Raw genomic sequence first — 108,731 nt, forward strand, 5'->3', positions numbered from 1 at the left:
CACCGCAGTGGCCGGCCGCATCCGCGGTGACGATGACCGGCGAGCACCACCCCGAGGTGCTCGAGCGCTACCGCGCCGCGACCGCCGGCGTGCTCGACCAGCGCCAGACCACCCGCGAGGAATAGACCTCGCCCGGCCACAGCACCGCGGCCGCGCCCGGCCGGTTCGGCCCGTCCGGCTCGCGCTGCACCTCCAGCGCGACGCCGCCGAGCGCCCCGTCGGTGAACACCTGCAGCGCCGGCTGGTCGCCCTCGACGACGACGGTCCCGTCCGCGCCCTCGAGCCGAGCCATCGGCCGCAGTCCGTCGCCGTCGACCAGGTACGCGAGGTCCAGACCCGCACCCGGCGGGACCGGCAGGCCGTCGCGGGCGTCGACCCCTGAGCCGTCGACCGGCTCCGAGCCTGGCAACGCGACGGAGTCCTCGTCGGGCCGGATCCAGCGCTGGGCCGCGACGGTGAGCACGGGGCCGGCGCCGACGTCGAAGTACGGGTGGCTGCCGAGACCCACCACGGTCGGCGCGTCGGTCTCGGCGCTCAGCTCGACGGTGACGACCTCGGGCGCCAGCCGGTACGTGACCGAGGCACGCAGGGTGCCGGGAAATCCCTGGTCGCCGTCCGGGCTGACCAGGCTCAGCCGGACCCTGTCCTCGGCGACGTCGTCGACCTGCCAGGTCCGCGCGTCGAACCCGTCCGGCCCGCCGTGCAGGGTGTGCGGTCCGTCGTTGGTGACGAGTCGGTGCTCGGTCCCGTCGAGCTCGAACCGGCCGTCGCGGATCCGGCTCAGGTAGCGGCCACCGACGACGCCCGCGTAGACGCGCCGCTGTCGCCACCGCTCCGCGACGTCGCCGTCGAGCCCGACGACCACGCTGCGTCCGGAGCCGGACGGGACCCAGGCGTCGACCGTGGCCCCGAGGTCGAGGACGTCGAGACGCGCGTCGCCGCTGCGGAGGCGGACCCGGCGCACCGCCCGTCCGTCCGGCAGCCGGCCGGCGTCCTCGATGTCCACGCGCGCAGGCTACGCCAGATACGTTGACGAGCATGACGTCCTACCGACCGATCGAGGAGGGTGTCGCCACCGACCTGCGGGGCGAGCTCACCTACGCGAGCTACCTGCGGCTGGACGAGCTGCTGTCGGCGCAGCAACCGGTGTCGGACCACCACGACGAGATGTTGTTCATCGTCCAGCACCAGGTCACCGAGCTGTGGCTCAAGCAGCTGATCCACGAGCTCCGCTCGGCCATCGCGCTGCTCGGCGCGGACGACGGCGCACCCGCGCTCAAGCGGCTGGCACGGGTCAAGGCCATCCAGAAGCAGATGTTCGAGCAGTGGTCGGTGCTCGAGACCCTCACGCCGGTCGAGTACCTGCAGTTCCGCGACCAGCTCGGCCGGGCGTCCGGGTTCCAGTCGCCCCAGTACCGGACCGTGGAGTTCCTGCTCGGCAACAAGAACCCGGCGATGATCGAGGTCTTCGCCCACGACGACGCGCTGCACGACCAGCTGGCCGCCGACCTCGCCGGCCCGAGCCTCTACGACGCCTTCCTGGCGCACCTGGCGCGGCAGGGTCACGACGTCCCGGCCGACGTCCTCGAACGCGACTTCTCCCAGCCGTACGAGGCGCACCCCGGCGTGGTCGAGGTCTTCCGCCGCGTCTACGCCGCCCCCGACGAGTTCTGGGAGGCGTACGAGACGTGCGAGGAGCTCGTCGACGTCGAGGAGGGGTTCCAGCTCTGGCGGTTCCGCCACCTCAAGACCGTCGAACGGATCATCGGCCACAAGCGCGGCACCGGCGGGTCGAGCGGCGTCGGGTTCCTCCGACGCGCGCTCGACCTCACCTTCTTCCCCGAGCTCCTCGAGGTGCGGACCGAGCTCTGATCAGCAGGAGGACTGGTAGACGGCGTCCTTGGCGTCGCCGTCCACGTTGTCCTTCGTGATGATCGTCGACCCGGTCTGGATCGTCTTCTTCGTCGACTTCCCGTCCAGCGCCGCGATGGCCTGCTGGACGCCGTCGGAGCCGATCACGTCGGGCTGCTGGGCGATCAGCGCCTGCACGGTGCCGTCCCGCAGCTGCTTGACCTGGGCCGGGCCCGCGTCGAACCCGACCACGTTGACCTTGCCCTGCTTGCCGGCCTGACGGATGCCGGTCGCGCTCCCCTCCGCGGAGAACACGTTCGTGGCGAAGATGCCGACGATGTCCGGGTCCTTCTGCAGCGCGGCGGTGACGATCTTGGCCGCCTGCGTCGGCTCGTTGTGGCTGTACTGCACGCCGAGGAACTGGAACGACGAGTCCTTCGCGGCCGCGTCCTTGAAGCCCTTCGCGCGCGCGTCCACGGTCGAGACGCCCGGGTCGGTGGAGACCACGAGCACCTTGCCGCCGTCCGGCGCCAGCTCCTTGATCGCCTCGAAGGCCGCCGCGCCGCCGCCCTCGTTGTCCGACGAGATCTGCGAGACCGCGAACGACGGGTCGTTCACGGTGGTGTCGACGAGCACGACCTTGATGCCGGCGTCGGACGCCGCCTTCAGCGGGGCCTGCATGGCCGAGACGTCGGTCGGGGCGACCAGGATCGCGTCCGGCCGGCTCGCGACGACCGAGTCGACGATCGGCTTCTGCTGCGTCGGGTCGAACTTCTCCGGTCCCTGGGTGGTGACCTTGGCGCCGAGCTTCTTCGCCTCGGCCTCGATCCCGCACTGCATGGTGATGTAGAACTCGTCGCCCGAGACGCCCTGGATGAAGGCGATCTTCTTGGAGTCCGAGCCGCCGCCCCCACCGTCCGAGCTGCCGCACGCGGCGAGCGACCCGACGGCGAGCGCCACGGCCGCAGCGGCGGCGAGGCCTCGTGATGTGCGCTTCATGCGTCCTTCTCCTTCACTCCTCGTTCGAGGTGCTCTCCCTGCCCCGGAGCCGGGACAGGACGTTGGTGCGCCCACCGCGTTGGGCGGCGGCGCGACGCAGCTGGTCGACGTAGACGGCGACGATCAGGACGGCACCGACGGCGACCTGCTGCCAGAACGGCTGGATGCCGACGATGATGAATCCGTTCTGCAGGACCGCCGGGATGAACAGGCCGACGACCGTGCCGAAGATCGTGCCGACGCCGCCGAACAGCGACGTGCCGCCGATGACCACGGCGGCGATGACGTTCAGGTTGGTCTGCGACTGCCCGGCGATCGCGGTCGTCGCGAACTGGGCGAGCGACAGGATCCCGGCCACGCCGGCGAGGCCGCCGGAGATGGCGTAGACGGCGATGAGGTGGCGGTCGACCTTCAGGCCGACGCGACGGGCGGCCTCCTCGTTGGAGCCGATGGCGTACGTGTGGCGGCCGAACCGGGTGAGGTGCAGGACGACGCCGCCGACGACGAGGAAGACCAGGGCGATCCCTGCAAGCATCGGCACGTCGCCGAACGCGTTGCCGTAGCCGATCTTGCTCTGCATCACGAGCGGGACCTCGCGGATGTCGACGCCCTTGGTGATGATCTGCGCCAGCCCGAGAGCCATGCCGAGCGTGCCCAGGGTGACGATCAGCGGCGGGATCTTGGCCTTGGCGACCAGCACGCCGTTGACCAGGCCCCAGGCCAGACCGGCCGCGACGGACGCCGCGATGCCGAGCCACGCCGTGCCCCAGCCGTCGCCGCCCTGGGCGACCATGACCTTCGCGCCGATGACGCCGGAGAACACCATCACCGAGCCGATCGACAGGTCGATGCCCGCAGTGATGATCACGAACGTCATGCCGACGCCGAGGATCGCGAGGATGGCCGCGTTCTGCGCGACGAGCCGCATGTTGCCGACGGTGGCGAACCGGTCGCCCTCGAGGATCGCGAAGACGACCCAGATGGCGATCAGCACGAGCAGGATCTGGAACGCCTGCACGCGCACGATCCGCGTCGTGATGGACGTGGGCGGTGCCTGGACGCTCATGCTGCTTCCCCGTTCACGCCGGTCATGGCGCCGACCAGCTCCTCCATCGACGTCTGCGCGGTCTCGAACGTCGCGACCCGGCGTCCCATGCGGAGCACCTGCACGCGGTCGGAGACCTCGATGACGTGCGGCATCGAGTGGCTGATGAACACCACCGCGACGCCGTGGTCGCGGACGCGCCGGATGGTGTCCAGCACGTTGGCCGTCTGCCGCACCCCTAGGGCGGCCGTCGGCTCGTCGAGGAACACCACGCGGTTGGCCCAGTGCACGGCGCGCGCGATCGCGATCGCCTGCCGCTGCCCGCCGGACATCGAGCCGACGGGCACGTTCAGGTCCGTGACGGTGGCGCCGAGCAGGTCGAAGGCCTCCTGCGCGCCGACGCGCATCTGCTTGGCGTCCATGAAGCCGAGGGCGCCGAGGACGCCCGGCCGCATCACCTCGCGGCCGAGGAACATGTTCGCCACCGGGTCGAGATGCGGCGCCAGCGCGAGGTCCTGGTAGACGGTCTCGATGCCGAGGCCGCTGGCCACCGTCGGGGTCTCGATCGCGACCGGCTTCCCGTCGAAGCGGATCTCCCCGCTGTCCACGGCGAGGTTGCCGGACAGCGCCTTCACCAGCGTCGACTTGCCGGCGCCGTTGTCGCCGATCAGCGCGACGACCTCGCCCGGGCGCACGTCGAAGTCGGCGCCGTCCAGCGCCGTGACGTGCCCGAACCGGCGCGACAGGCCGCGCGCCTCGAGGATGGGCTGCTCAGACATGCATCTCCTTCCAGCTCGCCGCCGGCCGGGCGACGAGCGCGCGGACGTCTCCGCGCAACGACCAGTCGCCGGCCGCTGCGGGAACGACCAGCACTCCCCCGCGGCCCAGCGCGGTGGTGCCGTCGGCCGTGACGACCTCCCCGTCCCCGTCGAGCGCGACCACCGCGGCGAACCCGGCGTCGACCGAGCCCCGTTCCAGGAGGTCGAGGCGGAAGAAGTCGTCCGCCGCCTCGGGGAGGACCGACGAACCGCGCCGGTCGCCCTCGTGGAGCACCAGCCGGTCGAGCGCGTCCGGCGTCGTGCCGCGGGTGTCCAGCGCCTCGAGGGCGAGGTCCATGCCCAGGCCGAGGTGCGAGTCCTCGGGACCGGACGTCGTGATCGACCACTCCAGGACGATCGAGAAGTCGGTCGGCTCCTGGACCTCCACCACGAAGACGCCGGCGCCGATCGAGTGGGCCAACCCGGCGGGCACGAGCACGCCGTCGCCGGGGCGGACCTCGACCCGGTTGAGGTGGTCCAGCATCCAGTCGCCGTCCTGCGCGTCGCGACGGCGGGCGACCTCGACGGGGTCGACGTCCTCGCGCCACCCCAGGTGCACCGCGGCGCCCTCGTCGACGTCCAGGACGTACCAGGCCTCGGTCTTGCCGTAGGGGCAGTCCAGGTGGTCCGACGCGAACCGGCGGTCCGGGTGCAGGTGCACCGGGAGCCGCTGGCCGGCGTCGAGCAGCTTCACGAGGATGCCGGTGTCGCTGCCGCGATCGACACCGGTCCAGGCGACCGGGTCCGCCGCGATCACGTCGCGCAGGACGTCGCCGTCGACGGTGCGGGCGAGGCCCAGTCCGCTGCCGTCGGCACGGGTCACCGTCGCGGCGATCCACTCCTCCGGCTGATGGTCCGACGTCGCCTCGATGCCGCGCAGGTCGGCGATCCGCGCACCGCCGGCGTAGTAGTGCTCGACCAGGTTGGGAGCGAGGGTGACGGGCTTCATGCGGGCTCCAGCTCCCCCGAGCCGCGCGCGACGAGCTCGGTGTCGACGATGATCTCGAGCGGGTGCTCGTCCGGGCGGTCGTGCTCGCGGGCGTCGAGGTGGGCGATGACCCGCTCCGTGGCCGCGACCCCGATGCCGTGCGGGTCCTGGTTCACGCAGGTGATGGCCGGCGTGAGCGTCGTGGCCATCGGGAAGTCGCCGAAGCTGATCATCGCGACGTCGGTGCGGCCGGCGACGTGGAGCGCGTGGACCGCGCCCATCGCGGCGCGCGGGTTCGCCGCGAACACGGCCGTCGGCGGCTCCGGTGCGGCCAGCAGGCGGGTGACGACGTCGAACGCCTCGTCCTCGTCGCCGCTACCTTCGGGGAACCAGGACGGGTCGGGCTCGACGTCGACCGCGGCGAGCGCGTCGCGGTAGCCGAGCAGACGATGGGCCGTGGTCGGGAAGTGCACGTCGTTGCCGACGAACGCGATGCGCCGGTGGCCGCGCTCGGTGAGGTGGTCCACCGCCTGCCGGGTCAGCCCGCGGTCGTCGACGGCGACGATGTCGTAGCCGCCGATCTCGACCTGCCGGTCGACCATGACGATCGGCAACGTCGCGCGGAAGCGCTCGAGGTAGGAGTGGTCGCCGGTGACGGGCGCGAGGATCAGGGCGCGGACGCGCTGCATCGCCATCCGCTCGACCTGCTGGCGCTCACGCTCCGGGTCGGAGCCGGTGCTGCCGAAGATCACCGTCATGCCGGCGTCGAGCGCCCGAGCCTCGACAGCGCTCATCAGCTCGGCGAAGAACGGGTCGGCGATGGAGTCCATCACCACGCCGATCGTGTCGCCGCCGCCGGACTTCAGGGACCGCGCGAACGAGTTCGGCACGTAGTGCAGCTCGGCGATCGAGGCCGCGACCCGGGTGCGCACCTCCTCGCTCACGGACGCCTCATGGTTGACCACCCGGGAGACCGTCTTGATGCTCACGCCGGCGTGCGAGGCGACGTCGTGCAGCGTGGGTCGGCGAGCCATGCGGGCCATCGTGCGCAGCCGCTGACAACGTTGTCAAGGACTTTCTGACAACGTTGTCACCACCTGCGGTTTTGTGGTGGACGCACGAAGGCCCCGGCCGGAGCCGGGGCCTTCGCGATGTACCTGTGGGTCAGAAGCCCATGCCGCCCATGTCGCCCATGTCGGGAGCGCCACCGCCGGCCGGAGCGGGCTCCGGCTTGTCGGCGACGACGGCCTCCGTGGTGAGGAACAGGGCCGCGATGGACGCCGCGTTCTGCAGCGCCGAGCGGGTGACCTTGGCCGGGTCGATGATGCCCTCGGCGATCAGGTCGACGTACTCGCCCGTGGCGGCGTTCAGGCCGTGACCGGCGTCGAGGCCGGCGACCTTCTCCGCCACGACGCCGCCCTCGAGGCCGGCGTTCACGGCGATCTGCTTCAGCGGGGCCGAGGCAGCGGCCTTGACGATCGCGGCGCCGGTGGCCTCGTCGCCCTCGAGCTGCAGCTTCTCGAACGCCGCGGCGGTGGCCTGGACGAGCGCCACGCCGCCACCGGCGACGATGCCCTCCTCGACGGCAGCCTTCGCGTTGCGGACGGCGTCCTCGATGCGGTGCTTGCGCTCCTTGAGCTCGACCTCGGTGGCCGCGCCGACCTTGATGACGGCCACGCCGCCGGCCAGCTTCGCCAGGCGCTCCTGCAGCTTCTCGCGGTCGTAGTCGGAGTCGCTGTTCTCGATCTCGGCGCGGATCTGGTTGACCCGGCCGGTGATCTGCTCCTGCGAGCCGCCGCCCTCGACGATGGTGGTCTCGTCCTTGGTGGTGACGACCTTGCGGGCCGTGCCGAGCAGGGAGATGTCGGCGTTCTCGAGCTTGAGACCGACCTCCTCGCTGATGACCTCACCGCCGGTGAGGATCGCGATGTCGGCCAGCATGGCCTTGCGGCGGTCGCCGAAGCCCGGGGCCTTGATGGCGACGGACTTGAAGGTGCCGCGCATCTTGTTCACGATCAGCGTCGCGAGCGCCTCGCCCTCGACGTCCTCGGCGATGATGACCAGCGGCTTGCCCGACTGCATGACCTTCTCGAGCACCGGCACGAGGTCCTTCACCGAGCTGATCTTGGAGTTCACGATGAGGATGTACGGGTCCTCGAGCACGGTCTCCATGCGCTCGGGGTCGGTGACGAAGTAGCCCGACAGGTGGCCCTTGTCGAACCGCATGCCCTCGGTGAGCTCGAGGTCGAGGCCGAACGTGTTCGACTCCTCGACGGTGATGACGCCTTCCTTGCCGACCTTGTCCATGGCCTCGGCGATGATCTCGCCGACGGTCGGGTCAGCGGCCGAGATGGACGCGGTGGAGGCGATCTGCTCCTTCGTCTCGACGTCCTTGGCCAGGCCCAGCAGCTGGCTGCTGATGGCCTCGACGGCCGTCTCGATGCCCTTCTTCAGGCCCATCGGGTTGGCGCCGGCGGCGACGTTGCGCAGGCCCTCACGCACGAGCGCCTGGGCGAGCACGGTGGCGGTGGTGGTGCCGTCGCCCGCGACGTCGTCGGTCTTCTTGGCGACCTCCTTGACGAGCTCGGCACCGATCTTCTCGTAGGGGTCCTCGAGCTCGATCTCCTTGGCGATCGACACGCCGTCGTTGGTGATCGTGGGAGCTCCCCACTTCTTCTCGAGGACCACGTTGCGGCCCTTGGGGCCGAGGGTGACCTTCACGGCGTCGGCGAGCTGGTTCATGCCCCGCTCGAGCCCACGCCGGGCTTCCTCGTTGAACGCAATGGACTTTGCCATGGGTGGATGTCTCCGGTTCTGGGTGGGACCAATGGACTTAGCACTCTCACTATACGAGTGCTAACCAAGGTCGTTCAACGGGGTCTCCTACACCGAGAAGAGCAGGAAGAGCCCGGTGAAGGTGTAGCCGACCATCAGCACGAGCATCGCGAGCTGGCCGGTGAGCCGGTGCGCGCGCGGCAGCACGATCAGCGCCCGGTCGTGCGCGGCGACGACGGCCAGGACGTGGCCGGCGACGACGAAGCCGACCTTGAGCGCGGCGAGTGTCGAGGTGTGCGTGGACAGCACGTAGGTGACGTCGGGCTCGGAGCCAACGAGCGCGTGGGCGACGCCCTGACCCTTCTCGACCAGGTAGGTCAGGTAGTGCGCGAAGACGTAGCCGATGACGATCGGCACGAGCGAGTGCGCGAGCCGGCCCGGCAGGCGGGAACGCTCCTCGGCGGTCACGCCGCCGGTGGCTCGCGACGCCGCCTGGAACAGCAGGGCCACGACGGCGCAGAAGCCGATGAGGGTCAGCGTGTGCTGGACGCTGGACAGCGACTTCTGCTGCCAGAACGACGACGCCGAGAAGCTGTCGTACGCGGTGGAGCCCAGCAGCGTCCCGAGGAGTGCGACGAGCCCGGGGTGGACGGGAACACGTGGCAGGGTGCGGAGCGGGTTGTGCAGCGTCCAACGACCGTCGGCCACGAACGGCGACAGGTGCGCCACGATGCCGGAGTAGACGTCGAGCGGGTCGCCGCGGTCGTACCAGCGCGGGCCGAGCACGATGCCGGCGACGACCGTGACCACCGCGTAGACCGCCACCCAGGTGCGGACGGCGCCGACCGAGCCGGGGTCCGGCGAGGCCAGCTCCAGCCACACGAACGCGAAGACCCCCGCCACCGCCGGCCAGTAGCCGAGCCACGCCGGGTACTCGACGAATCCGTCCGGGCGACCGGTCAGCCGGCCCACGACGGCCTGGATGGTCCGCCACGGCGACAGGTCGCGCCACACGTGTCCGGCCAGGATGGCGAGCGGCACGAGGCCGACCCACACGTAGATGTAGAAGGCGCCGAGACCGCCGTTGGCCGCGTCGTCCGGGCCCAGGTAGAGCACCCCGAGCCACCAGGCGGCGACGACGAGGCCGATCGACGAGAGCCAAGCCCGCCGTCGCGGAAGGGGTTCCGGGCCCTGGGCGGAATCGGACACTGCCTCGAAGCGCGGCTCCTTCCACGCCAGCGCGAGGACCCCGAACGAGATCGTCAGGGCCCAGGAGGCACCGACCATGGCGTACAGGAACGGGATCGGCAGGTCGGTCGACCCGCCGAGCCCGTGGGTCTGGAGCCCGCTGATCAGGGCTTCACCACGAGCTGGACGATCGTGGCCTCGAGGTGGTGCGCCTCGACGGCGACCTGGCCGGGCGTCTCGATCGTGAACGACTCCTCGACGTCGTCACCCGGCTTCACCTCGTACTCGTGCTCAGGCTCGGAGTGGACGTGGATCTCCTCGTCGGTGTCCGACGTGATGTGCAGCGTGACCTTCTGACCGACCTTCACGTCGACGCGGTCGCCCTGCGGCGTGACCTTGCCGTCCTTGATCGCGATGTCGACGGTCACCGGTCCGTCCGACGAGCCCGACGACCCTCCGTCGGAGCTGCCACACCCGGTCAGCACCAGCGCTGCCGCGCAGGCGGCGATCAACGTCCTCATGCGTCGTCCTCTCCGTCGTCGTCCTTCTCGAAGGCTCGCTCGATCAGGTCGCGCTCCTCCGCCTCGTCGCGCCGGTCCTTGCGCGCGATGTACAGCACGACGCCCACGACCACCACGGCCGGCACCAGGGCGGGGATCGCCAGGAGGGCCGCGTGGTGAGCGAGCAGCTGCTCTCCGGCCGGGGTCATGAGGTCAGCGTAGGTGCGTCCCCGCTGCTCCTCTCGCGGGCATGATGCTCGCCGATGCTGCGCGAGACGCGTGCGACGGCTACCGAGATGCCGGCGAGGATCGCCAGGCTGCACAGCAGCACGATGATGTTGGCCAGGGTCCACAGCCACGCCGGGGCGTCGTCGGTGCGCTCGCGCTGGAGGATGTCGATCTCCGGCACGAAGTCGCGCGTCATCTCGGCCTGGACCGGGACCTCCTTGGCGCCGAGCTCCGGGTCCTTCGGCAGGAAGATCGGCGCGGCGGTGAGCATCCGGCCGTCCTGGACGCGCACGAGCGTCTTCCAGTTGTTCCCGACCGGGACCGGGCGCGTGGTCTCCCACGTGTTGTCACCGGTGCGCTTCAGCTCCTGGGTGACGACGCCGGAGACGTCCCGGCGACCGCCCTGCCACGCGGTCAGCTGCACCCACGTCGGGTGGTCGTCGACCAGGTCGGCGGGGCTGACGCTGATCTTCGCCATGATCTGCGGGTCGCGCTCGGTGCCGACCTGCGTGGTGGTGATCGTGGCCTTCGCGTCGTCGGGGACGGTGGCGTAAAGGCCGTTGCCGACGGCGGCGGCCGTCACCAGGATCGTGCCGGTGACGATGATCCGTCCCGCGGTGCGCGTCGGGGCGCGCCCCTCGAGGCCGAGGTAGAACAGTGCGCCGCAGAGGCCGGTGCCGACGGCGACCGGGATGGTCATCGCGAGCGACTCGAGCCAGACGTCCTGGTGCCACGGGAACGGGAAGACGAGGTCGGTCCAGAACAGCTCGATGACGCTGCCGACGGTGGCGATCAGCAGGCCGCCGACCGCACCGAACGCGAGCGGCTTGTCCTTCAGCCTCGTGAACGCCAGCAGCTCGATCAGGACCGCGCTGCCGATGTAGAGCGGGAACACGTGGTGCGACTGCCCGAAGACGTCGCTCACGACGAACGAGACGATGCCGCGCACGATGACGAAGAACCCGGCGGCGAAGACGGCCGCGCCCGGACCCGCGTACAGACGGGCCGCCACGAGGGCGAGGGCCGCGGCGCCGGCGATCATCATCGGCTCGAGCACCATGCGGAACTGGGCCACGCCGAAGTCGAACTCGGCCTGGAACACCGACAGACCGATCAGCAGGCCGCCGAACGCCATGGACAGCGACAGCTTGTGGAAGAAGTGCGACCCCATCGAGTGCTCCGCGGTGGTCCACTCCTTCGAGAACTCCGCCTCGCGGTGCAGCAGGATGATGCCAGCGGTGGAGAGGCCTGCACCGCCGATCAGCATCAGGTGCGTGGGACCCCACAGCGTGACGTCCTGGCCGAACAGCCGGTGCCAGACGTCGTCGAGCGGGAAGCCGATCAGGGCGTAGAGGCCGCAGGCGGCGATGAAGATGCCGCTGACCGGCGCGTACCACTGACGGGTGATGCGGACCGAGGCGATGCCCGGCTTCTCGCCGTCGCGCGGGTACACGATGGCGGACATGCCGGCGACGAACAGCGCGAAGAGTCCGTAGAGGATCAGGTAGTGCGCTGGGTTCGCCAGCGGGCCGGCGTCGCGGCCGCGGCCGGCGTGGTAGCTGACGTCCCACATGAAGCCGAGCAGCGCGACGATCAGCGAGCTCGCGACGAACAGCTCGGGGATGGACGCCCAGCCGGGCTCGTTGGTGCGCCCGCGGAGTCGCTCGCCGGCGCGCTGGAACCACTCGATGCGGTGGGTGCGGTGCGCCCAGGCGATGTACAGGAGGATCGCGGTCACGACGGCTGCGCCGACCGTCAGGCCGATGACCTGGTCGAGCGCCGCTCCGCCGGCGGGCGCTGAGCCCGTAGCCGTGATGAACATACTGACAGCATGTCGTCGGCTATGTGCCATCGCAAGTGATGGATGGCGTGTGCTGTAACACAGTGTTACAGCACGTCACGACGGGCGGACCTACTGGCCGAGAACCTCGTGCGCCTCGCGACCCTTGGGACCGTCGACGACCTCGAACTCCACGGCCTGGCCGTCCTCGAGGGTCTTGTAGCCCTCGGACTTGATCTTCGACCAGTGCACGAACACGTCGTCCTGGCCCTCGACCTCGATGAACCCGTAGCCCTTGTCGGCGTTGAACCACTTGACGGTGCCTTGCACCATGCCGTTACTCCACTCGTTGCTGCAGAAGACCCGCGCGGCCTCTTCCTGGGGTGAGACTACCCGCCCTCAGCCACCTGCCACTGCGGGGATGATGCTCACCTGGGTCCCCTCCGGGGTGGGGGTGTCCAGACCGGACGCGAAGCGCACGTCCTCCTCCGCGACGTAGATGTTCACGAAGCGGCGCAGCGCCCCCTGCTCGTCGACGACGCGGGCCTTGATGCCGGGGTGGTTCGACTCCAGGGAGTCGAGGACCTCCGACAGCGTGGAGCCCTCGGCGCTCACCTGGGACTGGTCTCCGGTGTAGGTGCGGAGGATGGTCGGGATGCGGACCGAGACGGCCATGAGTGTCCTTCTCTCCTAGATCAGGTTCGCAGCGACGAACGCGTCGTACGTGGGGGCGATGGTGGCGGCCGGGCCGACGCGGTCGCTGACCGCGTCGAGGGTCTTGAGGCCGTGGCCGGTGTTGATCACGACGGTCTCGAGGTCGGGGTCGAGCTGGCCGGTCTCGGTGAGCTTCTTCAGCACACCGACCGTGGTGCCGCCGGCGGTCTCGGTGAAGATGCCCTCGGTGCGGGCGAGCAGCACGATCGCGTCACGGACCTCGTCGTCGCTGATGTCCTCGACCGTGCCGCCGGTGGCCCGGCAGATGTCGAGCACGTAGATGCCGTCGGCGGGGTTGCCGATGGCCAGCGACTTGGCGATCGTGTCGGGCTTGACCGGGCGGATGGCGTCGACGCCGTCCTTGTAGGCGGTGGCGACCGGTGAGCAGCCGGTGGCCTGGGCGCCGAAGACCTTGTACGGCTTGGCCTCGACGAGGCCGAGCGCGACGAGCTCCTGGAACGCCTTGTGCACCTTGGTGAGCTGCGAGCCCGACGCCACCGGGATGACGATCTGGTCCGGCAGGCGCCAGCCGAGCTGCTCGGCGATCTCGTAGCCGAGCGTCTTGGAGCCCTCGGCGTAGAACGGGCGGACGTTGACGTTGACGAACGCCCAGCCCTCCTCCTCGCCGGCGATCTCGCTGGCCAGCTTGTTGACGTCGTCGTAGGTGCCGTCGACGGCCACGAGGTTCTCGGTGTAGATCGCGGAGTTGACCTGCTTCGGCGTCTCCAGGTCGCTCGGGATGAAGACGACGGTCTTGATGCCCGCGCGAGCACCGGCCGCGGCGACGGCGTTGGCGAGGTTGCCGGTGGACGGGCACGCGAACACCCGGGCGTTCAGCTCGCGGGCGGCGCTCAGGGCGCACGCGACGACGCGGTCCTTGAAGGAGTTCGTGGGGTTGGTGCTGTCGTCCTTGACCCACAGCTTGGCGATGCCCAGCTCGGCGCCGAGGTTCTTCGCCTCCAGCAGGCGGGTGAAGCCGGGCTCGAGGTTCGGGCTCTGCTCGATGTCGTCGGGCACGGGCAGCAGCGCCTTGTAACGCCAGATGTTGCGGGGGCCCGCCTCGATCTGCTCGCGGGTGACGGTGCCGAAGTCGTAGCCGATCTCGAGCGGGCCGAAGCACTCGTGGCAGACGTAGTGGGGGCCGAGCTCGCGCTCCGTGCCGCACTCGCGACAGACGAGCGAACGCGCGGGGCCGAAGGCGCCGTCGCGGAGGGTGCCGACCGAATCTGGGGCCGTGATGGTCACGGGACCTCCTGGGTCATCTTTCCCGGGTCGACTCTCGCCCGGGACGGAAGGAGCACCTGGCTCAGTCGAGCTGGTTGCTGGGGTTTCGTCGGGCCGTGTCCCTCTACCCCTCGTGATGAGTGGGTCCAGCCTACGGGGGCGTCTCACGATGCGTCCACTTTGTCCGCTCAGTGAGACGGTCGTGACCACCTCGTGGACGGCGGCCGGTAACCCCCGTCGGACAGGCTGGCCAGCCGCTCGAACGGGTTGTACGACGAGTGGTCGCCCGCGACGGCGTACGAGAACAGCACGGCGAGGAAGTACAGCGGGAGCATGGGCGTCCCGACGAGGAACGCGTACTGCGTGCAGTGCCGGTCCTCGTGCTGCAGGAGCAGGGGGCGCTCGCCCAGCCAGTCGACGTCGTGCCGGCTGAGGATGACCGAGCCGATGGTGAACGCGCCCGCCTTGGGGAATCGCCAGCGGTAGCCGCTCGCGAGGTAGGTGCCCCGCCCACGCCGCTGGACGGTGGCGCCGCCGATCCAGGCGATCAACAGCCCGAGCGGCGTGCTCAGGTTGAGCCAGTTGAGGACGGTCCGCACCCGCGTCCAGGGCGTGCTCGGCAGCATGGTCAGGCGCCGAGGTCGTCGGCGAGGCTGCCGAGCCACGCAGCCACGGCGTCGGGGCCGTCGAGCACGAGGTCGGCACGCGCGACGAGCGCGTCCTGCTCGGCCGAGGCCGACGCGATCAGCAGACCGCCCCGTCCGTCGGCACGCATGCGGTCGACGGCGTCGAAGGCCGGGAGGTCGCCGAGGTCGTCGCCGGCGAAGATCACGTAGCGCGCGGACATCGCGTCCGCCACCTCCTGCAGCACCTGGCCCTTGTCGTGACCGGGCGCGCGCAGCTCGAGCACCTGGCGGCCGGGCTCGACCGTCAGCCCGTGCTCGCCGGCCAATGCCGTCAGCGGCTCGGTGAGCTCGTCGATCAGCCCGGGCTCGAGCCCACGGGTGTGGAGGACGACCGCGAGGCCCTTGTCCTCGAGCCGCACCTCGCCGGCGCCGCGCTCGGCCAGCCAGCCGGGCAGCAGGGCGACCACCTCGCGCACCGCAGGCGGCGGGTCGGGCACCTCCACCTCACCGGTCTCGGCTTCCCAGCGCTCCGCGCCGTACTGCCCGCACACGAGCATCCGCTCGAGTCCGGGCCGGCCGGCGAACCCGCCGAGCTCGATCGCCTGCCGGACCGGTCGACCGGTGATGACGGCGATGCGGCCGAGCGTGCTGCCCAGCCGGGCCAGGGCGTCGACCGCGTGGGTGTGCGCGAACGCGAGCTCCGGGTCGTCCACGACGTGGGCCAGGGTGCCGTCGAAGTCGAGAGCGAGGAGCGTGCCGGACGGATCGGCGACCACGGCGGACCGGGCTGCCGCGGGGCTCCCTGACATGGTCAGATCATGGCAGGCGGTGCAGGACGACCGTCAGCCGCACCGTGCTCATGCCGTTGGTGCTCGGCAGCACCGCGTCGATGCCGAGGTCCTTCGCCAGGAGCCGCGCCTCGGCCTCGTGGCCCGCCGGGAAGTGGACGGTGTTGGCCGTGGACCCGGTGGTCCAGTTGCCGACGGCTCCGACGGTCCAGCCGGCCTGCTCGACGCGCTCGGCGACCTGCCGGGCCAGGCCGGTGGTGCCCGACGCGTTCAGCACCGACACCGCGATGCCCGAGCGGTCGGCCTCGGGGGTCGGCGTCGGCGTGGGTGTCTCCGACGGCGTGGGAGTGGGAGTGGGGGTCGGCGTCGGCGTGGGACTGGCGGACGGCGACGCCGTGCTGTCGGTGGGACCGCCGTAGCTGGCCGGCATCCCGTCGTCGTCGCCACCGCCAGAGAGCGCGACCCAGGCCAGACCGATCACGCCCAGCACGCAGGCCGCCGCCACGACGGAGAGGACCCATCCCGGCAGGACGTACGCCCTGCGGCTCGGCGTCCTGCGGTGATCGACCACCGGGTGCCTCGTCAGAGATCGATGCCCAGGCGCCGGGCGGACCGGTTGCGCTGCCGCTGCGCCCTCAGCCGACGCAGTCGCTTGACGAGCAGGGGATCGAAGGCCAGCGCGTCGTCACGGTCGATGAGGGCGTTGAGCACCTGGTAGTACCGCGTGGACGACATGTCGAACTTGTCGCGGATGGCCTGCTCCTTGGCGCCGGCGTACTGCCACCACAGGCGCTCGAGCGCGAGGATCTCGCGGTCGCGCTCGCTGAGGGACGAGGCGGCGGCCGACGGGCCGTGGCTCGGCTGCTCCGCTGCGCTCATGTCGTTGATCCTACGGTACGAATGACACCGATGTCATTTGGTTGGATGGGTCCATGTCGCCCGTGTCCTCCCCCACCATTCGCTGGGGAATCCTCGCCACCGGCCGGATCGCTCACTCCTTCGCGTCCGACCTCGCCCTCGTGGAGGGCAACGAGCTGGTGGCCGTCGGGTCGCGCAGCACGGACTCCGCGCGCCAGTTCTCGGAGCAGTATTTCACCCCTGAACGGGCGGTCCACGCGCACGGTGACTACGCGGACCTCGCCGCCGACCCGGACGTCGACGTCGTCTACGTCGCGTCGCCGCACGGACGCCACGAGGCCGACGCGATGCTGTGCCTCGAGGCCGGCAAGGCCGTGCTCTGCGAGAAGCCGCTGACGCTGGACACGTCGAGCAGCGGGCACCTGATCGAGGAGGCGCACCGGCGCGGCCTGTTCTTCGCCGAGGCCATGTGGATGCGCGCCAACCCGAACATCCGTGCGGCCGTCGCGATGGCGCACGACGGCGCCTGCGGCCGCATCGCCCAGGTGCGGGCCGAGCTCGGGATGGTCGCCGACCCCGACGTCGACCGGATGTGGGAGCCCGCCCTCGGCGCCAGCGCCCTGCTCGACGTCGGCATCTATCCGCTGACGTTCGCGCACCTCGTGCTCGGCGAGCCCGACGCGGTGGTCGCGGCGGGCACGATGCACGAGCGCGGCTTCGACGTGAGCGGCGGCGCCGTCCTGACGTATCCGGGCGGCGCGGTGGCCGACGTCGCGTGGACCCAGGTGGCGCACTCGGACAACCGCGCGTCCATCGCCGGCGACGTCGGGCGCATCGAGATCGCTCCGCGCTTCCACGAGGGACGGTCGTTCACCCTCGCGTCGGGCGGCAGCGTGCACGAGTTCGCCGACCCGGTGACCGGCCGGGGCTACGCGCACGAGATCGCGGAGGTCGCGGCGTGCCTGCGGGCCGGCAGCACGACGTCCGACGTGCTGCCTCCGGACGGGACGCTCGCGGTGATGCGGGTGATGGACGAGATCCGGTCCCAGCTCGGCGTCTCGTACACGTAGACAACCTGCTCGGTCACGGAGGCGCTACTACCCTGGGACCCATGGCGGGATCCCTGGCTGAGTTCGTGGTGATCGCGAACCGCCTGCCCGTGGACCGGTTCATCGAGCCCGGCGGTGGCACCACCTGGCGCACGTCCCCCGGCGGCCTGGTCACCGCGCTCGAGCCGGTCATGCGGCGCAAGGGCGGCGCGTGGATCGGCTGGCACGGCGCGCCCGACGAGAAGCTCAAGCCGTTCGACCACGACGGGGTCCGCCTCGTCCCGGTGCCGCTGTCCGGCCAGGAGGTGCGCGAGTACTACGAGGGCTTCTCCAACGGGACGCTCTGGCCGCTCTACCATGACGTCATCGCGCCGCCGGAGTTCCACCGCGAGTGGTGGGACTCGTACGTCACCGTGAACCGGCGCTTCGCCGAGAAGGCCGCTCGCGTCGCCCGGCGCAACGCCACCGTGTGGGTGCAGGACTACCAGCTCCAGCTGGTGCCGGCGATGCTCCGCGACCTGCGGCCCGACCTGCGCATCGGCTTCTTCCTGCACATCCCGTTCCCGCCGCGCGAGCTGTTCTCGCAGCTGCCGTGGCGACGGCAGATCCTCGAGGGCCTCATGGGAGCAGACCTCGTCGGGTTCCAGCTGCCGGGAGCTGCACAGAACTTCGTGCGCCTGGTCCGCGAGCGCGTGGGGCACAAGACGCACCGCGACACCGTCTACCTGCCCGACGGCCGCACCGTGCTGGCGCGCTCCTACCCCATCTCCATCGACGCCGCCGGGTTCGAGGAGCTGGCCCGCACCGACGCGGTCGAGGCGCGGGCCAAGGAGATCCGCCAGAGCCTCGGCGACCCGAAGCACGTCCTCCTCGGGATCGACCGGCTCGACTACACGAAGGGCCTGCGCCAGCGCCTCCGCGCGTTCGGCGAGCTCATCACCGAAGGTTCCGTCGACGTGGACGACGCCGTGTTCGTCCAGGTGGCCACGCCGTCACGCGAGCGCGTCGACCAGTACCGGCTGCTCCGCGACGACATCGACCGGCTCGTCGGCCGGATCAACGGCGACGTCGGCCGCATCGGGCAGCAGCCGATCACGTACCTGCACGCGTCGTACCCGCGCGAGGAGATGGCTGCGCTCTACCGCGCCGCGGACGTCATGGTCGTCACGCCCCTGCGCGACGGCATGAACCTGGTGGCCAAGGAGTACGTCGCCTGCCGCTACGACGACTGCGGATCGCTGGTGCTCAGCGAGTTCGCCGGCGCCGCGGCCGAGCTGCGGTCGGCGTACCGCGTCAACCCGTACGACATCAACGGGGTGAAGACCGCGCTGCTCGACGCCATGCGTGCCGACGACCGTGAGACCGCGCGGCGGATGAAGGCGATGCGCAAGCACGTCCTCGAGCACGACATCGACCACTGGGCGTCGGCGTTCATCGACGAGCTCACCGCGAGCCGCGAGAAGCACGGGAAGCGGACCCGACCGGTCGGCTGAAACGTGTACACGTGTCGGCGCGTCGGCGCAGGATGCAGGTATGACTGAGCACCGGACACTGAACACCGTCATCCACGCGGCGTTCCGGCGAGACCTGAAGCGGCTCGACGACGCCCTGGGATCGTTCGACGGCTCCCGCCCGCGCGCGGACGCCCTCGGCCGCGCCTGGGACAACTACGCCACGCAGCTGCACCAGCACCACCAGGACGAGGAGACGATCTTCTGGCCGGCCTTCGTGTCCCTCGGCGTCGACCGGGAGCTCATGGCGTCGCTCGAGGGTGAGCACGACGCCATGACCCGCGCGCTCGAGGAGGCCGAGTCGGCGATGGCCGCCTTCCACGCGGACCCCACGGAGGTGCAGGCCGCCACGGCGCGCGGGAGGATCCAGACACTGCACGACGTCCTCGACGCGCACCTCGAGCACGAGGAGCGCGACCTCGAGCCGTGGGCCGCCCAGCAGATGGAGACCTCGGAGGTCAAGGCGGCGGCCAAGGCGGTGCGCAAGGCGCACCAGGGCGGCGCCGGCACGTTCATGGCGTGGCTCCAGGACGGGGCCGACGCGGACGCCATCGCGTTCATGCGCAAGGAGATCCCGCCGCCCGTGCTGTTCATGATCACCAGGCTCGGCGGCCGCCAGTACCGGCGCGACGTCGCGTCGGTCTGGTCCTAGGCCGCGGGACGGGCGTCCCGCAGGAGCCGCTGGGAGGCGGCGCCCATCGCGACGGCGAGCCCGGCGGCGGTCACCGTGACGGCGAAGGCCGGCGTGTGCGAGTCGGCGACGTCCGCGAGCCGTCCGGCGATCGACGAGCCGAGCGCGTAGCCGACGCCCGTCGCGCCCGCGAGCATCGTCATGGCCGTGCCCACGCGGTCGGTCGGCACGAGGAACGCGGCCAGGGCGAAGTTGCTGATCATGTAGGGCGCGACCGCGAAGCCGAGCAGGGCGATGACGCCGATGAGCGGACCGATCGAGTCGACCAGGAGCAGCGGCGCCGACAGCACGAGCAGCCCGACGGCCGAGACGAGCATCCGTGTCGCGTACAGGACGCGCTCGGGCAGGGCGGTGACGGCGAGGCCGGCCATGACGCTGCCGACGCCGAGCGTCGCGTGGATGACGCCGGCGAGACCCGGCTGGCCCTCGGACGTCGCGAGGACGGTCGACCCCGTCTGCGTGCCGCCGAACACCATGCCGACCCACACCTGAGCGAGCACCAGCACGACGAACGCCCCGCTGAGCAGACGTCCGGGCACCTGGCCCGGGATGCGCTCACTGCCGGTGAGCGCGGCGGTCGGGTGGACCGCGAAGCCGGTGCCGGCCACGGCCAGCACCACGGCCGCACAGATCAGCGCCCCCGAGGGATTCGCGATCACGGCGAGCACCCCGACGAGGGCCGGGCCGAGCACGAACGACGCCTCGTCGGCCGCGCCCTCGTAGGAGAACGCGGCGTCGAGCAGGCGGGGGCGGTCGTCGGCGTCGCGGACGATCGGGCCCCAGCGCACCCGGGCCAGCGGGCCGATCTGCGGGATGGCGAGGCCGGCCAGCGCGGAGACGGCGATGATGACCGGCGCGGCGAGGTCGGCGTGCGTGACCTCGACGACCGCGAGGAGCCCGGCCGCACCGGCGATGGACTGCACGATCACGACCGGCCGCTGACCGATCCGGTCCGCCAGGCCGCCCGCGAAGGGCGCGCCCAGTGCGTTGGCCACCGCGAGCGCACCGGCCGCCGCGCCACCGAGGGCGTAGCGATCCGTCTGCGTGCTCACCAGGATCAGCGTGCCGAGCTGGCTCATCGCCAGCGGGATGCGCCCGAGGAAGGCCACCACGATGTAGGCGGGGCCGACGGTGCGCAACAGGGTGCGGTAGGAGGTGAGGGCGGACACGACTGAGGCAGTCTAGGGCCATGGTTGAGCTCTCGACGCTGATGGCGCCGGACTGGGCGGAGGCCCTCGAGCCGGTGCGGGACGACATCGAGAGGGCCGGGCAGTTCCTGCGTGCCGAGATCGCGGCCGGCCGGTCGTACCTGCCGGCGGGTGACCGCATCCTCCGGGCGTTCGCCGAGCCGATGGCGGACGTGCGCGTGCTCATCACCGGTCAGGACCCGTACCCCACGCCCGGGCACTCGGTGGGGCTGTCGTTCTCGGTGGCGCCCGACGTGCGCCCGCTGCCCCGCAGCCTGGTGAACATCTACACCGAGCTGACCGCCGACCTCGGCATCGAGCCGTGCCCGCACGGCGACCTCACCGCGTGGTCGCAGCAGGGCGTGCTGCTGCTCAACCGCGTCCTCACCGTGCGTGCCGGCGCCCCCGCGAGCCACCGCGGCCAGGGCTGGGAGGCGGTCACGGAGCAGGCCATCCGCGCGCTCGTCGCCCGGCAGCAGCCGCTGGTCGCGATCCTGTGGGGCCGCGACGCGCAGAGCCTCAAGCCGATGCTCGGCGACGCGCCGACCATCGAGAGCGCGCACCCGAGCCCGCTGTCCGCCTCACGCGGGTTCTTCGGGTCGCGGCCGTTCAGCCGGGCCAACGCTCTGCTGGAGCAGCAAGGGGCGGACCCGATCGACTGGTCCCTGCCGCGCTAGTCGGCGCAGGCCCGCTCGGCCAGCTTCCGGAACTCCGCGTCGGAGTGCCGGGTCAGCGACCCGTCCTCCTCGTAGCCGGCGTAGAAGCCGCCCGGCGTCATGGTGGAGAGCGCGTCGCCGCTGACGTAGACCGGGGCGGCCTCCTTGCCGTCCTTGCCGGAGCCCGACGCGGTGACGATGTAGCCGGTGCCGCGCTCCAGCCGGGTCGGGGTGCCCGGGCGCCAGCCGGGTCCGGGCTCGTCGAGGCTCAGCGTGACGCGACCGGTCTGCGGGTCCGCCGACCGGTAGCGGGCGACGAGCGGGTTGTCCTCGGTCTCGCTCAGTCCTTCGCGATCCCGGACGATCTCGATGGTGTCGACCTCGTCGCGGCAGACCTCCGTCACGACGGACAGGTGCCCGGCGTCATCCACCACGAGTGCGGTGGCCCCCGCGCCCGGGCCGACGTCGACGGCGTTGCCGCAGCCTGCGACCGCCGCGACGAGCAGCAGAGCTGCCACACCACGCCACGAGGTCACCCGGCTCAGCCTAGGGCGCCACTAGGCTGCCACCGTGAGTGAACCCCTCGACCGCGACCGCGCCACCGTCATCGACGACGGCCTGGCCGGGCTGCAGCGCTGGGCGTGGCGCCTGATCGTGATCGCCGCGGGCTGCGTCGTGCTGGGGTGGGTCGTCGGGAAGCTCTGGATGGTGCTTCTGCCGGTCACCCTGGCGCTGATCGTGTCCACGGTGCTCGGGCCGCCCGCCGCGTGGCTGCGCAGCAAGGGCTGGCCGGACGCCCTGGCCGCCGCCACGGTGCTGCTCGGGTTCATCGCCCTCGTCGTCGGACTCATCGCGGTCCTGACGCCCCAGGTCGCCGGTCAGGCGTCCGAGCTGGCCGACAGCGCGTCCGACGGCCTGCAGAAGGTGCGCGACTGGCTCACGGACGGGCCGCTCGACCTCTCGAACGGACAGATCGACCGCGGGATCGAGGCGGTGCAGGACCGGCTCAAGCACAGTGCGTCGACCATCAGCTCCGGCGTCGCCACGACGATCGGCGCGGCCATGTCGGCCGTCATCAACTTGGTGCTGGTGCTGATGCTGACGTTCTTCTTCGTCAAGGACGGGCACAAGTTCCTGCCGTGGGTCCAGACCCTCGGCGGCCGCCGCGCCGGTGAGCACACGGTCGAGGTCCTCAGCCGGGCCTGGAGCACGCTGGGCGGGTTCATCCGGACGCAGACGCTCGTCGCCCTCATCGATGCCGTCATCATCGGCGCCGGACTGGCGATCCTCGGCGTCCCGCTGGCCGTGCCGCTGGCCGTCCTGACGTTCTTCGGCGGCTACATCCCGATCATCGGTGCGTTCGTCAGCGGCGCCCTGGCGGTGCTCGTGACGCTGGTGACCAACAGCCCGCGCGACGCCCTGATCGCGATGCTCATCGTCATCGGCGTCCAGCAGCTCGAGGGCAACGTCCTGTCGCCGTACCTGCAGGGCAAGAACCTCAACCTGCACGCGGCCGTGGTGCTGCTGTCGGTGACCGCCGGCGGCACCCTGTTCGGCGTGACCGGCGCGTTCCTCGCGGTGCCCGTCGCCGCCACCACCGCGGAGGTCCTCCGCTACGTCAACGAGCGCATCGACGAGGCGGTCGGCCCGTTGGCCCCGCCCGAGGACGACGACGGGGCCGAGGCCACCGCCTAGGCGCTCCAGTTCGCGTCGCGCCCGAACGCGGCGAGCAGGTCGGCCTGTGGGTCGCCGCCGGAGTCCGGACGCGGGGCGATGGCTCCGCCCGCGCGCCACATCTCCTCCTGCGGGGCGAACCACGGCCCGACCGCGGCCACCAGGTCCGGGTCCATCGTGCGGTCGGCACCGATCGCCGCGGCGAGGTCCCAGCCGTGGACCAGCTGGTCCGCCGTCACCTGCATGGCGTACTCCTCCAACGGCGTCGGGCCGAAGGACAGGTGGACGGTCGGGGCCTCCGGCGCGCGCTCGTCGACGGCGTCGGCCGCCTCGGCGGCCGCGGACCGTGCCGCGCCCTTCGGGTCGTCGCCGAGCAGGTCGCCGTCGAGCGACGTGCCGACCTCCTCGATCGTCGCGCCGTCAGCGAGCGGGCGCACCCAGCGCTGCTCGTTCACGACGTGCTGGACCAGGGCTCGGACGTCCCAGTCCTCGCACGGCGTGGGCAGGCCCCACTGGTCGTCCCCGATCTGTTGCACGGTCGCCGCGAACTTCTCGGCGGCCCGTCGATGCAGCGCTTGGACGTCCATGGCGCCACCTTCCTCTCGGTTCAGCCGGTTCCGGCCGCGCTCAGGTCGAGGACGCGGGCGGGCTCCGGCTCCTGCTTGCCCTTCAGCTCGAAGACGGCCGGCGTGGCGCCGGCCGGTGGGTGAGCGAGCCGCCCGAACAGCCGCTCCGACATCACGACCTGGCCGCCCTCCGCCTTCGCCAGGAGCCGTGACGCGGTGTTGACGACGTCGCCGAGGGCGGTGAAGTCCTTCACGTCGCCGGACCCGACGTTGCCCACGTAGGCGCGGCCGACGTCGATCCCGACGGCGAGGTTGAGCCACTGGTCGGACGTGCCGTAGCCGACGGCCGTCAGGAGGGCCGCCGCGTCGCGCGTGAGGTGGTCGGCCCAGTGCTCACCGAGGGTGAACGGGACGTACAGCGCCATGACCTCGTCGCCGACCAGCTTGTCGATGATCGCCGACTGCATCAGCACGTCGGTGGCGGCCGCGTAGAAGCGGTTCATCAGCTGCGCGACGTCCTCGGGTGCCATCTTCTCGGTCATGGCCGTGTAGCCGCGGACGTCGGCGAAGAGCACCCCGATCTCGAGCTCGACGCCGCCCATCGGCGCCTTCTCGAAGCACGTGTTGCAGATCGTCGGGTTCTTGCGGGACGGCCCGAACCCGAACCGGCGCATGATGGCCCCGCCGCCCCCGCCGAACGGCGCCCTGCACATCCGGCAGCGCGGCTCCGACGGCAGCATGCGCATCGTCCGCGCGAAGATCTGGTTCCGGTGCGACGCCATCTGCTCGGTGAAGAACGCGACGTCGGCCGGGTCGCCGACGAGGTCCGGGAGCGGACGCCGCTTCATGGCCGAAGCGTACTGCCGTCACGACGGTGCGAAGACGGTCCGAAAGATGTCGGATCCGTGACGTCCAGCAAGTCGACACCTGAGCCGGAGGCGGGAATCGAACCCGCGACGGCAGATTACAAGGCTGCTGCGTTACCACTACGCCACTCCGGCCTGCTCCGCAGAGCAGCGACGCCATCGTACGCGGCAGGCTCGGCACGCCCTTGGCTGCGCCATACTGTCCGGATGCCAGAGCCGTTCGACCGTCTTCTCGACGCGACCGCGGAGTGCGAGGCGCCGCTGGCGATCGTCGACGAGACGGCGCTGTGGGCGAACGCCGACGACATCGTGCGACGGGCGGGCGGCAAGCCGGTGCGGGTGGCGTCGAAGTCGGTGCGGGTGCGCTCGATCATCGAGCGGACGCTGCAGCGGCCGGGGTTCGCCGGCGTGATGTCGTACTCGCTGCTGGAGTCCATCTGGCTCGCCGACCTCGGCGTCGACGACATCCTGCTGGCGTACCCGACGGCGTCGGCGCGCGGTCTCCGCAACCTGGTCAAGGACGACCGGCGCCTCGCCACCATCACCCTGATGATCGACTCGGTCGAGTCGCTCGACCTCGTCGACCGGCTGATCGGCAACGACCACCCGACGATCGGCGTCTGCCTCGACGTCGACGCGTCGCTGCGGATCGGCCCCGTGCACCTCGGCGTCCGCCGCTCCCCCGTGCACACGCCGGACGAGGCCGCCGCCATCGCCCGCGCGGTGGCCGACCGTCCCGGGTTCGAGCTGCGCGGCGTGATGTTCTACGACGCCCAGATCGCCGGGCTGCCCGACTCGTCCCCGGCGGTGCGGCTGGTGAAGCGCCGCTCCGCCGCCGAGCTCAACGGCCGTCGCTCCGCCGTGCTCGACGCCGTCCGCCAGCACGCCGACCTCCGCCTGGTGAACGGCGGCGGCACCGGCAGCCTCGAGGTCACCGGCGCCGACCCGGCCGTCACCGAGCTCACCGCCGGCTCCGGCCTGTTCACCCCGACCCTCTTCGACGGCTACGACGCCTTCGAGGCGCGCCCCGCCGCGTACTTCGCCCTCGACGTCGTGCGCCGCCCGGCCGACGACATCGCGACGTTGTTCAGCGGCGGCTACATCGCGTCCGGCCCCACCAACAAGAACCGCCAGCCCACGCCGACCTACCCGGACGGCCTCTCCCTGATCGGCACCGAGGGCGGCGGCGAGGTGCAGACCCCGGTCCAGGGCGCGGCGGCCCGCGACCTGCGGCTCGGCGACCGCGTCCTGCTGCGCTACGCGAAGGCCGGTGAGATGTGCGAGCGCTTCGACGACGTCACGCTCGTGCGCGACGACGGAAGCATCGAGACCGTCCCCACGTACCGAGGCGAAGGGAAGAACTTCGGATGACCGAACGGTGGAGCACCTGGTCGGGCAGCGCGACGTCCCATCCCGTGCGGCTGCTGCACCCGGCGTCGACGGCCGAGGTGGTCGAGGCGGTCCGTGCGGCGCGGGCCGAGGGCCTGCCGGTGAAGGCCTACGGCGCCGGGCACTCGTTCACGCCCATCGCGGCCACCGACGGCGTCATGCTGCGGCTCGACCGGATGAACCACCTCCTCGCCCACGACACGGCGTCCGGGCAGGTGCGGGTCCAGGCAGGCATGTCGCTGCACGAGCTCAACCCGCAGCTCGACGCCATCGGCCTGGCGCTGCCGAACCTGGGTGACGTCGACCCGCAGTCGGTGGCCGGCGCGGTCTCCACCGGCACCCACGGCACGGGCGCGACGCTGCACGGCATCGCCGCCACGGTGATCGGCGTGCAGCTCGTCACCGCTGAGGGCGACGTCGTGGAGATCGACGAGTCGCACCCGTGGTTCGGCGCCGCGCGGATCTCGCTCGGCGCGCTCGGCATCGTCACCGAGCTGACGCTGCAGTGCGTCCCGGCGTTCCTGCTGCACGCGCGCGAGGAGCCGATGCCGCTGCCGGAGGTGCTCGAGCGCCTGCCCGAGCTGCTCCAGAACCACGACCACATGGAGTTCTACTGGTTCCCGCACACCGAGAAGGCGCTGCTCAAGCGGAACGACCGCGTCCCGCCCGGCACCGAGCGCGAGCCGGTCGGCCGGATCCGCCACCTCGTCGACGACGAGCTGCTCAGCAACGGCGCGTTCGAGCTCGTCAACCGCGTCGCCGCCCGTCGCCCTTCGTGGATCCCTCGGATCAACCAGTGGTCCGGCTCGGCGCTGTCGGCCCGTGAGTACATCGACCGCTCCTACGAGGTGTTCGTCTCGCCGCGCCGCGTCCGCTTCCGGGAGTCCGAGTTCGCGATGCCCCGCGCGGCGCTGCCAGACGTGATCCGCGAGCTCCAGGCCTGGTTCGACGCCGGGCACGAGGCGATCTCGTTCCCGATCGAGGTCCGGTTCACCGCGGCCGACGACGTCTGGATGTCCACGGGTCACGAGCGCGACAACTGCTACGTCGCCGTGCACCAGTACCACCGCACCGACCCGACGGCGTACTTCGCCGCCGCGCAGGACGTCTTCACCGCGCACGAGGGCCGTCCGCACTGGGGCAAGATGCACACGCTCGGCGCCGACTACCTCTCCCAGCGGTACGCGCGGTTCGACGACTTCGTGGCCGTCCGCGACGAGGCCGACCCGCGCCGCACGTTCAGCAACGCCTACCTGGACCGCGTGCTGGGCTGAGGGCTCTAGGTTGGGTGCCATGCGCGTACTCGTGACCGGCGGGGCCGGCTACATCGGCTCGCACACCGTCATCCCCCTGCAGGCGGCCGGGCACGACGTCGTCGTCGCGGACAGCTTCGTCAACAGCAAGCCGCTCGTCGTCGACCGGATCGAGCGGATCACCGGCACGCGTCCGGAGCTCCACGAGCTCGACGTCCGCGACGAGCAGGCTCTGGACGCCCTGTTCGACGCCCAGCCGATCGACGCCGTCATCCACTTCGCCGCGCTGAAGGCCGTCGGCGAGAGCACCCAGAAGCCGCTGGAGTACTACGAGAACAACGTCAACGGCACGTTCGCGCTGCTCGCGTCGATGCGCCGGCACGACGTGACCACGCTGGTCTTCTCCTCCTCCGCCACGGTCTACGGGCGGAACGCGCCGGTGCCGTACCAGGAGGACTACGAGTTCCTGTCGGCCGCGAGCCCCTACGGGCAGACCAAGGTCATGACCGAGCGGGTGCTCAGCGACGTCGCCGCGGCCGACCCGCGCTGGCGCATCGCGATGCTCCGCTACTTCAACCCGGTCGGCGCCCACCCGTCCGGGACGATCGGCGAGGACCCGCAGGGCGTCCCGCACAACCTGATGCCGTTCCTCGCCCAGGTCGCCGTCGGCCGGCGCGAGAAGCTGTCGATCTACGGCGGCGACTACCCCACCGACGACGGCACCTGCGAGCGCGACTACCTGCACGTCGACGACCTCGCCGAGGGGCACGTCGCCGCGCTCGACGCCCTGGCCTCCCGCGAGCCCGGAGCCCGCGCCTGGAACCTCGGCACCGGCAGGGCGACGTCGGTGCTGGAGATGCTGCACGCGTTCGAGCGCGCCGTCGGCCACGACCTCCCGCACGAGATCGTCGACCGTCGTGCTGGCGACCTGCCCGCGTTCTGGGCCGACCCGAGCCGCGCCGAGGCCGAGCTCGGCTGGAAGGCCACCCGCACCGTCGACGACATGTGCGCCGACACCTGGCGCTGGCAGTCGCAGAACCCCGAGGGCTACGGCGCCTAGCGGGCCTGGCTCACGGCGTACAGGGCGATGCCGGCCGCGACGCCGGCGTTCAAGGACTCCAGGTCGGACGACATCGGGATGCTGACGAGCTGGTCGCAGGTCTCGGTCACCAGCCGCGAGATGCCCTTGCCCTCGCTGCCGATGACGACCACGAGCGGGCCGTCGACGAGCTCGCAGTCCGGCAGCGCGACGTCGCCGTCGGCGGCCAGGCCGATCACCATCAGCCCGGCCTCCTGGTACGCCTTCAGCTGACGGGTGAGGTTCGTGGCCCGGGCGACCTTGACCCGGGCGGCAGCCCCGGCCGACGTCTTCCACGCGGCCGCGGTCATCTGCGCCGACCGGCGCTCGGCGATGACGACGCCGTGGGCGCCGAAGCCCGACGCCGACCGCACCACCGCGCCGAGGTTCCGGGGGTCGGTGACGCCGTCGAGCATCACGACCAGAGGCGGCTCACCGCGCTCGGCGGCGACGGCGAGCAGGTCGTCCGGGTGCGCGTAGTCGTAGGCGTGCAGCTTGGCCGCGATGCCCTGGTGCACGGCACCGCCGGTCAGCTTGTCGAGCTCGGGCCGGCCGACCTCCATCAGCGAGACGTGCTGCTCGGCGGCCAGGCGGAAGATCTCCCGGATGCGGTCGTCGCGCTCGATGCCGTCGGCCACGTGCAGCGCGGCCACCGGGACGTTCGCGCGCAGCAGCTCGATCACCGAGTTGCGGCCGGCCACCCACTCCGGGCCACCGTCGGTGGACTTCCGGCGCGGGCGCGCGGCGTCGCGACGCTCGGCGGCCTGCGCCTTCTTGTAGGCCTTGTGGTTGGGGCGCTCCTCGGCGCGCGGCGTGGCGCCCTTGCCCTCCAGGCCCTTGCGGCGGCGGCCGCCAGACCCGGCGGTGGGGTTGCCCTTGCCGGTCTTCTTGATCGCGCCCTTGCGCTTGCTGTTGCCGGCCATCAGCCCTTCACCTGCCATCGGGCGCCCTGCGCCGTGTCCTCGACCTCGACGCCGGCGGCCGCGAGCTGGTCGCGCACCCGGTCGGCAGTCGCGAAGTCCTTGTCGGCACGAGCCTGCGCCCGCTGTTCGATGAGCGCCTCGACGAGCGACGCGAGCGCGGCGTCGCCACCGCTCCCGGACGACCCGGTCCAGGGCGCCGCGAGCGGGTCGAGCCCGAGCACGTCGAGCATCGCCCGCACGGAGGCGAGGTTGCCGCGCAGGGCCTCGCCGTCGGCGTCCGCGAGCAGCTTGTTGCCCTCGCCGATGACGGCCTGCAACTCCGCGAGCGCGGCCGGCGTCGACAGGTCGTCGTCCATGGCGGCTGCGAAGCCCGGAGTCACGTCGCCAGGTTCCACCCCTCCGGTCACCTCGGTGGCCCGGGTCACGTAGCCCTCGATCCGGTCGAACGCGGTGGCGGCCTCGGCGAGCGCCTCCTCGCTGAACTCGACGATCGAGCGGTAGTGCGACGCGGCGAGGTAGTAGCGCAGCGCGATCGGGCGCACCCGCTTCACGACCTCGCTGACCATCAGCGTGTTGCCGACGGACTTGGCCATCTTCGAGCCGCCGAGGTTGAGCATCGCGTTGTGCATCCAGATGCGCGCGAACTGCTGGCCGGCCGCGCGGGACTGGGCCAGCTCGTTCTCGTGGTGCGGGAAGCGGAGGTCGAGTCCGCCGCCGTGGATGTCGAACTCGTGGCCGAGGTACTTGGCCGCCATCGCCGAGCACTCCAGGTGCCAGCCGGGCCGGCCGCGCCCCCACGGCGTGGGCCAGGACGCCGACTCCGGCTCACCGGCCTTGTGGCCCTTCCAGAGGGCGAAGTCACGCGGGTCGCGCTTGCCCTCGGGCGGGGCGTCCTCGGCCGGCTGCATGTCGTCGATCCGCTGGTTGGACAGCTCGCCGTAGGCGGGCCAGGACCGGACGTCGAAGTAGACGTCGCCCGAGCCGTCGTCGGCCGGGTACGCGTGCCCGCGCTCGATCAGCTCGCCGATCATCTCGATCATCTCCGGCACGTGGCCGGTGGCGCGGGGCTCGTAGGTGGGCGGCAGGCAGCCGAGGACCTCGTACGCCGCGTGCAGCGCGCGCTCGTTCTCGTAGGCGACCGCGTACCAGGGGCGGCCCTGCTCCTCGCCCTTGGCGAGCACCTTGTCGTCGATGTCGGTGACGTTGGCGATGATCGTGACGTCGTAGCCGGACCGCAGCAGCCAGCGGCGCAGCACGTCGAAGACCACCTCCTTGCGGATGTGGCCGATGTGCGGCGGCCCCTGCACGGTCAGGCCGCAGTGGTAGATGCCGACGTGCCCGCGGACCACCGGGTCGAGGTCGCGCAGCTCACGCGTCGCGGAGTCGTGGAGGCGGATCGGCACGCGCCAACCCTATCGGCTGAAACTGCAGGTCCCGACCGCGGCGGCGGCCGGTCACATCAGCCCCGTCTGACTCATCCGTCACTTACCATGACCCGATGAGGTCCCGCCTGTTCCTGCTCTCCGCCGCCGCGGCGTGCGTCGCGTCGCTCCTGGCGTCGCCTGCCGACGCCGCCGGCAGCACGGCCCGCGTCATGCGCTGGAGCAGCACGGCCGAGCTCTCGACCGGATACGCGTCCCGACTGGTCGTCGCCGACGGGTCGATGCGCGTCGGGGCGAACCCGAAGACCACCACCTACGTCGACCCGTACGGCTCGAAGACCCGCCGCACGTTCGAGTACGGCTACTGGGACTCGCCGTGGGTCGACCCCGGCTTCGACCTGACCCGCCTCGTGCCGTCGTGGAACGTCGACGCCCCGAGCGGCACGTGGATCCGCGTGCAGATCCGGGCCAAGAAGGGCTCCACCACGGGCAGCTGGGACACCGTCGCCAACTGGGGCTACGGCACCGCGGGGGTGCACCGGACCTCCTCGTCGTCGCAGACCGACGACCTCACGTCCGTGGACGTCGACACCGTGAAGGCGCGGTCCGGCACGCTCGACGCGTGGCAGATGCGCGTCCTCCTGCTCCGGCCCGTCGGCTCCACCTCGACGCCGGTCGTGCACTCGCTCAGCGGCATCGCGTCGGCGTACGCGACCCGCACGCGCAGCACCAGTCCGACCACGATGACCGCGACGCGCGTGCTGGGCGTCCCGCGGTACTCCCAGATGACCCACCGCGGCGAGTACCCGCAGTGGGGCGGGGGCGGCGAGGCCTGGTGCTCCCCCACGTCGACGTCGATGGTGCTGCGGTACTTCGGCAGCGGGCCGAAGAGCGCCGACTACGCCTGGTCGCCCTACTCGGCCTCGTGGGTCGACCACGCGGCCCGCTACACGTTCGACCACCGCTACGACGGCACCGGCAACTGGCCGTTCAACACCGCGTACGCCGGGCGCTACGGGCTCGACGCCTTCGTCACCCGCTTCTACGACCTGCGCGACGCCGAGGCGTTCATCAAGGCCGGCATCCCGGTGGTCGCGTCGATCGCGTTCAGGAAGGGCGAGCTCGACGGGGCGCCGATCTCGTCGACGCCCGGGCACCTGCTGGTGATCGTCGGGTTCACGTCGAGCGGGCGGGTCGTGGTGAACGACCCCGCCGGGAAGAGCACGACGGCGGTGCGCCGCGAGTACTCCCGCGGCCAGTTCGAGCGGGCGTGGCTCGGCGGCAGCGGCGGCATCGTCTACGTGATGCGTCCGACGTCCAAGGCCCTGCCGCCGGACACGTCCCGCTGGTGACCGTCAGCTGACGGAGACCGCGACGCGGTCGTGGCCGGTGGCGCCGTCCGGCAGCACGTCTGAGCGCTCGGCGGTCTGGGTGTAGCCGGACTTGTCCGTGGCCCGCACCTCGATGACGTGGTCGCCGGGCAGGGCGTCCCACTCGAGCTTCCACTGCACCCAGGTGTCGTCGTTCGGCACGGCCGCCAGGTCGGCCTGCTCCCACTCCCCGTCGTCGACGCGGACCTCGACCTTCGCGATGCCGGTGTGCTGCGCCCAGGCCACGCCCGCGATCGGGACGGTGCCGGCGGCGACGTCGCGCAGCGGCAGGTCGATGCGCGACTGCGTCTTGACCGGCCCCTTCGCGCCCCAGCCGCGCTGGGTCCAGTACGCCTCGAAGTCGGCGAACCGGGTGACCTCCCACTCGCGGACCCACTTGGTGGCCGAGACGTAGCCGTACAGGCCCGGCACGACCTGGCGCACCGGGAAGCCGTGCTCGACCGGCAGCGCCTCGCCGTTCATCGCGACGGCGAGCAGAGCGTCCCGGCCGTCGGTGAGCGCCGAGAGCGGGGTGCCGCAGGTCCAGCCGTCGTCCGACGTCGACAGCAGGGCGTCAGCGCCGGGCTTCACGCCCACCTCGTCGAGGAGCGTCTTCATCGGGACGCCGCTGAACAGCGTCGTCGAGATCAGGTCTCCGCCCACCTGGTTGGAGACGCAGCACAGCGTGATCCAGGCGTCCTTCAGGCCGCGGTCGAGCAGGTCCTGGTAGGTGATGGTCAGCTCGCGCTCGACCATGCCGTGGATGCGCAGCGACCAGTCCTCCGGCTCGATCAGCGGCGGCGTGAGGGCGGTGTCGATGCGGTAGAAGTCGCGATTCGGCGTCAGCCACGGCGGCTGACCTTGGAGGCGGAGGTCGGTGCCGGCCGGTGCGGCGACACGTCGCGTCGGCAGCTTGAGCGCCGCCCGCACCTTCTCCAGCGCGCGACGCCGGCGGTGCCGTGCGGCAAGGACCTCCCCGCCGGTGCCGGCCAGGGCGGTGCCGACCGCGACGGCACCCGCCATCCGCAGCACCGTGCGACGCGAGACCCCTGCCGAGGCCTCGGCCTCCGGCTCCTCGCGGACCAGCAGGTGGAGCACGGCGACCAGCGTCGCGCCGCCGAGGAGCGACGCCACGACGCCGCCGGTGGAGCCGTACGGCCGCGACAGGACCGCCGCGACCACGAGCCCGGTCGCGACCACCGCTCCCGCGAGCGCGAGCGGGCGTCGCTGGAGCCACCAGCGCCCGAGCACTGCCCCGAGCAGCACCATGCCGGCGAGCACCGAGATCACGGCCAGCGGCTTGTCGTTCTTGCCCACGACCGAGATGACGGACTCCGCCGTCGAGCCCGGCGTCAGCTTGATGACCGTCTGCGCCAGGGCGAGCACCGGGCTCTCCCGCAGGTTCAGCAGCGCGGCCGCGAGCTGGCTCGCGGCGATCGCCGCCGCGGCAGCCAGGGCCCCGAACAGGGCGCGTGTCCTCACCGCTCCATTCTGGTCTCCGCACCCTGAGTCCACCGAGCAGTGCGGCATGATGAACCTGTGACATCTCGCGTGGGCATCGGCACGGACGTGCATCGGCTCGAACCTGGCCGGACCCTCTGGCTCGCCGGTCTCGAGTGGCCCGACGAGGACGTCGGTCTGGCCGGTCACTCCGACGGCGACTGCGTCGCGCACGCGATGGTCGACGCGCTGCTGAGCGCCGCCGGCCTCGGCGACATCGGCTCACGCTTCGGCACCGCCGACCCCGCGTGGGCGTCGGCGTCCGGCGTCGCGTTCCTGACCGAGACCGCCCGGCTCGTCCGCGAGGCCGGCTACGAGATCGGCAACGTCGCCGTGCAGGCGATCGGCAACCGCCCGCGCCTATCGTCCCGGCGCGACGAGGCCCAGCAGGTGCTGAGCGACGCCGTCGGGGCGCCCGTCAGCGTCTCGGCCACCACGACGGACGGCCTGGGCCTCACCGGGCGCGGCGAGGGGATCGCCGCCATCGCGACGGCGTCGATCAGCGCGAGCTGATCAGGAGGCGAGGACCTCGTCGAGGCGGATCTCGGCCTTGTCCTCGTTGGTCTTCTCGGCGAGCGCGAGCTCGGAGACGAGGATCTGGCGAGCCTTGGCGAGCATGCGCTTCTCACCGGCGGACAGACCACGCTCGTGATCGCGACGCCACAGGTCGCGCACGACCTCGGCGACCTTCAGGACGTCGCCGGAGTGCAGCTTCTCGAGGTTGGCCTTGTAGCGGCGCGACCAGTTGGTCGGCTCCTCGACGTGCTCGGCCCGCAGGACGGTGAACACCCGCTCCAGACCCTCTTCGTCGACGACGTCACGAACCCCTACGAGATCGACGTTGCACGCAGGCACACGGACGACCAGATCGTTCTGGGCGATGATGCGCAGGACGAGGTAGTCGCGGTCCTCACCTTTGATCTGCCTGGTCTCGATGTCCTCGATGACTGCTGCGCCGTGATTGGGGTAGACAACGGTTTCGCCGACCGTAAAAGTCATGTGGTGAGCACCTTTCCTAGGTGACCAGGATAACACGCGTCGCCGACTCGGATTTCGGCAGATCGGCCGCACCGATGGTGTAGGAGCGGGTCTCCGGGGCCTGTCACGAGAGGGCTCCGATAACATCGCGGCCGTGACTTCTCGCCTTGCTCGCCGCCTCGCAGCCCCCGCCGTCCTCGTCGTCGCGACCGTCGCCCTGTCGGGCTGCGGCGCCGGTAACGAGGTGCAGACCAACCAGCAGTACCAGGCCGCCGTCGGGGCCAATCTGCGCACCGGTCAGGTGCAGCTGTTCAACGCCCTGGCGGTCGACAACGGCGACGGCACGGCCACGGTCTCGACGGTCATCGTCAACAAGACCGACCAGGACCAGAAGCTCGGATCGGCCAAGGCCACCACGCTGAAGGGCACCACCGTCCCGGTGGAGTCGGCGACCGCCACCGTCCCGGCGAACGGCACCTTCAACACCGGCACCGAGGCCACCGTCGTGCTGCGGAGCAAGGACGTGAAGGCCGGCGGCTACGTCGAGCTGACCCTGTCCTTCGACGGCGCCGGCGACGTCCGGATCGAGGCTCCGGTCGTGGCCCGCACCGACATGTACGCGAACGTCGCCCAGAAGCCGCCGGCCACCGAGGACTCGGAAGACTCCGAGGACGCCGACTCCTGAGTCAGGCGAGCTCGCCGGTCACCAGGTAGACGACGCGGCGGGCCATCGACACGGCGTGGTCGCCGATGCGCTCGTAGTAGCGCCCGAGCAGGGCCAGGTCGATCGCCGGCTCGACGCCGTGCTCCCAGCGGTCGCTGAGGATCGTGCGGAACAGGTCCTTGCGGAGCCGGTCCATCTCGTCGTCCTCGTCCTCCAGGCGGGCCGCCGCCACGACGTCGCGGTTCGCGACGATGCGGGCGGCCGCGTCGATCATCGAGTCGGCGACCATGGCCATCGAGCGGATCGTCGGGTGCAGCGGCGACGGGACGGCGGGGTCGGGCACGCGCATGCGCGCGATCTTCGCCACGTGCGCCGAGAGGTCGCCCATGCGCTCCAGGTCGCCGACCATGCGCAGCGTGGCCACGAGCTGGCGCAGGTCGCCGGCCACCGGCTGCTGGGTGGCGAGGAGCAGGAGGGCCCGCTCCTCGATGCCGTCGGTGACCTCGTCGATCGCGGCGTCGCCGGCGATGACCGCCTCGGCCAGCCGGGCGTCGGCGTCGAGGAGGGCGGTGGTCGACTCCGCGACCGCCCCGCGCACGGTGCCGGCGAGGGCGACGAGGTCGTCGACGATCGTGTCGAGCTGGTCGTAGTACGAGTCACGCATGGGACCGACCGTAGGGACGCCCGGTGAACGCACGACGACCTCCGGTGAACGCCGCGTGAACGGTGGCGGAAAGGCGCACGTCAACCGCTCCTGGGATGCGTGGTCGGCGGGTTCCGCGCCCTACGATCGATGCTGTGGACACCAGCGCGGGGCTCCTGATCGCGGGCGTGATCGGCGCCGCCGTCGGCGCGCTGGTCACGTTCCTGTGGCGCTTCAGCGAGACGCGCCAGGGTGCCACCGTCGAGCCCGCGCCGGCTGTCCCGGCCGGCGCCGAGGCCGTGCTCTCCGTGCTGTCGTCGTCGGCCGTGATCGTCGACCCGTCCGACACCGTGCTGCAGGCGTCCGCCCCGGCCGTGGCGATGGGCATCGTGAGGGACGACCGGCTGGTGCCCGACGAGCTGATGGACCTCGTGCGCCAGGTGCGCCGCGACGGCCAGGTCCGCGAGGCGGAGGTGAGCCTGCAGCCGCGGCGCGGCAGCGTCGCCCACGTGCACGCGCGGGTCGCACCGCTGACGTCGCGGCTCGTGGTGGTGCTCGCCGAGGACCGCACGCAGGCACACCGCGTCGAGGCGATCCGGCGCGACTTCGTCGCGAACGTGAGCCACGAGCTGAAGACCCCGATCGGCGCGCTCAACCTGCTCGCCGAGGCGGTGGCCGAGGCCAAGGACGACCCGGAGGCCGTCGTGCGGTTCTCCGGGCGGATGCAGACCGAGAGCGAGCGGCTGACCCGGCTCGTGCAGCAGATCATCGACCTCTCGCGCCTGCAGAACGACACCGCCAGCGAGGAGGCCGGCGTGGTGAAGGTCGACGAGCTCGTCGCCGAGGCGTGCGAGCACTCGGCCACCGAGGCGGAGCGCAAGCACATCGAGGTGGCGACGTCGGTGCAGCCGGAGCTGCTCGTGCACGGCGACCGCGCCCAGCTGCACGCGGCGGTGAGCAACCTGGTCGAGAACGCGGTGACGTACAGCCCGGAGTCGTCGCGGGTCGCGGTGACCGCGTCGCTCGAGGGCGACGACGTGCACATCACCGTGGCCGACCACGGCATCGGCATCCCGGGCGAGGACCTCGACCGGATCTTCGAGCGCTTCTACCGCGTGGACCCGGCACGGGCCCGGAGCACCGGCGGCACCGGGCTCGGGCTCTCGATCGTGAAGCACGTGGCCGCGAGCAGCGGCGGCAGCGTCGAGGTGTGGAGCGAGCCCGGCGAGGGCTCGACGTTCACGCTGGTGCTGCCGTCGTGGACCCATGACCTGGACGAGGAGACGTCGTGACGAAGGTGCTGGTCGTCGAGGACGAGACGAGCTACAGCGAGGCGCTGTCGTACGTGCTGCGCAAGGAGGGCTTCGACGTCGCGATCGCCGAGACCGGCCCCGACGCGCTCACCGAGTTCGAGCGGGGCGGCGCCGACATCGTGCTGCTCGACCTGATGCTGCCCGGGCTGCCCGGCACGGAGGTCTGCCGGCAGATTCGGCAGACGTCGTCGGTCCCGATCATCATGGTCAGCGCGAAGGACTCCGAGGTCGACAAGGTGGTCGGGCTGGAGCTCGGCGCCGACGACTACGTCACCAAGCCGTACTCGCCGCGCGAGCTCGTGGCCCGCATCCGAGCCGTGCTCCGGCGCGGCGTCCCGGTCGACGCCGACGACGACGCGGCGCTCGAGGCGGGCCGCATCCGCATGGACGTCGACCGCCACCTGGTCAGCGTCGACGGCGAGACCGTCCGCCTGCCGCTGAAGGAGTTCGAGCTGCTCGAGCTCTTCCTCCGCAACCCCGGCCGCGTGCTCACCCGCGGCCAGCTCATCGACCGGGTGTGGGGTGCCGACTACGTCGGGGACACCAAGACGCTCGACGTCCACGTCAAGCGCCTGCGCGCCAAGATCGAGCCCGACCCCGCGAACCCGGTGGTCCTCACCACCGTCCGCGGCCTCGGCTACAAGCTTGACGCGTGACCCGGGTCTTCGCGGTTTGTGACGCCCAGGGCGTCATCCGGGTCGTATGACGCCTTGGGCGTCACATTTCGCGGTCGACGGACGCGAGGGCGAGGACCCAGTCGGCGAGGAGGTCGGCGACGCGCTCCCAGCCGGCGTCGAGCATGACGTCGTGGGCGGTGTCGACCATGACCGGCTCAGTGCCCCAGGCGCGGGCGGTGGCGGCGACCTCCTTCGGCGTGAAGATCTCGTCGCGCTCGGCGCCCACGATGAGCACGGGCTCGTCGATGGGACGAGGACGCGGACGGTCGAGCAGCAGCATGTCGAGGAACGCGAGGTACGACTCCGAGTGCACGCGGCTTGCGGTGGACTCGGCGAGGGCGTCGGGGGCGTCAGCGGACAGGAACAGCTCGCGAGCCCGGTCCGGCGTCGTGGCGAGGCGGCCGAGGTCCAGCGTGGCGTTGGCCGCGAGGAAGCGCAGCGGGTGCTGCCGGGCGATCTTCAGCGTGATCCGCCAGACACCGGCCGGAGGCATCGACGCGAGGAGCGCCGCGCCGCCCAGGGCCGGACGGTCCCGACGCGCCAGGACCTGCTGCACGACACCGCCGCCCATCGAGTGGCCGACGAGGACGGTCGGCCCGTCCGTCTCACGCAGCGCGGTCACGACGTCGTCGGCGTAGTGGCGCATCCGGTGGCGGTTCAGCCGGCGGCCGTCGTTCTGCTCACCGTGCCCGCGCAGGTCGATGGCCTTCGCGGGGATGCCGCGGTCCTCGAGGCGCTGGGCGAACCCGTCGTTCCAGCACCACGCGCCGTGCCAGGCCCCGTGCACCAGCAGCACACCGGGCGCCACGTCAACGCCCCTGGTTCGCCACCGCGGCGATCGCGTCCGCGGCCGCCTCGGGATCGAGGTAGCGGCCGCCCTTCTCGACGGGACGGAGGTCGTCGTCGAGCTCGTAGACCAGCGGGATGCCGGTCGGGATGTTCAGGCCGACGATCTCCTCCTCGCCGATGCCGTCGAGGTGCTTGACCAGGGCGCGCAGCGAGTTGCCGTGGGCCGTGACGAGCACCGTCCTGCCGGACAGCAGGTCCGGGACGATCGCGTCGTACCAGTACGGCAACATCCGGTCGAGGACGTCGGCGAGGCACTCGGTGCGCGGCATCAGCTCGTCGGGCAGCCCGGCGTAGCGCGGGTCGCCGGCCTGGCTGAACTCGCTGTCGTCCGGCAGCGGCGGCGGCGGGACGCTGTACGACCGACGCCACTCCATGAACTGCTCCTCGCCGAACTCCTCCAGCGTGGCCTTCTTGTCCTTGCCCTGGAGCGCGCCGTAGTGGCGCTCGTTGAGGCGCCACGACCGCTGCACCGGGATCCAGTGCCGGTCGATGCCGTCGAGCACGATCTGCGCGGTGCGGATGGCGCGGCGCAGCAGCGACGTGTGCAGCACGTCCGGCGCTATCCCGGCGTCGCGCAGCAGGTCGGCGCCGCGCTCGGCCTCGGTGACGCCCTGCTCGTTCAGGTCGACGTCGACCCAGCCGGTGAACAGGTTCTTGGCGTTCCACTCGCTGTGCCCGTGGCGCAGCAGGACGAGGGTGCTGGTCATGCGCAGGAGCCTAGCCAGCCTGCTCGGTGCGGATCTGCTGGAGGGCCTGGACGTAGTCGTTCTGCGACTGGACGCCGGCGAGCGTCCACTGCGTGTCGATCACGACGTAGGGCAGCAGCGTCACGCCGAGCGACGCCGCGGTCTCGTCCTGCTGACGCACGGCGTCGGCGTACTCGTCGCTGGCCAGCAGGGCGTCGGCGGTCTCCAGGTCGAGCCCGACGAGCGCGGCGCGCGAGGACAGCACCAGCGGGTCGGCGACGTCGGCCCCCTCCAGGAAGTGCGCCCGCCACAGCTGGTGCGCGAGGTCGCGCTGCACGCCAGGCCCGGCCTCGTCGGCCCAGGTGAGCACGCGCCAGGCGTCGAACGAGTCGGCCGGCACCCGCTCGGCGAAGTTGAGGTCGATGCCGGTGATGCGCGCGGCGGCGGACGCGAGGTCCTGCTCGCCCTCGGTCAGCTCAGCGGACGCGAGCCGGGCCCGCAGCACCATCTCGACCGGCTCGCCCGTGACGATCGTGAACGTCGCCGCAGCGCGCTCGAACCGGGTGACGCCGATGTACGCCCACGGATCCGTGACGTCGGCGAAGACCTGCGCTCTCACGGCTTCAGGTGCTTGAACGCCTCGAGGTTGCGCGTGGACTCACCACGCGACTCCCGCCACGCCCACTCCTTGCGGATGGACGTCGCGAAGCCCAGCTCGAGGATCGAGTTGAAGGAGTCGTCGGCGTAGCTGAGCACCGCACCGAGGAGGCGGTCGACCTCCTCCGGGGTGACCGCGTGCAGCGGCAGCCGGCCGTCGAGGTAGATGTCGCCGACCGCGTCGACGGCGAAGGCGACGCCGAACATCTTGAGGTTCCGCTCCAGCATCCAGCGGTAGACGGCCTCGTGGTTCTCGTCGGGCCGGCGAGCGACGAACGCGTGCACGCCCAGGGCGTGCTGGCCGACCTCGAGCCGGCAGGTGGTCTTGAGCTTGCGCTCCCCCGGCAGCTCGATCTCGAAGACACCCGGGCGGTGCTCGACGTACTCCAGCTCGGAGTCCTCCAGGACCGCCAGGATGGTGTCGCGGGCGTCGCTCACTGATGCGCCTCGAACGATCGGAAGGCCTGCTCGTAGACGGCGATCGTCCGGTCGGCGGTGACGTCCCAGCTGAACAGCTCCGCGTGCTTGACGGCCTTGACGCTCATCGCCTCGCGCAGCTCAGGGTCGACGAGCAGCGGGCGCAGCGCATGGGCGTAGTCGGCCGGGTCGTGGCCGTCGACGAGCACGCCGCTGACGCCGTCGGACACCGCGGTGGCCAGCCCGCCGACGCGCGCGGCGACGACCGGGGTGCCGCAGGCCTGCGCCTCGATGGCGACCAGGCCGAAGGACTCGTTGTACGAGGGCACGCACACGGCGGACGCCGCGGCGTACCAGTCGGACAGCTGCGACTGGGTGACGGTGGGGACGAACGTGACGACGTCGTCGAGCCCGAGCTCGGAGCTGAGGTCGCTGAGGGCCGTGGGGTGCTCCAGGCCGGTGCCGGACGCGCCGCCGACGATGCCCACACGGAGCCGGCCGCGCAGGTCCGGGTCGGTGTGCAGCAGGTGGGCGGCCGCGCGCAGCACGACGTCCGGGGCCTTGAGCGGCTGGATGCGACCCGCGAACAGCACGAGCGCCGCGTCGTCGGGCACGCCGAGGCTGGCGCGGGCCTCGGCCTGACGGCCGCTGCGGAAGACGGTCTGGTCGACGCCGGGATGGACGACCGCGACGCGCGACGGGTCGGCGCCGTACAGCTCGACCAGCTCGCGCCGTTCCTCGTCGGTGTTGGCGATGAGGCGGTCGGCGAGACGCACGATCTCCTCCTCGCCGGCGATCCGGCCGACGGGCTCGGCCACGTCGCCCTCGGCCAGCAGGGCGTTCTTCACCTTGGCCATCGTGTGCATGGTGTGCACCAGCGGGACGTTCCAGCGCTCGCGGGTGACGGTGCCGATCTGGCCGGACAACCAGTAGTGGCTGTGCACCAGGTCGAAGTGGCCGGGCGCGCTCTCCACCTCGACGCGGAGCACGTCGCGCACGAAGCCGCACAGCTGCGACGGCAGGTCGTTCTTCTGCAGTCCCTCGAACGGGCCGGCGGCGACGTGGTGCACGACGATGCCGGGCTCGACCTCGTGCTGGGGCGGCTGGTGCCGCGACGTCGCGCGGGTGAAGATCTCGACCTCGATGCCGCGGGCGGCGAGCTGCCGGGACAGCTCCAGGACGTAGACGTTCATGCCTCCCGCGTCGCCGGTGCCGGGCTGCTCCAGCGGCGACGTGTGCGCCGACAGCATGGCGACGCGGTTGAGAGGCCTCACGCCTCCATGGTCCCAGCCTTCGACAAGACCGCATGGGTAGGGTCAGCGGCATGGCCCGCAGCCACGAGGAGTCGCACGAGATCGCCCGGCGTGGCGCCAGCAAGCCGCTGTACTACCTGACGATGTTCCTGCTGGTCCCGATCTTCCGGCTGGTGTTCGCGATGCGGGTCAGCGGCACCGAGAACGTCCCGCGCAAGGGCGCGGCGGTGATCGTGCCCAACCACAAGAGCTTCTGGGACGCGTTCTTCGTCGCCGTGTGCCTGCGCCGCCGCGTGCACTTCATGGGGAAGGCCGAGCTCTTCCAGGGCCGCAAGGGCCGCCTGCTGCTCGCGCTCGGCGGGTTCCCGGTCAAGCGCGGCGAGTCCGACGCCGAGGCCATCGAGACCGCCCGGGCCGTCCTGCGGCGCGGCGACATCCTCGCCCTGTTCCCGGAGGGCACGCGGGTTCCCGACCCGAACGCGCTCGGCACGCCTCGGCGCGGTGCGGCCCGCTTGGCCATCGAGACCGGCGCCCCACTCATCCCGACCGTCATCACCGGCACCGAGAAGCGCCGCCTCCCGCTGCCGCGTCGCGTGCAGGTCGCGTTCGGCGAGCCCGTGCCGGTCGACGAGCTCACGGCGACGCCGGAGGACGCCTCGCGCGTCATCAACGAGCAGGTGTGGCCGGCGATCGACCAGGAGTACCAGCGCCTGCACGCCCGGCCGGGCCTCATCGCCGCCGGCATCGCCGCAGCCGGCATCGGGTACGCCATCCGCCGAAGGAGGAAGAAGTGACGCAGTCACGCACGGCCGTCGTGACCGGAGCCAGCAGTGGCATCGGGGCCGCCACCGCCCGAGCCCTCGCCGGCGCCGGGTTCCACGTGTTCTGCGCGGCCCGGCGCACGGACCGGATCGCAGCGCTCGCCGAGGAGATCAACGGCACCGCCGTCCCGTGTGACGTCACCGACGAGGCCCAGGTGGACGCCCTCGCCGAGACCGTCGGCGACCGGCTCGACGTGCTCGTGAACAACGCAGGCGGCGCGTACGGGATGGAGAAGGTCACCGAGGCCGACGCCGACGTCTGGCGCTCGATGTACGAGGTGAACGTCATCGGCACGCTCCTCGTCACGAAGGCCCTCACCCCGGCGCTCGTCGCGAGCGGCGGCGGCACCCTGGTGAACATCGCGTCCACGGCGGGCCACGCGGCGTACGAGGGCGGCGGCGGGTACGTGGCGGCGAAGCACGCGGTGGTCGCCGTCACCCAGACGCTCCGCCTCGAGCTCAACGGCCTGCCCGTCCGAGTCTCGGAGATCTCACCGGGCATGGTGCACACCGAGGAGTTCTCGCTCAACCGGTTCGGCGGCGACCAGGAGAAGGCGGACGCCGTCTACGCCGGCGTCGACCAACCGCTCGTGGCCGACGACATCGCCGACGCCGTCCTCTGGGTCGTCACCCGCCCGGCCCACGTCAACATCGACCAGATGATCGTCCGACCGATCGCCCAGGCCGCGAACCACAAAGTCCACCGAACGCGCTGAGAGTGACATTTTCGCCCGGAATTTTGTGAAAACTGGGCGAAAACGTCACTCTCAGCGGGTGAGTCAGTGCACGACGACCGGAGGAACGTCCTCGTCGTCGAGCAGGTGAGCAGCCTCCTGCTTGCGCGGCATCATCGCGACCGGGATCAGCGTCACGACGAGCACGGCGATGGCGACCCAGTAGGACGCCTGGAAGGCGTTCGCCAGGTTGTCGAAGCCCTCGTTGAGCAGGCTCGCCGGGACCTTGAGCTTCTCGACCAGCTCGGCGCCCTGCCCGCTGTGCGAGCTGGAGGCCAGCTGTGCGGCCGTGACGCCGCCGTCGAGACCCGGCACCTTGTCCGAGCCGGGCACGATCGCGCCGTCCTTGATGTGGTTCGTCAGGACGACGGAGATGACCGCGATGCCCGTGGCGCTGGCCACCTGCTGGAACACGTTGAGCAACGTGGACCCGCGGGCGACGTCGGCCTCCTTCAGCGTCTTCAGCGCTGACGTGAAGGTCGGCATCATCGTGGCGCCCATGCCGAGCCCCATGACGAACAGCCAGCCCATGATGTGCCAGTATGGCGTGCTCGGGTCGGTGCTCATGACGAGTCCGCCCATGCCGATCAGGATGCCGAGGAAGCCGAACGGGACGATCCGTCCGACCGGCATCCGGTCGACGAGCGTGCCGGCGATCGGCATCGTCAGCATCGCGCCGATGCCCTGCGGGGCCACCAGCAGGCCGGCCATCTTCACCGACTCGCCGCGCACCTGCTGGAAGTACGTGGGCACCAGCAGCAGCGCGCCGAAGAACGCACCGGCGAACAGGAACATCACGACGATCGACACCGCCAGGTTCCGGTTGGTCAGCAGCCGCAGGTCGAGCAGCGGGTGCTGGGGCCGGAACGAGTGGAACACGAAGCTCGCGATGAGCAGGACGCCGATGGCGGCCGGGATCAGGACCTTGGCGGCCGTGACCGTGCCCTCACCCGGGATGGACGAGATGCCGTAGAGCAGCAGCGCCAGGCCGGGCGACATGAGGAGCATGCCGCGGACGTCGAGACGCTCGCTCGGCTCCGGTGAGTCCGAGGGCAGCACGCGCAGCGCGTAGACGAACGCGAAGATGCCGATCGGCAGGTTGATCAGGAACACCCAGTGCCACGACGCGGCGTCGATCAGGACACCACCGAGGATCGGGCCCATGATCGGGCCGAGCAGCATCGGGATGCCGAGGATCGCCATGAGGCGGCCCATGCGGTGCGGGCCGGCGGCACGGGTCATGATCGTCATGCCCAGCGGCATCAGCATGCCGCCGCCGAGTCCCTGCAGGACGCGGAAGCCGATCAGGGCCTCGATGTTCCAGGCCGTGGCGCACAGCACGGATCCGGCGGTGAACAGCGCCACCGCGATCATGTACAGGCGCTTGGTGCCGAAGCGGTCGGCCGCCCATCCCGTCAACGGGATGACGGCGGCGAGCGCCAGCATGTAGGCCGTGGCCGTCCAGGCCACGGTGGAGTACGCGATCGGCTCGCCGTTGCTGGACAGCTCGGTCTGGAACGTCGGCAGAGCGACGTTGACGACCGTGACGTCGAGGATCGACATGATGGCACCCAGGACGACGACGCCGGCGACCTTGAGGATCTCCGGTGTGATGCGGTCGTCGTCGGGGGTGGTGTCAACTGTGGTCATGTGGTGCCTTCGTGCTCGTTCGCAGGGATTCGCCTGCGAGGATCGGGCGGAGCGCCTTGGTGAGGTTCTCCGCTTCTTCGGGGCTGAGCCGGTCGGCGAAGACGCGTAACGCCTTGCGCTTCTGCTCGAACTGCTGGTCGACGATCTCGAAGCCCCGCTTGCTCAGGGCGACGAGCTTGACCCGACGGTCGTCGGCGCTCTCGGTGCGCTCGACCACGCCGAGCCGCACGAGCTGATCGACGTTGCGGCCGGCGGCCGCGACCGACAGGCCCAGGCGGGACGCGATCTCGTTGATGGGCATCGGCTGCCCCATGTGCGAGAGCACGAACAGCGTGCGGGCCTGCGAGAACGACACGTCGAGGTCGACCAAGGCGTCCATGGCGTCGGTCTGGCAGAACGCGAAGATCCGTTGGATGAACTCTTCGAGGTCCGCGTAGAGCGACTGGGGGGTGGTTGCTGTGGTCACCGGAAAATGCTAACGCAAATGCAACCTTCGCACAAACGCAGTTGTTGTGCATATGCAAGAATGAGACGGAAGTCACACCCGGCCGCCGGATTGGGTCCCCGGGACGACGCCCTCGTAGAATGGCAAGGCTCCGACGTCTCGGAGCATTCCCTCTTCCTAGGACAGTTTTCGCATGCCCAGCCCCACCTCCACGCGTTCCGACCTGCGCAACGTCGCGATCGTCGCCCACGTCGACCACGGCAAGACCACGCTCGTCGACGCGATGCTCCAGCAGCAGGGCCGTTTCGACGAGCACCACCAGCTGGCCGAGCGCGCGATGGACAGCGGCGACCTCGAGCGCGAGAAGGGCATCACGATCCTGGCGAAGAACACGGCCGTGCGGTACGAGGGCCCGGGCTCGCCCGACGGCGGCGTCACCATCAACATCATCGACACCCCCGGCCACGCCGACTTCGGCGGCGAGGTCGAGCGCGGCCTGTCGATGGTCGACGCCGTGGTCCTGCTCGTCGACGCGTCCGAGGGCCCGCTCCCCCAGACCCGGTTCGTGCTGCGCAAGGCGCTCGCCGCCCACATGCCGGTGATCCTGGTGGTCAACAAGGTCGACCGGCCGGACGCCCGCATCAGCGAGGTCGTCGACGAGACGTACGAGCTGTTCCTCGACCTGCTGGACGAGTCGGCCGGCGAGGACGCCCTCGACTTCCCGGTGGTCTACGCGTCGGCGAAGGCGGGCCGCGCGTCGCTGGAGCAGCCGGCCGACGGCGGGCTGCCGGAGAACGGCGACCTCGTGCCGCTGTTCCGCACGATCCTCGACACGGTTCCCGCCCCGGAGTTCACCGAGGACGCCCCGCTGCAGGCGCACGTCACCAACCTCGACTCCTCGCCGTTCCTCGGCCGCCTCGCGCTGGTGCGCGTCAAGGAGGGCGAGCTGCGCAAGGGCCAGCAGGTCGCGTGGTGCAAGCGCGACGGCTCGATCGAGCGCGTGAAGATCACCGAGCTCCTCGTCACCGAGGCCCTGGAGCGCAAGCCCGGCGAGCAGGCCGGCCCGGGCGACATCGTCGCCATCGCCGGCATCCCGGACATCAACATCGGCGAGACGCTGGCCGACCCGGAGGACCCGCACCCGCTGCCGCTCATCACCGTCGACGAGCCGGCCATCTCGATGACCATCGGCATCAACACGTCGCCGCTGGCCGGCCGCGAGAAGGGCACGAAGGTCACCGCCCGCCTCGTCAAGGACCGCCTCGACGCCGAGCTGGTGGGCAACGTGTCCATCCGCGTGCTGCCCACCGACCGCCCGGACGCCTGGGAGGTCCAGGGTCGTGGCGAGCTGGCCCTGGCGATCCTCGTCGAGCAGATGCGCCGCGAGGGCTACGAGCTCACCGTCGGCAAGCCCCAGGTCGTCACGCGCGAGATCGACGGCAGGCTCCACGAGCCGGTCGAGCGCCTCACGATCGACGCCCCCGAGGAGTACCTCGGCACCATCACCCAGCTGCTGGCCGTCCGGAAGGGCCGCATGGAGCAGATGGTCAACCACGGCACCGGCTGGGTGCGCATGGAGTTCCTGGTGCCCGCGCGCGGCCTGATCGGCTTCCGCACCGAGTTCCTCACCGACACCCGTGGCACCGGCATCGCGCACCACGTGTTCGAGGGCTACGAGCCGTGGGCCGGCGAGATCTCCACGCGCCCGTCCGGCTCGCTCGTCGCCGACCGCGCCGGCGCCGTCACGTCCTACGCGATGACCAACCTGCAGGAGCGCGGCATCCTGTTCGTCGAGCCCGGCACCGAGGTCTACGAGGGCATGATCATCGGCGAGAACTCCCGCGACGACGACATGGACGTCAACATCACGAAGGAGAAGAAGCAGACCAACATCCGGTCCGCCACCTCCGACAACTTCGAGAAGGTCATCCCGCCGAAGAAGCTCTCGCTCGAGCAGTGCCTGGAGTTCTGCCGCGAGGACGAGTGCGTCGAGATCACCCCCACCAACGCGCGCATCCGCAAGGTCGTGCTCAACGCGTCCGACCGCGCGAAGGTGGCCCGGGCGCGCAAGTAGCTCAGGACACCGCCGCCAGGGCGTCGGCGACGACCGCGGCGACCTGCTGCGGGACCTCGTCGGGCAGCAGGAAGACCGAGCCGGGGACGGTCACGACGGTCACCTGGGGCGCGGCCTCGAGCGTGGCCCGCTCGGCGTCGGTCAGGTCGCCGTCACCCTTCTCGGCGTGCATCACCCATGCCGGGTTCCCGGCGGCGACGAGCTCGGCGGCGTAGTCGCGGTCCGCGGCGATGTAGTCGAGGTAGGCGGCACACGCCCGCACCGTGTCGGCGGTCCGGTTCCGCTTGAGGTCCTCGGTCAGCTCCTTCTTGTGCTGCGGGTCCGTCTTCGCGCTCCTGGCCATGAGCGGGAGGAGCGCGAGCATCGCCGCCATCGGCCAGCGGCCGACCTTCTGCGAGGCGCGGACCACGTACCGGAAGAACGCCGCCTCGTCCTCCGTCGTGAGGCTGATGCCCAGCAGCACGACCGGCCCGTCGAACGCACCGGACAGCGCCATCTCCAGCGCCACCGTCGCGCCGTGGGAGAAGCCCACGACCACGTCGCAGCCGTGCGCCTTCGCCAGCTCGCTCGCGCCGCGAGCCATGCCCTGGATCGACGGGTCGTCACCCAGCGGCGCTCCGGCCATGCCTGGCATCGTCGTGGCGACGAGGCGGACGCCGGCCAGCGCCGGGTCGGCCATCACCAGGTCGTAGGACCGCGCGGCGTTGGCGCCGCCCGGCAGGAGCAGGACCGTGCGGTCCGCATCCGGTGGCCCCGACGTCAGCACGTCCCACGCCTCGGTCATGAGGCTCACGGTAGGGCGCGCCGGATCGCTCGGGGAGACCTCGGGCGGTGACCGACCGGTGACGTCGTCCAGCCCGTTGCGGTTGCGGAGGCGCCCCGGCCGCGTTTCGGTGGAGGTGTCCCACAACCCGAGGAGTTCGGATGAGCCACCGAGACCACGAGCCGATCCAGGTCGACGTCGACAGCCGCGTCGACCAGGGCTTCTCCACCGACGACATGGACGTCACGGAGGAGGAGGCCGAGCAGCTCCGGAAGGAGCGCGAGGAGCGCCTCGACCCGGAGAACCGGCCCACGAACGCGATCGTGGACAACACCAACCGCGACTTCGACGCGACCACCGGGGAGTTCGGCGTGCCGGCGGACCAGGTCGAGAACGGCCCGGTCATCGGCGCCGACCGTCCGAAGGGCGTCGAGGTCGACGACTGATCAGCCCTGCGTCCGGCGGGCGTAGGACAACGAGTACACGTCGGGGCGGTAGCGCAGCACGAGGTCGTCGGTCGCCTCGATCCCGTCGGTGAGGCGCATCGGGTCGAAGATGATGCCGTCGTCGGCGTCGTCGTCGATCGCGGTGACCTCCAGGGTGCCCAGCTCGACGCGACGTTCGGGGTCGTGCGGCCACGCCGCCGACGGGTCGTCCGGGTCGTCGCCTTCTCCGGCGAGCTGGACCGCCAGCAGCATCCGCACCGGACCCTGCTCGAGGCGGTCGCGCAGGTCGTCGAACAGGTAGTCGCGGCCGAGCGCCTTGACGTGGGCCTTCGACGGCTCGGGCTCGTCGACGAGCGGGAGCCAGGCGTAGCGGACGAAGCGCGACCCGCCGTCGGCATCGAGGAACCGGAACGCGTGGAACGGGAAGTAGCGGCGGGCCGCGAACCCGACCCGGCTGTTCAGCGCCTTGTTGGTCTCGGGGAAGCGGCGGACGGCCGTCGGGTACTTCGCGACGAAGCTGGGCAGGCGCAGGGCGGCGCCCAGTCCGGGCTTGGAGATCGCGAGGGCGGCGAAGAACCCGTCGACGTCGCGCGACGGGAAGTACGGCAGGGTCTGGGCGAGCAGGTCGGTGCGCGAGCCGTCCGGCAGGACCCAGCTCACGGCCAGGCCGCGGACGTCGGGCGCGTAGTCGGGCACGGTCGGGTCGCCGCCGCCGTTGGAGAAGCGCACCTTGGCCTCGACGGTCTCGCCACTGAGGTGAGCGGCGCGGCAGATCGACGCCGCTTCCGGGGTCGCGGTGAACGTCGCGGTGCAGTGCACGCCCTTGGCGTGGAGGACACGGTGCCCGGCATGGGCACCGAAGCGGGCGTGGATCTTCTCCAGCGCCTCCTCGGGGGTGGTCATGCGCTGAGACTAGGGCTCAGCGCACGCCGGCGGGACGGAACTGCACGCTGATGCGCGGGCCCACCGGCTTGGCGGTCTTCAGCACCGCGTGCTCCCACGTGCGCTGGCAGGAGCCGCCCATGACGACGAGGTCGCCGTGCCCCAACGTGAAACCACGCTGGGGACCGCCTCCACTGGGGCGGAGCGACAGCCGGCGGTGCTCGCCGAGCGAGAGGATCGCGACCATGGTGTCCTCCAGCCGCCCCCGGCCGATGCGGTCGCCGTGCCACGCGACGCTGTCGCGGCCGTCGCGGTAGTAGCAGAGGCCGGCGGTGCGGAACGGCTCACCGAGCTCGGGACCGTAGTGTGCCGAGAGCGCCTCGCGCGCCTCGACGAGCACCGGGTCGGGCAGCTCGGTCTGCTCGTCGTAGAAGCACAGCAGGCGGGGCACGTCGACGACGTTGTCGTACATCTCGCGCCGCTCCGCCCGCCACGGCACCTCGGACTGCAGCCGGAGGAATAGCTCGTCCGCCCCGGTCATCCAGCCTGGCCGGACGTCGACCCACGCGCCGCGCGACAGCTCGTGCCGTTCGACCCTGGCGCCCAGGGCACCGAGCGACGGCGCGGTGTCGCCGTCGAGGAGCGAGCCCTGGAAGAACATGACCCGATCCTAGGTCTTTTCGAACGGATGTTCTAGGTCGTGATCACGTCGCGCCGCCGGAAGCCCAGCTGCCCGGCCACGCTCAGGGCCAGCGCGACGGCGGCGACGACGAGCACCGGCGTCCACGCCAGGGGCTCGGACGGGGTGAGTGCGAGCTCGTCGAACGGGGAGAGCCCGCGCAGCCAGCCGGGGAAGCGCAGGATCTCGGCGAAGAACATCACGACGGCGCAGAACGCCAGGGCGATCCAGGCCAGGAAGGTGCGGCCGGGCAGCAGCCCGTGCAGGGCCCGGGCCAGACCGCCGAGCAGCAGCGTCGGCGCGAGGTACGGGAGCGTCGCGAGGAGGTAGTCGTCGATGGCGCCCGCGTCGCCGGTCACCATCGCGAACCCGAGGCCCAGGCCGAGGCCGCCGGCGATGAGCACGGCCGCCGTGCCGAGCACCGTCACCGCGACGTGGCCGAGCAGCCAGGTCCGTCGCGGCAGCGCGGTGGCGAGCAGCGTCTCCAGCCGTCCACCGTCCTCCTCGCCGTGCGGGCGCAGCGCCGAGGAGATGGTGAAGCCGGACCCGATCACCGCGAGGGTGACGATGGTGAACGCGTAGAAGGCGTCGACGACGTCGGTGCCGCCCTGGAGCAGGTCCTGGGAGAACTCGGAGTCGCCGAGCAGGTCCTTCACGTCGCGGCCGATCGAGCCGTAGCTGAGGCCGAGCAGGAAGATGCCCGCGGTCCAGCCGACGACCGACCCGCGCTGCAGTCGCCAGGCGAACCCGAACGCGCTGTGCAGGTCGCGCCCGGCCCGGGCCGGACCGGGACGCGACGGCCACAGCCCCGAGCCGACGTCACGACGGCCGAACAGGTGCAGGGCTGCCGCGACGGTGACGGCGAAGGCGAGCACCGGGATGACCGCCGGCCACCACCGGTCCCCGGAGAACGGGTGCATCGCCTGTCCCCAGCCGATCGGCGACAGCCAGGACAGGCCGTTCTCCGTGACGTCGCCGACGGCGCGCAGCACGTACGCGACGGCGATGACGGCGCCGGTGATGCCGTACATCGCCCGGGTGCCGTCGGTGAGCTGCGCGGCGACCAGGGCGGCGCCGGTGAAGACGAGGCCGGTGAGCGTCAGGGCGACGCCGATCGACACGCAGCCCTCGGCGTCGAGTCCGTAGGCCAGCAGGCTGATCGTGGTCAGCGCGCCCATGGCCACGTTCGCCGTGGCGGCCACCACGAGGGCGGCGACGACCGGGGCGTGCCGGCCGACCGCCGCGGATCGCACCAGCTCGTCGCGGCCGGACTCCTCCTCGGCACGGGTGTGACGGCCGACGACGAACATGCTCATCAGCCCGGCCACGATCGCCCCGAACGCCATCGCCTGCCAGGCGACCTGGCCGCCGACCGTGTTGAGCGCACGCGCGGGACCGGCCATCGCGATGAACGCCGCGTTGTCCGCCATGCTCGCGGCCGCCTTGTCGAACTCGGCCTGGGTGGAGTAGAGCCCGTCGGCGCTCGGCGCCTGCGAGTAGTAGAGCAGAGCGCCGCCCGCCACCCACCACAGCAGCATCCAGCGATCGCGCCGCAGGAACGTCCGGACGAAGAGCCCGACGCCGGTCACGAGGCGTCCTGCAGGTCGTCGCCGTAGTGGCGCAGGAACAGCTCCTCGAGCGTCGGCGGCTGGCTGGTGAGGGTTCGGATCCCGCCGCGGCCGAGCGCCGCGATCGCCGGGCCGAGCTCATCGGTGTCGACCTCGAAGCGGACCCGGCTGCCCTCGACGACGAGGTCGTGCACGCCGCTGAGACCGTCGAGCGACGGGACGTCGTCGAGCTCGGCGGCCACCGACGTGCGGGTCAGGTGGCGCAGCTCGGCGAGCGAGCCCGACTCCACGGTCCGGCCGGCGCGGATGATGCTGACCCGGTCGCAGAGGCGCTCCACCTCGGCGAGGATGTGGCTGCTCAGCAGCACCGAGCGGCCCTCGTCGCGGAACTCGTCGATGCAGTCGGTGAACACCGCCTCCATCAGCGGGTCGAGCCCGGAGGTCGGCTCGTCCAGCACGAGCAGCTCGACGTCGGACGCGAGCGCCGCGACGAGCGCGACCTTCTGCCGGTTGCCCTTGGAGTAGGTGCGGCCCTTCTTGGTGGGGTCCAGCTCGAACCGCTCGATCAGGCGGGCGCGCCGCTTCTCGTCGAGCCCGCCGCGGAGCCGGCCGAGCAGGTCGATGACCTCGCCGCCGCTGAGCCCGGGCCACAGGTTCACGTCACCCGGCACGTAGGCCAGGCGACGGTGCAGGGCCGCGGCGTCGCGCCACGGGTCGCCGCCGAACAGACGGACCGTCCCGGCGTCCGCCCGCAGCAGTCCGAGCAGCACGCGGATGGTGGTGGACTTGCCGGCCCCGTTCGGCCCGAGGAAGCCGTGCACCTCGCCGGTGCGGACCGCCAGGTCGAGCCCGTCCAGGGCGACGGTGGAGCCGAACGTCTTGCGGAGCCCCTCGATCTCGATGACATCCATGACTCCGACCGTACGCCTGTTTCACAGATTCGTGAAATATCTGAACTCTGTGACATGTGCCCTACGATGGGGCCATGACGACCAAGGCGGAGCGGCACGCCGCGTGGGTCGAGGACGTCGGGATCCTGCTCGCCGACATGGGCATCCCGCGCATGGGGGCCAAGGCGTTCGCCGCCTTGCTGACCGCGCCGGAGGAGGGCCTGACGGCCCGTGAGCTCGGCGAGCGGATCAGTGCCAGCCCGGCCGCCATCAGCGGTGCGATGAAGCTGCTGACCCAGTTCCGGATGGTGCGCCGCACCCGCCGCCCAGGTGAGCGTGCCGACCGCTTCACGATCGGCGAGAACTTCTGGGAGCAGGCGATCGAGGCCGAGATGCAGGCGTACGGCCCGATGATCGACACCGTCCAGCGCGGCCTCGACGAGCTGGACCTCAGCCCGGCCGCCCGCGACCGGATGACCGAGACCCGCGACTTCCTCGCGTTCTTCACCGAGGAGATGCCGCGGCTCATCGAGCGATGGGAGAAGCGACGTGGCTGACGCCACCACCTCATGGGACGAGCTGCTCGACGCGCTGGACCACGCGGTCGCGGCGCCCGACCGGCCGGTCGACCCGGCGGAGATCGCACGACTGGTCCGCCAGGGGATGGACGAGGGATCGGTCGACCGCGAGCTCGACCCCGAGGCGTGCGGCCGCTGGATCGCCGCCCTCACCCGGACGCACGCGGCCGTCGTGGCCGAGCACCCGGACCTCGACTCCGACACCGAGCTGGCGCTGCTCCGGGTCGTCGTGACGCGCTGGCTGCACCCACGCCGGCTGGATCGGGACTAGGGCGTGCCTGGCAGACCCGCGCAGTCGATCCGGGCGTCATCCGCGCCCGGCTGACGAGGCCGAGGTCCGAAGCCATACCGGGTGTTGTCTCGCGAGGGCCGAGAACGACGTCAGCCGGGATGCGGGGGCGTCCGGGCGGCGCGGGGGTCTGCCAGGCACGCCCTAGCTGCTCCCGCGCAGCTGCGCGAGGTAGACCAGCGCGGCGACGGTGCCGACGAGGTTCAGCAGGCCGAGGGGGTTCCAGTCGATGGCGTGCACCGCGACGGTGAGGCCGAGGACCACCAGCCAGGTGGTGCGCGGCCACGTGCCGACGGCGACGAACTTCGCGTCGCCGCGGGCCACGCAGTCGACCAGCGCCACGAGCTTCACGACGAACAGGACGATCGTGAGCACGAGCGCCAGGGAGCTCTGCACCTCGAACACGCGAGCAGGCTACCAACGCGACGACGGGCCCCTCCCCGTCCCGGAGGACGGTGAGGGGCCCGTGCTGACGGTGCCGGAGGTCAGGCCTTCTTGGCCGGGGCCTTCTTGGCGGTCGTCTTCTTGGCGGTCGTCTTCTTGGCCGGGGCCTTCTTGGCCGCGGTCTTCTTGGCCGGAGCCTTCTTCGCGGTCGTCTTCTTGGCCGTCGACGAGGACGAGGTGGACTTCGCGGCGGTGGACTTCGCCGGGGTCTTCTTCGCCGTCTTCTTGGCCGGACGCTTCGTCACCTTGGACACGGTGGCGCGGGCCTCGTCGAGGAGCTCCTCGGCGCGCTTCTGCACGTCGCCACGGGCGTCCTCGGCGCGCTTGCGCAGGTCCTTGACGTTCTTCTTGGCGTCCTTGCGGAGGCTCTCGACGAGCTTCTCGGCACGCTTCTGGACGTTCTCGAGGTTCAGCTCACGAGCCTGCGCGACGAGCTCCTCGGCCTTCTTGACGAGCTCGTCGTAGCTGGCGGTGGCGCGGCTGCGCGAGGTCGCGGCGATATCGCCGGCGCTCTTGCGGGCCGAGTCCACGTCGAGGTTCTTGAGCGTGTCGGTGAGCTTCTTGAGGTCGTCGCGCAGCGAGTTGAGCTGCGTGTTGATCTGATCGGTGATGGTCATGTCTTCTCCTGGTTGGCTTCGGTGACCACTTCGGCAAGTTCTTCGTCCTGTGCGACATCGCTGCCGACGAACGAGCGGTAGATGTCGAGCAGCGCCGTCTTCTGTCGCTCTGTCAGTCGAGTGTCGAGCGCGATGGCGTCCTCCACCATCCGAGCCCCACTCTCGTCGAGATCGAGGATCCCGGCCCTGACGTACAGCGACTCGGCGGAGATCCGCAGCGCCTTGGCGATCTGCTGCAGCACCTCTGCCGACGGACGACGCAGCCCCCGCTCGATCTGGCTGAGGTACGGATTGGAAACCTCCGACTGCTCAGCCAGCTGTCGCAACGACATCTGCGCCTGGCGTCGCTGCTCGCGCAAGTAGTCGCCGAGGGTCTCGACGGTCTTCGCACCGGGCAGCTTGGCCATGTCTTCATCCTGCTTGCAAAAGCAAGCAAATGCAAGCAGTGCAGCATGCGAGGTGGGTCACACGTGCGGACGTTCCAGGTCAGAACGCGGGTCGGACCTCGCCGACCTGCTTGCCGCCGCCCAGCACGGCGGGCCGCTCGGTGAGCACGTCCCCCTCGACGCCGGCGAGCTCGAGCACGCGGTGCGCGGCGACGAAGAGCGCCCGCTCCCCGCCGTCCTCGATCTTGAGCGCCACCGCGGACCCGTCGGCCAGGCCCATCACCAGGACGCTCTCGGCGCCGGACTTCACCAGCAGGCCGGGCACCGCCTGGGCGAGGCGGAGGTCGTCGCGCCGCGTGCCGCTGACCTGCTCGGGGTGGGCGAGCATGGCGTCGACGAGCCGACGCTCGGGTGTGCCGTCGGCCGCGCCGCGCACCCGGGCGGTGGCGCGCGCCAGCTGGAGCAGCGACGTGGCGAGCAGCGGCGCCCCGCAGCCGTCCACGCCGACGACCGCGGGCGGCCCGTCGGTCAGGTCCGTGAACGCCCCCGTGATGACCTGCTGGAGCGGATGGGCCGGATCGAGGTAGGTCTCGGTGGGCCAGTCGTTCACGACGCAGGTGAGCAGCATCGCCGCGTGCTTGCCCGAGCAGTCCATCCGGATCGGCAGGCGCTCCTCCCCCGCGCGGATCACGGCGGCGTGCTCGGCCGGGTCGAGCGGGTACGACGGCGGCGTCTGCAGGGCGGACTCGTCGAGCCCTGCCCGCGCGAGGATCGCCCGCACTCCGTCGAGGTGGAACGGCTCGGCCGAGTGGCTGGAGGCGGCCAGGGCCAGCTCGGGTCCCTCGAGCGGGAGCCCGGCGCGCAGCATGCCTACCGCCTGGAACGGCTTGTTCGACGACCGTGGGAACACGACCGTGCCGGGCTCCCCGATCGACCACACGACGTCACCGGCGGCGTCGACTCGCACAGCGACCCCTCGGTGACGGCTCTCCACGAGCCCGGATCGCTCCACCTCCACCAACACGTCCATGCGGCCACCCTACGGTCCGCCACACACGTCCCAGGAGTCCAATTTCTTCCCAACTGCCACAGATTCCGGGTAGCCTCGGGGGACTGGTCGTGCGCACTCGGGCGCATCTTCCCCCACCAGTGAGGATCCTCATGCCCGTCACGCTCCGACGCCTCGTCGTCGCCGGCGCACTCCTGGCCGCCGTCCTGACGGCCCCCGCCGCCGACGCGGCGACCCTGGCCCCGGCCACCGGGCTGGCCGCCACGTCGTCCGGCACCACCGCGACGTTCACCTGGACCGCCGTGCCCGGCGCGTCGAGCTACAAGGTGTGCGTCCGGAAGACCAGCACGTCCACGTCCTGCTACCTGAAGTCGGCGTCGACGAAGACCCCGACCGTGAAGATCTCCGGCATCCCGAAGCGCACGGCGTTCTACTACTTCGCCGTGTATGCGTTCGCCGGCTCGGGCCACTCGCTCTCGGCGAACAAGGCGTTCACGGTCGGCTACCTGCCCTCGGCGCCGACCGGTGTCACCGCGCTGGTGCGCTCCAACAACATCATCGCCGAGTGGAACGCCGCTTCCGGCGCGATCTCCTACTCGCTGTGCGTCGCCCGCCCGGCCGACCCGGCCACCTGCGTGAGCCGCTCGCCCTACTCGAGCAAGCGCATGGCCCGGATCGACGGCCTGACCCCGGTCGCGGGCCACGACTACGTGTACAAGGTCATCGCGCGCAACAGCGCCGGCACGAAGGCCAGCCCGGACGTCGTCGCGGACCTGACGGTCCTGAAGATCACCGGCGTGACCTTGAACGACGTCACCCCGAACGGCTTCCGGGTCGCGTGGGACCCGCAGCGCAACGCGGGCACCTACACGCTGCAGGTCAGCACGTCGTCGACGTTCGACAGCCCGGTCTCCACCACGGTCGCCGACGTCAGCCACGTCGTCGACGACCTCAAGGCAGGTACCCGGTACTACGCGCGCGTCCGCGGCATGAACGACACGAAGGCCGGCCCCTGGAGCACCAGCGTGACCCAGGTGCTGCCGACCAAGCCGTTCGAGGTGCGGGTCATGACCTACAACCTGTGCGGCCAGGACAAGTGCCTCGGCGACAAGCCGGCGTCGATCCTGCCGACGTGGTCGAAGCGCAAGCCGCTCGCCGGCGCCATCGTCCGCGCCGAGGACCCCGACGTCGTCGCCACGCAGGAGTCGCACTCCAAGGACACGAACTTCGGCACCCAGCTGCCGGGGTTCGGGCTCTACGCCTACAAGAGCTCGAAGTCGCTGTTCGTCCGCAAGGACCGCTTCACGCGCATGCGCTACGGCAGCATCACGCTGGACAAGGCCCGCAACCGGTACGCGGTCTGGGCCGAGGTGCGTGACCAGGCCAGCGGCTCCCGGGTGATGCTGGTCGACGCCCACCTCGAGCCGTACAAGGGCGTCACGCACGACCGGCAGCGCGAGGCGCAGACCAAGGCGCTGCTCGCGGGCGTGAAGACGGCGAACACGCGCAAGCTCCCGGTCATCTACGCCGGCGACTTCAACTCCAACAAGAGCAACGCCAACCAGTCCAAGTACCCCGGCGGCTACGACGCGCCCCTGAAGGTCTTCACGGCCGCGGGCATCCCCGACTCCGTCACGAAGGCCACGGCGCCCGAGAACGTGGTCTGGAACAGCGCCAACCAGGCCAAGAACCCGCCGACGAAGCACTCGGACCACATCGACCACGTGTACATCACGCCCGACCTCGTGGTGAAGGCGTGGAAGGTCGTCATCACGATCACGTCGAGCGGGAACTACCGGACGCCGTTCGCCACGGACCACAACCCGGTCATGACGGTCGTCGAGGTGCCGGCAGCACCGTCCGCTCCCTGACGACCGACGCCGTGGCTGCCAAGCGGCGACTCGTATACTTCTCCGGCACACCTCTTGCCCTGGAGCGCCGTGGTCAATCATCGCCGCCTGCCCGCGCGCCGACGCACGTCGTCCGCGCGAGGTGCTGGGCGCCCCCGAGGCGGGCGCCGTCGTGCGGTGCGGAACCGCGGCCTCGGGCTGTCGCTCGTCGTCACCGCCGTGGTGGGCACGCTCGTCGTCGGGCTGCTGGTCACCCGGGCGCTGACGGCCTCGGCCGACCCGCCGACCCATCTTGCGGCCACCGCCCTGTCGCCCACCAGCGTCGAGCTCGAGTGGCAGCCCACCGACGACGCCGACGCGTACGTCGTGCTCATCGGCTCGGACCGCGCCCTGACCAAGGACACCCGGAAGATCCGGGTGAAGAAGCCCACGGTGACGCTGTCGGACCTGAAGCCGAGCACGCCCGGCTCCGACCGCTACTACCGCGTGGACGCCGTGCACGGCGACGACGTCGTGCCGTCACGCACCCGGCGGTTCACGCTCAAGCCCGCCGCGATGCCCGCCGTGAAGGTCGACAAGGTCGCCGCCGACGGCGTCCGCCTGGTCTGGAAGCCCGTCGCCAACGCCCGACAGTACGACGTCGACATCGCCCGCTCCAAGGACTTCACCGGCGACGTCACGTCCGTGCGCACCCTCGGCAGCGAGGCCCGGTTCGTCACCACGTCGATGGCGGCCGGCACGCGGTACTGGCTGCGCGTGCGCCCGGTCAACGGCGACAGCGTCGGCGCGTTCGGCAAGCCGGTCGACGTGAAGACCCGCATGCGCGAGGCCGCGTTCAACGTCGGCACCTGGAACGTCTGCTCGGAGAAGTGCTCCGGCTACTCGTCGCGGGCGCGCATCATGGCGGACTTCCTCGACGACAACGCGATCGACATCTTCGCGCTGCAGGAGGCGGGCGGGAAGCGGGTCGGTGCCACCACGAACGCGATCTTCACGGGGCACTCGCAGGGCTACGTGCGGGCGAGCGGCGGCGCCAAGGCGCGGTACATCTTCTACCGGCCGGCCCTGTTCACCCAGAAGAGCGGCGGCTACTTCGCGGTCGGGCACGGCCGGCACGCCACGTGGGCGCGCTTCGTGCTGAAGGCCACCGGCCGCCAGTTCATCCTCGTCGACGTGCACCTGGAGAACGGTCACGGTAACGACGCCAAACGTGCGAGCGAGATGCGGGTCCTGCTCAGTCGCATGCGGAGCATCAACGACCGCGGCCTGCCGATCATCTACGCCGGCGACTTCAACTCCGGCCGTCACCGCGGCAAGGACTCCCCCGGCGCGATGATGCGGTCGGCGGGCCTGGAGGACTCCGTCGAGCTCGCGAAGGACCCGGTCAACCGGCAGTTCAACAGCGGCCACACGATGGGCACCGGCGTGCCGAGCTCCGGCGCCTACGTCGACCACATCTTCGTGTCGAACGAGTTCTCCGTCGTCGGCTGGAAGCAGCTGGTGCGGATGGCCGGCGGCCGGTACGTCCGCCCGGTCGTCTCCGACCACAACGCGCTGCGCGCGACCGTCGCCCTCGACGCGGCGAGCGTCACCATCGGCGCCCCCACCCCGACCACGACCGTGGGTGGCCTGACCGGCGAGTAACCGACGGCTACGATGTCCGCACACCACTTGGCGGGCAATCTCGGGGCCGATTGAGGGAGGTCGGGTGAACCTGGAGTCCGTGCATGCCGTCATACCGGCGGGAGGCGCAGGCACGCGGCTGTGGCCGCTGTCGCGGCAGTCGCGACCGAAGTTCCTCCTGGACCTCACCGGGGCCGGGCGGACGCTGCTCCAGCAGACGTACGACCGGCTGGCCGAGATCGTGCCGCCCGACCAGATCCACGTCGTCACCGGCCCTGCCCACGCCCCGCTCGTGCAGGAGCAGCTGCCGGACCTGGGTGGACTGTTCGTCGAGCCGTCCCCGCGCGACAGCATGCCGGCCATCGGTCTCGCCGCCGCCGTCCTCGCCCGTCGTCAGCCCGGCGCGATCATCGGCTCCTTCGCCGCCGACCAGGTCATCACCGACACCGCCGGATTCGCGCGATCGTTCCGGCAGGCCGTCGCGGTCGCCGAGGCGGGCATGATCGCCACCATCGGCATCGAGCCGCGCAGCCCCTCCACGGCGTTCGGCTACATCGAGTCCGGCGACCTGCTCGACGTCGCCGACGCCCCGTCCGCGCGGGCCGTCAGCCGCTTCGTCGAGAAGCCGGACGCCGCCACCGCCGCCGAGTACGTACGGAGCGGGTCGTTCAGCTGGAACGCCGGCATGTTCGTCGGGCGCACCGACATGCTGCTCGGGCACCTCGCCCGGCTGCAGCCGCACCTGCACGCCGGCCTGGAGCGGATCGCCCTGGCCTGGGACACCCCGGACCGCCAGCGCGAGCTGGAGGACACCTGGCCGACGCTCACGCCCATCGCCATCGACCACGCGATCGCCGAACCCGTCTCGCTCGAGGGCGGCATCGCGGTCGTGCCCGGCGCCTTCGACTGGGACGACCTCGGCGACTTCGCCGCGCTCCACGCCCTGGGGAACGCAGGCTCCTCCGACACCGTCTGGGTGGACGGCAGCGGGTACGCGCACGCGGAGGACGGCACGACGATCGCCGTCGTCGGCATCCACGACGCGATCGTGGTGCGGACGGACGACGCCCTGCTCGTGACCACGATGGAGCACGCCCAGCAGGTCAAGGAGGTCCCGGCCGCGCTCAAGCGCGACGGCCGCACGGACCTCGTCTAGAGCCAGCGGCGGACGCGGCGCCGGTAGTCGGCGTAGTCGTCGCCGAACTTCGCCGCCAGGTACTTCTCCTCGGGGCGCACGGCGCCCCACCACAGGAACGCGAAGCCGACCGGCACCGACAGCAGGGCCCAGGCCGACGGGACCAGCAGGGCGAGGCCGGCGGTCAGGGCCGTGAGGCCGACGTACAGCGGGTTGCGGCTGAGGCCGAACGGCCCGGAGTCGAGGATCACCCGCGTGCTGCCGCCGGGCAGCAGCGCCGTCTCGTGCTTCGACATCAGGGCCAGGCACCAGCCGTTCCAGACGCCGAAGAGCGCCACGAGGATCCACCCCGTGGCCCGCGCCCAGCCGTCGTCGAGCGACCACGGGTCACCGGCGACCTCGGTGACGACGACCCCGGCCAGCCACGGCACCCCGAGCGCGACCGGGGGCCAGATGCGGAAGGCGGGGGCGTCCGTCATCCACCCATTGTCGCGGCATCGGTGGCCGCCCTGCCACGAGATTTGCTCCCAGAACCACCACTGACCACGTCGGCGGTGGTGGCTTGCGGAGCAAATCTCGAGGACGGAGGGGTCAGCGAGCGATGTGATGCGCAGAACATCCGGACGTTTGGGTTCCGCGCGCGCGGGTACAGGATCCGCGCCGGGAACGCCGGGACTCACGCAGCCACGGGCCCGGCCCAAGTCCTCAGACCAGGTCGGTGAGCTCGGCGGCGGGGGTGTCCGCCGTCGGGCTGTAGGCCTGGGCCAGCTCGCCGGTGCCGACGCCGACCAGAGCACCGTCGTTCTCGTCGGCGTAGACCGCGTCGCCGCGCTTGAGCAGCTCGCGATCGCCCGTTGCGTTCACCAGCTCGACCTCACCGCCCGTGCACACGACGATGCGGCGCGGGGCGTCCGGCAGCGGCGCGCCGTCCGGCTCGGCGCGTGAGCACTGCGTGACGGACAGCGCGAACTCCTCGACGTCGGGGCTGAACACGTCCGTGGAGAAGCCGAACAGCTCCGGCGTGACGCGGGCCAGGCGGGACATGCCCTTGTCGAGGCAGCGCACCAGGCCGACCGGGTCCAGGTGCTTGGTGGTGAGACCGGCGCGCAGGACGTTGTCCGACGACGCCATGACCTCCAGGCACATGCCCTGCAGGTGCGCGTGGATGATGCCGGCGCCGAGGAACGCCGCCTCCCCCGGCTGCAGCGTGAGCCGGTTGAGCAGCAGCGAGATGAGGATGCCGACGTCGCCCGGATGGTGCTCGGCGATCTCCACCGCCGTGGCGTACGCGCGCTTGATGTCGATCCCCTGGCCGTGCAGCCGGCGGCAGGACTCGACGACGCGGTCGACCTCCTCGACGTCCGGCTTGTCGTCGAGCAGCCGCTCGACGACGCGGACGATGCCCGTGAAGCCCGGACGCTCGTGCAGGTTCTCCACGATCGACTGCACGAGCGGCGACTCGATCGCGGTGAGGACGCGCAGGATCTCCGCCGTGGGGCGGAAGCCGACGAGCGTGTCGAACGTCGTGAGGGCGTAGACCATCTCCGGCTTGTGGTGCGGGTCGCGGTAGACGCGGTGCGGGGCGTCGACGGGCACACCCGCCGCCTCCTCCTGATCGAAGCCGGCCCGCGCCAGCTGCGCGCTCGGGTGCACCTGGATGGACAGCGGACGGCTGGCGGCCAACAGCTTCACCATGAACGGCAGGTCGCCGGAGACCGTCGCCAGCGGCTCACGTCCGCCGTCGGTGTCCACCGACGACGCGCCGAGCGGGTGCGTGCCCATCCACACCTCGGCCACCGGACGGCCGGCGGGATCGTCCCGCAGGAAGCGCGGGATGTCGACCGTCGAGCCCCAGTCGTAGTCGCGGGACGTGTTGTGCAGGCGGCGCATCAGACCAGGATAGGCAACGGTCGAGCCGACTACCGGCGCTTCTGGCGAGGCTTGCGGTCCGGCTTCGCGTTCGTCCGCCGCGGCGGCCCGGTGTCGGGCCGGATGTCGATGCGTTTGCCGGAGATCCGGGTGTTGGCGAGCGCGTCGAACACCTCGTCGGGCACGTCCGTGGACAGCTCGACGATGGAGTGCTCGACGCCGATCGTGATCCTCCCGAAGTCGGCGCGACGCAGGCCGCCCTCGTTCGCCAGGGCGCCCACGATGGCCGACGGCCCGATCTTGTGCCGCTTGCCGACGGCGATCCGATAGGGAGCGAAACCGGTGCTGTTCGCCGCCCGCGGCCCGGCACCCCCGCCGGACGACGTGGGCCGCGGCGCACGCTCGGGTCGCTCCCCGCGGTCGCGCTGCGGCCGCTCCGCGCGCGGTGCCTTGGGCGGATCGGGCCGCAGGAAGAACTCCTTGTCGTCCGCGCCCATCACGGCGAGGCCGGCGGCGACGTCGGTCATGTCGACCGCGTGGTCGCGCGCGTACTCCTCGACGAGGGCACGGAACGTGTGGAACTGCGGCGAGCCCATGCTCTCGGTGATCGCCTGCGCGAAGCGGGCCGTGCGCCGCTCGTTGACCTCGTCGACCGACGGGACGCGCATCTCCTCGACCGGACGCCCGGACACCTTCTCGATGGCGGCCAGCAGGCGCCGCTCGCGCGGCGTGACGAACAGGATCGCCTCGCCGGAGCGTCCCGCCCGGCCGGTGCGGCCGACGCGGTGCACGTAGGCCTCGGGGTCGTGCGGGATGTCGTAGTTGACGACGTGCGTGATCCGCTCGACGTCGAGGCCGCGCGCGGCGACGTCGGTGGCGACAAGAAGGTCGAGGGCGCCGGAGCGGAGGGCGCCGATCGTGCGCTCGCGCTGCGCCTGCACGAGGTCGCCGTTGATGGCCGCCGCCGCGAACCCGCGTGACCGCAGCCGCTCGGCGAGGTCCTCGGTGGCCTGCTTGGTGCGAACGAAGACGATCATCCCGTCGCCCGCCTCGACCTCGAGGATGCGCGTCAGGGTGTCGAGCTTGGCGTGGTGGGCGACCTGGATCCAGCGCTGCCGCACGGTGGTGGTGGACGTGGTGGCGGCGGCCGTGGCGATGTCGACGGGGTCGTGCAGGTAGCGCTTCGCGAGCCGCCGGATCTGCGCCGGCATCGTGGCCGAGAACAGCGCCACCTGCTTGTACTCGGGGGTGTCGGCGAGGATCCGCTCGACGTCGTCGGCGAAGCCCATCGCCAGCATCTCGTCCGCCTCGTCGAGGACCAGGTGGTCGAGGTTGGACAGGTCGAGGCTGCCGCGGTCGAGGTGGTCCATGACGCGGCCCGGCGTGCCGACGACCACGTGTGCGCCGCGCTCCAACCCGGACAGCTGCGCGCCGTAGCCCTGCCCGCCGTACACCGGCAGCACCCGGACGCCCTTGATGCGCGCGGCGTACGACGTGATGGCCTCACACACCTGCAGCGCGAGCTCGCGGGTGGGCGCGAGCACGAGCGCCTGCGTCTGCTTGCGGGTCGGATCGATCCGCTCGAGGATCGGCAGCGCGAACGCGGCCGTCTTGCCCGTGCCGGTCTGCGCCAGCCCGACGACGTCGCGACCCTCCAGCAGCGCCGGGACGGCCTGCTCCTGGATGGGCGTGGGCGTCTCGTAGCCGAGCGAGGTGAGGACCTCGACGATCGCCGGGCCGAGGCCGAGATCGGCGAAGCTGACGGAGTCCACCGGTCCAGTGTCCTGTACCGGCGGTTTCCCAGGTTCAGTGGGTATTTGCCCACATCTCATGGCAAACCGCGGGCACCGCCGCGACGTCGCACGGCAACCTTGCACTCCTCACGGCAGATCTGCCATGAGGAGTGCCAGTTTGCCTACTGAACCTGGTAAACCACACCGGCCGGTCAGTAGGCACCCTTCGAGGCGAGGACGGCGCGCGCGGTGCGGATGATGATCTGGATGTCGCGCAGCATCGTCCAGTTCTCGACGTAGTCGAGGTCGAGCCGCACCGAGTCCTCCCACGAGAGGTCCGACCGGCCGCTGACCTGCCACAGGCCGGTGACGCCCTGCTTCACCAGCAGGCGGCGATGAGTGTGCTCGTCGTAGAGGTCGACCTCGGCGCGCAGGGGCGGCCGCGGTCCCACGACGCTCATGTCGCCGCGGAGCACGTTGAAGAACTGCGGGATCTCGTCGATGCTGTAGCGCCGCAGGATCCGGCCGACCTTCGTGACGCGCGGGTCGTCGCGCAGCTTGAACAGCGGGCCGGCGCCCTCGTTGTGGTGCTCCAGCTCCTCGCGCTGCTGATCGGCCCCGTGGACCATCGTGCGCAGCTTGAGCATCTGGAACGGCACGCCGTGGGTGCCGATGCGCTCGGACCGGTAGAACACCGGGCCGCGGCTGGTGAGCTTGATGGCCAGCATGGCGGCCAGCCACACCGGTGAGCTGGCGAGCAGCACGAGCGCCGCGAACGTGCGGTCGAACAGGGCCCGGCGGACGGTGCGGGCGCGCGAGTAGCTCGGGCCGGACAGGTAGATCAGCGGCATGTTGCCGTGCGCCTCGAGGTGGATGCGCGGACCGGCGACGTCGACCACGTTCGGGGCCACGAGCAGGTTCACGTCGCGGTCCTCCAGCGCCCATGCGAGCTCGCGCATGCCGTCGTGACCGAGGTGCTCGGTGTCCGTGACGACGACGGTGTCGACCGAGTCGCAGCCGAGGGCCTGGCCGAGGTCGCTCTCGGTGCCCATGACCGGCACGGCCGTGTCGGCGACGTGGAACCGCTCGTCCGGGGCGGCGACGCGGTCGGGCACCCAGACGCCGGCCACGCGGAAGCCGGAACCGGCATCCTCGGAGAACCGGAGCGTCATGGTCTTGGCGCTGCGGACGCCGCCGATGACGAGCACCTTGGACAGGTAGCGGCCCTGACGACGGCTGCGGTTGACCCAGGTGCGCCAGAGGCGGCGCTCGATGAACAGGATCGAGATGCCGAAGGCGAACGCCATGATGATGAACCCGCGGGACGGGTTCCACTTGAACATCAAGGTGGCGATCGCGAGCCAGCCGAAGACGGCGAAGGACGCCCGGGCGACCGCCTGGTACTGGCGGCTGCCGGCGTCGAGGACCTTGGGCTCGTGGGTGCGGAACGTCACGAGCGCGACCATCCACGCACCGAAGAGGACCACGCTGAAGACGCGGTACCCGAAGTCGTCGACGTCGGGAGCGGACAGCGTGCGGTATCGGAGGACGTGTGCGAGGCCGATCGCCAGGGCCAGCACGATGAAGTCAGTCAGCAGGATGCTACGCGTCAGCCGGCGCTCCCACACGGAGCGCCCGACGGTCATCTCGGTCCGATCAGCAGGGGACTCGACGAGTCGCAGCGAGGACGCTGTGGCGACGTCGAATCGGAGGCCCTGCAGGTCCTGTACCACTCTGACATCCCCTTACGCCGTCTCGCCGGCGCTTCCGCCCCAGCGACCCGAGTTGTGACGTCCCCCGCAGTTAACAACCGTTCAGTAATCGAAAAGTTACGGACGGTTTCCGTGTGACGAGCGGGGCGCACCGTGCCGGTCATCTCATTGTGGACGCGGGACGCGGGGCTTGGAGGTCAAAATCGACAATTTGGCTGCCACGACGTCGACAGCGGCGGCAATCTGGTCGGCCACACGCCGGTGCACGTCCGGTTCGCGACGGTACGGGTCCTGCACGTCGATGTCCACCGGAGCGGTGCTGCGGCGACGGGAGGCGTCGACCACGAGGTCCTCCAGCGTGGTGGCCTCGGAGTCGGCGACGAGGGCCGCGAACTCGCGCAGGGTGAAGGTCTTGCGGAGCGCCTGCGGCGAGAGCGCCAGGACCTCGGCCCGGTGCTCGCGCGCGGCCGTGAGGACGAGGGCCGCCTCCTCCACGTGGTGCAGCTGGAGCGCGCGGGAGCGGAACTCGCTGACCGAGTGACCGAGCCGGGCGAGCTCGAGCACCACCATGCTGTCGACGGGCGCCGCGTCCCAGCCGCGCACGCCGGCGCTGGCGATCTCGAAGCGGTCCGGGTCGAGCTGGTCGCGGAGGAGCACCTCCATCATCGGCGACCGGCAGATGTTGGCGGTGCAGACGGCGAGGAGCGGGAAGCGCTTCATGGGCCGGTCACTCGCCGCCCAGGGCCCGGCACCCCTGCCGGGGTCCCGCCCAGGACCGGCCGCACGTGCAGACCGGCCTCCGGATCGACCAGGGCCTCCTGCGCGGCGGCCACGCCGTCGGCGAGGAGCGTGACGTCGACGTCGACGTTCCGCTTGACGAGGGCGAGGGCGACCGGCCCGAGCTCGTGGTGCCGGGCCGCTGACCCGACGAACCCGACGCGGGTGTCGTCGAGCATCACGTCCGCGCCGTGCGGCGGGAGGTGGTCGACCGACCCGTCGAGGTGCAGCAGGACGAGGCGGCGGGGCGGGCGGCCGAGCGTGTGCACGCGGGCGACCGTCTCCTGCCCGCGGTAGCAGCCCTTCTCCAGGTGCACGGCGCGGCCGAGCAGGCCCACCTCGTTGGGGATGGTGCGGTCGTCGGTGTCGAGGCCGAAGCGCGGGATGCCGGCGGCGATGCGGAGCGCCTCGTGGGCCCACACGCCGACGGGAGCGCCCAGCCGGTCGGGCAGGGCCGCGAGCTCGTCGCGACGGACCAGCTCCCACGCGTCCGGGCCGGTGGCTACCACCGCGCGGTCGGGGACGAGCGCCACCACGACGCGCATCATGAAGCGCATCGAGTCCAGGAACGCCACGAGCGCCTCGCCGGCGCCCGGCTCGGTGTGGGCCCAGAACGTCTCGCCGTCGTCGATCCCTGCGAACGCGTGCTCGATGCGGCCCTGCGGCGAGAGCAGCAGGACCTCGGTGCGCACGCCGGGCTCGAGCTGCTCGAGGTGCTGCGTGGTGAGCGAGTGCAGCCAGGTGAGGCGGTCGGGGCCGGTGATCGAGAGGACGTCGCGGTGCGAGAGGTCGACGAACCCGTCGCCGGCCACGAGGCGGCGCTGCTCGGGGACGATGGAGCCGTAGTGGGCGGCCACGCCGGCGTCGGGCGGATCGGCCTCGACGGCGCCCGCGAGGTCGAGGAGGGGGCTGCGCTCAGACACGGGCCAACCTGCCCCACAGGTGCGACTGCAGCGACTGCCCCTCGGCCGCCATGTCGTAGGCGTACATGAGGTCGCCCTCGACCAGTCCGTACATGCGCTGACCGGCGGTGTACTCCTTGGCCGTGACGGTGCGCGCGACGACGTCGGTGGTGAGGGTGATGCGCGGACCCTCGACCGTGCCGTACCAGATCTCGGCGTAGCCGGTGGGGTGCGCGAGGACCAGCTCCACCTGCACACCGTCGCCGTCCGGGGCGTCACCCGCCAGCCGGAGAAAACCGGTCTCGAGCGCGCCAGGGCGCAGGCGCTGGCCGGCCTCGTCGGTGATCCAGGCGCGGCTGAAGTAGTGCAGGAACGGGCGGGTGTCGTGCGCGAACACGACCTCCTGCTCGTACGAGAAGGCGTCGATCGTCGGGTAGTCGCCACGGCCGTTGCCGTGCCACGTGCCGAGCAGCCACGCGACCTTCGCCAGGTCCGGGTGGAGATCGGCGGGAATCTCGAACGCCATGGGATCCAGCGTATCGACCTGCGGTTTAGGCTGATCGGCGTGAGGGCGGTGGTGCAGCGGGTCAGCCGGGCCGAGGTCCGGGTCGAGGGCGCCACCACCGGCGAGATCGGCGTCGGGCTCGTCGTGCTGCTCGGCGTCACGCACGACGACACCGTCGAGCAGGCGGAGCGGCTCGCGGCCAAGATCCACACGCTGCGGATCCTCCGCGAGGAGCAGTCCGTGGCCGACACCGGCGCCGGCGTGCTCGTCGTCAGCCAGTTCACGCTCTACGGCGACGCCCGCAAGGGGCGTCGGCCCACCTGGAACGCGGCGGCTCCCGGACCCGTGGCCGAGCCGCTGTACGACGCGTTCTGCGCCGCTCTGCGGGCTCTCGGCGTCGAGGTGGCGGAGGGCGTGTTCGGGGCGGACATGGAGATCTCGCTCACGAACGACGGCCCCACGACCCTCGTCCTCGACCTCTGACCGGAATTTCAGGTTCTGTCCCTAAGATGGGCGGGTTGTCCGAGAGGAGGGAGCAGGATGGCTGACCGCAGACACGGCCGGCGATACCGCGGCGCCGGCAAGCGTCGCGCCGGTGGCACGCCCTTCCACCGACGGCACCGCAAGCTGCTGATCGGCCTGCTCAGCTTCGTCCTCGTGGTCGTGGGCGCCGGCGCGGCCTACGCCTACATGCTCAACTCCAAGTTCAACAACATCGACAAGGTCAAGACCGCCGACCTGAAGGACCGCCCGGACCCGGACAAGGGCCGCGCCCTCAACGTCATGCTCCTCGGCTCCGACAAGGGCAAGGACATCCCGGGCGAGCCGAAGAACACCACCATCGCCGACGACGCGAAGCGCAAGGTCTGGCCGAGTGGCAAGTACCGCAGCGACACGCTGATGATCGTGCACATCTCCGCCGACCGGAAGCACGTGTACCTGGTGTCCCTCCCGCGCGACACGTTCACGATGCTCTACAACGCGAAGGGCGAGCCGGAGCACCAGGAGAAGATCAACGGCGCGTTCTCCTACTACGGGCCGAACGGCACCATCTCCACCGTCGAGCACCTCACGGACGTGCGCATGCGGCACATGGCCATCATCGACTGGGCCGGCTTCAAGGACCTCTCCCGTGCCGTCGGTGGCGTCCCGGTCTACATCCCCCGCGCGTTCTACGACCCCAAGCAGAAGATCCAGTGGAACGCCGGCGAGCAGAACCTCGAGGGCGCCAAGGCGCTCGCCTACGTGCGCACCCGCTACGGCCTGCTCCGCGGCGACTTCGACCGCATCGCCCGCCAGCAGAACTTCCTCCGCTCGCTCATGAAGAAGATGCTGGCGCGCGGCACCATGACCAACCCGATCAAGCTCACCAAGACGCTGTCGGCCCTCACCGAGAACCTCACCGTCGACGCCGAGTGGGATCCGCGCGACATGCGCGCGCTCGCGCTGTCGCTGCGCGGCACCCGCGCCGACGACGTCACGTTCCTCACCGCGCCCGTAGCCGGCACCGAGACCGTGCCCACCTACGGCAGCATCGTGCGGCTCGACGAGCTCAAGTCCAAGGAGCTCTTCACGGCCATGAAGAACGACGACATGGACGCCTACGTGAAGAAGTACCCGGACGACGTCCTGAAGTCCGACAAGGAGATCGGCTAGCCGATCCCGGCTGTCAGGAGCACGCGGACTTGCTGGCCTCGTCGCCGTTCGGGCGGATGCCCGGCGTGGTCTGGAGCACCGGGTCGCCGTCGACGCCCGGAGCCGACCGCATGGTCGTGACGATCACGACGCTCTCGCCCGGCGCGATGACGACCGTGCCGCGCACGACACGGCGGTCGTACAGCTCTCCGCCGGACAGGGGCACCTGGCGCCCGTCGACCCGCTGCTCGACCATGAAGCCCTTGGTGGGGCCCATCGTGCTGACGACCAGCCGCATGGAGCCCGGCTTCACGTAGAGGCCCGGACCGACGATCGACCGCGTGAAGCGGGTGGCGTTGGGCGGGGCGAGCGACGACAGCTGCGTCGTGACCCGGAACTCCTGGCCCCGGTCGTCGAAGCACCGCGTGGCCTGCACGGTGGTCTTCATCTGCAGGAAGTACTCCATCTTCGTGGAGCCGCCGTCGTCGACGTAGACGCCGATGTACGGCGTCTTGCCGGGGTGCCGGTTCAGGGCGCCGGAGATGCCGCCGTCGAGGATGAGCTTCTGCTCGGCCGGGACCTTGGACCACACCTTGATGTGACCGGCCCGCACCGACCGCACGAGCGCCTTCACCACGGCCTGCGAGTTGCCCCGGCCCGACGTGACGGCCGTGAAGATCGCGCGGGCGGCCTGCTCGAAGACGTCGTCCTGCTTCTGGGCCTGCAGCGGGTACTTCGCGTACACGCCGTTGAGCAGCACCTGGGCCGCGTTGGAGCTGGTGAGCCGGGTGCCGTCGGCGAGGTCGACCGGGCCGATGCCGCCCAGGAGCAGTGCGAGGGCGACGGGGTCGACCGCGATGGCTCCGGAGAACTTCCGGTCCAGCCGCTTGCCGACGATCTGCGACGTCAGCTCGGCGGCCCGCGGGAAGTCGGGGTGGGCGCCGGTGTCGCGCATGTCCTTCGTGAGCGAGCTGCCCAGGAGGTTCCGCTCCTCCTTGGTGAGCTTGGCCCCGTTCTTGACGAAGCCGACCTTGCGGGTGCCGGCCTGCTCCCCCATGGTCACCTTGCCGTTCTTGGCGGTGAGCACGGCCACCGAGCCGGGCATGCCGCCGATGGCACGGACCTCGGCGTTGTTGAGGACCATGAGCAGGTACGTGCGCTTCTTGCCGTCGGTGGCGAGCATCGTCGGCAGGAGCCGCGCGGCGTCGTCCGCGGCGCCGGCCGCGGAGGCGCTGACGGTGACGAGGTTCTGGGTGCTCCGCATGGGCGACTGCAGCGGGCCGATCAGCGAACCGGGGTCGAACGAGCCGATCTCGCGCTCCGCCTCCTCGAACACCCGGTTGGAACGCTCGAGCACGGGCCGGATGGCGGCCAGCGCGGCGACGTCGACCCGGCCGTTCTTGGGCCGGAACGTCTCGAGCTGGACCTGGTCGGCGACGTCGACGATCGACGGCAGCGCGTCGTCGGTGATGCGGTCGATCTCGCGCGCGACCGTGCGGACCGCGTCGACGTTCTTGCCGACGATCGGGACGTGGGCCCCGATGGACCACAGCGGGCCGTCCGACGCGTCGTGCGCGCGTGTGGTCTCGCGGTCGAGCCGCTCGAGCGTGGCACGGGCGCCGTTGACGTCGCCGGACACGATCTGCTCCTTGAGGACCGCAGCCTCGTCGCGGGCGTCCTTCAACGCACCGGTGGCCTTCAGCGCCTCGGAGACGAAGATGCCCCCGGCGATGACGAGCAGGACCAGCACACCCAGGCCGACCTGGACGCGGCGGCTCCGGAGAGTCTCCGTCACGCGTCGCCAGCCGTGGGGCCGGCGCCGGGACCGAGAGCGCGCCATCACCCCTCCTTGAACGGCTCGGGACAAAGAACCGTTCCCGCACCGAGACCGGCGCGGGAACGGGTCATGTGGTCAATCAGGAAGTGCGGCGCCGGGACGCGACGATCGCGCCGCCACCCACGGTGACCAGCAGGCCGCCGATCAGCAGCCAGGCCAGGCGCTCGCCACCGGTGTTCGGCAGGAGGCCGCCGTCGTCGCCACCGCTCGGGGGCAGCAGCGTGATCGTGTTCGACGCGTGCGCGAGGGCCGGGGCCTGGACCAGGCTGGTGCCGAGCTTGCCGGCGCCGCCGCCGCCCAGGGCGTCGGGCTCGTCGGACTGGTCGTCGTACGTGCAGTCCGCGGTGACGGGGTCGGTCTCGACCTTGGTGACCTTGCGCGTGTCGAACGTGTGGGTCAGCGTGTCGGTGTCCGAGGCGGAGACGGTCTCACCGAGGTAGGTGATGGACAGCTCCATGCAGGTGCTGTCGGCCACGGCCGTGACCTCGATCGGCTTGCCGCCGACGAGCGTGCCGCCGCTGACGCTGAGGTTGACGGTGATCGGGTACGCGAACGCGGGCCCGAGGGTGGCGAACAATGCAACGACAACAGCAACCGCTCCGGCCAGTGCCAAGCGAAGTGTCTTCATGCGTCTCTCCATGCTTCATTGCGTCGCGAATACCCATGCGAGTCGCGCCCGTGCGCAACATGGTATCCCCTGGGCGTGCCATCCGTGCACCCAACACAACGAACGAGTTGGATGTGCGTTACGCCACGTCAGGGAGGTTGACGCTGGTCAACTGATCCAGAGGTGCAGGTGACGGGCCCTCCAGGCCCTCCACGCGAGCGTCCCGGCGACGATGCCCACCACCCCCGCGGCGGCCACCCAGAGGGGCGGGACGCCGAGCAGGCCGAGCCCGGTGAGGGCCAGCACGATGACGATGCCCCGGCGGATGATCGACTGCGGGACCCGATTCGCGATGCGGGCGCCCAGGTAGGTCCCCGGGGTGCCACCGAGGATCAGGGGGATCAGCACGGACCAGTCGACGCCGGTGACGATCACGTGGCTGGCGGCCGCTGCGACGACCAGGGGCACCGCCTGCACGAGGTCGGTGCCGACGAGGCGGACGCCGCCGAGCGTCGGGTACAGGACGAGCAGGGCGACCATCATGACCGTGCCGGAGCCCACCGAGGTGAGGCCGACGCACAGGCCGCCGACGACGCCGACGAGGAAGGTCAGGAGCGGTCGGACGGTGGGCTCGGCCGAGCCCTTCGTCAGGTCGGGTCCGCGGCGCAGCTCGAGCAGGAGGCGGAACGCATAGGTGCTCGCGGCGACGAGCAGCGTGACGCCGATGGCGGTCTTGACGAAGTCGTCCTGCGCGTCCTCCCCGCCGACGGCGCGGACGATGAACGCCCCGGCGAACGCCGTGGGCACCGATCCGAGCATCAGCCAGCCGGCGACCGCCCGGTGCGGCGACCCCTCGCTCCAGTGCACGGCGGCGCCGACGGACTTGTTGACCGCGGCCGCCACGAGGTCGTTCGCGACGGCGGACGTCGGCGGCACGCCGAGGACGATCAGGGCGGGCGTCATCAGGGCGCCACCGCCCATGCCGGTGAGACCGACGACGATGCCGATGCCGAACGCCGCGATCAGGAGCGCGACGACGTCGGAGCTCACGGGACGGCCAGGACGACCGGGTCACGCACCTCGCGCGGGAGCCAGCCGCGGTCGGTGAGGAGCTCGAGGATCTCGTTCAGCACGTCGTCGACCGTGCGACCGGTGGTGTCGAACGCCAGGTCGGCGTCCGTGGGGACCTCGTACGGCGAGGAGATGCCGGTGAAGTCCGTGACCTCGCCGCGGCGTGCCTTGGCGTAGAGGTGCTTGCGGTCGCGCCGCTCGCACTCCTCCAGCGGCGTGGCGACGTGGAACAGCACGAAGGCGGCGCCCACCTCCTCGGCCATCGCGCGGGCGGCCTTGCGGGTGCGGTCGAACGGCGCGATCGGGCTGCAGATGGCGAGGCCGCCGTGGCGCGCGACCTCCGCCGCGACCCACCCGATGCGCTCGATGTTGGTCTCGCGGTCCTCGCGGGAGAACGTGAGGCCCTTCGAGAGGTTGCGTCGCACCCGGTCGCCGTCGAGCAGCGTCACGGACCGGCCGCCGGACTCCAGGAGCCGGTCGCAGAGCGCGTGGGCGAGCGTGGACTTGCCGCTGCCCGACAGCCCGGTGAAGAAGACGACGAGACCCTGGTCGGTGCCCGTGGGACGGTCGGCCTCGACGACCGCGGCGATCTCCTCGGTCAGCGGGCCCTCGCCCTTCGGCCAGTGGATGTCGTGGCCGGGAGCGTAGGCGGCGGCGACGTGACGGCGGAACGCGAGGTCGCCGGTCTCGTCCGCACGGGCGGCGGCCGGGACGGCGATGACGTGCGCGTCGCCGAAGCCGGCGGCCGCGGTGACGGTGGCGCGGATCAGGCCGTGCGGTGACAGTCCGCGCGGCGAGCCGTCGCCGGTCAGCACGAGGAAGAGGACCGGTCGGTCGTCGACGAGCTCGGCGAGCGTGGCGAGGTCGGACGCGGTGAGCGGGGCGTCGACCGGCACCGTCAGGGTGCGCGGCGACATCTTGGTGCGGGACGTGGACGGGGCGCGGTAGCGGTCGCCGAACGCCCGGCGGATGATGCCCGGCAGCGCGCGGACTTCGCCGACCACCCCGGTCATGCCCTCGCCGGCCGGATAGGTGTCCTCCACGGACACGACGGCGAGCGGGACCTGCTCGGGATCGGTGATCTCCAGGCCGCCCAGCTCCTGCGCGGCCTCGACCAGCTCGGTGGGCGCGACGAGCGTGATGTCGCTGTCCGCGCCCTCGAAGCCGTCGAGGGGCGCGAGCACGCCCATGCGCAGCAGCTCCACGTCGTCGAGCTCCCGAGGAGAAGGCGTGTACTGCGGCAGGGACGTTGCGGCATCCGGCACGCGCGCCATTGTGCCATTGTCACTTCCTGGACAGGCCCGATCATGCCCATTACATGCGGCTAGTCTTGGCCCGGTCCACGAAAGGCACCCCCAGAGTCATGCAGACCCACACCGACTACCGGATGAGCCAGCTCGACGAGCTGGAGTCCGAGTCGATCCACATCTTCCGCGAGGTCGCGGCGGAGTTCGAGAAGCCGGTCCTGATGTTCTCCGGCGGCAAGGACTCCATCACGATGATGCGTCTCGCCGAGAAGGCCTTCTACCCGGCGAAGCTGCCGTTCCCGGTGCTGCAGGTCGACACCGGCTACGACTTCCCCGAGGTCCTCGAGACCCGCGACCGCTGGGTCGACCGCCTCGGCGTCCGCCTCGTGGTGGCCTCGGTCGAGCAGGCCATCGCCGACGGCATCGTCGTCGACGACGGCCGCACGTCGCGCAACCGGCTGCAGATCGGCACCCTCCTGCACGCGATCGAGGAGGAGGGCTTCACCGCCGCGTTCGGAGGCGGTCGCCGCGACGAGGAGAAGGCCCGCGCCAAGGAGCGCATCTACTCCCACCGCGACGAGTTCGGCCAGTGGGACCCCAAGAACCAGCGTCCGGAGCTGTGGAGCCTGTACAACGGGCGCATCCACGCCGGCGAGCACATGCGTATCTTCCCGCTCTCCAACTGGACCGAGCTCGACATCTGGCACTACCTGCGCCGCGAGGACGTCGAGATCCCGTCCATCTACTTCGCCCACCAGCGCCGCGTATTCGAGCGCGACGGGATGCTGCTCACCGAGAGCGAGTACAACCCGTGCCGCGAGGGCGAGACCGTCAGCGAGCGGACCGTCCGGTTCCGCACCGTCGGCGACCTCACGCTCACCGGCTGCATCGAGAGCACCGCGGACTCCTACGACGCGATCATCGAGGAGATCTCGGTGGCCCGCGTCACCGAGCGCGGCGCCACCCGCGGCGACGACCGCTTCTCCGAGGCGGCCATGGAGGATCGCAAGAAGGAAGGCTATTTCTGATGGACCTCCTGCGATTCGCGACCGCCGGCTCCGTCGACGACGGCAAGTCCACGCTCATCGGCCGGCTGCTGCTCGACGCCAAGGCGATCTTCGAGGACCAGCTCGAGGCGGTCGAGGCCACCAGCCACGCCAAGGGCTACGACTACACCGACCTCGCGCTGCTCACCGACGGCCTCCGCTCCGAGCGCGAGCAGGGCATCACGATCGACGTCGCCTACCGCTACTTCGCCACGCCGAAGCGGAAGTTCATCATCGCCGACACCCCCGGCCACGTGCAGTACACGCGCAACATGGTCACCGGGGCGTCGACGGCGAACCTCGGCCTGGTGCTCGTCGACGCCCGGAACGGCCTGACCGAGCAGTCGCGCCGCCACGCGGTGATCCTGTCGCTGCTGCGGGTGCCGCACATCGTGCTCGCGGTCAACAAGATGGACCTCGTCGACTACGACCAGGAGGTCTTCGACCGCATCGAGCGCGACTTCACCTCGTTCGCCACGAAGCTGTCGGTGCCGGACCTGGAGGTCATCCCGATCTCGGCGCTGCAGGGCGACAACGTCGTCACGCGCTCCACGAACATGCCGTGGTACGAGGGGTCGTCGCTGATGCACCACCTCGAGCACGTGCACGTCGCGTCCGACCGCGACCTCATCGACACCCGCTTCCCGGTGCAGTACGTGGTGCGACCGAAGTCCGACGACTTCCACGACTACCGCGGCTACGCCGGCCGTGTCGCCGGCGGCGTGCTCAAGCCGGGCGACGACGTCGTCGTGCTGCCCAGCGGCATGCCCAGCCGCATCGCGGGCATCGACTCGTTCGACCAGGAGGTCACCGAGGCGTTCCCGCCGATGTCGGTCACGGTGCGGCTCGAGGACGACGTCGACGTCTCGCGCGGCGACATGATCTGTCGTCCGTCGAACGCCCCCACCCCGACGCAGGACATCGACGCGATGGTCTGCTGGATGACGAACGAGCCGCTGCGGCCACGTCAGAAGCTGGCGATCAAGCACACCACCCGCACGGCGCGGGCGATGATCTCGGACGTGAAGTACCGGCTCGACGTCAACACGCTGCACCGCGACCAGGACACGCGCGAGCTCGGCCTCAACGAGATCGGCCGCGTCACGATGCGCACCACGTCGCCGCTGCTGGTCGACCCCTACGCGAAGAACCGCACCACCGGGTCGTTCATCCTCGTCGACGAGGCCACCGGCGTCACCGTCGGCGCCGGCATGATCAACGGCTGAGGCGCCTCTACTTCTTCTTGGACGGCGCCCAGGTCTGACCCTGGTCCTCGCTCATCAGGGCTCCGGCAGTGCCGCCGGCGACGACGCGGTCGCCCACGACCGCGAGCGCGGGGATCGCGAACTCCTTGATCACGCAGCCGGCGGGGCGCCAGGTGGCGCCGCCGTCGGTGGTGACCTGGACGCGGGACGAGCAGGACTTCTCCCGGGTGGTGGCGTAGCCGGTGGTGGGGCTGCCGAAGGCGACGGACGTGACGTCGCCGAGCTGACCGACCGCCGCCCAGCTGCGGCCGCCGTCGACGGTGCGGCGCACAGCGCCGTTCTCGCAGACCACGACCGCGGTGCTGTTGTCGACCGGGGCGAGCAGCGCCGACTTCTTGCACCCGTTGTCGGTGGGGCCCTTCGGCGAGACCGAGACGCCGGTCTTCGGGTCCATGTACCAGGCGTTCGGCCGGCCGGACTTCTTCTTCCAGGTGGACCCGCCGTCGGTGGACGTGTAGGCGCGCACGACGCACTTGCGGTCGGCTGCGAACACCGTGAGCTTGCGCGGCGACGCCGCCGAGGCGCGCACGATCGAGGGGACCGTGGGCGACGTGGCGTCGATGCCGCGGCCGGTGTCGATCTGCGGGATGCGGACGGTCTGGAACGAGCGCCCGAAGTTGGTGGAGATCTCCAGCTTGGGGCCGCCCGGCTGGGTGCAGCTGCCGTACCGGAGCCGCAGGAGCATGCCCTTCCGGCCGGACTCGAAGGCCAGCAGGCCCGTGGGCGGGCTCTCGGCCGAGTCGAGGACGTTGCCGTCCTTGGTGGCGGGGTTGGCCGCCGGCTCCTCGTCCCGCTGCAGCAGCAGCACCGCCACGGCTCCCGCCACGATCAGCAGGAACGCCGCGACGACGGCGGCTTGCAGACGTTCGTTCACCGGGACCTTCCGCTCAGGGGCGCGGCCATCGTATCGACCGCTCCCCCGAGCGTCAGATCATCAGTCAGGCTGCCGCGCCGACGGGGGCGAGGTCGATGACGACCTCGGCCACCGAGCCGATCGCCGCGACGACGCCACGGTCGACCGACTCCGAGCGCGGCGCGAGGGTGCGCAGCGTCCAGTCGCCAGGGCCGGCGAAGAACCGAAACTGCCCGGTGGCCGACGTCGGCACCTCGGCGGTGAACTCGCCGTTGCGGTCGAGCAGGCGCACGTAGGCGTTGCCGACGGGCTCGTCACCGCGGGTGACGACACCCTGGATGACGGCCTGGTTCTTGACGTCGACACCTTCGAGCGACGGACCGCCCTTGATGGCTCCGCACATGGCTCAGGCCTCTCCCGGCTCGTCGCCGAGCGCGACCGGCACGCCACGCAGGCTGCCGTACTCGCTCCACGAGCCGTCATAGTTCTTCACGTTGGGATGTCCGAGAATCTCGTGCAGCACGAACCAGGTGTGCGAGCTGCGCTCACCGATCCGGCAGTAGGCGATGGAGTCCTTCGCGTCGTCGTAGCCGACCTCCGCGTACAGGTCGCGGAGCTCGTCGTCGCTCTTGAAGGTTCCGTCGTCGTTGGCGGCCTTGCTCCACGGCACGTTGCCGGCCGTGGGGATGTGACCGCCGATCTGGGCAGCCTCCTGCGGGAGGTGCGCCGGGGCCAGGAGGCGGCCGGCGTACTCGTCAGGGCTGCGGACGTCGATCAGGTTCTTCACGCCGATGGCCTCGATGACCTCGTCGCGGAAGGCGCGGATGTCGTTGTTCGGCTCCTTGGCCGTGTACGACGTGGACTCGCGCTGCGTGACCTCGTCGGTGAGCTCACGGCTGTCGAGCTCCCACTTCTTGCGGCCGCCGTCGAGCAGGCGGACGTCGTCGTGGCCGTAGTAGGTCAGGAACCAGTAGGCGTAGGCGGCGAACCAGTTGTTGTTGCCGCCGTACAGGACGATCGTGTCGTCGTTGGCGACGCCGTGGGACCCGAGCAGGGACTCGAGGCCCTCCTTGCTGACGAAGTCGTGGCGGACGCCGTCCTTGAGGTCCTGGTTCCAGCTGAGCTTGATGGCACCGCGGATGTGGCCCTTGTCGTAGGCCTCGGTGTCCTCGTCGACCTCGATCAGGACGACCTTCGGGTCATCGAGGTGCTCCTCGACCCAGTCTGCAGTGACGAGCGCGGACTCGCGGCTCATACGTTCTCCTCTATGTCTCGGGTTGGGTGATGGTGGTCGGTCACGCCCGGACCGGCTGAAGCCGGCGCCAGGCGAGGTACATCTCGCAGCCGAGGCACAGGCCCACGGCGGCGTTGAGCAGGGCGGCGACGAACGCGAACGCCGCGGCGGTGTAGCCCACCGCCGGGGTGCCGAGCGCGAAGCCGATCAGGGCGGTCGCCGCGAACGCCAGCCCCACCACTTGCGCGAAGCGGGGCGGGCGGGCGTCCTCGAGCTCGGCCGGCGCGCCGAGGCGCGGACGGACGAGCGTGGCGAACGTGATGGCGTACGGCGAGCGCTGCAGGCTCACGAACGCGGCGATCGCGAAGACGGCGGTCTGGAAGGTCAGCAGCGCGAGCGACACCGGGCGGGGCGTGACGAGCACGAGGGCCAGAACCACCGCGGTGATGCCTGCGGCGAACCGCAGACCACGGGGATCCACCTGAGTGGGACGTGACATGGAGATGCTCCTGCGCTGGACCGTCGGGACCGACGGGTTCGGACGAGTGCGGACGTGGGTCAGCGCATGCGACACAGCGCAGAACGCGTGCGGCAGTTGTCCACTGCCAGGCGTCGCGTCAGGTGCGTCGTCTCGAACATGGATCCAGAGTAGAGGGACGAACCGCGGCATCACGCGATCTGTCTCGTTTCGTGAGACAGTCGCTCATATCGTGAGATGCGTCTAGGGTGATCCCGTGCCGAACACGCCTGCCGACGCTCCCCTCGACGACCACTCCTTCGCCGCTTGGGCGGCCGCCCGTGCCGGCGAACGGCTCCTCGAAGTCCGGGCGGAGGGACTCCAGGGCCGCGAGCTCAAGGACGCCGGCGACCGGGCCGCGCAGGACCTGCTGGCCGCGCTGCTGGCCGAGCACCGGTCCGGCGACGCGGTCCTGAGCGAGGAGGCCGAGGACGACACCGCGCGGCTCGACGCGCGCCGGGTGTGGATCATCGACCCGCTCGACGGCACCCGCGAGTTCTCCGAGCCCCCGCGCGAGGACTGGGCCGTGCACGTCGCGCTGTGGGAGGGCGGTGAGCTGACCGCCGGCGCCGTCGCGCAGCCCGCGCTCGGCGAGGTGGCCGGCACAGCCGACGTCGCCCCGGCGCCGGAGCGCGCTCCCGGGCCGCCGCGGCTGGCCGTGAGCCGGTCGCGCCCGCCCGCGATCACCGACGACCTCGTCGCCGCCCTCGGCGCCGAGCTGGTGCCGATGGGGTCGGCCGGCATCAAGGTGCTGGCGGTCGTGCGCGGGGTCGTCGACGCCTACGTGCACGCGGGCGGTCAGTACGAGTGGGACTCGGCCGCGCCGGTGGCCGTGGCGCGTGCGGCCGGTCTGCACACCAGCCGCATCGACGGCTCGCCGCTGATCTACAACCAGCCGAACCCGCTGCTCCCGGACCTGATCGTCTGCCGGCCGGAGCTCACTGAGCAGATCCTGGCGGTCACGACAAGGCCGTGAGCACTTGGTCGCGCGTGGGCAGGCCCGAGGCGCGCCGGACGACGGCGCCGCGCGCGTCGAGGATCATCACCGTGGGCGTCCGGACGACGTCGAGCCGCCGGACCAGGTCGAGGTGCGACTCCGCGTCGACCTCCACGTGGGCCACGCCGTCGAGGCCGCCGGCGACGTCCGCGAGCAGGACGCGGGTGGCGCGGCAGGGTGCGCAGAAGGCGCTGGAGAACTGCAGCAGGGTGGCCCGCTCCCCCAGGGACTGACCGATGTCGTCGGGGGTGAGGAGCTCGTCCGACGGCCTGTCGCGGAACCGGCCGTTCACGCGTCGCAGCACGAGCGCGACGACACCCGCCACCACCAGGGCGGCGACGAGGAAGACGGGACCGGTCATGCGTCCAGGATATGTCGGGCGGGGGTGCCGGGCCGTGGGCGGCAGACAGGCGCCGCTCTAGAAGCTGGCGGTGACCAGCTGCCCGCCGAGATACGCGATCGGTCCGGCGAGCGCGATGGCCATCGCCGCCGGGAAGCCCCAGCCGGCGGACGTGACGTGCGAGCGGCCCTGCGCCCAGGCCCGGCCGAGCACCTGGCCGAGGACGCCGAACAGGGCGATGCCTGCACCGACCGCGACCCCGAAGAACCAGGTGGGCAGGCCGTCCACCACGAGGGCCGCGACGGCTCCCGCACCGGACCCGACGGTGACGGCCAGGGCCGCGCTCACGTAGCGGTCGATCGGCAGCGGCCACACGAGCAGGGCGGCCCCGAGCGCCACGCAGGAGATGGTCACGACGTCCTGGCCCGCCGCCGCGCGAGCCGCGCCCACCCAGGACGAGACGAGGGCGGCGAACATCGCCAGCGACGTCGCGTAGCCCGTGGAGACGACGAGCTCGCGTCGCCCGTCCTTGCGCAGCATCTGCGAGAGGAGCGCGACGAACAGGCCGGCGGCGACGCCCGGGAGGACTCCGGCGAGCACGCCGTTGGTGACGAGTCCTTCGTTGCCGGCCCGGCTGCCGTCGGCGCCGAGGAGCACCGAGGGCCGCACCGCGACGACCGTCGAGACGACGCCGGCCGTGAGTGCGACGGCGAACCGCGGCGTCGGCACGGCCCGGCCTCGGGAGTCCGCCGGCGCCGGCGCGGAGGCGAGCATCACCTGCACGACCACGACGACCGCGGCCACCAGGAGCATCACTCCGGTGTGCGCCGCGAGGGCCAGGATGCCCGCGAGGACGACGGAGAGCGCCGAGGCACCGATGCGGGACACCCCCGCATCCTGCCATCAGCACGGGTGCGGCTTGCCCACGTCAGCCGCCCGCGAACGGCGGCAGCAGCTCGACGACGTCGCCGTCGGCGAGCGTGACGTCGGCCGGCTCCCGGGCACCGACGGGGACCTCGGAGACGAGGATCGAGCAGATGTCGAGGACGTCGGAGAAGCGGTCGCTGTCGGCATGCCGGGACCGGATCTCCGTGAGCAGGTCGGCCAGCGTCGCCGCCTCGACCTGCTCGTCGGCGACTCCGGCGGCTGCCCGAATGGCGGCCCAGTAGCGCACGGTCACCGTCATGTCCCGTATTCTGGGTCACGCCCCGCGGCCCAGGACACCCGGAGGTTCCCTGTGTCCCATCTCTTGCTCCTCACCCGGAGCACGCAGTCGTCGGTCGAAGTGCTGCCCGCGCTCGCGTTGCTGCCGCACCACGTGAAGATCCTTCCGGCGGAGGCCAGCGCGCTGATCGACGCCCCGCAGGCGGACGCCGTGCTCGTCGACGGACGGCACGACCTCGCGCAGGTCCGCAGCCTCACGCGGGTCATCCGGACCACCGGCATCGAGTGCCCGCTCATCCTGATCCTCACCGAGGGCGGCCTGGCCGTCGCCGCGTCCGACTGGGGCATGGACGACGTCATCCTGACCACCGCCGGCCCGGCCGAGCTCGAGGCCCGGCTGCGACTCGGCATCGGCCGCGTGGCCGCCGCGCTCGAGGGTGATGACGAGAGCCACGTGATCTCCTCCAGCGGCCTGGTCGTGGACGAGTCCACCTACACCGCGAAGCTGGAGAACCGCACGCTCGACCTCACGTTCAAGGAGTTCGAGCTGGTCAAGTTCCTCGCGCAGCACCCGGGCCGGGTCTTCACCCGCCAGCAGCTGCTGCAGGAGGTCTGGGGCTACGACTACTTCGGCGGCACGCGCACCGTCGACGTCCACGTGCGTCGGCTGCGGGCCAAGCTCGGCGCCGAGCACGAGACGCTCATCGGCACGGTGCGCAACGTCGGCTACCGGTTCGTCGCCGCCACCGAGTCGCACGACGAGGCCGACGCCGAGCGCGCTGACGCGTGAGCCGCCCCTCCGTCCACGAGCTGCTCGACGCGGTCCTCGACCCCGACTCGTTCACGTCGTGGGACGAGCCCATCGACGTCAGCCACCACCCCGACGAGTACCGCGCGGCGCTGGAGGCGGCGGCCGAGCGGGCCGGCACTGACGAGTCGATCATCACCGGCCGCGGCGCGGTGCGCGGGCGGCCGGTCGCGGTGGTGGCGAACGAGTTCGGGTTCCTCGCCGGGTCCATCGGCACTGCGGCCGCCGACCGGATCGTCGCCGCCGTCCGGCGCGCGACGGCCGAGGGCATCCCGGTGCTGGCGACGACGGCGTCGGGCGGCACCCGCATGCAGGAGGGCACGGCGGCTTTCGTGCGGATGGTCGACATCTCCCGCGCGCTGATGGACCACCGCGCCGCTGGCCTGCCGTACCTCGTGCACCTGCGGCACCCCACCACCGGCGGAGTGTTCGCGTCGTGGGGGTCGCTCGGGCACATCACCGTCGCGGAGCCGGGAGCGCTGATAGGGTTCCTCGGGCCCAAGGTGTACGAGCTGTTGGAGAACCGGCCGTTCCCCGAGGGCGTGCAGACCAGCGAGAACCTCGAGCGCCGCGGCATCATCGACGCCGTCGTGCTGACCGACGAGCTGCCGTCGATGGTGGACCGGGCGCTCGGCCTGCTGGTCGACCCGCCGACCCCGTCCACCCGGGAGCGGCGCAACGGCGACATCGCGCGTCGGCACACGGCCTGGGAGTCGATCGAGATCACCCGGTCCGCCGAGCGCGCGGGTGTCCGCGAGCTGCTCCGGCACGGCAGCGACTCCACCGTCCGGCTGCAGGGCACCGACGAGGGCGAGCGCGACTCCGCCATGCTCGTCGCCCTCGCCCGGCTCGACGGCGTGCCGTGCGTCGTCGTCGGCCAGGACCGCACCACCCAGACCCCGGCCACCCCGATGGGCCCGGCCGCGCTGCGCGAGGCCCGCCGCGGGATGCGGCTGGCCAACGAGCTCGGACTGCCGCTCGTCTCGGTCGTCGACACCCCTGGTGCGGAGCTCTCCCCCGCGGCCGAGGAGGGCGCCGTCGCGGGCGAGATCGCCCGGTGCATCGGCTCGATGGCCACCATGTCCGTGCCCACGGTGTCCGTGCTGCTCGGGCAGGGCTGCGGCGGCGGGGCTCTGGCGCTGCTCCCGGCCGACGTCGTGGTGGCCGCCGAGAACGCCTGGCTGTCGCCGCTGCCCCCGGAGGGTGCGAGCGCGATCGTCCACGGCGATGTCGAGCACGCGGCAGAGATGGCCGAGCAGCAGCGCGTCGGCGCGATCGACCTGCACGAGAACGGCACCGTGCACCACCTGGTGCCCGAGCCGGAGGGCGACACGTCGGAGGCCTTCGCCGCGGCGGTCGCGGCCGAGATCGGGGCGCGACTGAGGGCGTTGTCATGACGCTCCTCTCGATCGCCGACCGGGCTCGAGCCGTCGACGGCGTCGACCCGCTGAACGAGGCGAGCCGGCTCGCGATCGACGCCGGCAGCGCCGGGCGCGTGCACGTCGCGGTCAAGGACGCGGGCCATGTGGTGGCCGCGGCCTACGCCGACGGCACGGCCCCGGTCGAGGTGGTGGTCGACCCGGACCATCGCCGGCAGGGACACGGCGGGGCGCTGGTGCGGCGGCTCGTCGAGTCCGGTGAGACGCAGTTCTGGGCGCACGGCGACCTGCCGGCGGCCCAGGCGCTCGCTGCGTCGGCGGGTCTGAGCGCGGTGCGCACGCTGCTGGTGTTGCGACTGGAGCTCGACGACTCACCGACTCCCGAGGTGGTGCCAGACGGCATCACCCTGCGGACGTTCGAGCCGGACGACGTCGACGCTGTCGTTCGCGTCAACGGCCGCGCCTTCGCGTCGCACCCCGAGCAGGGAGCGATGGACCGCGCCGACTTCGAGCGCCGGGCCGCGTCCGACTGGTTCGACCCGGCCGGTCTCTTCATCGCCGTGCGAGACGGTGAGGTCGTCGGGTTCCACTGGACCAAGGTGGAGGACGGGATCGGCGAGGTCTACGTCGTCGGCGTCGACCCGAGCGAGCAGGGCAGCGGCCTCGGCACCGCCCTCACCGCCCGCGGCGTCCGGCACCTGTACGACCAGGGCCTCCGCGTCGTCGACCTCTACGTGGAGGGCGACAACGACCCGGCCCTCGCCGTCTACCGCCGCCTCGGCTTCACCGAGCACGCCCGCGACGTCCTCTACGCCGACGAGAGAGTTCCGGCCCCCTGACGAGAGAGTTCCGGCCCCCTGACGAGAGAGTTCCGGCCCCCTGACGAGAGAGTTCCGGCGGTGGGATCCTCTCGTCACCGGGCCTGAATCCTCTCCTCAGCGGGCCGGGATCCTCTCCTCACCGGGCCGGGATCCTCTCGTCAGCGGGCCGGAATTCTCTCGTCAGCGGGGGGACCTCAGCAGGAGGCGAAGAGGACGGGACCGACGCCGGTCATGAAGACGTCCGTGTCGGGGTCGTGGTCGAAGGCCATCCGCACCGTGCTGTCCTCGACGCGCACGTCCGCGTCCCGGAGGGTCTCCGAGATCCGCCCCTGGCGTCCGATGAAGGGGCCGGACGCCAGCTCCTCGCGCACCGACGCCTGGTCCGACGCCGTGGCCGGCGACCCGAACGTCATCACGAACACCACGCGCTGGGCACCGAAGCCCGACCCACCCTCGTCGCGCAGGGCCCGGCCGCTGAAGACGTACGGACGCAGCGAACCCGCCCGCTGCACGGCCGTCCGCGCCTGCTGCTCGGCGTCCGGGTCGTTCGCCACGGCGGAGTCCTTGCAGCCGTCGCGGCCGGACTGCAGGAGCACGGTGTCGTGGCCGGCGAGCGCCTGGGCCGTGTCCCTCGCGGCGCGGACGCCGGCGAGCGAGCCGGTGTCGCCGTCGATCACCTTCAGCACCTTGTGCGCCGGGGCCGGCGCGCTGGTCAGCACCACCAGACGTTTCCGGGGCACCAGTGCGACGACCGCCTCGAGATCGGTCAGCCCCTTGCCCACGAGCTCGTCCTCGGGGACCGTCCACAGCCGGCCGTCCTGCGTGTAGCCGCTCGACCTGAGCTTCGTGCGGACGTCGGCGAAGGACACGGACCGGCTCAGCCGGACGGTCGCGTGGTCGGCCTGGTTCGTCTGGGCGTAGACCTCCCAGTCGACGTCGGACAGGGACCAGCCCAGCACGTCGTCGAGCACGTCGGCCTGCTCCGCGATGACCGACCGGGTAGCGAGGTCGCGCGGCGTGGCCTCGTCGACGCCCACGCCCGTGCGGATCGACGCCCAGTCGGTGAACCCGACGGTCCGGACGTCGACGGGCAGGGTGTCGAGCGCGGCGGTGAGGTCCGGGCGCGCGTCCGCGTCGACCACGCGCGCGGAGGACCAGCCGAGGCCGAGTGCCGCGGCGATGACGACGACGGCGGCCACACCGGAGACTCTCGGTCGCGGGAGGTGCACCAGGGAACAATACGACCCATGGCACGGGAACGGCTGACGACAGCCGCCGGCGGCGTGGTCTGGCGGCCGCGCCCCGACCACGAGTCGCGCGTCGAGGTCCTGCTCGTGCACCGCTCCGGCTACGAGGATTGGACGTTCCCGAAGGGCAAGCCGGACGAGGACGAGGACCTCGCCGTCACGGCCGTTCGCGAGATCGCCGAGGAGACCGGGCTGCGCGTCCGGCTCGGCCACCCGCTCCCCGACGTCACGTACGCGATCTCGTCCGGCCCGAAGCGGGTCAGCTACTGGTGCGCACGCACGGTCGGGACCCCGGCCGCGTTCGAGGCGAACGACGAGGTCGACGAGGTGCGCTGGGTCGAGCCCAGCGACGCCCGCGGCCTGCTCACGTACCAGCACGACGTCGAGCTGCTCGAGGCCTTCCGCACCCTCCGCGACGCGAAGGGGCACACGACCCGCACGCTCGTGGTGCTGCGGCACGCGCAGGCGGAGGCGCCCGGGCCGCGCGCCGACCTGGAACGACCCCTGACGGTGCACGGCGCGGCCCGGGCCGACGAGCTCGTCGCCCTGCTCGGCGCCTATGGCGTCGGCCGTGTCGTCAGCAGTCCGGCGGCGCGCTGCGTCCAGACCGTGGATCCCTACACCACAGCGATGGGAGAGGTCCTCGAGATCGACGACCGGTTGGCGGAGGGGACACGGCCGTCGGAGGTCCAGCGGTGCGTCGCTTCCCTGCTCGAGCAGGAGGAGCCCGCCGTGCTGTGCACCCACCTGCCGACCATGCCGTGGGTGTTCGAGGCGCTGGGTCTGGAGACCCCCGCGCTGTCGCCCGGGGAAGGCGTCGTGGTGCACCACCGGAACGGCGCCGTGATGGCGGCCGAGCCCCTCGGGCGCGCCTGACGTCCAGCCCCTGACCTGCACGTTCCGCCATCGTTCACCCGGCGTTCACCGTGGGCCCGGCCGCGGTACACCCACGCTCCCTAGCGTCCGAGCCATGAAGACAACGAAGCTGCGCATGACCGCCCCTGCGGTCGCCGCGCTCACCCTGGTCCTCGGCCTCAGCGCCTGCGGCGCCGCCAACGAGGACCCCTCCGACGGATCCGCCTCCGGTGGCCTCTCCGGCACCCTGAACGCCGGCGGGTCCAGCGCCCAGGAGTCGGCGGTCGCCGCCTGGAAGAAGGCGTTCCAGACCACCAACCCCGAGACCACCGTGAACTACGACCCCGTGGGGTCCGGCGGTGGCCGCGAGCAGTTCCTCTCCGGCGGGCTCGACCTGGCCGGCTCCGACGCGTACCTCGACGACGAGGAGCTCGCGAAGGCCAAGGACCGCTGCTCCGGTGACGTCGTCGAGGTGCCGACCTACGTCAGCCCGATCGCCGTCGTGTTCAACCTGCCCGGCGTCGACGAGCTGAACCTGTCGCCCAAGACGATCGGCGGCATCTTCCAGGGCACCATCACGACCTGGGACGACGACGCCATCAAGGCCGACAACCCGGACGCGACGCTGCCGAGCTCGAAGATCACGCCGGTGCACCGCTCCGACGACTCGGGCACGACGAAGAATTTCACCGACTACCTCGACCAGGCGTCCGACGGCGCGTGGAAGGGCGGCGTCGTGGAGACGTGGCCGATCAAGGGCGGCGAGGGCGCCGAGGGCACCTCGGGCGTCATCTCCGCGGTCAAGGGCGGCAAGGGCACGATCGGCTACGCCGACGAGAGCCAGGCCGGCGACCTCGGGACCGCGGCCGTGAAGGTGGGCGACTCGTTCACCAAGGTCAGCCCGGAGGCGGCGTCGAAGGTGCTCGACGCGTCGACGCCGGTCGCCGGTCGCGCCGCGACGGACATCGCCATCGAGGTCGACCGCAAGGTCACCGAGGCAGGCGTGTACCCGATCGTCCTGGTCTCGTACCAGATCGCCTGCCAGACCTACGACGACCAGGCCAAGGCCGAGCTCGTCAAGTCCTGGCTGACGTACGTGACCAGCACCGACGGCCAGGCTGCCGCCGCCAAGGACGCCGGCTCCGCGCCGCTGTCCAGCGCGGTCGGCGAGAAGGTCGCCGCGGTCGTCGAGACGATCAAGGCCTCCTGACCCAGTGACAGTCGTCGAAGTCTCGCGACACCCGGTCCGCCGCCTCGGCGACCGGGTGTTCGCGGGGGCGTCCACCGGAGCGGCCATCACCATCCTGGCGACGCTCGCGGGCGTCGCGATCTTCCTCACCGTGGAGGGTGTGCCCGGCATCCTCGCCTCGCCCGACGAGGTGAAGAGCGGCGAGTCGTTCCTTCCCTACGTCGGACCCCTGGTCTTCGGCACTCTGCTGGCCGCGGCCATCGCCCTGGTGATCGCGGTGCCCGTGTCGATCGGCGTCGCCCTCTTCATCTCGCACTACGCGCCGCGCCGGCTGGCCGCGGTCATGGGCTACCTGATCGACCTGCTCGCCGCGGTGCCCAGCGTCGTCTACGGCCTGTGGGGCATCGGCTTCCTGGCCGGAAAGCTCGTGGCGCCCTACGGCTGGCTCGAGGAACACCTCGGCTTCCTGCCGTTCTTCGCCGGCCCCGCGTCCGCGACCGGCCGCACCATCCTGACCGTCGGCATCGTGCTCGCGGTGATGATCCTGCCGATCATGACGGCGATCTGCCGCGAGGTCTTCCTGCAGACGCCGCGCCTGCACGAGGAGGCCGCCCTGGCCCTCGGCGCGACGCGCTGGGAGATGGCGCGCCTCGCCGTGTTCCCGCACGCCCGCTCCGGCATCATCTCCGGCGCGATGCTCGGCCTCGGCCGCGCGCTCGGCGAGACCATGGCCGTCGCGATGGTGCTGTCGGCCTCCGGCGTCGTCTCCTGGAACCTCATCTCCAGCACGAACCCGAGCACCATCGCGGCCAACATCGCCCTGTCCTTCAAGGAAGCGAGCGGGCTGACCGTCAACGCGCTGGTCGCCAGCGGCCTGGTGCTGTTCGTGATCACGTTCGTCGTGAACGTCGCCGCCCGGCTGGTCGTGGACCGCCGCAAGGACTTCTCCGGAGCCGACGCATGAGCATCCTGCACACCCCGATGTGGCGGCGCCGTGCCGTCGACCGGCTGGCGACGGTCCTGGTGACCGGCGCGTTCGTCCTCGCGCTCTTCCCGTTGTTCAGCATCCTCTGGACGGTCGTCTCCAAGGGCGCCCCGGCGCTGAGCCCGGAGTTCTTCACGTACTCGATGCGCAACGTCGTCGGCGAGGGCGGGGGCATCTACCACGCGCTCGTCGGCACGCTGCTCGTCACGGCCGCGGCCACGGTCATCTCCGTGCCGATCGGCCTGCTGACCGCGATCTTCCTCGTCGAGTACGGCGAGGGTCGCCGGCTCGCCCGCTGGATCCGCTTCCTGGTCGACGTGATGACGGGCATCCCGTCGATCGTCGCGGGCCTGTTCGCCTACGCGCTGTTCGTCGTGTTCTTCGGCGAGGGCGTCCGGATGGGCTTCGGCGGTGCCGTCGCATTGTCGGTGCTGATGATCCCGGTGGTGGTCCGGTCCTGCGAGGAGATGCTCAAGCTCGTGCCGAACGAGCTGCGCGAGGCCGCCTACGCGCTCGGCGTCCCGAAGTGGCGCACGGTGCTCAAGGTGGTGCTGCCGACGTCGATCGCCGGCATCGTCACCGGCATCACCCTCGCCATCGCCCGCGTCATCGGCGAGACGGCGCCGCTGCTCGTCATCGCCGGGCTGTCCGACTCGGTGAACTTCGACCTGTTCCACGACCGCATGGCGACGCTCCCGGTGTTCGCCTACTCCGCGGTGAGCTCCCCGGGCGTCCCGCCCGGCCCGAGCATCGACCGCGCCTGGGGCGCGGCGCTGGTGCTGCTGCTGATCGTCATGCTGCTCAACCTCGTCGCCCGCCTCGTCTCACATCTGTTCTCGCCGAAGAGCGAGAGGTAAGGAGCCCACCATGGCCACCAGCATCGACGTCAGCGACCTGAACATCTACTACGGCGACTTCCTCGCGGTGGAGGGCGTGACGATCCCGATCGCCGCGCGCTCGGTGACCGCGTTCATCGGCCCGTCCGGCTGCGGCAAGTCGACGTTCCTGCGTTCGCTCAACCGCATGCACGAGGTCGTCCGCGGCGCCCGCGTCGAGGGCAAGGTGCTCGTCGACGGCGAGGACCTCTACGGCGACGACGTCGACCCGGTGGACGTCCGCCGGATGGTCGGCATGGTCTTCCAGCGCCCGAACCCGTTCCCGACGATGTCGATCTACGACAACGTCCTCGCCGGCCAGCGGCTCAACAGCAAGCGGATGAAGAAGACCGACGCCGACGACGCCGTGGAGCGCGCCCTGCGCAGCGCCGGTCTGTGGGCCGAGGTGAAGGACCGCCTCGACCGTCCCGGCTCCGGGCTGTCCGGCGGTCAGCAGCAGCGGCTGTGCATCGCCCGCGCCATCTCGGTGGAGCCGGAGGTGCTGCTGATGGACGAGCCGTGCTCGGCCCTCGACCCGATCTCCACCATCGTCATCGAGGACCTGATCCACGAGCTGAAGGCGCAGTACACGATCGTCATCGTCACCCACAACATGCAGCAGGCCGCCCGCGTCTCGGACACGACGGCGTTCTTCAACCTCGCCGGTGTCGGCATGCCCGGCCGTCTCGTGGAGCACGGCGCGACGGAGAAGATCTTCTCCAACCCGGACGAGTCCGCCACTGAGGCCTACATCCAAGGGCGTTTTGGTTAGTTCCCGGGGATGAGCAGTCGCAGGATCCCGTAGGCGATCGCGGCGACGGTGGCCGCGGCCGGGATGGTGATGACCCACGCTGTGATGATGTTCCGCGCGACGCCCCACCGCACGGCGCTGAAGCGCTTGGTGGCGCCGGCGCCCATGACCGACGACGTCATGGTGTGCGTGGTGGACACCGGGGCGTGCTGGCCGATGGCCATGAAGTAGAGCACGAATGACGCCGTGAACTCCGCGGCGAACCCGCGGGGCGGGTCGAGGGCGATGATGCGGCGGCCGAGCGTGCGCATGATCCGCATGCCGCCGGAGAAGGTGCCCAGCGAGATGGCGGTGGCCGCGGCCACGATGACCCAGAGTGGGATCTCGTCGTTGCTCGCGTGCTCGCCGCCGGCGATCAGGGCGAGCACGATGACGCCCATCGTCTTCTGCGCGTCCTGCAGGCCGTGACCGAGCGAGAGCATCGCGGCCGACACGGTCTGGGCGAGTCGGAAGCCGCGGTTGACCGCGTGCGGACGGGCGCGACGGAACGCCCACATGATCACCGTCATCACGATGAACGCTCCGGTGAAGCCGAGCAGCGGGCTGACGACCATCGGGACGGCCACCTTGTCGACGACCTTGTCCCAGTCGACGGTGATGCCGGCCGAGAGGCCCACGCCGATGAGCCCGCCGATCAGCGCGTGCGACGACGACGACGGGATGCCGAAGTACCAGGTGATGAGGTTCCAGGTGATGGCGCCGACGAGCGCGGCCAGCACGACAGTCAGGGCGTGGTGCGGGTCGGCGATGTTGTCGAACCCGGACAGGATGTCCTTGATCGTCTTGGCCACCTCGACGCCGAGCAGGGCGCCGACGAAGTTCAGGATGGCGGCCATCGTGAGCGCCAGACGAGGCGTGAGCGCCCGGGTGGACACCGAGGTGGCGATCGCGTTGGCCGCGTCGTGGAAGCCGTTGGTGTAGTCGAAGAACAGCGCGATGGCGATGGTCGCCACCATCAGCCCCGTGGTGAGGTCCACGGCTCAGGATTCCTTGACGGCGATCTGCTCCACCGTGTTGGCGACCGACTCGAGGGCGTCGATGGCGTGCTCCAGGGAGTCGGCGACGTCCTTCAGCTTGAGCACCTCCAGCGACTTGTAGCTGCCGCTGAACAGGTCGGCGACGATGCGCCGGTAGGAGCGGTCGCCCTGGTTCTCGAGCCGGTTGATCTCGATCCAGTACTCCTCGAGGTCCTTCATCGTGCGCAGCCGCGGCATGGCCTCGGCGGTGAGCTGGGTGGCGCGCTGCAGCACCTCGACCTGGGGCGCGAACTCCGGCGGCAGGGCCTCGAGCTCGTAGAGGCCGAGCAGGTCGACGCACTCCTCCATGAAGTCCATGACGTCGTCGAGGCTCCCGGCGAGGCGGTAGATGTCCTCACGATCGAACGGCGTGATGAACGTGCTGTTCACGCGGCGGACGATCTTGTGCGTGGTCTCGTCGGCCTCGTGCTCGGCCTCGCGCATCTTCTCGGCGATGGCCTTCTTGTCGCTGCTGTCGTCGAGCATCTGGGCCAGCAGCGCGGCACCGTCGACGAGGTGTGCGGCGGCCTCGGAGAACATGTCGTAGAACGAGGACTCCACCGGTCGGATGCGAAGACGCATCGCCACACTCCCGTCGGGATCTGTACAGGCCAAGGCAATGCTAGGGGGTGGCCGCGACGCGGTGTCAATCGCGGTACGGACCGCCCAGGAGTCAGCCGGCGACGACGCCGAGGATCTCGTCGACCTCGCGCTGCGTCAGAGGTCCCTCGTGCTCGGAGGCAGCGATCATCAGCCGACTGGTGAGCTCGATCTCGTCGAGCACCGCGTCGTCGCGCAGACGGTGGTCGAGTGGCTCAGGCATCAGGGGGTGGCTCCGGAGTCGTGGTTCTGGCGCCGGTATCTCGGCGTGAATCCAACAGTATCGCCGCGGGGTTCACCCGTGGGCCGGTTTGCACGAACCCGGTCAGATGCCCAGGTTTCGGATCGACGACGGCGTTCAGTGCCTCGGCCGCGCTTGCGTCTGATCACTCCACCACTTGGCCCTCGCGATCCCCTCGACGAACACGCCGAGCACGCCGAGCACCGCGATCGCCAGCCCGAGCGGGGCCCAGGGCAGCCGATCGAGGGTGTCGGCACGGACCAGCGAGATCATCACCAGGCCGACGATGATCATCGACACCGTCACGGCGCTCACCGAGAACCACTCGAGCTTCGTCTTGTTCACGCTCATGTGATCACCTACCTCTGCTTCGAATGTCCGCCTCCGGGCGGCAAATCGCAAGCCTGCGGCTGGCAGACTGTCCGCCTGGGGCCTCTAGCTCAATCGGCAGAGCAGCGGACTTTTAATCCGCGGGTTCAGGGTTCGATCCCCTGGGGGCCCACCAGCATGAGATCGGCCCTGCGGGGTACGTCCTCAGCATGGAACAGCCAGAGCAGCAACCGGACGACGAGTGGACCGGGAGCGCGAAGCGGCCGTGGGTGAACCCGCCGATGCGCTACTCGCTGGGCTCCGGCGGACGGGCCTGGCGGATCGCCCTCGGCGTCGTCGTGCTGACGTTCGTCGCGGTGATCGTCCTGCTCGTCCTCGCGCGGCAGGACGTGGTCAGCGAGAGCTGGGCCTACGTCGCGCTCGCGGTCGGCCTGGTCAGCGCGTTCGCCGCGCGAGTCCTCGGCGTGCTCAAGGCGAGCAGCGAGGACAAGCGCGGCTGAACGGGCTGCGTCAGGGCAGGTAGTACATCGGGTTCGGGAGCTTCACCGTGCGGTCGGCGAAGCCGCCCTCGAGGTCGCTGTACTGGTCGCCGAACGAGGCGACGATGTTGAACCCCAGGGACTCGATGTGCTGCCGCGTGAGCGACTTGTACTGGATCGTCGCGCAGGACGGCGCACAGGAGGACAGCCACGGAGCGGTGAGGTCCTTCGTGTACACGTTCTCGGCCTTGGGCGCGTAGCCCGCGGCGTCCAGGTCCTGGATCGTGCCGTCGAGCTGGGCCACCCCGCGACCGGTCAGGTAGAACACCTCGTACCCGTGGTCCTTGGCGAAGTTCACCAGGTCGACCATGTGCGGCACCGCTGGCAGGTCGAAGTCCGGGTTGTCGACGAACGCGGCGTTGATCGACGGGTTGTAGACGAAGTTGCTGTAGATCTCGTAGCTGTACGTGTTGATCGTGGTGTCGTCGACGTCGAAGAGGACGGCCTTCTTGCCGTCACCCTTGCGGTCGCGGTGCCACTTCAACGTGCGCTCGGCGGCCGTGACGATCTTCCCGACCTCCTTGGCGTAGGCGCCGTTCGGATCGAACGTGTGCAGCGCCTTGTCGCCGCCGTCGACGCTGTTGTCGACCGGGTCGACCTGGGTCGTGGTGGTGTCGCCGTAGTAGCCCTTGATGGCCGTGCGGACCTGGTCGATGTTCTGGATCTGGGTCGACTTGGTCGGATGCTCCGGCGGCGGCGGGACGTTCGGAGCGTTGCGGGCGCCGGCCGAGCCGGCCGCCAGCAGGAGGACCGAGGCGCCGGCGGCGACCCAGCCGGAGATGGACAGGAGACGCGAGCCGCGGGCTCGCGAAGACGTGATGGACATGCGTTGGAAGACCTTCCCCCGATAGTGGACTGGACCAACTATCAACCCATTCCGGCCGTCTGCCAAGAGCAGGATCTGACGGCTACGCTCACGCCATGAGAGCCGTCTCCTGCCGCGACGCCACGCTCAGCGTCGTCGACCTCCCGAAGCCGACGCTCGAGCGCGGTCAGCTGCTGCTCGACGTCCTCGCCTGCGGGATCTGCGGGTCGGACCTGCACGCCCGCCACCACTGCGACGACATGGCGGACGCCACCGCGGAGACCGGCTTCACCGAGTTCATGCGGTCCGACCAGGACGTCGTGATGGGGCATGAGTTCTGCGGCCGGGTCGTCGAGCACGGACCCGGCACCCGGAAGCACGATGCCGAGGGCACCACCGTCGTCGCCTTCCCGCTGATGCGGCGCGGCGGCAAGGTCCTCCCCACCGGTCTCACCGCGAGGTCGCCCGGCGGCTACGCCGAGCAGGTGGTGGTCGAGGAGTCGCTCGCCATGGCCGTGCCGAACGGGCTGCACCACGACCTCGCGGCGATGACCGAGCCGATGGCCGTCGGCCTGCACGCGGTGCGCCGCGGCGAGGTCGGCAAGAAGCAGGGCGCGCTGGTCGTCGGCTGCGGGCCGATCGGGCTGGCCGTCATCTCGATGCTCAAGGCCACCGGGGTGCGCTCGGTGGTGGCGTGCGACTACTCGCCCGCCCGGCGCGCGCTCGCCACCGCCTGCGGCGCCGACGCGGTGGTCGACCCGGCCGAGCATTCGCCCTACGCCTCGTTCGAGGAGCGGTACTACACGTCGGCCGACGCGATGCTCGACCTCGCCGTCGACTCCATGGACAAGCTGCGGCGGCTCCCGCTGGTGCCGTGGCAGCACGTGATGCGGGCCGCCGAGGTGGCCGGCGCCATGCCGTCGGGCCCGGTGGTCTTCGAGTGCGTCGGTGTGCCGGGCGTCATCGACGACATCATCGCCAAGGCGCCGCTCTCCAGCCGCGTCGTCGTCGTGGGCGTCTGCGCCGAGCCGGACCGGATCCGCCCGACCGTCGCCATCAACAAGGAGATCGACCTGCGGTTCGTCCTTGGCTACACACCGCGCGAGTTCCACGAGGCCTTGCGCCTGCTGGCCGACGGCAAGGTCGATCCGTCACCGCTCCTGACCGGCAAGGTCGGCCTCGCCGGCGTCGAGGCGGCGTTCGACGCGCTGGGCAACCCGGAGCAGCACGCCAAGATCATGGTGGACCCGACGAGCGACGCGGAGCAGCCTCAGCCGGTGTGAGCGAGGACGAGGTCGGCGACCTGGTCGCCGGCCTCCCAGGCCACGTGGTGGCCGCGGCCGAGCATCGGCTCGAAGCGCGCGCCCGGGATGCCCTCGGCCAGGCGCTGTCCCGCGGCGAACCGGATGATGCCGTCGTTCTCGCCGTGCACCACGAGCGTGGGGACGTCGATCTCGCCGAGCCGGTCGCGGACGTCGTGGCCGCCGACGGCGCCCATCTGGTGGAGCACCACCGGCGTCGGCACCTTCACGCTGGCGGCGGCCTCGGCGAACTCGTCGAAGCGCCCCGGCTCGTGCGCGAACCCCGCGGAGACGTTGCCCTCGAACATCATCCGCAGCGCGGTCTCGCGATCGGGTGCCTGGCCGGCCTCGGCGAGCGAGCCGATCTGGTCGCCCCAGACGTCGTCGGTGTCGCCCCAGGTGCCGATCAGGGTCAGCGTGCGGGCACGCTCGGGCTGACGGAGGACGAGCGTCTGCGCGATCGCTCCGCCCATCGAGAAGCCGACGAGGTGGGCGTCGTCCCACCCGGCGGCGTCCATGACGGCGAGGGCGTCGTCCACGAGGTCGTCCTCGGTGAACGGCTCGTCGACGCGCGAGCTCTCGCCGATGCCGCGGTGGTCGTAGACCACGACGTCGTGCTGCTCCATGAGCCGCTCGACGAACCGCGGACCCCACGCGGCGTGGTGCCCGGCCACGCCCATGAGGAGGAGCAGCGGGCTGCCCTCGCCGCCGCGGAACGCGGAGATCGTGGCGGACGGGGCGTGCACGGAGAACGGCGTCATGCCTCGCAACCTAGCGACGCCTAAATGACGCGGAACCGCTGCGTCCCACCCGGAGCGGCGACCTCGACGACGGCGCCGCGGTCGAGCTGGCGGCCGCGCCGCGTCTCCACCTCGCCGTCCACCTGCACGTCGCCTGCAGCGATGATCGCCGCCGCGTCGGCACCGGAGTCCGCGACGCCGACGAACTTGAGCAGCTGGCCGAGCCGGATCCCGCCCTCGCGGATCGGGACGTCCTCGGTGTCGCTCATCCCTGCTGCACGAACAGGACGGCCGTGGCGACCACGAGGACCATGGTGAGCGCGTCGGCGCCGATGTTGACGGCCTCCGACCGGGAGTGGCGGCGCTGGGCGCCCACGCGGGTGACGACGGCGCCGACCAGGAGAGCGGCGAGACCCACACAGGCGGCGACGCCGACCGGCCACCAGGCGAGGCCCACGAGCACCCCCGCGACCCCGAGCCACTCGCACACGCCGATCAGCTTCCACGTCCGCGGATCGACGTCGAGCGAGTCGCGGATCTTCAGCGAGGCGGGCGCGCTGAGCAGCTTCACGCCGCCCGTGCCGACGAACGTGACGGCCACGAGGATCGCCAGAACCGTGAGGACCATCCGGTCAAGGTAGCGGCCCGGTAGCGTGACCGCCATGACGGCCGTGAAGAGCCCGTGGATCATCGCCTTCGGCATCGTGGCGGTCGTCCACCTCGTGCTGAACGCGGCCGACGTGACGCCGTGGGACAGCATCACGAAGTGCCTCCTCGCGCCGCTGCTGGTGGCGTGGGTGCTGCAGCTCGACGGCCCGCGACTCCTGGTGCTGGCGCTGGTCTTCTGCTTCCTCGGCGACCTGTTCCTGGAGCTCGACGACCTCTTCGCGGCGGGCATGGCCGCGTTCGCCGCCGCGCACGTCAGCTTCATCGTGTTCTTCGTGCGGCGCGGCGCCCTCGACCGGCTGCGGACCGTCCTGGTGCCGCTGGTCGTCTACGTCGCGGCGGCCGTCGGCCTCCTCGCCTGGGCCTGGTCCGGGCTCGACGCCGAGATCCGTCCGCTCGTGCCGTTCTACGTGCTGCTGCTTCTCGGCACCGCCATCACGTCGCTCGCGCTGGACCGCCGCGCGGGCATCGGCGGGCTGCTGTTCCTGATCTCGGACGGGTTCATCGCGCTCGGTGAGGCCGACCGGATGGACAAGGACGCGGCCTGGCACGGGCTCGTCGTCATGGGCCTGTACATCCTGTCGATCTTCCTGTTGTCCGCCGGGATCCTGAACCGCGAGGCCGCTACCCGCCGGGCCGCCCAGGACGGGTTCGACCCGACCGTGCGCACCGACTGCTGGCCGCGGCTGCCCGAGTCGACGTCATTTCGACAGGCTCAATGACCGGCGGAGACCGCACCTATCGCGTCGCGGCGCGGTTGTTCGCCATCCTCTTCCGCCTGCTCGGCCTGCGGATCACCGTGCGCGGCGCCGAGCACCTGCCGACGTCCGGCCCGGCGGTGCTCGCGAGCAACCACACCGGATTCCTCGACTTCACGTTCGTCGGCTACGCGGCCCGCGAGCGCGGCCGGCTGGTGAGATTCATGAGCAAGGTGTCGGTGTTCGACTCGCGGATCACCGGGCCTCTGATGCGGGCGATGCGGCACATCCCGGTCGACCGCTGGACCGGCGCGAGCGCGTACCGACAGGCGCGCCGGGCCCTCGACGCGGGCGAGCTCGTCGGTGTCTTCCCCGAGGCGACCATCAGCCGGTCGTTCCTGGTGAAGCCGCTCAAGCCTGGCGCGGCGGGCCTGGCGATCAGCCGGTCCGTACCGCTGGTCCCGGTAGCCGTGTGGGGGTCGCACCGGATCGCCACGGTCGACGGCCGGCGTGGCCTGCGGCGCGGCAAGGCGCTCACGATCCTGGTCGGCGAGCCGCTGCACCCGGCGGACGGCGAGTCGATCGCCGAGCTCACCGAACGCCTGCACGCGGCGATGACCGCCCTGGTCGACGAGGCGATCGACACCTATCCGGACACCCCGAAGGACGACGCCGACCGCTGGTGGCTGCCGCACGACCGTGGCGGCACCGCGCCGCCGCCCGAGGTCGCCGCCGCGCTCGACCGGGCGGCCCTGGAACGCATCAACCAGCCCGTCGACTGACACGATGACGCCATGACCTTCGCGGAGCAGACCCCCGTCACCGTCGGCGACCTCACCTTCGACGTGCGGATTGACGGGCCCGACGACGGCGTCCCCGTCCTGCTCCTGCACGGCTTTCCGGAGACGTCGGCGTCGTGGACCGACGTCGTGCCCCGGCTGACCGACGCCGGCATGCGGGTCGTCGCGCCGGACCAGCGCGGCTACTCCCCCGGCGCTCGCCCGGAGGGCGTCGAGCACTACGCGGTCGACCGGCTCGCCGCGGACGTCGTCGGCATCGCCGACGCCCAGGGCTGGGACACGTTCCACCTGGTCGGCCATGACTGGGGCGCCGCCGTCGCCTGGTACGTCGCGGCGCACCACGGCGACCGGCTCCGCAGCCTCACCGCGTTGTCCGTGCCGCACCTCGCCGCCTACAACCGGGCGCTGCGCGAGGACGCGGACCAGCAGGAGCGCGCCGCGTACATCGGGTTCCTGCGGATCGAGGGCAAGGCCGAGGCGCTGCTGATGGAGGACGAGTTCCGGCGACTCCGAGCGATGTACGGCGGCGACGTGCCGGCCGAGCAGGTCGACGACTACCTCGCACGCCTGGGCGAGCCGGGCGCCCTGACCGCCGCGCTCAGCTGGTATCGCGCGATGACGGCCGAGCTCGGCGACCTGCCGGTCGTCCGCGTCCCGACCACGCTCGTCTGGGGCAACGGCGACCTGGCCATCGGACGCACGCCCGTGGAGGAGTCCGCGCAGCACGTGGACGCCGACTACCGGTTCGTCGAGCTGGACGCCAGCCACTGGCTGCCGGAGCAGGAGCCCGACGCGGTCGCCGAAGCCGTGCTGGTGCGGACCGGGTCGGTCTAGGCGGCGAGCGGCCAGCCGGTGGGATCGTCGACCGGTCGACCGGACGTGCGGGCGTAGGAGTTCCACTCGGCGACACGGTCGGCGAACCAGCGCCGCTGCTGCACCATCAGCTCGCCCAGCGCGAGCGACCCGACGTGCGGGTGGCGGGCGCCGAGCTCGACCGCCACGTCGCGCGCGGCCCGGGCGTCGCACATGGCGTCGTGGGCGGACTCGATGGGCACGCCGTAGTACGCGGCGACGTCGACGAGCCGGCGACGGCCCAGGCTGCCGCGAGCGATGCCCCAGTCGACGACGTACGGGTCGACGACCAGCAGCCGGGACCAGTCGGGCTCGCGCAGACCGTTGCGCCGGGCCTCGGCGCGCAGCATCGTCAGGTCGTAGGCGGCGTTGAAGACCACCAGGCCGACGCCGCGGTCGATGAGCGACTCGACCCACTCGAGGATCCCGGCGAGCACGCGGCTCGGCGTGGGCTCACCGGTGAGCATGGCAGCGGTGAGTCCGTGCACCTCGGCGGACGCCGGCGGGATGGGGACGCCCGCGTCGACCAGCCCGCTGACGGCGACCGGGCCGTCGATCAACGCGTAGCTGAGGATGCGGTCGGTGCGCGGGTCGACGCCCGTGGTCTCGAAGTCGAGCGACGCGAGCGGGAGCCGGTGCCACCCGTCGTGGGTGCCCCGCAGCGGTGGTGCTGCTGCATTCGTCTCCATCGCCGACCTCCTTGCGTGCAGGCTAGGCGTGACCACCGACACCCTCGCGTCGCGACACCCCTAACTGGTACATTTGTCCGACTTCGGAGGATCCATGACCAAGACCAGCTTCGACGGGGCCGTCACCGTCATCACCGGCGCCGGCAGCGGCATCGGCCGCGCCACGGCGCTGCTCGCCGCGAGCAAGGGCGCGCGGCTCGTGCTCACGGACGTCGGCGAGGAGACGCTCAAGGAGACCGTGGTCCTCGTCGAGGCCGCGGGCGGCACGGTGATCCACTCCGCCGCGCTCGACGTCCGCGACGCCGACGCCGTCACCGACTTCGCCGCGCGTGCCCACGAGCTCGCCGGCGGGTCCACCGACATCGTCATGAACGTCGCCGGCATCTCCACCTGGGGCCGCATCCAGGACCTCACCGTCGAGCACTGGCGGCGCACCGTGGACGTCGACCTGATGGGTCCGATCCACGTCATGTCCGCGTTCGTGCCCGCGATGATCGACGCCCGGCGCGGCGGCCACGTCGTCAACGTCTCCTCCGCCGCGGGCCTCATCGGCCTGCCGCTGCACGCGCCGTACAGCGCTGCGAAGTTCGGGCTGCGCGGCGTCAGCGAGGTGCTCCGCTTCGACCTCGAGCGGCACCGCATCAAGGTCTCCCTCGTCTGCCCGGGCGGCGTCGACACCCCCCTCGTCGGCACGGTCGACATCGTCGGCGTCGACCGGGAGGACCCCAAGGTGCAGAAGGCCATCGCCGCCTTCAGCAAGCACGCGGTGACGCCGGAGAGCGCGGCCGCCTCGATCGTCAAGGGCGTCGAGAAGGGCCGCTACATGGTCTACACGTCGCAGGACATCCGCTTCGCCTACTGGGCGCAGCGGTACGTGCCGTTCGGCTACAACGTCGCCATGCGAATCATGAACCGGCAGGCGCAGAAGGTGCTCGTACGTCGGTGACGACGAACGAGCGCGCCGACGTGGCGTGCGGCGCCCGGCAGGTCAGCAGGGCGGCCGCGGCGTGCTGCGCCTCGACGTCGGCAACGACGGTCAGCGGCAGCGGGCCCGTGCAGCTGAGCTCGACGCGCCACCGTTCGTGACCCGCGCTCTGCACCACGGCTGACCGCACGTCCCGCGGGCCACCCGGGCCGAACCGCTCGTGCGCGGCGATGGCTGCAGCCTGCGCCACCGGCGACAGCATGCTCGAGCCGCGCAGCTGCTCGGGGACGACCACGCCGCCGAGGTGCTGCTCGACGGTCGCCACGGAGTCGTCGCGCCCGAGGTTGCCGTAGTAGGTGCCGTCGGGCAGGACCACGACGTTGCCGGCGAACCGGTCACCACCGACGTGGCTGCACTCCCACACGGCGTCGGGCCAGCGCTCGGCGAGGGCGGCGGCCACCGGTCGGCCGCGCACGGCACAGCACGTGTCGTGGCGGCCGTGGGCGCAGACAAGGAGCACCGGGTCCGTCGAGCCGCCGGGCGGGTCGGCGATGACGTCGCAGGCGGCCAGCAGGTCCGCGTCCTGCTCCCACGTGCCCCAGCTGATGGTGCCGCCGACGACGTCGGCCACCGCCCAGGCGCGGCGGGGCTCGTGGTCCTGGCGGCCGGGGCGCCGTATGAGCAGGGTCCGCCCTCCGTGCCGTCGCGTCGCGGCGACCAGCTGGTCGATCACCTCCGGCTCGATGCCGGACGTGCCGACGGCATCGAACCCCCACGGTCCCGGGTGCTCGATCAGCAGGAAGCGCCGGACGTGCAGCGCGGTGCCGTTCATGACGTCACCGCGATGGCGGGCGGTGTCCGCGCACAGCGGACGAGGCTCGTTCACGCTCTCAGTCTGCGTCGGGAGCCTGCGACGCGCGCAGCTGCGCGACCGGCCCGACCGGCGCGGGCCGGGTGGCCGAGCGCCTCCGGTCGCCGAGCCGCCGGGCGATCTCGTCCGCCGGCACCGAGCGCACGGCGGCGGCGAGCCGCTCCCGGACGGTCTCGACGTCGCCGACGATCGCGAACGGGTCGTCGACCTCGACGCCGGCGCCGAAGGAGGTACGGATCCCCGGGTCGCCGGCGAGCTCGTCGAGCGCCGCGTCGAGCAGCTCGCGGGCGAGGTGGTGGCGGGTCCAGGGGTGGATGCCCATCGTGAGGTGCGTGCTGACGTCGCCGAGAGCGGTGGCCGCGTGGATGAACCCGCGCGGCAGGTAGAGGCAGTCGCCGGGCTCGAGCACGGCGTCGATCACCGGAGGCTCCGCGGCGGCCTGCTCGACCGCGGCGCGGTGGGCGGTCCACGGCTGGTCGCGCAGCGGGGCGTCGACGACCGGCGCGTGGATGCGCCAGTGCTTCCGGCCGGAGACCTGCAGGACGAAGACGTCGTGGACGTCGTAGTGGTCGTCGAACCCGCGCGACTGCGGCGGGGTGACGTACGCGTTGACCTGCAGAGGATGCGCGAGCTCGTGCGCCAGCTGCTGGGAGAAGTCGAGCACCGGGGACCAGGTGCGGTGCAGGGCCTGCAGCACGATCGTCGCGCCGCCGGCGAACAGCGCCGACAGCTTGGCGTCGTCCACCTGGTCGGCGATGCCGGCCCCGACGCCGCCGCCGGACGTGAACGCGTGGTTCGGCAGCGTGGTGCCGTCGCGGGCGACCCGGATGAACGGCGTGCGGAGGCCGCGGCGCGACACCAGCTCGTCGAGGGCCGACTCCGAGAACAGGTCGGTGAACCCCTCGGGCAGCTCGCCGGCGCGGGTCAGCAGGGCCTCGCGGCTCCAGACGTCACGCCGAAAAGCGTCAGGGTCGGCGACGAGCCGGCGCAGCGCGGAGTGCCCGGCCGTCTGGCCGGGCACCCGCGTCTGTGCAGCTGCGGTCACTGGAGGCGTTCGTCCTCGGCGCCCCCGCCTTCAGCGCCACCGTCCGCGCCGCCGTCCTGGACGCCCGGCGTGCCCTCGGCACCGCCGTCCGCCGGACCCTCGGCGCCACCGTCGGCGCCACCGTCCTGCACTCCGGGCGTGCCCTCGGCACCGCCGTCCGCAGGTCCTTCGGCCCCGGTGTCGGCACCACCGTCGGCGCCGCCGTCCTGGACGCCCGGCGTGCCCTCGGCACCGCCGTCAGCAGGTCCTTCAGGTGTGGTCTCGCTCATGAGTCCTCCTCCGATCTCAGGGAACGACACGAGCACGTGCCGCCTTCCACGTCTAGCACCTCCAGGTCCCGGTGCAACTCGGTAGAGTTCGTCGCCTCATGACCGATGACCTGTCGTCCGACTTCGCCGACGCTCCGGGCGTGGCCCTCGTGGTCGGCGGCAGCGGTGGCCTCGGGGCCGCCATCGCGGAGATGCTGGCCGCGCGCGGCAGCGACGTCGCCGTCACGTACCGCTCCAACGCGGCGGCCGCTCAGGCCGTCGCCACCGCGGCGGAGAAGCACGGCGCCCGGGCCACCGCGCACGCGCTCGACGTGAGCTCGGCCGAGGCCGGCGCGGCCGTGGTCGCCGAGGTGGCCGAGACCCACGGCGGTCTGCACACCCTCGTCTACGCCTCCGGCCCGCACGTGCCGATGGTCCACCTGTCCACGGTGTCGCCCGCCGACTTCGCCGACCAGCTCGCCCAGGACGCCGCCGGCTTCTTCAACGTCGCCCAGCCCGCGCTCCCCCACCTGCGGGAGACCGAGGGCTCGATCGTCGCCGTCACCACCGCCGCCACCGCGCGGTACCCGGTCCGCGACGGCCTGTCGTCGGCGCCCAAGGGAGCGGTGGAGGCCGTCGTGCGCGCCTTCGCCGCCGAGGAGGGCCGGTTCGGCGTGCGCGTCAACGCCGTCGGTCCGGGCATGCTCACCGACGGCATGGCCGCGCGGCTGATCGGGTCCGGCGAGCTCGACGACGACGCCCTCGCCATCACCCGCGGCAACATCCCGATGCGACGCTTCGGCAGCGCCGCCGACATCGCCGAGGCCGTCTGCTTCCTCGCCTCGAATCGGGCCGGGTTCATCAGCGGCCAGAAGCTGGACGTCGACGGCGGCTACTCCGTCTGATCGTCCCGGCGCTCTCGTGGTCTCGATACGACGGACGCCTTCAGCGTGACGCACTCGACCTGGCGAGACGCTCGCGCGCTAAGCGCGCTCGGTCTCACTCATCCCTCTCGCTGAGCTTGCCGCGGAGGTTCTTCACCTCGCGACGCTGGTGCGACAGCCGCATGCTCATGGCGACCACCACCACGGCGATCACGGCGGCGGAGACCGCGCCGATCGCCGTCGCGACCCGGAAGCCGGGGGCGTCGACGTCCATGATCCGCTCGCCGGCGTGGGCCGCCTTGCTGTTGCCCGCCACGACGGAGAGCGTCAGCCAGTTGGGCGTCGCGAGCAGGACCGCGACGATCGCGACGATGCCGCGCCACTCCCAATTGAAGAACCGCCGTCGCACCTGGGCGAGCACGATCAGCGGGACGAACGTGAAGACGAACCCGTAGAACAGGCCCCAGAGCGTGCCGGCCGTGAGGTGCCCGTTGACCTGGTCGGCCACGCGCTGCGACCACCAGCGCGGGAAGAACGCCGCCGCCACGAGGTACGCCACGTACGCGAGGGCCGCGACCACGAGGATCAGCACGCCGCGGCGCACCCACCGGCCGGCGTTGACGTCGTTCGGCGTGTAGCGGCGCTCGCCCGCCGTGGTCCCTGGTGAGGCGTCCCCGTCGTCGCTCATGCCGTCATCATGGCACCGAAGCGCGCTACTTGGCGGCCAGCAGCTTCCACTCCGTGCGCGTCACGATCCCGGTCTCCGCCAGGCCGTGCTTCCGCTGGAACGCCTTCACGGTGCGCTCGGTGAGGTCGGCGAAGTAGCCGGTGCGGGCCTTGGAGTTCATCAGCAGCGCGGTCTGCAGGAACAGCACCTTGGGACCGGTGGACAACGGGCCGATCGGCGAGTCGGCGTAGTGCTCCAGTCCGTACCGCGCGGCTGACCCGTCGCCACCCGCGTAGCCGGCGGCCCGGTTGTACGTGATGGACGACGGGACGAGCGACGACCACGTGGGCAGGTCGATCGAGCTCGTCACCGGGAGGTCGTACTTCTTCTGGTACGCGATCACGGCGGTGCGGGTCGCGCTGTCGAACACGCCCGACTTGGTGATCCCGAGGGCGCCCTGCGCGGTCTTCATCGACGACGCCTTCGAGCCGAGCTCGACGATGCCGTACGAGCTCTTCTTCACCGGGTACCACGGCGCATAGCAGGGCTTGGTGTTCGGCGACGTCCGCATGACGGCCGGCTGGTCGATGAACCGGGCACACGGGCCGTACTCGGTCGGCATGACCTTGCCCTGCCAGAACGACGTGTTGGCGTGCGCGCCGTTCCAGCTGAACGAGATGTGGATGTGGTCGGCGTGGCCGGAGCTCGCGCGCCAGCCGTCCTTCGCGCGGTAGGCGCCCCAGATCTTGCCGTTGTAGATGACGTACATGATCCCGAGGCGGCGGGCCCACTTCCCGCTGTCCTGCGTCAGCCAGGCGAGGAAGTCGGCGGCGGCGGCCTTCTGCTTGGTGTTGGAGACGGCCACCATCCAGTCCCAGGCGCGGCCGTCGGCGTGCTCCGACGTCCCTTCGCTGCACGAGCGGGCGGTGTTGCCCGAGCCGCCGATGCCGTAGGTGGCGAGCACCAGCTCTCGGAGCTTCGCGACGCCGGTCGGCGTGCCGGGCTGGCAGGCGATCTGCGGGATGTAGGCCGGCACCGGGTCGAGCGACGTCGGCAGCGTCACCGGCGGCGTCAGCCCTTTGGGCGACGACGGGAACGGGACGGGCGTGGTGGTGGCGGCGCCGGCCTGCACCGGCAGCACGGCGGCTGACAGCAGGACGGCGAGCGCGGCGGCGATCTTGCGCATGACGGAACTCCCTCGTCTGCCCGCTTCCCCGTCGGGCAGACGACCATCATGCGTCACATCCGTATCACGCGTCCCACGATTGCACCGATAATCTCAGGGCGTGCGCATCGCCACCTGGAACATCAACTCCGTCCGAAGCCGCATCGACCGGGTCCTCGCGTTCCTGGAGCGCACCGAGGTCGACGTGCTGACGCTGCAGGAGACCAAGTGCCGGGACGACCAGTTCCCCGCGCTCGAGCTGAGCGCGATGGGCTACGAGGTCGCGCACTTCGGGCTCGACCAGTGGAACGGCGTCGCCGTGCTGTCCCGCGTCGGGCTCGACGACATCACCACCTCGTTCGCCGCCGACCAGCCGCGCTTCGGCGAGCCGGAGGTGCTGGAGGCGCGCTCGATCGGCGCCACCTGCGACGGCGTCCGGGTCTGGAGCCTCTACGTGCCCAACGGCCGCGAGCTCGGGCACCCGCACTACGACTACAAGCTGCGGTGGCTCGAGAGCCTGCGCGACGCCGCCAGCGGCTGGCTCGCCGACGACGCGCAGGCCCAGGTCGTCCTCACCGGCGACTGGAACATCGCGCCCGAGGACGACGACGTCTGGGACATGGCGGTCTTCGCGAACAGCACCCACGTCTCCGAGCCTGAGCGGGCGGCGTTCCGGGCCATCGTCGACGCCGGCTACGCGGACGTCGTCCGCCCGCACACCCCGGGTCCCGGCGTCTACACGTACTGGGACTACAAGCAGCTCAGCTTCCCGAAGCGACGCGGCATGCGCATCGACTTCCTGCTCGCCTCCCCCGCCCTCGCGGCGCGGGTCACGTCCGGGTGGATCGAGCGCGAGGAGCGCAAGGGCAAGGGCCCCAGCGACCACGCGCCCGTCGTCATCGAGATCGTGTAGCCGTGCCCACCGTCATCGGCACCATCGGTGGTGTCCCGGCACGCGTGGTCGACAGGCTCCGCGCCACGCATTCGGGTCACAGGGTTCACGAGCTCCCAGGCATCACGGTGCTGACTCGCAATCGGACCCGAGCATGGTCCAGCACGGAGAGTCACGGGCTGCTGTGGGCGGCTCAGGACTTCCGTCGATCCGTCGCTTCATGGCATGACGCTGCCCAGCTCGCGGGCGCTTCTGGAGTTGCGGCCACTCCCCACGGCCCGGTCCTCCACGCCTCCGCATGGGGACTCGATCCGCTGTATCACGCGCGCTGTGGGGATGGCGTCGTCTTCGCTTCCAGCGTCGACCCCTTGGTCCACGTCCTCGACGGGCACCTCGAGCCGGACTGGGAGGCGTGGGCTGCGTCCCTGCTCGCACGCTTCGTGCCGCACGACAGGTCATTGTTCAGGGCCATACGCCGGCTGCCTGGATCATGGTCCGTGCGGATCGTCAACGGTCACCAACCCCAAGTGCGCCGCGCTGTACCCCGTTCAGTGAGAGACCCGGTCGACGAACCGACGCCCGCAGAGATCGTCACCTTGATCGACGATGCCCTGTTGGGCCACCCCGCCCTTGGCTCGACCGCACGCGAACATCGAGCGACGGTCCCGATCACCGGTGGTTGGGACTCCCGACTCTTGGCTGCCCGCGCGGTTTCGCTCTTCGGACCTCGCGACCTGCGAACCATCACCAGCGCGAAGCACACCCTCGGCGAGACGCCGGATGTGACGCTCGGCGGAAGGCTCGCCGCCCACCTGAATCTCCCGCACGTGGCTCTGTTCCCACCGCCTGATGAAGCCGTCGACAGCTTGGTCGAGGCGTACCGAGTGTCGAACTTCGAGACCTCTAGCCATGCCTGGCTCGTCCCAGTTGCACGGCGGTTGAGGTCGTGGCACCTTCCGGTCATCGATGGGCTCGCGGGAGACATCCTCCTGAAGAACAAGGCCGTCTCGGTCTCGAGCCTCGAGGCGCGGAGCGGCGAGCCGGTTCGGGAAGTCCACCGTGCACAGTTCTTCAAGGTTCCACCGAGCGGCGTGCCCGGCGCCAACGGCGTTGACCTGATGGTGGAGCTGGCACTTCCACTGGTCGACACCGCGTACCGCGCCTACGAGGGCCTCCGCGAAGAGGCAAGGGTGATGATGCTTGCCGCCCGGACTGCGCGGGTGATCTCCCTTGCTCCCTATGGACTGCTCGAACCTGACGCGGAGCTCGTCACACCGTTGGCGCATCCGGAGGTCATGGCCGCCCTCCTCGCGGTGCCGTGGCCCAAGAAGACTGGCGGCGTGTTTGCTCGCAGTCTTCTCGAAGCGGCCCGACCAGGGCTGTCAGACCTGCCATCGACGAACGACCTCGTCCCGCCTCCGACCACAGGTGTGAGCCGCTGGGACCTGCCGGACGTCTTGGCGTGGGAGGACGCCCGGCTGCTCGAGCTCCGTGAACGCACCGGAATTCCCTACGAGCGCGGGCAGGTCGGCGAGCTCCTGCACCCCCGCAAGGCTCAATGGCGACAAGGCCTTCTGCTCCTTGCGCTCTGGCTCGAGACCTACGGGCACCGCCTCACGTGCACGGCAGCACCGTGGTGGTGATCAGTGCGGTGCACTCCGGCGCAGCACGTGCATGCCCTTCTCGGTGGAGAACTCCTCGATGGACAGCTCCTGATGGCTCGCCGTCCATCGCTCGATGATCTCCTGCTCGTCCTGACGGTTGGTGTCGTCGAGGACGATGGATGAATCAGGCGCCAGGCGGTCCCACAGCTGGGGCAGGGCCGGGTAACGGGCGAGCGGCGCCGTGGCCTTGGGGGGGCCATCGATGAAGAGAAGCCCGATGTCGGTGAGATCCTCGATCGCCGAAAGGGCGTACCAGGGACGTTCGCCGTCGTCAGTCGACACCGGTTCGATGGCGGCGAACCGGGCCATGGCGATGTCATCGACACCGTGCAGCGCGAGCATCCTGTTCGTCTTGCCCGCGTACTCAGCGTCGTG

123 protein-coding genes, 2 tRNA genes and 1 riboswitch (2 of these 126 only partly in view) are annotated in these 108,731 nt (G+C 71.2%); of the genes, 47 read left to right on the plus strand and 78 right to left on the minus strand.

What is annotated here, in order from left to right:
• Window positions 1-125: the 3' portion of a xylulokinase gene (gene xylB / locus FHP06_RS05795; RefSeq protein WP_330999606.1), read on the plus strand. It extends 1,288 nt beyond the left edge of the window; the window shows 125 of its 1,413 coding nt (coding positions 1,289-1,413); its start codon lies off the left edge, out of view; its stop codon occupies window positions 123-125.
• On the opposite strand, the gene FHP06_RS05800 is transcribed toward xylB, so the two are convergent.
• Window positions 68-1,006, minus strand: a complete 939-nt coding sequence (locus tag FHP06_RS05800; RefSeq protein ID WP_147684673.1) for an aldose epimerase family protein — start codon at window positions 1,004-1,006, stop codon at window positions 68-70. The two genes, xylB and FHP06_RS05800, sit on opposite strands and share 58 nt — an antisense overlap.
• A 32-nt stretch (window positions 1,007-1,038) precedes the next feature.
• Here FHP06_RS05800 and FHP06_RS05805 point away from each other — a divergent pair, with 32 nt between their 5' ends.
• A complete protein-coding gene (locus tag FHP06_RS05805; RefSeq protein ID WP_147684675.1) occupies window positions 1,039-1,872 on the plus strand; it encodes a tryptophan 2,3-dioxygenase in 834 nt (277 codons plus the stop codon).
• Here FHP06_RS05805 and FHP06_RS05810 read toward each other — a convergent pair whose 3' ends face one another.
• From FHP06_RS05810 to FHP06_RS05890, 17 genes are all read right to left on the minus strand, one after another.
• The gene (locus FHP06_RS05810) at window positions 1,873-2,850 is read right to left on the minus strand and encodes an ABC transporter substrate-binding protein (RefSeq protein ID WP_147684677.1); all 978 of its coding nucleotides are present in this window, start codon (window positions 2,848-2,850) and stop codon (window positions 1,873-1,875) included. It lies immediately after the preceding gene.
• A 13-nt stretch (window positions 2,851-2,863) separates the two neighbouring features.
• A complete protein-coding gene (locus tag FHP06_RS05815) occupies window positions 2,864-3,916 on the minus strand; it encodes an ABC transporter permease (RefSeq protein WP_147684679.1) in 1,053 nt (350 codons plus the stop codon).
• Window positions 3,913-4,674, minus strand: coding sequence for an ATP-binding cassette domain-containing protein (locus FHP06_RS05820; protein ID WP_147684681.1), 762 nt, complete (start codon window positions 4,672-4,674; stop codon window positions 3,913-3,915). The genes FHP06_RS05815 and FHP06_RS05820 overlap by 4 nt, the downstream gene beginning before the upstream one ends.
• Complete coding sequence (locus FHP06_RS05825; protein WP_147684683.1) at window positions 4,667-5,662, minus strand: class I mannose-6-phosphate isomerase; 996 nt, start codon at window positions 5,660-5,662, stop codon at window positions 4,667-4,669. Before FHP06_RS05825 ends, FHP06_RS05820 begins: the two co-directional genes overlap by 8 nt.
• Window positions 5,659-6,675 carry a LacI family DNA-binding transcriptional regulator gene (locus tag FHP06_RS05830; protein WP_187271803.1) on the minus strand — a complete coding sequence of 339 codons (1,017 nt, stop codon included), beginning with the start codon at window positions 6,673-6,675 and terminating at the stop codon, window positions 5,659-5,661. Before FHP06_RS05830 ends, FHP06_RS05825 begins: the two co-directional genes overlap by 4 nt.
• 130 nt (window positions 6,676-6,805) lie before the next feature.
• Complete coding sequence (groL, locus tag FHP06_RS05835; protein ID WP_147684687.1) at window positions 6,806-8,437, minus strand: chaperonin GroEL; 1,632 nt, start codon at window positions 8,435-8,437, stop codon at window positions 6,806-6,808.
• Between the two features lie 87 nt (window positions 8,438-8,524).
• The gene (locus FHP06_RS05840; protein WP_230973419.1) at window positions 8,525-9,703 is read right to left on the minus strand and encodes a hypothetical protein; all 1,179 of its coding nucleotides are present in this window, start codon (window positions 9,701-9,703) and stop codon (window positions 8,525-8,527) included.
• Window positions 9,704-9,768: 65 nt separating this feature from the next.
• Complete coding sequence (locus FHP06_RS05845; protein ID WP_147684690.1) at window positions 9,769-10,125, minus strand: cupredoxin domain-containing protein; 357 nt, start codon at window positions 10,123-10,125, stop codon at window positions 9,769-9,771.
• The gene (locus FHP06_RS05850) at window positions 10,122-10,313 is read right to left on the minus strand and encodes a hypothetical protein (RefSeq protein WP_147684692.1); all 192 of its coding nucleotides are present in this window, start codon (window positions 10,311-10,313) and stop codon (window positions 10,122-10,124) included. The genes FHP06_RS05845 and FHP06_RS05850 overlap by 4 nt, the downstream gene beginning before the upstream one ends.
• A complete protein-coding gene (locus FHP06_RS05855) occupies window positions 10,310-12,154 on the minus strand; it encodes a hypothetical protein (protein WP_147684694.1) in 1,845 nt (614 codons plus the stop codon). The genes FHP06_RS05850 and FHP06_RS05855 overlap by 4 nt, the downstream gene beginning before the upstream one ends.
• Before the next feature lie 90 nt (window positions 12,155-12,244).
• Window positions 12,245-12,445 carry a cold-shock protein gene (locus FHP06_RS05860; protein ID WP_147684696.1) on the minus strand — a complete coding sequence of 67 codons (201 nt, stop codon included), beginning with the start codon at window positions 12,443-12,445 and terminating at the stop codon, window positions 12,245-12,247.
• Window positions 12,446-12,511: 66 nt separating this feature from the next.
• Window positions 12,512-12,787, minus strand: a complete 276-nt coding sequence (locus tag FHP06_RS05865; RefSeq protein ID WP_147684698.1) for a MoaD/ThiS family protein — start codon at window positions 12,785-12,787, stop codon at window positions 12,512-12,514.
• A gap of 15 nt (window positions 12,788-12,802) precedes the next feature.
• Window positions 12,803-14,071, minus strand: coding sequence for a threonine synthase (gene thrC, locus FHP06_RS05870; RefSeq protein WP_147684700.1), 1,269 nt, complete (start codon window positions 14,069-14,071; stop codon window positions 12,803-12,805).
• A gap of 10 nt (window positions 14,072-14,081) precedes the next feature.
• A riboswitch (SAM riboswitch) is annotated at window positions 14,082-14,193 on the minus strand.
• A gap of 45 nt (window positions 14,194-14,238) precedes the next feature.
• Complete coding sequence (locus FHP06_RS05875; protein WP_147684701.1) at window positions 14,239-14,676, minus strand: hypothetical protein; 438 nt, start codon at window positions 14,674-14,676, stop codon at window positions 14,239-14,241.
• A 2-nt stretch (window positions 14,677-14,678) separates the two neighbouring features.
• The gene (gene otsB / locus FHP06_RS05880; RefSeq protein ID WP_147684703.1) at window positions 14,679-15,485 is read right to left on the minus strand and encodes a trehalose-phosphatase; all 807 of its coding nucleotides are present in this window, start codon (window positions 15,483-15,485) and stop codon (window positions 14,679-14,681) included.
• Window positions 15,486-15,492: 7 nt separating this feature from the next.
• Window positions 15,493-16,035: a LytR C-terminal domain-containing protein gene (locus FHP06_RS05885; protein WP_147684705.1), complete on the minus strand. Its 543-nt coding sequence runs from the start codon at window positions 16,033-16,035 to the stop codon at window positions 15,493-15,495.
• Window positions 16,036-16,046: 11 nt separating this feature from the next.
• Window positions 16,047-16,343: a DUF3263 domain-containing protein gene (locus FHP06_RS05890; protein ID WP_147684707.1), complete on the minus strand. Its 297-nt coding sequence runs from the start codon at window positions 16,341-16,343 to the stop codon at window positions 16,047-16,049.
• 53 nt (window positions 16,344-16,396) lie between these two features.
• Here FHP06_RS05890 and FHP06_RS05895 point away from each other — a divergent pair, with 53 nt between their 5' ends.
• From FHP06_RS05895 to FHP06_RS05905, 3 genes are read left to right on the plus strand one after another with little or no spacing between them, the layout of a single operon-like run.
• The gene (locus tag FHP06_RS05895) at window positions 16,397-17,392 is read left to right on the plus strand and encodes a Gfo/Idh/MocA family protein (protein ID WP_147684709.1); all 996 of its coding nucleotides are present in this window, start codon (window positions 16,397-16,399) and stop codon (window positions 17,390-17,392) included.
• Between the two features lie 41 nt (window positions 17,393-17,433).
• Window positions 17,434-18,864 (plus strand): alpha,alpha-trehalose-phosphate synthase (UDP-forming), encoded by a 1,431-nt coding sequence (locus FHP06_RS05900; RefSeq protein ID WP_147684710.1) that lies wholly within the window; start codon window positions 17,434-17,436, stop codon window positions 18,862-18,864.
• A gap of 40 nt (window positions 18,865-18,904) precedes the next feature.
• Entirely contained in the window at window positions 18,905-19,534 is a 630-nt protein-coding gene (locus tag FHP06_RS05905) for a hemerythrin domain-containing protein (RefSeq protein ID WP_147684712.1), read from the plus strand.
• On the opposite strand, the gene FHP06_RS05910 is transcribed toward FHP06_RS05905, so the two are convergent.
• A complete protein-coding gene (locus tag FHP06_RS05910) occupies window positions 19,531-20,742 on the minus strand; it encodes an MFS transporter (protein WP_147684714.1) in 1,212 nt (403 codons plus the stop codon). The two genes, FHP06_RS05905 and FHP06_RS05910, sit on opposite strands and share 4 nt — an antisense overlap.
• Before the next feature lie 20 nt (window positions 20,743-20,762).
• Here FHP06_RS05910 and FHP06_RS05915 point away from each other — a divergent pair, with 20 nt between their 5' ends.
• Window positions 20,763-21,437, plus strand: coding sequence for a uracil-DNA glycosylase (locus FHP06_RS05915; RefSeq protein WP_147684715.1), 675 nt, complete (start codon window positions 20,763-20,765; stop codon window positions 21,435-21,437).
• On the opposite strand, the gene FHP06_RS05920 is transcribed toward FHP06_RS05915, so the two are convergent.
• Entirely contained in the window at window positions 21,434-21,952 is a 519-nt protein-coding gene (locus FHP06_RS05920) for a hypothetical protein (RefSeq protein WP_147684717.1), read from the minus strand. The genes FHP06_RS05915 and FHP06_RS05920 overlap by 4 nt on opposite strands.
• 34 nt (window positions 21,953-21,986) lie before the next feature.
• Between FHP06_RS05920 and FHP06_RS05925 the strand changes: the two genes are divergently transcribed.
• Window positions 21,987-23,111 (plus strand): AI-2E family transporter, encoded by a 1,125-nt coding sequence (locus FHP06_RS05925; RefSeq protein WP_147684719.1) that lies wholly within the window; start codon window positions 21,987-21,989, stop codon window positions 23,109-23,111.
• On the opposite strand, the gene FHP06_RS05930 is transcribed toward FHP06_RS05925, so the two are convergent.
• From FHP06_RS05930 to FHP06_RS05940, 3 genes are all read right to left on the minus strand, one after another.
• On the minus strand, window positions 23,108-23,677 hold the full coding sequence (locus tag FHP06_RS05930; RefSeq protein ID WP_147684721.1) for a TIGR03086 family metal-binding protein: 570 nt from the start codon (window positions 23,675-23,677) through the stop codon (window positions 23,108-23,110). The two genes, FHP06_RS05925 and FHP06_RS05930, sit on opposite strands and share 4 nt — an antisense overlap.
• Window positions 23,678-23,697: 20 nt before the next feature.
• Window positions 23,698-24,504, minus strand: a complete 807-nt coding sequence (locus FHP06_RS05935; RefSeq protein ID WP_147684723.1) for an adenylate/guanylate cyclase domain-containing protein — start codon at window positions 24,502-24,504, stop codon at window positions 23,698-23,700.
• A gap of 82 nt (window positions 24,505-24,586) precedes the next feature.
• Window positions 24,587-24,657, minus strand: a tRNA-Thr gene (locus FHP06_RS05940).
• A 72-nt stretch (window positions 24,658-24,729) separates the two neighbouring features.
• On the opposite strand from FHP06_RS05940, the gene FHP06_RS05945 reads away from it, so the two are divergent.
• From FHP06_RS05945 to galE, 3 genes are read left to right on the plus strand one after another with little or no spacing between them, the layout of a single operon-like run.
• A complete protein-coding gene (locus tag FHP06_RS05945) occupies window positions 24,730-25,893 on the plus strand; it encodes an amino acid deaminase/aldolase (RefSeq protein ID WP_147684725.1) in 1,164 nt (387 codons plus the stop codon).
• Complete coding sequence (locus FHP06_RS05950; RefSeq protein ID WP_147684726.1) at window positions 25,890-27,185, plus strand: D-arabinono-1,4-lactone oxidase; 1,296 nt, start codon at window positions 25,890-25,892, stop codon at window positions 27,183-27,185. Before FHP06_RS05945 ends, FHP06_RS05950 begins: the two co-directional genes overlap by 4 nt.
• Window positions 27,186-27,204: 19 nt before the next feature.
• Window positions 27,205-28,224, plus strand: coding sequence for a UDP-glucose 4-epimerase GalE (galE, locus tag FHP06_RS05955; protein WP_147684728.1), 1,020 nt, complete (start codon window positions 27,205-27,207; stop codon window positions 28,222-28,224).
• On the opposite strand, the gene rlmB is transcribed toward galE, so the two are convergent.
• A complete protein-coding gene (gene rlmB, locus FHP06_RS05960; protein WP_147685070.1) occupies window positions 28,221-29,165 on the minus strand; it encodes a 23S rRNA (guanosine(2251)-2'-O)-methyltransferase RlmB in 945 nt (314 codons plus the stop codon). The genes galE and rlmB overlap by 4 nt on opposite strands.
• On the minus strand, window positions 29,165-30,568 hold the full coding sequence (gene cysS / locus FHP06_RS05965) for a cysteine--tRNA ligase (protein ID WP_147684730.1): 1,404 nt from the start codon (window positions 30,566-30,568) through the stop codon (window positions 29,165-29,167). The genes rlmB and cysS overlap by 1 nt, the downstream gene beginning before the upstream one ends.
• A 95-nt stretch (window positions 30,569-30,663) precedes the next feature.
• Between cysS and FHP06_RS05970 the strand changes: the two genes are divergently transcribed.
• The gene (locus tag FHP06_RS05970; protein WP_147684732.1) at window positions 30,664-31,899 is read left to right on the plus strand and encodes a C39 family peptidase; all 1,236 of its coding nucleotides are present in this window, start codon (window positions 30,664-30,666) and stop codon (window positions 31,897-31,899) included.
• Between the two features lie 3 nt (window positions 31,900-31,902).
• On the opposite strand, the gene FHP06_RS05975 is transcribed toward FHP06_RS05970, so the two are convergent.
• Window positions 31,903-33,399, minus strand: a complete 1,497-nt coding sequence (locus FHP06_RS05975) for a molybdopterin-dependent oxidoreductase (protein WP_230973420.1) — start codon at window positions 33,397-33,399, stop codon at window positions 31,903-31,905.
• Between the two features lie 57 nt (window positions 33,400-33,456).
• On the opposite strand from FHP06_RS05975, the gene ispF reads away from it, so the two are divergent.
• On the plus strand, window positions 33,457-33,930 hold the full coding sequence (gene ispF, locus FHP06_RS05980) for a 2-C-methyl-D-erythritol 2,4-cyclodiphosphate synthase (protein WP_222706377.1): 474 nt from the start codon (window positions 33,457-33,459) through the stop codon (window positions 33,928-33,930).
• Here ispF and FHP06_RS05985 read toward each other — a convergent pair whose 3' ends face one another.
• The gene (locus FHP06_RS05985) at window positions 33,931-34,416 is read right to left on the minus strand and encodes a CarD family transcriptional regulator (protein ID WP_147684736.1); all 486 of its coding nucleotides are present in this window, start codon (window positions 34,414-34,416) and stop codon (window positions 33,931-33,933) included.
• 133 nt (window positions 34,417-34,549) lie between these two features.
• Between FHP06_RS05985 and FHP06_RS05990 the strand changes: the two genes are divergently transcribed.
• Complete coding sequence (locus tag FHP06_RS05990) at window positions 34,550-35,080, plus strand: hypothetical protein (RefSeq protein WP_147684738.1); 531 nt, start codon at window positions 34,550-34,552, stop codon at window positions 35,078-35,080.
• A gap of 1 nt (window position 35,081) precedes the next feature.
• Here the strand turns inward: FHP06_RS05990 and phoU are convergent, their stop codons facing one another.
• Window positions 35,082-35,723: a phosphate signaling complex protein PhoU gene (phoU, locus tag FHP06_RS05995; RefSeq protein ID WP_147684740.1), complete on the minus strand. Its 642-nt coding sequence runs from the start codon at window positions 35,721-35,723 to the stop codon at window positions 35,082-35,084.
• A 134-nt stretch (window positions 35,724-35,857) separates the two neighbouring features.
• On the opposite strand from phoU, the gene FHP06_RS06000 reads away from it, so the two are divergent.
• Window positions 35,858-36,994 carry a sensor histidine kinase gene (locus FHP06_RS06000; protein WP_222706378.1) on the plus strand — a complete coding sequence of 379 codons (1,137 nt, stop codon included), beginning with the start codon at window positions 35,858-35,860 and terminating at the stop codon, window positions 36,992-36,994.
• Window positions 36,991-37,671, plus strand: coding sequence for a response regulator transcription factor (locus tag FHP06_RS06005; RefSeq protein WP_147684743.1), 681 nt, complete (start codon window positions 36,991-36,993; stop codon window positions 37,669-37,671). Before FHP06_RS06000 ends, FHP06_RS06005 begins: the two co-directional genes overlap by 4 nt.
• 61 nt (window positions 37,672-37,732) lie before the next feature.
• Here the strand turns inward: FHP06_RS06005 and FHP06_RS06010 are convergent, their stop codons facing one another.
• From FHP06_RS06010 to mshA, 5 genes are read right to left on the minus strand one after another with little or no spacing between them, the layout of a single operon-like run.
• Window positions 37,733-38,500 carry an alpha/beta hydrolase gene (locus FHP06_RS06010; protein ID WP_187271804.1) on the minus strand — a complete coding sequence of 256 codons (768 nt, stop codon included), beginning with the start codon at window positions 38,498-38,500 and terminating at the stop codon, window positions 37,733-37,735.
• A 1-nt stretch (window position 38,501) separates the two neighbouring features.
• Window positions 38,502-39,248, minus strand: a complete 747-nt coding sequence (locus FHP06_RS06015) for a phosphoglyceromutase (protein ID WP_147684747.1) — start codon at window positions 39,246-39,248, stop codon at window positions 38,502-38,504.
• Between the two features lie 10 nt (window positions 39,249-39,258).
• On the minus strand, window positions 39,259-39,846 hold the full coding sequence (locus tag FHP06_RS06020; protein WP_147684749.1) for a DsbA family oxidoreductase: 588 nt from the start codon (window positions 39,844-39,846) through the stop codon (window positions 39,259-39,261).
• Window positions 39,843-40,322: a type III secretion system chaperone family protein gene (locus tag FHP06_RS06025; protein WP_147684751.1), complete on the minus strand. Its 480-nt coding sequence runs from the start codon at window positions 40,320-40,322 to the stop codon at window positions 39,843-39,845. The genes FHP06_RS06020 and FHP06_RS06025 overlap by 4 nt, the downstream gene beginning before the upstream one ends.
• Window positions 40,319-41,575 (minus strand): D-inositol-3-phosphate glycosyltransferase, encoded by a 1,257-nt coding sequence (gene mshA / locus FHP06_RS06030; protein ID WP_330999607.1) that lies wholly within the window; start codon window positions 41,573-41,575, stop codon window positions 40,319-40,321. Before mshA ends, FHP06_RS06025 begins: the two co-directional genes overlap by 4 nt.
• A gap of 50 nt (window positions 41,576-41,625) precedes the next feature.
• On the opposite strand from mshA, the gene FHP06_RS06035 reads away from it, so the two are divergent.
• Together FHP06_RS06035 and FHP06_RS06040 are read left to right on the plus strand one after the other, a co-directional pair.
• Window positions 41,626-42,348 (plus strand): lysophospholipid acyltransferase family protein, encoded by a 723-nt coding sequence (locus FHP06_RS06035; RefSeq protein ID WP_187271805.1) that lies wholly within the window; start codon window positions 41,626-41,628, stop codon window positions 42,346-42,348.
• Window positions 42,345-43,091 (plus strand): SDR family NAD(P)-dependent oxidoreductase, encoded by a 747-nt coding sequence (locus tag FHP06_RS06040; RefSeq protein WP_147684756.1) that lies wholly within the window; start codon window positions 42,345-42,347, stop codon window positions 43,089-43,091. The genes FHP06_RS06035 and FHP06_RS06040 overlap by 4 nt, the downstream gene beginning before the upstream one ends.
• A 63-nt stretch (window positions 43,092-43,154) precedes the next feature.
• Here FHP06_RS06040 and FHP06_RS06045 read toward each other — a convergent pair whose 3' ends face one another.
• Window positions 43,155-44,759, minus strand: coding sequence for a DHA2 family efflux MFS transporter permease subunit (locus FHP06_RS06045; protein WP_147684758.1), 1,605 nt, complete (start codon window positions 44,757-44,759; stop codon window positions 43,155-43,157).
• The gene (locus FHP06_RS06050) at window positions 44,746-45,225 is read right to left on the minus strand and encodes a MarR family winged helix-turn-helix transcriptional regulator (RefSeq protein WP_222706379.1); all 480 of its coding nucleotides are present in this window, start codon (window positions 45,223-45,225) and stop codon (window positions 44,746-44,748) included. The genes FHP06_RS06045 and FHP06_RS06050 overlap by 14 nt, the downstream gene beginning before the upstream one ends.
• Before the next feature lie 172 nt (window positions 45,226-45,397).
• Here FHP06_RS06050 and typA point away from each other — a divergent pair, with 172 nt between their 5' ends.
• Complete coding sequence (gene typA, locus FHP06_RS06055; RefSeq protein WP_147684760.1) at window positions 45,398-47,278, plus strand: translational GTPase TypA; 1,881 nt, start codon at window positions 45,398-45,400, stop codon at window positions 47,276-47,278.
• 1 nt (window position 47,279) lies between these two features.
• Here typA and FHP06_RS06060 read toward each other — a convergent pair whose 3' ends face one another.
• A complete protein-coding gene (locus FHP06_RS06060; protein WP_147684762.1) occupies window positions 47,280-48,062 on the minus strand; it encodes an alpha/beta fold hydrolase in 783 nt (260 codons plus the stop codon).
• A gap of 140 nt (window positions 48,063-48,202) precedes the next feature.
• On the opposite strand from FHP06_RS06060, the gene FHP06_RS06065 reads away from it, so the two are divergent.
• A complete protein-coding gene (locus FHP06_RS06065; RefSeq protein WP_147684764.1) occupies window positions 48,203-48,487 on the plus strand; it encodes a hypothetical protein in 285 nt (94 codons plus the stop codon).
• Here FHP06_RS06065 and FHP06_RS06070 read toward each other — a convergent pair whose 3' ends face one another.
• From FHP06_RS06070 to FHP06_RS06085, 4 genes are read right to left on the minus strand one after another with little or no spacing between them, the layout of a single operon-like run.
• Window positions 48,488-49,390, minus strand: coding sequence for a catalase (locus FHP06_RS06070; RefSeq protein ID WP_147684766.1), 903 nt, complete (start codon window positions 49,388-49,390; stop codon window positions 48,488-48,490).
• 16 nt (window positions 49,391-49,406) lie between these two features.
• Window positions 49,407-50,030 carry an alpha-ketoglutarate-dependent dioxygenase AlkB gene (locus FHP06_RS06075; RefSeq protein WP_147684768.1) on the minus strand — a complete coding sequence of 208 codons (624 nt, stop codon included), beginning with the start codon at window positions 50,028-50,030 and terminating at the stop codon, window positions 49,407-49,409.
• A 32-nt stretch (window positions 50,031-50,062) separates the two neighbouring features.
• Window positions 50,063-51,637 carry an ABC transporter permease gene (locus tag FHP06_RS06080; protein WP_147684770.1) on the minus strand — a complete coding sequence of 525 codons (1,575 nt, stop codon included), beginning with the start codon at window positions 51,635-51,637 and terminating at the stop codon, window positions 50,063-50,065.
• Complete coding sequence (locus FHP06_RS06085) at window positions 51,634-52,527, minus strand: ABC transporter ATP-binding protein (RefSeq protein WP_147684772.1); 894 nt, start codon at window positions 52,525-52,527, stop codon at window positions 51,634-51,636. The genes FHP06_RS06080 and FHP06_RS06085 overlap by 4 nt, the downstream gene beginning before the upstream one ends.
• Window positions 52,528-52,601: 74 nt before the next feature.
• Here FHP06_RS06085 and FHP06_RS06090 point away from each other — a divergent pair, with 74 nt between their 5' ends.
• Complete coding sequence (locus tag FHP06_RS06090; RefSeq protein WP_147684774.1) at window positions 52,602-53,063, plus strand: GbsR/MarR family transcriptional regulator; 462 nt, start codon at window positions 52,602-52,604, stop codon at window positions 53,061-53,063.
• On the plus strand, window positions 53,056-53,355 hold the full coding sequence (locus FHP06_RS06095) for a hypothetical protein (protein WP_147684776.1): 300 nt from the start codon (window positions 53,056-53,058) through the stop codon (window positions 53,353-53,355). The genes FHP06_RS06090 and FHP06_RS06095 overlap by 8 nt, the downstream gene beginning before the upstream one ends.
• 162 nt (window positions 53,356-53,517) lie before the next feature.
• Here FHP06_RS06095 and FHP06_RS06100 read toward each other — a convergent pair whose 3' ends face one another.
• The 4 genes from FHP06_RS06100 to FHP06_RS06115 form a co-directional block, all read right to left on the minus strand.
• On the minus strand, window positions 53,518-53,778 hold the full coding sequence (locus FHP06_RS06100) for a DUF2516 family protein (protein ID WP_147684778.1): 261 nt from the start codon (window positions 53,776-53,778) through the stop codon (window positions 53,518-53,520).
• 80 nt (window positions 53,779-53,858) lie between these two features.
• Complete coding sequence (locus tag FHP06_RS15925) at window positions 53,859-54,434, minus strand: hypothetical protein (RefSeq protein WP_187271806.1); 576 nt, start codon at window positions 54,432-54,434, stop codon at window positions 53,859-53,861.
• Window positions 54,431-54,841 (minus strand): helix-turn-helix domain-containing protein, encoded by a 411-nt coding sequence (locus tag FHP06_RS06110; protein ID WP_147684780.1) that lies wholly within the window; start codon window positions 54,839-54,841, stop codon window positions 54,431-54,433. Before FHP06_RS06110 ends, FHP06_RS15925 begins: the two co-directional genes overlap by 4 nt.
• Before the next feature lie 79 nt (window positions 54,842-54,920).
• Window positions 54,921-55,850 (minus strand): asparaginase, encoded by a 930-nt coding sequence (locus FHP06_RS06115; protein ID WP_147684782.1) that lies wholly within the window; start codon window positions 55,848-55,850, stop codon window positions 54,921-54,923.
• Between the two features lie 131 nt (window positions 55,851-55,981).
• Between FHP06_RS06115 and FHP06_RS06120 the strand changes: the two genes are divergently transcribed.
• The 3 genes from FHP06_RS06120 (at window position 55,982) to FHP06_RS06130 (ending at window position 60,458) form a co-directional block, all read left to right on the plus strand.
• The gene (locus FHP06_RS06120; protein ID WP_147684784.1) at window positions 55,982-57,700 is read left to right on the plus strand and encodes a fibronectin type III domain-containing protein; all 1,719 of its coding nucleotides are present in this window, start codon (window positions 55,982-55,984) and stop codon (window positions 57,698-57,700) included.
• 156 nt (window positions 57,701-57,856) lie between these two features.
• Window positions 57,857-59,323 (plus strand): endonuclease/exonuclease/phosphatase family protein, encoded by a 1,467-nt coding sequence (locus FHP06_RS06125; RefSeq protein ID WP_147684785.1) that lies wholly within the window; start codon window positions 57,857-57,859, stop codon window positions 59,321-59,323.
• A gap of 64 nt (window positions 59,324-59,387) precedes the next feature.
• The gene (locus FHP06_RS06130; RefSeq protein ID WP_230973421.1) at window positions 59,388-60,458 is read left to right on the plus strand and encodes a mannose-1-phosphate guanylyltransferase; all 1,071 of its coding nucleotides are present in this window, start codon (window positions 59,388-59,390) and stop codon (window positions 60,456-60,458) included.
• Here FHP06_RS06130 and FHP06_RS06135 read toward each other — a convergent pair.
• From FHP06_RS06135 to FHP06_RS06165, 7 genes are all read right to left on the minus strand, one after another.
• Window positions 60,455-60,916, minus strand: coding sequence for a methyltransferase family protein (locus FHP06_RS06135; protein ID WP_147684789.1), 462 nt, complete (start codon window positions 60,914-60,916; stop codon window positions 60,455-60,457). The genes FHP06_RS06130 and FHP06_RS06135 overlap by 4 nt on opposite strands.
• A gap of 226 nt (window positions 60,917-61,142) precedes the next feature.
• Window positions 61,143-62,327, minus strand: coding sequence for a mannose-6-phosphate isomerase, class I (gene manA, locus FHP06_RS06140; RefSeq protein ID WP_147684791.1), 1,185 nt, complete (start codon window positions 62,325-62,327; stop codon window positions 61,143-61,145).
• Between the two features lie 29 nt (window positions 62,328-62,356).
• Window positions 62,357-64,078, minus strand: coding sequence for a DEAD/DEAH box helicase (locus FHP06_RS06145; RefSeq protein ID WP_230973422.1), 1,722 nt, complete (start codon window positions 64,076-64,078; stop codon window positions 62,357-62,359).
• A gap of 173 nt (window positions 64,079-64,251) precedes the next feature.
• Window positions 64,252-65,685, minus strand: a complete 1,434-nt coding sequence (locus FHP06_RS06150) for a sugar transferase (protein WP_147684795.1) — start codon at window positions 65,683-65,685, stop codon at window positions 64,252-64,254.
• Window positions 65,686-65,916: 231 nt separating this feature from the next.
• Complete coding sequence (locus tag FHP06_RS06155) at window positions 65,917-66,471, minus strand: arsenate reductase/protein-tyrosine-phosphatase family protein (protein WP_147684797.1); 555 nt, start codon at window positions 66,469-66,471, stop codon at window positions 65,917-65,919.
• Window positions 66,468-67,451, minus strand: coding sequence for a CAF17-like 4Fe-4S cluster assembly/insertion protein YgfZ (ygfZ, locus tag FHP06_RS06160; RefSeq protein WP_147684799.1), 984 nt, complete (start codon window positions 67,449-67,451; stop codon window positions 66,468-66,470). The genes FHP06_RS06155 and ygfZ overlap by 4 nt, the downstream gene beginning before the upstream one ends.
• Window positions 67,444-67,956, minus strand: a complete 513-nt coding sequence (locus FHP06_RS06165) for an FABP family protein (RefSeq protein WP_147684801.1) — start codon at window positions 67,954-67,956, stop codon at window positions 67,444-67,446. The genes ygfZ and FHP06_RS06165 overlap by 8 nt, the downstream gene beginning before the upstream one ends.
• 39 nt (window positions 67,957-67,995) lie before the next feature.
• Between FHP06_RS06165 and dtd the strand changes: the two genes are divergently transcribed.
• Window positions 67,996-68,418 carry a D-aminoacyl-tRNA deacylase gene (dtd, locus tag FHP06_RS06170; RefSeq protein ID WP_147684803.1) on the plus strand — a complete coding sequence of 141 codons (423 nt, stop codon included), beginning with the start codon at window positions 67,996-67,998 and terminating at the stop codon, window positions 68,416-68,418.
• Window positions 68,419-68,475: 57 nt separating this feature from the next.
• Window positions 68,476-69,591: an LCP family protein gene (locus FHP06_RS06175; protein ID WP_147684805.1), complete on the plus strand. Its 1,116-nt coding sequence runs from the start codon at window positions 68,476-68,478 to the stop codon at window positions 69,589-69,591.
• 13 nt (window positions 69,592-69,604) lie between these two features.
• Here FHP06_RS06175 and FHP06_RS06180 read toward each other — a convergent pair whose 3' ends face one another.
• From FHP06_RS06180 to cysC, 4 genes are all read right to left on the minus strand, one after another.
• Window positions 69,605-71,365: a DUF4012 domain-containing protein gene (locus tag FHP06_RS06180; protein WP_187271807.1), complete on the minus strand. Its 1,761-nt coding sequence runs from the start codon at window positions 71,363-71,365 to the stop codon at window positions 69,605-69,607.
• Window positions 71,366-71,486: 121 nt separating this feature from the next.
• Entirely contained in the window at window positions 71,487-72,035 is a 549-nt protein-coding gene (locus FHP06_RS06185) for an LPXTG cell wall anchor domain-containing protein (RefSeq protein WP_147684809.1), read from the minus strand.
• A gap of 147 nt (window positions 72,036-72,182) precedes the next feature.
• A complete protein-coding gene (locus FHP06_RS06190; RefSeq protein WP_222706380.1) occupies window positions 72,183-73,064 on the minus strand; it encodes a sulfite exporter TauE/SafE family protein in 882 nt (293 codons plus the stop codon).
• A complete protein-coding gene (gene cysC / locus FHP06_RS06195; protein ID WP_222706381.1) occupies window positions 73,061-74,350 on the minus strand; it encodes an adenylyl-sulfate kinase in 1,290 nt (429 codons plus the stop codon). Before cysC ends, FHP06_RS06190 begins: the two co-directional genes overlap by 4 nt.
• 98 nt (window positions 74,351-74,448) lie before the next feature.
• Between cysC and cysD the strand changes: the two genes are divergently transcribed.
• Window positions 74,449-75,360, plus strand: a complete 912-nt coding sequence (gene cysD, locus FHP06_RS06200) for a sulfate adenylyltransferase subunit CysD (protein ID WP_147684813.1) — start codon at window positions 74,449-74,451, stop codon at window positions 75,358-75,360.
• Window positions 75,360-76,604: a sulfate adenylyltransferase subunit 1 gene (locus tag FHP06_RS06205; RefSeq protein WP_147684814.1), complete on the plus strand. Its 1,245-nt coding sequence runs from the start codon at window positions 75,360-75,362 to the stop codon at window positions 76,602-76,604. Before cysD ends, FHP06_RS06205 begins: the two co-directional genes overlap by 1 nt.
• Window positions 76,605-76,611: 7 nt before the next feature.
• On the opposite strand, the gene FHP06_RS06210 is transcribed toward FHP06_RS06205, so the two are convergent.
• From FHP06_RS06210 to FHP06_RS06225, 4 genes are all read right to left on the minus strand, one after another.
• Complete coding sequence (locus FHP06_RS06210; RefSeq protein WP_147684816.1) at window positions 76,612-77,517, minus strand: hypothetical protein; 906 nt, start codon at window positions 77,515-77,517, stop codon at window positions 76,612-76,614.
• Between the two features lie 64 nt (window positions 77,518-77,581).
• Window positions 77,582-77,899: a DUF1416 domain-containing protein gene (locus FHP06_RS06215; RefSeq protein WP_147684818.1), complete on the minus strand. Its 318-nt coding sequence runs from the start codon at window positions 77,897-77,899 to the stop codon at window positions 77,582-77,584.
• Window positions 77,900-77,902: 3 nt separating this feature from the next.
• Entirely contained in the window at window positions 77,903-78,751 is an 849-nt protein-coding gene (locus tag FHP06_RS06220; protein WP_147684821.1) for a sulfurtransferase, read from the minus strand.
• A 40-nt stretch (window positions 78,752-78,791) separates the two neighbouring features.
• Window positions 78,792-79,229, minus strand: coding sequence for a DUF4395 domain-containing protein (locus FHP06_RS06225; RefSeq protein WP_147684823.1), 438 nt, complete (start codon window positions 79,227-79,229; stop codon window positions 78,792-78,794).
• A gap of 235 nt (window positions 79,230-79,464) precedes the next feature.
• Here FHP06_RS06225 and FHP06_RS06230 point away from each other — a divergent pair, with 235 nt between their 5' ends.
• Window positions 79,465-80,223 carry a 3'(2'),5'-bisphosphate nucleotidase CysQ gene (locus FHP06_RS06230; RefSeq protein ID WP_147684825.1) on the plus strand — a complete coding sequence of 253 codons (759 nt, stop codon included), beginning with the start codon at window positions 79,465-79,467 and terminating at the stop codon, window positions 80,221-80,223.
• Here the strand turns inward: FHP06_RS06230 and FHP06_RS06235 are convergent.
• The 3 genes from FHP06_RS06235 to FHP06_RS06245 are packed head-to-tail and all read right to left on the minus strand — an operon-like array spanning window position 80,207 to window position 81,770.
• Window positions 80,207-80,605, minus strand: a complete 399-nt coding sequence (locus FHP06_RS06235) for a TlpA family protein disulfide reductase (RefSeq protein WP_147684827.1) — start codon at window positions 80,603-80,605, stop codon at window positions 80,207-80,209. The genes FHP06_RS06230 and FHP06_RS06235 overlap by 17 nt on opposite strands.
• Window positions 80,606-80,662: 57 nt before the next feature.
• Complete coding sequence (locus FHP06_RS06240) at window positions 80,663-81,472, minus strand: hypothetical protein (protein WP_147684828.1); 810 nt, start codon at window positions 81,470-81,472, stop codon at window positions 80,663-80,665.
• Window positions 81,473-81,512: 40 nt separating this feature from the next.
• Window positions 81,513-81,770: a MoaD/ThiS family protein gene (locus tag FHP06_RS06245; RefSeq protein WP_147684830.1), complete on the minus strand. Its 258-nt coding sequence runs from the start codon at window positions 81,768-81,770 to the stop codon at window positions 81,513-81,515.
• Window positions 81,771-81,821: 51 nt separating this feature from the next.
• On the opposite strand from FHP06_RS06245, the gene FHP06_RS06250 reads away from it, so the two are divergent.
• Genes FHP06_RS06250 through mshD form a run of 3 tightly spaced genes read left to right on the plus strand, consistent with a single transcriptional unit; the run spans window position 81,822 to window position 84,774 of the window.
• Complete coding sequence (locus FHP06_RS06250) at window positions 81,822-82,538, plus strand: winged helix-turn-helix transcriptional regulator (RefSeq protein ID WP_147684832.1); 717 nt, start codon at window positions 81,822-81,824, stop codon at window positions 82,536-82,538.
• Complete coding sequence (locus FHP06_RS06255; protein ID WP_147684834.1) at window positions 82,535-83,953, plus strand: carboxyl transferase domain-containing protein; 1,419 nt, start codon at window positions 82,535-82,537, stop codon at window positions 83,951-83,953. Before FHP06_RS06250 ends, FHP06_RS06255 begins: the two co-directional genes overlap by 4 nt.
• On the plus strand, window positions 83,950-84,774 hold the full coding sequence (mshD, locus tag FHP06_RS06260; RefSeq protein ID WP_147684836.1) for a mycothiol synthase: 825 nt from the start codon (window positions 83,950-83,952) through the stop codon (window positions 84,772-84,774). Before FHP06_RS06255 ends, mshD begins: the two co-directional genes overlap by 4 nt.
• A gap of 176 nt (window positions 84,775-84,950) precedes the next feature.
• On the opposite strand, the gene FHP06_RS06265 is transcribed toward mshD, so the two are convergent.
• Entirely contained in the window at window positions 84,951-85,985 is a 1,035-nt protein-coding gene (locus tag FHP06_RS06265) for a hypothetical protein (protein WP_187271808.1), read from the minus strand.
• A gap of 18 nt (window positions 85,986-86,003) precedes the next feature.
• On the opposite strand from FHP06_RS06265, the gene FHP06_RS06270 reads away from it, so the two are divergent.
• From FHP06_RS06270 to pstB, 5 genes are all read left to right on the plus strand, one after another.
• Complete coding sequence (locus FHP06_RS06270) at window positions 86,004-86,879, plus strand: NUDIX hydrolase (RefSeq protein WP_147684840.1); 876 nt, start codon at window positions 86,004-86,006, stop codon at window positions 86,877-86,879.
• A 94-nt stretch (window positions 86,880-86,973) separates the two neighbouring features.
• Complete coding sequence (gene pstS / locus FHP06_RS06275) at window positions 86,974-88,068, plus strand: phosphate ABC transporter substrate-binding protein PstS (RefSeq protein ID WP_147684842.1); 1,095 nt, start codon at window positions 86,974-86,976, stop codon at window positions 88,066-88,068.
• 4 nt (window positions 88,069-88,072) lie between these two features.
• Complete coding sequence (gene pstC, locus FHP06_RS06280; RefSeq protein ID WP_147684844.1) at window positions 88,073-89,011, plus strand: phosphate ABC transporter permease subunit PstC; 939 nt, start codon at window positions 88,073-88,075, stop codon at window positions 89,009-89,011.
• Window positions 89,008-89,889 (plus strand): phosphate ABC transporter permease PstA, encoded by an 882-nt coding sequence (gene pstA, locus FHP06_RS06285; RefSeq protein WP_147684846.1) that lies wholly within the window; start codon window positions 89,008-89,010, stop codon window positions 89,887-89,889. The genes pstC and pstA overlap by 4 nt, the downstream gene beginning before the upstream one ends.
• Before the next feature lie 10 nt (window positions 89,890-89,899).
• Entirely contained in the window at window positions 89,900-90,679 is a 780-nt protein-coding gene (gene pstB / locus FHP06_RS06290) for a phosphate ABC transporter ATP-binding protein PstB (RefSeq protein ID WP_147684848.1), read from the plus strand.
• Here pstB and FHP06_RS06295 read toward each other — a convergent pair.
• From FHP06_RS06295 to FHP06_RS06305, 4 genes are all read right to left on the minus strand, one after another.
• Window positions 90,676-91,695, minus strand: coding sequence for an inorganic phosphate transporter (locus FHP06_RS06295; protein ID WP_407921276.1), 1,020 nt, complete (start codon window positions 91,693-91,695; stop codon window positions 90,676-90,678). The genes pstB and FHP06_RS06295 overlap by 4 nt on opposite strands.
• Window positions 91,696-91,698: 3 nt before the next feature.
• Window positions 91,699-92,316 carry a DUF47 domain-containing protein gene (locus FHP06_RS06300; RefSeq protein ID WP_147684850.1) on the minus strand — a complete coding sequence of 206 codons (618 nt, stop codon included), beginning with the start codon at window positions 92,314-92,316 and terminating at the stop codon, window positions 91,699-91,701.
• A 91-nt stretch (window positions 92,317-92,407) separates the two neighbouring features.
• Window positions 92,408-92,557, minus strand: a complete 150-nt coding sequence (locus FHP06_RS15930; protein ID WP_187271809.1) for a hypothetical protein — start codon at window positions 92,555-92,557, stop codon at window positions 92,408-92,410.
• Window positions 92,558-92,692: 135 nt separating this feature from the next.
• Window positions 92,693-92,926, minus strand: coding sequence for a hypothetical protein (locus tag FHP06_RS06305; protein WP_147684852.1), 234 nt, complete (start codon window positions 92,924-92,926; stop codon window positions 92,693-92,695).
• Between the two features lie 78 nt (window positions 92,927-93,004).
• Between FHP06_RS06305 and FHP06_RS06310 the strand changes: the two genes are divergently transcribed.
• Both FHP06_RS06310 and FHP06_RS06315 read left to right on the plus strand, forming a co-directional pair.
• Window positions 93,005-93,080, plus strand: a tRNA-Lys gene (locus tag FHP06_RS06310).
• Between the two features lie 34 nt (window positions 93,081-93,114).
• Window positions 93,115-93,405: a hypothetical protein gene (locus FHP06_RS06315; RefSeq protein WP_147684854.1), complete on the plus strand. Its 291-nt coding sequence runs from the start codon at window positions 93,115-93,117 to the stop codon at window positions 93,403-93,405.
• 10 nt (window positions 93,406-93,415) lie between these two features.
• Here FHP06_RS06315 and FHP06_RS06320 read toward each other — a convergent pair whose 3' ends face one another.
• Window positions 93,416-94,270: an HAD family acid phosphatase gene (locus FHP06_RS06320; RefSeq protein ID WP_147684856.1), complete on the minus strand. Its 855-nt coding sequence runs from the start codon at window positions 94,268-94,270 to the stop codon at window positions 93,416-93,418.
• Window positions 94,271-94,365: 95 nt separating this feature from the next.
• On the opposite strand from FHP06_RS06320, the gene FHP06_RS06325 reads away from it, so the two are divergent.
• Entirely contained in the window at window positions 94,366-95,532 is a 1,167-nt protein-coding gene (locus FHP06_RS06325; RefSeq protein WP_147684858.1) for a zinc-binding dehydrogenase, read from the plus strand.
• Here the strand turns inward: FHP06_RS06325 and FHP06_RS06330 are convergent.
• Genes FHP06_RS06330 through FHP06_RS06340 form a run of 3 tightly spaced genes read right to left on the minus strand, consistent with a single transcriptional unit; the run spans window position 95,520 to window position 96,918 of the window.
• Window positions 95,520-96,311 (minus strand): alpha/beta fold hydrolase, encoded by a 792-nt coding sequence (locus tag FHP06_RS06330; RefSeq protein ID WP_147684860.1) that lies wholly within the window; start codon window positions 96,309-96,311, stop codon window positions 95,520-95,522. The two genes, FHP06_RS06325 and FHP06_RS06330, sit on opposite strands and share 13 nt — an antisense overlap.
• A gap of 20 nt (window positions 96,312-96,331) precedes the next feature.
• Complete coding sequence (locus tag FHP06_RS06335; RefSeq protein WP_147684862.1) at window positions 96,332-96,559, minus strand: RNA-binding S4 domain-containing protein; 228 nt, start codon at window positions 96,557-96,559, stop codon at window positions 96,332-96,334.
• Complete coding sequence (locus FHP06_RS06340; RefSeq protein ID WP_147684863.1) at window positions 96,556-96,918, minus strand: DoxX family protein; 363 nt, start codon at window positions 96,916-96,918, stop codon at window positions 96,556-96,558. The genes FHP06_RS06335 and FHP06_RS06340 overlap by 4 nt, the downstream gene beginning before the upstream one ends.
• 34 nt (window positions 96,919-96,952) lie before the next feature.
• Here FHP06_RS06340 and FHP06_RS06345 point away from each other — a divergent pair, with 34 nt between their 5' ends.
• Genes FHP06_RS06345 through FHP06_RS06355 form a run of 3 tightly spaced genes read left to right on the plus strand, consistent with a single transcriptional unit; the run spans window position 96,953 to window position 99,288 of the window.
• Window positions 96,953-97,678, plus strand: a complete 726-nt coding sequence (locus tag FHP06_RS06345) for a lysoplasmalogenase (protein ID WP_147684865.1) — start codon at window positions 96,953-96,955, stop codon at window positions 97,676-97,678.
• A complete protein-coding gene (locus FHP06_RS06350; protein WP_147684867.1) occupies window positions 97,675-98,436 on the plus strand; it encodes a lysophospholipid acyltransferase family protein in 762 nt (253 codons plus the stop codon). The genes FHP06_RS06345 and FHP06_RS06350 overlap by 4 nt, the downstream gene beginning before the upstream one ends.
• A gap of 12 nt (window positions 98,437-98,448) precedes the next feature.
• Window positions 98,449-99,288, plus strand: coding sequence for an alpha/beta fold hydrolase (locus FHP06_RS06355; RefSeq protein ID WP_147684869.1), 840 nt, complete (start codon window positions 98,449-98,451; stop codon window positions 99,286-99,288).
• Here FHP06_RS06355 and FHP06_RS06360 read toward each other — a convergent pair.
• Complete coding sequence (locus tag FHP06_RS06360) at window positions 99,285-99,995, minus strand: exonuclease domain-containing protein (RefSeq protein WP_147684871.1); 711 nt, start codon at window positions 99,993-99,995, stop codon at window positions 99,285-99,287. The two genes, FHP06_RS06355 and FHP06_RS06360, sit on opposite strands and share 4 nt — an antisense overlap.
• A gap of 94 nt (window positions 99,996-100,089) precedes the next feature.
• Here FHP06_RS06360 and FHP06_RS06365 point away from each other — a divergent pair, with 94 nt between their 5' ends.
• On the plus strand, window positions 100,090-100,941 hold the full coding sequence (locus FHP06_RS06365; protein WP_147684873.1) for an SDR family oxidoreductase: 852 nt from the start codon (window positions 100,090-100,092) through the stop codon (window positions 100,939-100,941).
• On the opposite strand, the gene FHP06_RS06370 is transcribed toward FHP06_RS06365, so the two are convergent.
• From FHP06_RS06370 to FHP06_RS06380, 3 genes are read right to left on the minus strand one after another with little or no spacing between them, the layout of a single operon-like run.
• On the minus strand, window positions 100,901-101,806 hold the full coding sequence (locus FHP06_RS06370; RefSeq protein ID WP_222706382.1) for a sucrase ferredoxin: 906 nt from the start codon (window positions 101,804-101,806) through the stop codon (window positions 100,901-100,903). The two genes, FHP06_RS06365 and FHP06_RS06370, sit on opposite strands and share 41 nt — an antisense overlap.
• A gap of 4 nt (window positions 101,807-101,810) precedes the next feature.
• The gene (locus FHP06_RS06375) at window positions 101,811-102,836 is read right to left on the minus strand and encodes a cupin domain-containing protein (RefSeq protein ID WP_222706383.1); all 1,026 of its coding nucleotides are present in this window, start codon (window positions 102,834-102,836) and stop codon (window positions 101,811-101,813) included.
• The gene (locus FHP06_RS06380; RefSeq protein ID WP_147684875.1) at window positions 102,833-103,105 is read right to left on the minus strand and encodes a BatC protein; all 273 of its coding nucleotides are present in this window, start codon (window positions 103,103-103,105) and stop codon (window positions 102,833-102,835) included. The genes FHP06_RS06375 and FHP06_RS06380 overlap by 4 nt, the downstream gene beginning before the upstream one ends.
• A gap of 98 nt (window positions 103,106-103,203) precedes the next feature.
• Between FHP06_RS06380 and FHP06_RS06385 the strand changes: the two genes are divergently transcribed.
• Window positions 103,204-103,989 carry an SDR family NAD(P)-dependent oxidoreductase gene (locus FHP06_RS06385; protein ID WP_187271810.1) on the plus strand — a complete coding sequence of 262 codons (786 nt, stop codon included), beginning with the start codon at window positions 103,204-103,206 and terminating at the stop codon, window positions 103,987-103,989.
• Between the two features lie 94 nt (window positions 103,990-104,083).
• On the opposite strand, the gene FHP06_RS06390 is transcribed toward FHP06_RS06385, so the two are convergent.
• On the minus strand, window positions 104,084-104,656 hold the full coding sequence (locus tag FHP06_RS06390) for a permease (RefSeq protein ID WP_147684877.1): 573 nt from the start codon (window positions 104,654-104,656) through the stop codon (window positions 104,084-104,086).
• 25 nt (window positions 104,657-104,681) lie between these two features.
• Window positions 104,682-105,821 (minus strand): peptidoglycan-binding domain-containing protein, encoded by a 1,140-nt coding sequence (locus tag FHP06_RS06395; RefSeq protein ID WP_147684879.1) that lies wholly within the window; start codon window positions 105,819-105,821, stop codon window positions 104,682-104,684.
• Between the two features lie 100 nt (window positions 105,822-105,921).
• Here FHP06_RS06395 and FHP06_RS06400 point away from each other — a divergent pair, with 100 nt between their 5' ends.
• Window positions 105,922-106,713: an exodeoxyribonuclease III gene (locus FHP06_RS06400; protein WP_147684881.1), complete on the plus strand. Its 792-nt coding sequence runs from the start codon at window positions 105,922-105,924 to the stop codon at window positions 106,711-106,713.
• A gap of 530 nt (window positions 106,714-107,243) precedes the next feature.
• On the plus strand, window positions 107,244-108,335 hold the full coding sequence (locus FHP06_RS06405; protein WP_147684882.1) for an adenine nucleotide alpha hydrolase family protein: 1,092 nt from the start codon (window positions 107,244-107,246) through the stop codon (window positions 108,333-108,335).
• Here FHP06_RS06405 and FHP06_RS06410 read toward each other — a convergent pair whose 3' ends face one another.
• Window positions 108,336-108,731 carry the end of a class I SAM-dependent methyltransferase gene (locus FHP06_RS06410; protein ID WP_147684884.1) on the minus strand. 1,122 nt of this gene lie beyond the right edge of the window, so the window shows 396 of its 1,518 coding nt (coding positions 1,123-1,518); its start codon lies beyond the right edge, outside the window; its stop codon occupies window positions 108,336-108,338.

The organism is Aeromicrobium terrae, assembly GCF_008039565.1.
GTDB classification, from domain to species: Bacteria; Actinomycetota; Actinomycetes; order Propionibacteriales; family Nocardioidaceae; genus Aeromicrobium; species Aeromicrobium terrae.

What these genes read in the sequence shown, in the direction of transcription:
- FHP06_RS05805 (WP_147684675.1), top strand. Translation starts at nt 1,039, where the DNA reads ATGACGTCCTACCGACCGATCGAGGAGGGTGTCGCCACCGACCTGCGG.
- FHP06_RS05810 (WP_147684677.1), bottom strand. Translation starts at nt 2,850, where the DNA reads ATGAAGCGCACATCACGAGGCCTCGCCGCCGCTGCGGCCGTGGCGCTC.
- FHP06_RS05815 (WP_147684679.1), bottom strand. Translation starts at nt 3,916, where the DNA reads ATGAGCGTCCAGGCACCGCCCACGTCCATCACGACGCGGATCGTGCGC.
- FHP06_RS05820 (WP_147684681.1), bottom strand. Translation starts at nt 4,674, where the DNA reads ATGTCTGAGCAGCCCATCCTCGAGGCGCGCGGCCTGTCGCGCCGGTTC.
- FHP06_RS05825 (WP_147684683.1), bottom strand. Translation starts at nt 5,662, where the DNA reads ATGAAGCCCGTCACCCTCGCTCCCAACCTGGTCGAGCACTACTACGCC.
- FHP06_RS05830 (WP_187271803.1), bottom strand. Translation starts at nt 6,675, where the DNA reads ATGGCTCGCCGACCCACGCTGCACGACGTCGCCTCGCACGCCGGCGTG.
- groL (WP_147684687.1), bottom strand. Translation starts at nt 8,437, where the DNA reads ATGGCAAAGTCCATTGCGTTCAACGAGGAAGCCCGGCGTGGGCTCGAG.
- FHP06_RS05840 (WP_230973419.1), bottom strand. Translation starts at nt 9,703, where the DNA reads ATGGTCGGTGCCTCCTGGGCCCTGACGATCTCGTTCGGGGTCCTCGCG.
- FHP06_RS05845 (WP_147684690.1), bottom strand. Translation starts at nt 10,125, where the DNA reads ATGAGGACGTTGATCGCCGCCTGCGCGGCAGCGCTGGTGCTGACCGGG.
- FHP06_RS05850 (WP_147684692.1), bottom strand. Translation starts at nt 10,313, where the DNA reads ATGACCCCGGCCGGAGAGCAGCTGCTCGCTCACCACGCGGCCCTCCTG.
- FHP06_RS05855 (WP_147684694.1), bottom strand. Translation starts at nt 12,154, where the DNA reads ATGTTCATCACGGCTACGGGCTCAGCGCCCGCCGGCGGAGCGGCGCTC.
- FHP06_RS05860 (WP_147684696.1), bottom strand. Translation starts at nt 12,445, where the DNA reads ATGGTGCAAGGCACCGTCAAGTGGTTCAACGCCGACAAGGGCTACGGG.
- FHP06_RS05865 (WP_147684698.1), bottom strand. Translation starts at nt 12,787, where the DNA reads ATGGCCGTCTCGGTCCGCATCCCGACCATCCTCCGCACCTACACCGGA.
- FHP06_RS05875 (WP_147684701.1), bottom strand. Translation starts at nt 14,676, where the DNA reads ATGCTGCCGAGCACGCCCTGGACGCGGGTGCGGACCGTCCTCAACTGG.
- otsB (WP_147684703.1), bottom strand. Translation starts at nt 15,485, where the DNA reads ATGTCAGGGAGCCCCGCGGCAGCCCGGTCCGCCGTGGTCGCCGATCCG.
- FHP06_RS05890 (WP_147684707.1), bottom strand. Translation starts at nt 16,343, where the DNA reads ATGAGCGCAGCGGAGCAGCCGAGCCACGGCCCGTCGGCCGCCGCCTCG.
- FHP06_RS05895 (WP_147684709.1), top strand. Translation starts at nt 16,397, where the DNA reads ATGTCGCCCGTGTCCTCCCCCACCATTCGCTGGGGAATCCTCGCCACC.
- FHP06_RS05900 (WP_147684710.1), top strand. Translation starts at nt 17,434, where the DNA reads ATGGCGGGATCCCTGGCTGAGTTCGTGGTGATCGCGAACCGCCTGCCC.
- FHP06_RS05905 (WP_147684712.1), top strand. Translation starts at nt 18,905, where the DNA reads ATGACTGAGCACCGGACACTGAACACCGTCATCCACGCGGCGTTCCGG.
- FHP06_RS05915 (WP_147684715.1), top strand. Translation starts at nt 20,763, where the DNA reads ATGGTTGAGCTCTCGACGCTGATGGCGCCGGACTGGGCGGAGGCCCTC.
- FHP06_RS05930 (WP_147684721.1), bottom strand. Translation starts at nt 23,677, where the DNA reads ATGGACGTCCAAGCGCTGCATCGACGGGCCGCCGAGAAGTTCGCGGCG.
- FHP06_RS05935 (WP_147684723.1), bottom strand. Translation starts at nt 24,504, where the DNA reads ATGAAGCGGCGTCCGCTCCCGGACCTCGTCGGCGACCCGGCCGACGTC.
- FHP06_RS05945 (WP_147684725.1), top strand. Translation starts at nt 24,730, where the DNA reads ATGCCAGAGCCGTTCGACCGTCTTCTCGACGCGACCGCGGAGTGCGAG.
- FHP06_RS05950 (WP_147684726.1), top strand. Translation starts at nt 25,890, where the DNA reads ATGACCGAACGGTGGAGCACCTGGTCGGGCAGCGCGACGTCCCATCCC.
- galE (WP_147684728.1), top strand. Translation starts at nt 27,205, where the DNA reads ATGCGCGTACTCGTGACCGGCGGGGCCGGCTACATCGGCTCGCACACC.
- rlmB (WP_147685070.1), bottom strand. Translation starts at nt 29,165, where the DNA reads ATGGCCGGCAACAGCAAGCGCAAGGGCGCGATCAAGAAGACCGGCAAG.
- FHP06_RS05970 (WP_147684732.1), top strand. Translation starts at nt 30,664, where the DNA reads ATGAGGTCCCGCCTGTTCCTGCTCTCCGCCGCCGCGGCGTGCGTCGCG.
- FHP06_RS05985 (WP_147684736.1), bottom strand. Translation starts at nt 34,416, where the DNA reads ATGACTTTTACGGTCGGCGAAACCGTTGTCTACCCCAATCACGGCGCA.
- phoU (WP_147684740.1), bottom strand. Translation starts at nt 35,723, where the DNA reads ATGCGTGACTCGTACTACGACCAGCTCGACACGATCGTCGACGACCTC.
- FHP06_RS06015 (WP_147684747.1), bottom strand. Translation starts at nt 39,248, where the DNA reads ATGACCAGCACCCTCGTCCTGCTGCGCCACGGGCACAGCGAGTGGAAC.
- FHP06_RS06035 (WP_187271805.1), top strand. Translation starts at nt 41,626, where the DNA reads ATGGCCCGCAGCCACGAGGAGTCGCACGAGATCGCCCGGCGTGGCGCC.
- FHP06_RS06045 (WP_147684758.1), bottom strand. Translation starts at nt 44,759, where the DNA reads ATGACCACAGTTGACACCACCCCCGACGACGACCGCATCACACCGGAG.
- typA (WP_147684760.1), top strand. Translation starts at nt 45,398, where the DNA reads ATGCCCAGCCCCACCTCCACGCGTTCCGACCTGCGCAACGTCGCGATC.
- FHP06_RS06060 (WP_147684762.1), bottom strand. Translation starts at nt 48,062, where the DNA reads ATGACCGAGGCGTGGGACGTGCTGACGTCGGGGCCACCGGATGCGGAC.
- FHP06_RS06065 (WP_147684764.1), top strand. Translation starts at nt 48,203, where the DNA reads ATGAGCCACCGAGACCACGAGCCGATCCAGGTCGACGTCGACAGCCGC.
- FHP06_RS06070 (WP_147684766.1), bottom strand. Translation starts at nt 49,390, where the DNA reads ATGACCACCCCCGAGGAGGCGCTGGAGAAGATCCACGCCCGCTTCGGT.
- FHP06_RS06075 (WP_147684768.1), bottom strand. Translation starts at nt 50,030, where the DNA reads ATGTTCTTCCAGGGCTCGCTCCTCGACGGCGACACCGCGCCGTCGCTC.
- FHP06_RS06085 (WP_147684772.1), bottom strand. Translation starts at nt 52,527, where the DNA reads ATGGATGTCATCGAGATCGAGGGGCTCCGCAAGACGTTCGGCTCCACC.
- FHP06_RS06090 (WP_147684774.1), top strand. Translation starts at nt 52,602, where the DNA reads ATGACGACCAAGGCGGAGCGGCACGCCGCGTGGGTCGAGGACGTCGGG.
- FHP06_RS15925 (WP_187271806.1), bottom strand. Translation starts at nt 54,434, where the DNA reads ATGACCATCACCGATCAGATCAACACGCAGCTCAACTCGCTGCGCGAC.
- FHP06_RS06110 (WP_147684780.1), bottom strand. Translation starts at nt 54,841, where the DNA reads ATGGCCAAGCTGCCCGGTGCGAAGACCGTCGAGACCCTCGGCGACTAC.
- FHP06_RS06115 (WP_147684782.1), bottom strand. Translation starts at nt 55,850, where the DNA reads ATGGACGTGTTGGTGGAGGTGGAGCGATCCGGGCTCGTGGAGAGCCGT.
- FHP06_RS06120 (WP_147684784.1), top strand. Translation starts at nt 55,982, where the DNA reads ATGCCCGTCACGCTCCGACGCCTCGTCGTCGCCGGCGCACTCCTGGCC.
- FHP06_RS06135 (WP_147684789.1), bottom strand. Translation starts at nt 60,916, where the DNA reads ATGACGGACGCCCCCGCCTTCCGCATCTGGCCCCCGGTCGCGCTCGGG.
- manA (WP_147684791.1), bottom strand. Translation starts at nt 62,327, where the DNA reads ATGCGCCGCCTGCACAACACGTCCCGCGACTACGACTGGGGCTCGACG.
- FHP06_RS06150 (WP_147684795.1), bottom strand. Translation starts at nt 65,685, where the DNA reads ATGACCGTCGGGCGCTCCGTGTGGGAGCGCCGGCTGACGCGTAGCATC.
- FHP06_RS06155 (WP_147684797.1), bottom strand. Translation starts at nt 66,471, where the DNA reads ATGAAGCGCTTCCCGCTCCTCGCCGTCTGCACCGCCAACATCTGCCGG.
- FHP06_RS06165 (WP_147684801.1), bottom strand. Translation starts at nt 67,956, where the DNA reads ATGGCGTTCGAGATTCCCGCCGATCTCCACCCGGACCTGGCGAAGGTC.
- FHP06_RS06175 (WP_147684805.1), top strand. Translation starts at nt 68,476, where the DNA reads ATGGCTGACCGCAGACACGGCCGGCGATACCGCGGCGCCGGCAAGCGT.
- FHP06_RS06185 (WP_147684809.1), bottom strand. Translation starts at nt 72,035, where the DNA reads ATGAAGACACTTCGCTTGGCACTGGCCGGAGCGGTTGCTGTTGTCGTT.
- cysD (WP_147684813.1), top strand. Translation starts at nt 74,449, where the DNA reads ATGCAGACCCACACCGACTACCGGATGAGCCAGCTCGACGAGCTGGAG.
- FHP06_RS06205 (WP_147684814.1), top strand. Translation starts at nt 75,360, where the DNA reads ATGGACCTCCTGCGATTCGCGACCGCCGGCTCCGTCGACGACGGCAAG.
- FHP06_RS06215 (WP_147684818.1), bottom strand. Translation starts at nt 77,899, where the DNA reads ATGTGCGGAGCCATCAAGGGCGGTCCGTCGCTCGAAGGTGTCGACGTC.
- FHP06_RS06220 (WP_147684821.1), bottom strand. Translation starts at nt 78,751, where the DNA reads ATGAGCCGCGAGTCCGCGCTCGTCACTGCAGACTGGGTCGAGGAGCAC.
- FHP06_RS06225 (WP_147684823.1), bottom strand. Translation starts at nt 79,229, where the DNA reads ATGTCACGTCCCACTCAGGTGGATCCCCGTGGTCTGCGGTTCGCCGCA.
- FHP06_RS06235 (WP_147684827.1), bottom strand. Translation starts at nt 80,605, where the DNA reads ATGACCGGTCCCGTCTTCCTCGTCGCCGCCCTGGTGGTGGCGGGTGTC.
- FHP06_RS06245 (WP_147684830.1), bottom strand. Translation starts at nt 81,770, where the DNA reads ATGACGGTGACCGTGCGCTACTGGGCCGCCATTCGGGCAGCCGCCGGA.
- mshD (WP_147684836.1), top strand. Translation starts at nt 83,950, where the DNA reads ATGACGCTCCTCTCGATCGCCGACCGGGCTCGAGCCGTCGACGGCGTC.
- FHP06_RS06270 (WP_147684840.1), top strand. Translation starts at nt 86,004, where the DNA reads ATGGCACGGGAACGGCTGACGACAGCCGCCGGCGGCGTGGTCTGGCGG.
- pstS (WP_147684842.1), top strand. Translation starts at nt 86,974, where the DNA reads ATGAAGACAACGAAGCTGCGCATGACCGCCCCTGCGGTCGCCGCGCTC.
- pstA (WP_147684846.1), top strand. Translation starts at nt 89,008, where the DNA reads ATGAGCATCCTGCACACCCCGATGTGGCGGCGCCGTGCCGTCGACCGG.
- pstB (WP_147684848.1), top strand. Translation starts at nt 89,900, where the DNA reads ATGGCCACCAGCATCGACGTCAGCGACCTGAACATCTACTACGGCGAC.
- FHP06_RS06300 (WP_147684850.1), bottom strand. Translation starts at nt 92,316, where the DNA reads ATGCGTCTTCGCATCCGACCGGTGGAGTCCTCGTTCTACGACATGTTC.
- FHP06_RS15930 (WP_187271809.1), bottom strand. Translation starts at nt 92,557, where the DNA reads ATGCCTGAGCCACTCGACCACCGTCTGCGCGACGACGCGGTGCTCGAC.
- FHP06_RS06305 (WP_147684852.1), bottom strand. Translation starts at nt 92,926, where the DNA reads ATGAGCGTGAACAAGACGAAGCTCGAGTGGTTCTCGGTGAGCGCCGTG.
- FHP06_RS06315 (WP_147684854.1), top strand. Translation starts at nt 93,115, where the DNA reads ATGGAACAGCCAGAGCAGCAACCGGACGACGAGTGGACCGGGAGCGCG.
- FHP06_RS06320 (WP_147684856.1), bottom strand. Translation starts at nt 94,270, where the DNA reads ATGTCCATCACGTCTTCGCGAGCCCGCGGCTCGCGTCTCCTGTCCATC.
- FHP06_RS06325 (WP_147684858.1), top strand. Translation starts at nt 94,366, where the DNA reads ATGAGAGCCGTCTCCTGCCGCGACGCCACGCTCAGCGTCGTCGACCTC.
- FHP06_RS06330 (WP_147684860.1), bottom strand. Translation starts at nt 96,311, where the DNA reads ATGACGCCGTTCTCCGTGCACGCCCCGTCCGCCACGATCTCCGCGTTC.
- FHP06_RS06335 (WP_147684862.1), bottom strand. Translation starts at nt 96,559, where the DNA reads ATGAGCGACACCGAGGACGTCCCGATCCGCGAGGGCGGGATCCGGCTC.
- FHP06_RS06340 (WP_147684863.1), bottom strand. Translation starts at nt 96,918, where the DNA reads ATGGTCCTCACGGTTCTGGCGATCCTCGTGGCCGTCACGTTCGTCGGC.
- FHP06_RS06345 (WP_147684865.1), top strand. Translation starts at nt 96,953, where the DNA reads ATGACGGCCGTGAAGAGCCCGTGGATCATCGCCTTCGGCATCGTGGCG.
- FHP06_RS06350 (WP_147684867.1), top strand. Translation starts at nt 97,675, where the DNA reads ATGACCGGCGGAGACCGCACCTATCGCGTCGCGGCGCGGTTGTTCGCC.
- FHP06_RS06355 (WP_147684869.1), top strand. Translation starts at nt 98,449, where the DNA reads ATGACCTTCGCGGAGCAGACCCCCGTCACCGTCGGCGACCTCACCTTC.
- FHP06_RS06360 (WP_147684871.1), bottom strand. Translation starts at nt 99,995, where the DNA reads ATGGAGACGAATGCAGCAGCACCACCGCTGCGGGGCACCCACGACGGG.
- FHP06_RS06365 (WP_147684873.1), top strand. Translation starts at nt 100,090, where the DNA reads ATGACCAAGACCAGCTTCGACGGGGCCGTCACCGTCATCACCGGCGCC.
- FHP06_RS06380 (WP_147684875.1), bottom strand. Translation starts at nt 103,105, where the DNA reads ATGAGCGAGACCACACCTGAAGGACCTGCTGACGGCGGTGCCGAGGGC.
- FHP06_RS06385 (WP_187271810.1), top strand. Translation starts at nt 103,204, where the DNA reads ATGACCGATGACCTGTCGTCCGACTTCGCCGACGCTCCGGGCGTGGCC.
- FHP06_RS06390 (WP_147684877.1), bottom strand. Translation starts at nt 104,656, where the DNA reads ATGAGCGACGACGGGGACGCCTCACCAGGGACCACGGCGGGCGAGCGC.
- FHP06_RS06395 (WP_147684879.1), bottom strand. Translation starts at nt 105,821, where the DNA reads ATGCGCAAGATCGCCGCCGCGCTCGCCGTCCTGCTGTCAGCCGCCGTG.